97 protein-coding genes, 2 tRNA genes and 2 pseudogenes (1 of these 101 only partly in view) are annotated in these 114,065 nt (G+C 72.2%); 36 read left to right on the forward strand and 65 right to left on the reverse strand.

The features are described from left to right. Positions 1-544: 544 nt before the first annotated feature. Complete coding sequence (locus Aru02nite_RS11160) at positions 545-1,360, forward strand: metal-dependent hydrolase (RefSeq protein WP_203657563.1); 816 nt, start codon at positions 545-547, stop codon at positions 1,358-1,360. Positions 1,361-1,376: 16 nt separating this feature from the next. On the opposite strand, the gene Aru02nite_RS11165 is transcribed toward Aru02nite_RS11160, so the two are convergent. From Aru02nite_RS11165 to Aru02nite_RS11195, 7 genes and pseudogenes are all read right to left on the reverse strand, one after another. Continuing rightward, positions 1,377-1,652, reverse strand: a complete 276-nt coding sequence (locus Aru02nite_RS11165; protein ID WP_203657364.1) for a DUF4190 domain-containing protein — start codon at positions 1,650-1,652, stop codon at positions 1,377-1,379. 67 nt (positions 1,653-1,719) lie between these two features. Beyond that, positions 1,720-2,481: a site-2 protease family protein gene (locus tag Aru02nite_RS11170; protein WP_239076611.1), complete on the reverse strand. Its 762-nt coding sequence runs from the start codon at positions 2,479-2,481 to the stop codon at positions 1,720-1,722. Next, entirely contained in the window at positions 2,478-3,836 is a 1,359-nt protein-coding gene (locus Aru02nite_RS11175; RefSeq protein ID WP_203657365.1) for a dipeptidase, read from the reverse strand. Before Aru02nite_RS11175 ends, Aru02nite_RS11170 begins: the two co-directional genes overlap by 4 nt. 87 nt (positions 3,837-3,923) lie before the next feature. Beyond that, positions 3,924-5,078 (reverse strand): M48 family metallopeptidase, encoded by a 1,155-nt coding sequence (locus Aru02nite_RS11180; RefSeq protein ID WP_203657366.1) that lies wholly within the window; start codon positions 5,076-5,078, stop codon positions 3,924-3,926. 837 nt (positions 5,079-5,915) lie between these two features. Then, positions 5,916-7,598: pseudogene (locus Aru02nite_RS11185) on the reverse strand (cobyric acid synthase); the annotation flags it as partial. Between the two features lie 5 nt (positions 7,599-7,603). Next, entirely contained in the window at positions 7,604-8,614 is a 1,011-nt protein-coding gene (locus Aru02nite_RS11190) for a cobalamin biosynthesis protein (RefSeq protein ID WP_203657367.1), read from the reverse strand. A gap of 48 nt (positions 8,615-8,662) precedes the next feature. Beyond that, a complete protein-coding gene (locus Aru02nite_RS11195; protein ID WP_203657368.1) occupies positions 8,663-9,223 on the reverse strand; it encodes a single-stranded DNA-binding protein in 561 nt (186 codons plus the stop codon). A gap of 232 nt (positions 9,224-9,455) precedes the next feature. Between Aru02nite_RS11195 and Aru02nite_RS11200 the strand changes: the two genes are divergently transcribed. Beyond that, a complete protein-coding gene (locus Aru02nite_RS11200) occupies positions 9,456-10,469 on the forward strand; it encodes a LacI family DNA-binding transcriptional regulator (protein WP_203657369.1) in 1,014 nt (337 codons plus the stop codon). A 4-nt stretch (positions 10,470-10,473) separates the two neighbouring features. Here Aru02nite_RS11200 and Aru02nite_RS11205 read toward each other — a convergent pair whose 3' ends face one another. After that, positions 10,474-10,968: a DUF1444 family protein gene (locus tag Aru02nite_RS11205; RefSeq protein WP_203657370.1), complete on the reverse strand. Its 495-nt coding sequence runs from the start codon at positions 10,966-10,968 to the stop codon at positions 10,474-10,476. Positions 10,969-11,065: 97 nt separating this feature from the next. Continuing rightward, on the reverse strand, positions 11,066-11,533 hold the full coding sequence (locus Aru02nite_RS11210; RefSeq protein ID WP_203657371.1) for a GNAT family N-acetyltransferase: 468 nt from the start codon (positions 11,531-11,533) through the stop codon (positions 11,066-11,068). 27 nt (positions 11,534-11,560) lie between these two features. Here Aru02nite_RS11210 and Aru02nite_RS11215 point away from each other — a divergent pair, with 27 nt between their 5' ends. Together Aru02nite_RS11215 and Aru02nite_RS11220 are read left to right on the forward strand one after the other, a co-directional pair. After that, entirely contained in the window at positions 11,561-12,175 is a 615-nt protein-coding gene (locus Aru02nite_RS11215) for a TetR/AcrR family transcriptional regulator (RefSeq protein ID WP_203657372.1), read from the forward strand. Positions 12,176-12,268: 93 nt separating this feature from the next. Further along, positions 12,269-12,344 (forward strand) — tRNA-Arg (locus tag Aru02nite_RS11220). Between the two features lie 922 nt (positions 12,345-13,266). Here Aru02nite_RS11220 and Aru02nite_RS11225 read toward each other — a convergent pair. Further along, positions 13,267-13,340 (reverse strand) — tRNA-Ile (locus Aru02nite_RS11225). Between the two features lie 309 nt (positions 13,341-13,649). Between Aru02nite_RS11225 and Aru02nite_RS11230 the strand changes: the two genes are divergently transcribed. From Aru02nite_RS11230 to Aru02nite_RS11250, 5 genes and pseudogenes are all read left to right on the forward strand, one after another. Further along, the gene (locus Aru02nite_RS11230; protein WP_203657373.1) at positions 13,650-13,814 is read left to right on the forward strand and encodes a hypothetical protein; all 165 of its coding nucleotides are present in this window, start codon (positions 13,650-13,652) and stop codon (positions 13,812-13,814) included. Positions 13,815-13,883: 69 nt separating this feature from the next. Continuing rightward, positions 13,884-16,394, forward strand: a complete 2,511-nt coding sequence (locus tag Aru02nite_RS11235; RefSeq protein WP_203657374.1) for an excinuclease ABC subunit UvrA — start codon at positions 13,884-13,886, stop codon at positions 16,392-16,394. Between the two features lie 249 nt (positions 16,395-16,643). Further along, positions 16,644-17,441: a hypothetical protein gene (locus Aru02nite_RS11240; RefSeq protein WP_203657375.1), complete on the forward strand. Its 798-nt coding sequence runs from the start codon at positions 16,644-16,646 to the stop codon at positions 17,439-17,441. Continuing rightward, entirely contained in the window at positions 17,438-18,703 is a 1,266-nt protein-coding gene (locus Aru02nite_RS11245) for a 7-cyano-7-deazaguanine synthase (protein ID WP_203657376.1), read from the forward strand. The genes Aru02nite_RS11240 and Aru02nite_RS11245 overlap by 4 nt, the downstream gene beginning before the upstream one ends. 157 nt (positions 18,704-18,860) lie before the next feature. Further along, a pseudogene (locus Aru02nite_RS11250) lies at positions 18,861-19,015 on the forward strand (helix-turn-helix domain-containing protein); the annotation flags it as partial. 253 nt (positions 19,016-19,268) lie between these two features. On the opposite strand, the gene Aru02nite_RS11255 reads toward Aru02nite_RS11250, so the two are convergent. Together Aru02nite_RS11255 and Aru02nite_RS11260 are read right to left on the reverse strand one after the other, a co-directional pair. Continuing rightward, positions 19,269-20,297: an HIRAN domain-containing protein gene (locus Aru02nite_RS11255; RefSeq protein WP_203657378.1), complete on the reverse strand. Its 1,029-nt coding sequence runs from the start codon at positions 20,295-20,297 to the stop codon at positions 19,269-19,271. 865 nt (positions 20,298-21,162) lie between these two features. Then, positions 21,163-22,662, reverse strand: coding sequence for a DUF4246 domain-containing protein (locus Aru02nite_RS11260; RefSeq protein ID WP_203657379.1), 1,500 nt, complete (start codon positions 22,660-22,662; stop codon positions 21,163-21,165). A 124-nt stretch (positions 22,663-22,786) separates the two neighbouring features. Between Aru02nite_RS11260 and Aru02nite_RS11265 the strand changes: the two genes are divergently transcribed. Then, the gene (locus Aru02nite_RS11265; RefSeq protein WP_203657380.1) at positions 22,787-23,317 is read left to right on the forward strand and encodes a hypothetical protein; all 531 of its coding nucleotides are present in this window, start codon (positions 22,787-22,789) and stop codon (positions 23,315-23,317) included. 140 nt (positions 23,318-23,457) lie between these two features. Here the strand turns inward: Aru02nite_RS11265 and Aru02nite_RS11270 are convergent, their stop codons facing one another. Beyond that, a complete protein-coding gene (locus tag Aru02nite_RS11270) occupies positions 23,458-25,773 on the reverse strand; it encodes an FG-GAP repeat domain-containing protein (RefSeq protein WP_203657381.1) in 2,316 nt (771 codons plus the stop codon). 220 nt (positions 25,774-25,993) lie between these two features. On the opposite strand from Aru02nite_RS11270, the gene Aru02nite_RS11275 reads away from it, so the two are divergent. Next, positions 25,994-27,502 (forward strand): hypothetical protein, encoded by a 1,509-nt coding sequence (locus Aru02nite_RS11275; protein WP_203657382.1) that lies wholly within the window; start codon positions 25,994-25,996, stop codon positions 27,500-27,502. A gap of 139 nt (positions 27,503-27,641) precedes the next feature. Here the strand turns inward: Aru02nite_RS11275 and Aru02nite_RS11280 are convergent, their stop codons facing one another. From Aru02nite_RS11280 to Aru02nite_RS11345, 14 genes are all read right to left on the reverse strand, one after another. Beyond that, complete coding sequence (locus Aru02nite_RS11280) at positions 27,642-31,238, reverse strand: AAA domain-containing protein (RefSeq protein ID WP_203657383.1); 3,597 nt, start codon at positions 31,236-31,238, stop codon at positions 27,642-27,644. Next, complete coding sequence (locus Aru02nite_RS11285; RefSeq protein WP_203657384.1) at positions 31,235-31,840, reverse strand: hypothetical protein; 606 nt, start codon at positions 31,838-31,840, stop codon at positions 31,235-31,237. The genes Aru02nite_RS11280 and Aru02nite_RS11285 overlap by 4 nt, the downstream gene beginning before the upstream one ends. A 321-nt stretch (positions 31,841-32,161) precedes the next feature. Beyond that, positions 32,162-33,220: a hypothetical protein gene (locus tag Aru02nite_RS11290; RefSeq protein WP_203657385.1), complete on the reverse strand. Its 1,059-nt coding sequence runs from the start codon at positions 33,218-33,220 to the stop codon at positions 32,162-32,164. A 463-nt stretch (positions 33,221-33,683) separates the two neighbouring features. After that, the gene (locus Aru02nite_RS11295) at positions 33,684-34,442 is read right to left on the reverse strand and encodes a hypothetical protein (protein WP_203657386.1); all 759 of its coding nucleotides are present in this window, start codon (positions 34,440-34,442) and stop codon (positions 33,684-33,686) included. 2 nt (positions 34,443-34,444) lie between these two features. Continuing rightward, positions 34,445-34,984 (reverse strand): hypothetical protein, encoded by a 540-nt coding sequence (locus Aru02nite_RS11300; protein ID WP_203657387.1) that lies wholly within the window; start codon positions 34,982-34,984, stop codon positions 34,445-34,447. Positions 34,985-36,552: 1,568 nt separating this feature from the next. Beyond that, positions 36,553-37,782 carry a S8 family serine peptidase gene (locus Aru02nite_RS11305; RefSeq protein ID WP_308446259.1) on the reverse strand — a complete coding sequence of 410 codons (1,230 nt, stop codon included), beginning with the start codon at positions 37,780-37,782 and terminating at the stop codon, positions 36,553-36,555. Between the two features lie 24 nt (positions 37,783-37,806). Further along, positions 37,807-39,045 carry a hypothetical protein gene (locus tag Aru02nite_RS11310; protein WP_203657389.1) on the reverse strand — a complete coding sequence of 413 codons (1,239 nt, stop codon included), beginning with the start codon at positions 39,043-39,045 and terminating at the stop codon, positions 37,807-37,809. Further along, a complete protein-coding gene (locus Aru02nite_RS11315) occupies positions 39,038-39,652 on the reverse strand; it encodes a hypothetical protein (RefSeq protein WP_203657390.1) in 615 nt (204 codons plus the stop codon). Before Aru02nite_RS11315 ends, Aru02nite_RS11310 begins: the two co-directional genes overlap by 8 nt. A gap of 156 nt (positions 39,653-39,808) precedes the next feature. After that, on the reverse strand, positions 39,809-42,367 hold the full coding sequence (locus Aru02nite_RS11320) for a polysaccharide lyase family 8 super-sandwich domain-containing protein (RefSeq protein ID WP_203657391.1): 2,559 nt from the start codon (positions 42,365-42,367) through the stop codon (positions 39,809-39,811). A gap of 117 nt (positions 42,368-42,484) precedes the next feature. Beyond that, on the reverse strand, positions 42,485-43,465 hold the full coding sequence (locus tag Aru02nite_RS11325) for a hydroxyacid dehydrogenase (protein ID WP_203657392.1): 981 nt from the start codon (positions 43,463-43,465) through the stop codon (positions 42,485-42,487). Continuing rightward, positions 43,462-44,097, reverse strand: coding sequence for a hypothetical protein (locus Aru02nite_RS11330; RefSeq protein WP_203657393.1), 636 nt, complete (start codon positions 44,095-44,097; stop codon positions 43,462-43,464). Before Aru02nite_RS11330 ends, Aru02nite_RS11325 begins: the two co-directional genes overlap by 4 nt. Before the next feature lie 92 nt (positions 44,098-44,189). After that, positions 44,190-46,193, reverse strand: coding sequence for a DUF4962 domain-containing protein (locus Aru02nite_RS11335; RefSeq protein WP_203657394.1), 2,004 nt, complete (start codon positions 46,191-46,193; stop codon positions 44,190-44,192). Between the two features lie 3 nt (positions 46,194-46,196). Further along, positions 46,197-48,080, reverse strand: a complete 1,884-nt coding sequence (locus tag Aru02nite_RS11340) for a heparinase II/III domain-containing protein (RefSeq protein WP_203657395.1) — start codon at positions 48,078-48,080, stop codon at positions 46,197-46,199. After that, positions 48,077-48,841 (reverse strand): SDR family NAD(P)-dependent oxidoreductase, encoded by a 765-nt coding sequence (locus Aru02nite_RS11345; RefSeq protein ID WP_203657396.1) that lies wholly within the window; start codon positions 48,839-48,841, stop codon positions 48,077-48,079. The genes Aru02nite_RS11340 and Aru02nite_RS11345 overlap by 4 nt, the downstream gene beginning before the upstream one ends. A 229-nt stretch (positions 48,842-49,070) precedes the next feature. Between Aru02nite_RS11345 and Aru02nite_RS11350 the strand changes: the two genes are divergently transcribed. The 4 genes from Aru02nite_RS11350 (at position 49,071) to Aru02nite_RS11365 (ending at position 52,676) form a co-directional block, all read left to right on the forward strand. Continuing rightward, entirely contained in the window at positions 49,071-50,114 is a 1,044-nt protein-coding gene (locus Aru02nite_RS11350; protein ID WP_203657397.1) for a LacI family DNA-binding transcriptional regulator, read from the forward strand. A gap of 83 nt (positions 50,115-50,197) precedes the next feature. Continuing rightward, positions 50,198-50,830, forward strand: a complete 633-nt coding sequence (locus tag Aru02nite_RS11355) for a nuclear transport factor 2 family protein (protein WP_203657398.1) — start codon at positions 50,198-50,200, stop codon at positions 50,828-50,830. Next, positions 50,827-51,795 carry a sigma-70 family RNA polymerase sigma factor gene (locus Aru02nite_RS11360; protein ID WP_203657399.1) on the forward strand — a complete coding sequence of 323 codons (969 nt, stop codon included), beginning with the start codon at positions 50,827-50,829 and terminating at the stop codon, positions 51,793-51,795. Before Aru02nite_RS11355 ends, Aru02nite_RS11360 begins: the two co-directional genes overlap by 4 nt. Then, positions 51,786-52,676 (forward strand): SDR family oxidoreductase, encoded by an 891-nt coding sequence (locus Aru02nite_RS11365; protein WP_203657400.1) that lies wholly within the window; start codon positions 51,786-51,788, stop codon positions 52,674-52,676. Before Aru02nite_RS11360 ends, Aru02nite_RS11365 begins: the two co-directional genes overlap by 10 nt. 193 nt (positions 52,677-52,869) lie before the next feature. Here Aru02nite_RS11365 and Aru02nite_RS11370 read toward each other — a convergent pair whose 3' ends face one another. The 10 genes from Aru02nite_RS11370 to Aru02nite_RS11415 all read right to left on the reverse strand — a co-directional run bounded on the left by Aru02nite_RS11370 (position 52,870) and on the right by Aru02nite_RS11415 (position 64,612). Beyond that, the gene (locus Aru02nite_RS11370; RefSeq protein ID WP_203657401.1) at positions 52,870-54,306 is read right to left on the reverse strand and encodes a polysaccharide lyase 6 family protein; all 1,437 of its coding nucleotides are present in this window, start codon (positions 54,304-54,306) and stop codon (positions 52,870-52,872) included. Continuing rightward, positions 54,306-55,277 carry an acetylxylan esterase gene (locus Aru02nite_RS11375; protein WP_203657565.1) on the reverse strand — a complete coding sequence of 324 codons (972 nt, stop codon included), beginning with the start codon at positions 55,275-55,277 and terminating at the stop codon, positions 54,306-54,308. The genes Aru02nite_RS11370 and Aru02nite_RS11375 overlap by 1 nt, the downstream gene beginning before the upstream one ends. Before the next feature lie 13 nt (positions 55,278-55,290). Further along, positions 55,291-57,669, reverse strand: a complete 2,379-nt coding sequence (locus Aru02nite_RS11380; RefSeq protein ID WP_203657402.1) for a polysaccharide lyase 8 family protein — start codon at positions 57,667-57,669, stop codon at positions 55,291-55,293. Positions 57,670-57,686: 17 nt separating this feature from the next. Continuing rightward, entirely contained in the window at positions 57,687-58,916 is a 1,230-nt protein-coding gene (locus Aru02nite_RS11385) for a GDSL-type esterase/lipase family protein (protein WP_203657403.1), read from the reverse strand. Further along, positions 58,909-59,958: a right-handed parallel beta-helix repeat-containing protein gene (locus Aru02nite_RS11390; RefSeq protein ID WP_203657404.1), complete on the reverse strand. Its 1,050-nt coding sequence runs from the start codon at positions 59,956-59,958 to the stop codon at positions 58,909-58,911. Before Aru02nite_RS11390 ends, Aru02nite_RS11385 begins: the two co-directional genes overlap by 8 nt. A gap of 141 nt (positions 59,959-60,099) precedes the next feature. Then, the gene (locus Aru02nite_RS11395; protein WP_203657405.1) at positions 60,100-60,762 is read right to left on the reverse strand and encodes a carbohydrate ABC transporter permease; all 663 of its coding nucleotides are present in this window, start codon (positions 60,760-60,762) and stop codon (positions 60,100-60,102) included. After that, entirely contained in the window at positions 60,714-60,938 is a 225-nt protein-coding gene (locus Aru02nite_RS11400) for a hypothetical protein (RefSeq protein ID WP_203657406.1), read from the reverse strand. Before Aru02nite_RS11400 ends, Aru02nite_RS11395 begins: the two co-directional genes overlap by 49 nt. Next, positions 60,925-61,875 carry a carbohydrate ABC transporter permease gene (locus tag Aru02nite_RS11405; protein ID WP_203657566.1) on the reverse strand — a complete coding sequence of 317 codons (951 nt, stop codon included), beginning with the start codon at positions 61,873-61,875 and terminating at the stop codon, positions 60,925-60,927. The genes Aru02nite_RS11400 and Aru02nite_RS11405 overlap by 14 nt, the downstream gene beginning before the upstream one ends. A 79-nt stretch (positions 61,876-61,954) precedes the next feature. Beyond that, positions 61,955-63,250, reverse strand: coding sequence for an ABC transporter substrate-binding protein (locus Aru02nite_RS11410; protein ID WP_203657407.1), 1,296 nt, complete (start codon positions 63,248-63,250; stop codon positions 61,955-61,957). 303 nt (positions 63,251-63,553) lie between these two features. Continuing rightward, positions 63,554-64,612 carry a hypothetical protein gene (locus Aru02nite_RS11415; protein WP_203657408.1) on the reverse strand — a complete coding sequence of 353 codons (1,059 nt, stop codon included), beginning with the start codon at positions 64,610-64,612 and terminating at the stop codon, positions 63,554-63,556. 132 nt (positions 64,613-64,744) lie between these two features. Here Aru02nite_RS11415 and Aru02nite_RS11420 point away from each other — a divergent pair, with 132 nt between their 5' ends. From Aru02nite_RS11420 to Aru02nite_RS11460, 10 genes are all read left to right on the forward strand, one after another. Then, positions 64,745-65,197 (forward strand): group II truncated hemoglobin, encoded by a 453-nt coding sequence (locus Aru02nite_RS11420; RefSeq protein ID WP_203657409.1) that lies wholly within the window; start codon positions 64,745-64,747, stop codon positions 65,195-65,197. Between the two features lie 66 nt (positions 65,198-65,263). Continuing rightward, positions 65,264-65,854: a hypothetical protein gene (locus Aru02nite_RS11425; protein ID WP_203657410.1), complete on the forward strand. Its 591-nt coding sequence runs from the start codon at positions 65,264-65,266 to the stop codon at positions 65,852-65,854. 79 nt (positions 65,855-65,933) lie between these two features. Next, on the forward strand, positions 65,934-66,548 hold the full coding sequence (locus Aru02nite_RS11430) for a DUF305 domain-containing protein (protein ID WP_203657411.1): 615 nt from the start codon (positions 65,934-65,936) through the stop codon (positions 66,546-66,548). Positions 66,549-67,187: 639 nt separating this feature from the next. Then, positions 67,188-68,414 carry a multicopper oxidase family protein gene (locus tag Aru02nite_RS11435; protein ID WP_373324860.1) on the forward strand — a complete coding sequence of 409 codons (1,227 nt, stop codon included), beginning with the start codon at positions 67,188-67,190 and terminating at the stop codon, positions 68,412-68,414. Positions 68,415-68,696: 282 nt separating this feature from the next. Beyond that, positions 68,697-70,649, forward strand: coding sequence for an APC family permease (locus Aru02nite_RS11440; protein WP_239076612.1), 1,953 nt, complete (start codon positions 68,697-68,699; stop codon positions 70,647-70,649). Between the two features lie 162 nt (positions 70,650-70,811). Continuing rightward, positions 70,812-72,200, forward strand: a complete 1,389-nt coding sequence (locus Aru02nite_RS11445; RefSeq protein ID WP_203657412.1) for a sensor histidine kinase — start codon at positions 70,812-70,814, stop codon at positions 72,198-72,200. After that, entirely contained in the window at positions 72,197-72,877 is a 681-nt protein-coding gene (locus tag Aru02nite_RS11450; RefSeq protein WP_203657413.1) for a response regulator, read from the forward strand. Before Aru02nite_RS11445 ends, Aru02nite_RS11450 begins: the two co-directional genes overlap by 4 nt. Positions 72,878-72,956: 79 nt before the next feature. Beyond that, a complete protein-coding gene (locus tag Aru02nite_RS11455; protein WP_203657414.1) occupies positions 72,957-74,162 on the forward strand; it encodes an amino acid permease in 1,206 nt (401 codons plus the stop codon). Between the two features lie 75 nt (positions 74,163-74,237). Beyond that, positions 74,238-74,372: a hypothetical protein gene (locus tag Aru02nite_RS37180; protein WP_275408615.1), complete on the forward strand. Its 135-nt coding sequence runs from the start codon at positions 74,238-74,240 to the stop codon at positions 74,370-74,372. Between the two features lie 26 nt (positions 74,373-74,398). Then, entirely contained in the window at positions 74,399-74,908 is a 510-nt protein-coding gene (locus Aru02nite_RS11460) for a hypothetical protein (protein ID WP_203657415.1), read from the forward strand. A 3-nt stretch (positions 74,909-74,911) separates the two neighbouring features. Here Aru02nite_RS11460 and Aru02nite_RS11465 read toward each other — a convergent pair whose 3' ends face one another. Beyond that, complete coding sequence (locus tag Aru02nite_RS11465; RefSeq protein ID WP_203657416.1) at positions 74,912-76,252, reverse strand: FAD-binding oxidoreductase; 1,341 nt, start codon at positions 76,250-76,252, stop codon at positions 74,912-74,914. Between the two features lie 61 nt (positions 76,253-76,313). On the opposite strand from Aru02nite_RS11465, the gene Aru02nite_RS11470 reads away from it, so the two are divergent. Continuing rightward, positions 76,314-77,297: a helix-turn-helix transcriptional regulator gene (locus Aru02nite_RS11470; RefSeq protein WP_203657417.1), complete on the forward strand. Its 984-nt coding sequence runs from the start codon at positions 76,314-76,316 to the stop codon at positions 77,295-77,297. A 140-nt stretch (positions 77,298-77,437) separates the two neighbouring features. Here the strand turns inward: Aru02nite_RS11470 and Aru02nite_RS11475 are convergent, their stop codons facing one another. The 9 genes from Aru02nite_RS11475 to Aru02nite_RS11515 form a co-directional block, all read right to left on the reverse strand. After that, positions 77,438-78,412, reverse strand: coding sequence for a phosphotransferase (locus tag Aru02nite_RS11475; RefSeq protein WP_203657418.1), 975 nt, complete (start codon positions 78,410-78,412; stop codon positions 77,438-77,440). Positions 78,413-78,454: 42 nt separating this feature from the next. After that, a complete protein-coding gene (locus Aru02nite_RS11480) occupies positions 78,455-78,826 on the reverse strand; it encodes a DUF120 domain-containing protein (RefSeq protein ID WP_203657419.1) in 372 nt (123 codons plus the stop codon). Positions 78,827-78,852: 26 nt separating this feature from the next. Then, positions 78,853-79,383 carry a hypothetical protein gene (locus Aru02nite_RS11485; RefSeq protein WP_203657420.1) on the reverse strand — a complete coding sequence of 177 codons (531 nt, stop codon included), beginning with the start codon at positions 79,381-79,383 and terminating at the stop codon, positions 78,853-78,855. Then, a complete protein-coding gene (locus Aru02nite_RS11490; protein WP_203657421.1) occupies positions 79,380-80,669 on the reverse strand; it encodes a DUF58 domain-containing protein in 1,290 nt (429 codons plus the stop codon). Before Aru02nite_RS11490 ends, Aru02nite_RS11485 begins: the two co-directional genes overlap by 4 nt. After that, entirely contained in the window at positions 80,666-81,610 is a 945-nt protein-coding gene (locus Aru02nite_RS11495; protein WP_203657568.1) for an AAA family ATPase, read from the reverse strand. Before Aru02nite_RS11495 ends, Aru02nite_RS11490 begins: the two co-directional genes overlap by 4 nt. A gap of 212 nt (positions 81,611-81,822) precedes the next feature. Continuing rightward, positions 81,823-82,383, reverse strand: a complete 561-nt coding sequence (locus tag Aru02nite_RS11500) for a hypothetical protein (RefSeq protein ID WP_203657422.1) — start codon at positions 82,381-82,383, stop codon at positions 81,823-81,825. Beyond that, positions 82,383-83,693 carry a DUF4129 domain-containing protein gene (locus Aru02nite_RS11505; RefSeq protein WP_203657423.1) on the reverse strand — a complete coding sequence of 437 codons (1,311 nt, stop codon included), beginning with the start codon at positions 83,691-83,693 and terminating at the stop codon, positions 82,383-82,385. Before Aru02nite_RS11505 ends, Aru02nite_RS11500 begins: the two co-directional genes overlap by 1 nt. A 1,101-nt stretch (positions 83,694-84,794) precedes the next feature. Then, the gene (locus Aru02nite_RS11510; protein ID WP_203657424.1) at positions 84,795-85,844 is read right to left on the reverse strand and encodes a flavin-containing monooxygenase; all 1,050 of its coding nucleotides are present in this window, start codon (positions 85,842-85,844) and stop codon (positions 84,795-84,797) included. Between the two features lie 43 nt (positions 85,845-85,887). Continuing rightward, the gene (locus tag Aru02nite_RS11515; RefSeq protein WP_203657569.1) at positions 85,888-86,682 is read right to left on the reverse strand and encodes an erythromycin esterase family protein; all 795 of its coding nucleotides are present in this window, start codon (positions 86,680-86,682) and stop codon (positions 85,888-85,890) included. Positions 86,683-86,738: 56 nt separating this feature from the next. Between Aru02nite_RS11515 and Aru02nite_RS11520 the strand changes: the two genes are divergently transcribed. Further along, positions 86,739-87,152: a helix-turn-helix domain-containing protein gene (locus tag Aru02nite_RS11520; RefSeq protein WP_203657425.1), complete on the forward strand. Its 414-nt coding sequence runs from the start codon at positions 86,739-86,741 to the stop codon at positions 87,150-87,152. Between the two features lie 62 nt (positions 87,153-87,214). Further along, positions 87,215-87,766: an isochorismatase family protein gene (locus tag Aru02nite_RS11525; RefSeq protein WP_203657426.1), complete on the forward strand. Its 552-nt coding sequence runs from the start codon at positions 87,215-87,217 to the stop codon at positions 87,764-87,766. 87 nt (positions 87,767-87,853) lie between these two features. Here Aru02nite_RS11525 and Aru02nite_RS11530 read toward each other — a convergent pair whose 3' ends face one another. Further along, positions 87,854-88,750, reverse strand: coding sequence for an alpha/beta fold hydrolase (locus Aru02nite_RS11530; protein ID WP_203657427.1), 897 nt, complete (start codon positions 88,748-88,750; stop codon positions 87,854-87,856). Between the two features lie 61 nt (positions 88,751-88,811). On the opposite strand from Aru02nite_RS11530, the gene Aru02nite_RS11535 reads away from it, so the two are divergent. Both Aru02nite_RS11535 and Aru02nite_RS11540 read left to right on the forward strand, forming a co-directional pair. Next, positions 88,812-89,345, forward strand: coding sequence for a helix-turn-helix domain-containing protein (locus Aru02nite_RS11535; protein WP_203657428.1), 534 nt, complete (start codon positions 88,812-88,814; stop codon positions 89,343-89,345). Positions 89,346-89,457: 112 nt separating this feature from the next. Further along, entirely contained in the window at positions 89,458-89,976 is a 519-nt protein-coding gene (locus Aru02nite_RS11540) for a DUF4232 domain-containing protein (protein ID WP_203657429.1), read from the forward strand. On the opposite strand, the gene Aru02nite_RS11545 is transcribed toward Aru02nite_RS11540, so the two are convergent. Then, a complete protein-coding gene (locus Aru02nite_RS11545) occupies positions 89,957-90,580 on the reverse strand; it encodes a TetR/AcrR family transcriptional regulator (RefSeq protein WP_203657430.1) in 624 nt (207 codons plus the stop codon). The genes Aru02nite_RS11540 and Aru02nite_RS11545 overlap by 20 nt on opposite strands. Positions 90,581-90,671: 91 nt before the next feature. Here Aru02nite_RS11545 and Aru02nite_RS11550 point away from each other — a divergent pair, with 91 nt between their 5' ends. Continuing rightward, entirely contained in the window at positions 90,672-91,709 is a 1,038-nt protein-coding gene (locus Aru02nite_RS11550; protein ID WP_203657431.1) for an aldo/keto reductase, read from the forward strand. Positions 91,710-91,746: 37 nt separating this feature from the next. On the opposite strand, the gene Aru02nite_RS11555 is transcribed toward Aru02nite_RS11550, so the two are convergent. The 5 genes from Aru02nite_RS11555 to Aru02nite_RS11575 are packed head-to-tail and all read right to left on the reverse strand — an operon-like array spanning position 91,747 to position 94,544. After that, positions 91,747-92,250: an SRPBCC family protein gene (locus Aru02nite_RS11555; RefSeq protein ID WP_203657432.1), complete on the reverse strand. Its 504-nt coding sequence runs from the start codon at positions 92,248-92,250 to the stop codon at positions 91,747-91,749. Further along, positions 92,247-92,555, reverse strand: a complete 309-nt coding sequence (locus tag Aru02nite_RS11560) for an ArsR/SmtB family transcription factor (RefSeq protein WP_203657433.1) — start codon at positions 92,553-92,555, stop codon at positions 92,247-92,249. Before Aru02nite_RS11560 ends, Aru02nite_RS11555 begins: the two co-directional genes overlap by 4 nt. Before the next feature lie 59 nt (positions 92,556-92,614). Further along, positions 92,615-93,187 (reverse strand): TIGR03086 family metal-binding protein, encoded by a 573-nt coding sequence (locus tag Aru02nite_RS11565; RefSeq protein ID WP_203657434.1) that lies wholly within the window; start codon positions 93,185-93,187, stop codon positions 92,615-92,617. Continuing rightward, a complete protein-coding gene (locus Aru02nite_RS11570; RefSeq protein ID WP_239076613.1) occupies positions 93,184-94,173 on the reverse strand; it encodes a sigma-70 family RNA polymerase sigma factor in 990 nt (329 codons plus the stop codon). Before Aru02nite_RS11570 ends, Aru02nite_RS11565 begins: the two co-directional genes overlap by 4 nt. Continuing rightward, a complete protein-coding gene (locus tag Aru02nite_RS11575) occupies positions 94,170-94,544 on the reverse strand; it encodes a VOC family protein (protein ID WP_203657435.1) in 375 nt (124 codons plus the stop codon). The genes Aru02nite_RS11570 and Aru02nite_RS11575 overlap by 4 nt, the downstream gene beginning before the upstream one ends. Positions 94,545-94,687: 143 nt before the next feature. Here Aru02nite_RS11575 and Aru02nite_RS11580 point away from each other — a divergent pair, with 143 nt between their 5' ends. Continuing rightward, positions 94,688-96,118, forward strand: a complete 1,431-nt coding sequence (locus Aru02nite_RS11580) for an MFS transporter (RefSeq protein ID WP_203657436.1) — start codon at positions 94,688-94,690, stop codon at positions 96,116-96,118. A 2-nt stretch (positions 96,119-96,120) separates the two neighbouring features. Here Aru02nite_RS11580 and Aru02nite_RS11585 read toward each other — a convergent pair whose 3' ends face one another. Both Aru02nite_RS11585 and Aru02nite_RS11590 read right to left on the reverse strand, forming a co-directional pair. Further along, positions 96,121-97,656, reverse strand: a complete 1,536-nt coding sequence (locus Aru02nite_RS11585) for a sensor histidine kinase (protein ID WP_203657437.1) — start codon at positions 97,654-97,656, stop codon at positions 96,121-96,123. Next, positions 97,634-98,380: a response regulator transcription factor gene (locus Aru02nite_RS11590; protein ID WP_203657438.1), complete on the reverse strand. Its 747-nt coding sequence runs from the start codon at positions 98,378-98,380 to the stop codon at positions 97,634-97,636. The genes Aru02nite_RS11585 and Aru02nite_RS11590 overlap by 23 nt, the downstream gene beginning before the upstream one ends. A gap of 212 nt (positions 98,381-98,592) precedes the next feature. Between Aru02nite_RS11590 and Aru02nite_RS11595 the strand changes: the two genes are divergently transcribed. Then, entirely contained in the window at positions 98,593-99,273 is a 681-nt protein-coding gene (locus Aru02nite_RS11595) for a hypothetical protein (protein ID WP_203657439.1), read from the forward strand. 518 nt (positions 99,274-99,791) lie between these two features. Here Aru02nite_RS11595 and Aru02nite_RS11600 read toward each other — a convergent pair. After that, positions 99,792-101,111, reverse strand: coding sequence for a hypothetical protein (locus Aru02nite_RS11600; protein ID WP_203657440.1), 1,320 nt, complete (start codon positions 101,109-101,111; stop codon positions 99,792-99,794). 295 nt (positions 101,112-101,406) lie between these two features. On the opposite strand from Aru02nite_RS11600, the gene Aru02nite_RS11605 reads away from it, so the two are divergent. Further along, positions 101,407-101,832: a DoxX family protein gene (locus tag Aru02nite_RS11605; protein ID WP_203657441.1), complete on the forward strand. Its 426-nt coding sequence runs from the start codon at positions 101,407-101,409 to the stop codon at positions 101,830-101,832. Here Aru02nite_RS11605 and Aru02nite_RS11610 read toward each other — a convergent pair. From Aru02nite_RS11610 to pseB, 6 genes are all read right to left on the reverse strand, one after another. Continuing rightward, a complete protein-coding gene (locus tag Aru02nite_RS11610) occupies positions 101,728-103,932 on the reverse strand; it encodes a right-handed parallel beta-helix repeat-containing protein (RefSeq protein WP_203657442.1) in 2,205 nt (734 codons plus the stop codon). The two genes, Aru02nite_RS11605 and Aru02nite_RS11610, sit on opposite strands and share 105 nt — an antisense overlap. Then, positions 103,929-105,629 (reverse strand): hypothetical protein, encoded by a 1,701-nt coding sequence (locus tag Aru02nite_RS11615; protein ID WP_203657443.1) that lies wholly within the window; start codon positions 105,627-105,629, stop codon positions 103,929-103,931. The genes Aru02nite_RS11610 and Aru02nite_RS11615 overlap by 4 nt, the downstream gene beginning before the upstream one ends. A 19-nt stretch (positions 105,630-105,648) precedes the next feature. Then, positions 105,649-107,421: a hypothetical protein gene (locus Aru02nite_RS11620; protein WP_203657444.1), complete on the reverse strand. Its 1,773-nt coding sequence runs from the start codon at positions 107,419-107,421 to the stop codon at positions 105,649-105,651. A 6-nt stretch (positions 107,422-107,427) separates the two neighbouring features. Further along, on the reverse strand, positions 107,428-108,462 hold the full coding sequence (locus Aru02nite_RS11625; protein ID WP_203657445.1) for a hypothetical protein: 1,035 nt from the start codon (positions 108,460-108,462) through the stop codon (positions 107,428-107,430). Between the two features lie 54 nt (positions 108,463-108,516). Then, complete coding sequence (locus Aru02nite_RS11630; protein ID WP_203657446.1) at positions 108,517-109,641, reverse strand: DegT/DnrJ/EryC1/StrS family aminotransferase; 1,125 nt, start codon at positions 109,639-109,641, stop codon at positions 108,517-108,519. Between the two features lie 72 nt (positions 109,642-109,713). Then, positions 109,714-110,703, reverse strand: coding sequence for a UDP-N-acetylglucosamine 4,6-dehydratase (inverting) (pseB, locus tag Aru02nite_RS11635; RefSeq protein ID WP_203657447.1), 990 nt, complete (start codon positions 110,701-110,703; stop codon positions 109,714-109,716). Positions 110,704-110,792: 89 nt separating this feature from the next. Between pseB and Aru02nite_RS11640 the strand changes: the two genes are divergently transcribed. After that, on the forward strand, positions 110,793-111,524 hold the full coding sequence (locus tag Aru02nite_RS11640; protein ID WP_203657448.1) for a cytidylyltransferase domain-containing protein: 732 nt from the start codon (positions 110,793-110,795) through the stop codon (positions 111,522-111,524). After that, entirely contained in the window at positions 111,521-112,528 is a 1,008-nt protein-coding gene (locus Aru02nite_RS11645; protein WP_203657449.1) for a PseG/SpsG family protein, read from the forward strand. The genes Aru02nite_RS11640 and Aru02nite_RS11645 overlap by 4 nt, the downstream gene beginning before the upstream one ends. A 124-nt stretch (positions 112,529-112,652) precedes the next feature. Here Aru02nite_RS11645 and pseI read toward each other — a convergent pair whose 3' ends face one another. Beyond that, a complete protein-coding gene (gene pseI, locus Aru02nite_RS11650) occupies positions 112,653-113,708 on the reverse strand; it encodes a pseudaminic acid synthase (protein ID WP_203657450.1) in 1,056 nt (351 codons plus the stop codon). Beyond that, positions 113,705-114,065, reverse strand: the 3' portion of a protein-coding gene (locus Aru02nite_RS11655; RefSeq protein ID WP_239076614.1) for a GNAT family N-acetyltransferase. 239 nt of this gene lie beyond the right edge of the window; the window shows 361 of its 600 coding nt (coding positions 240-600); the start codon falls outside the window, past its right edge — the gene reads right to left on this strand; the stop codon is at positions 113,705-113,707. Before Aru02nite_RS11655 ends, pseI begins: the two co-directional genes overlap by 4 nt.

Here is a 114,065-nt window from a genome sequence, read left to right on the forward strand (position 1 = left end):
ACGGTTGGGGTTCCTGCGCCATGGTCATCACCGCTTATGGCTGAGGGGCTCCCCGCGTTGGGGTTCTTGTCGCCTGTGGTGCGGCTACCGCGCTGTGGGCGTTGCCGCGCGTGGACGGGGCTACTGCGTCGAGGATGTTGCCGCTCGTGGATGGGGTTACTGCCAACCTCGCCGTCCTAGGAAGCTGGACCGATATCTGTCGGCGTCGGGAGGATGCCGGCGCGCCGCCGGGCCAGGCGACGGATCGGCAAGCGGCTGCGCTGACACCCGGAATGGTCCCTGCGCGCGTTGGCGGCACCGGCGGCGCCGCGGGATGACCCCGGGGTGCGTTGGTGGCGCCGGAGGCGCGGCGCCGGACTGTCCGCTTGTGGGCGCCGGCCACGGCGAGCGCCGACGGTGCCCGGGAGTACCGAAAAGGGGAAGTGGCACCGGGGCGAGAGGTGTGGGACGGGTGGCGAGGGTCGGATACCGGACGGGGGGAACGTCGTACCCATCTGGCACAGTGATGGCCACGGTTGATCAAGGGACGCGGGAGGCCGTGATGGTGATGGGGCCGACACATGCGGTGTCGGGTGCCGCTGCGTGGCTGGCGGGATGTTGGGCCGCCGGGCACTGGTGGCACTACCACCCGGGCCCCGTCGAGCTCGGCGTCGGTGCCGCGGTGTGCGCCGGTGCCGCGCTGCTGCCCGATCTCGACCTGTCCGGCCGGGTCACGGCGAACAAGGGCGGCGCGACGGTGGCGCACACGTTCGGCGTGGTGTCGCTGTTCTTCGCCGAGTGCGTGGAGAAGTTCTCGCTCGGGGTGTACAAGCTGACCCGGATGAAGCGGGATCCGCAGCGGCACAACGGACACCGCACCCTGACGCACACGTGGCTGTTCAACATCGGTCTCGGGTTCGGCGTGGGCGCGCTGTGCACGCGGTTCGGCAAGTGGGCCGTGATCGGTGTGCTGTTCGTGATGTTCGGGCTGGCGATCCGCGGTGTGCTGGCGGAATGGGCGAAGAAGCGCGGCTGGCTGATCACGACGCTGCTGTCCGCGGCCGCCGCCTTCGTGGCGTACGCGTTGCTGCCGGCGGGTCGCGGTTATCCGGTGATCGGCGCGGCGATCGCCGCGGGCGGGATCGTGCACACGTTCGGCGACATGATCACGAAGGCCGGGTGTCCGATCCTGTGGCCGCTGCCGACGGGGCGGCGCACCTGGCGCGAGTTCGGCATTCCGGACGCCATCGCGGTCGAGGTGGGTGGCGGTGTCGAGCGGCGACTCCTGCTGCCGCTGTTCGTGATCGTCGCGATCGTGGCCGGGATCGCCGTGGCCGCACCGGATGTGGTGCAACGCGTCGTGCAGGCGGCGCTCGCCTGAGCCGGGCCGCGCCGGGTCAGTAGACGTTGCGGTAGGCGCCCTTGGCGTTCGCGACGATGTTGCCGATGATCGTCAGCGCGGCGATCACGATCGCGATGATGCCGAGGGTGGGCTGCCGGCCGACCCGGCGCGCGTTCATCAGGCTGAGCACGCCGAACACGACGCCGAGCGGGCCGCAGCACAGGGCGAAGATGATGCCGAGCACGCCCCACATCGTCGTACGGTCCTTGCCGACGGCCGGGCCGACCGGCTGCTGCGGGCCCGGCTCGTACGGCGGAGGTGTCGTCGCCATCGACCCCCCTCATCGCCGAGTTGCACCGATGGTAGGTGAGCCGACGACGCGTGGTGACGCGAATCGTTCAGGTCCAGAAGCGGAACAGGTGGTCGCCGTAGAAGATCGCGGCCTGCGGCACGCCGAGCCCGCCGCTGATCGCGTCCACCAGGCCGAAGAACAGCGCGTTCACCCGCGGCTCCCACAGCAGCGCGAACACCAGCAGGATCCCGTACGGCTGGATCATCCGGGCGCCGCGCCGCCAGTGCGCCGGCAGCCACGGTTCGAGGATCCCGTACCCGTCGAGGCCGGGCATCGGCAGCAGGTTCAGCACGCTCGCGGTGATCTGCAGGAAGCACAGGAACGCCACCGCCGACCAGAAGTCGACGTGCCGCGACGCCGACAGGTCCTGCCAGAACGGTACGGCGAGCGCGATCACGAACACCACGTTCATCGCCGGGCCGGCCGCGGAGATCAGGCTGTTCCGCAGCCGGCCGCGGATCCGCGAATGGTCCACCCAGACCGCGCCGCCCGGCAGGCCGAACCCGCCGAGCAGCACGAACACCAGCGGCAACACCAGGGACAGCAACACGTTCGAGTACTTGAGCGGGTTGAGTGTCAGGTAGCCGCGCTCGGCCACGCCGTCGTCGCCGAACCGGAACGCCAGGTAGGCGTGCCCGTACTCGTGCAGGCACAGCGAGACGAGCCAGCCCGCGGCGACCATCAGGAACGCGTCGACGCGGACGTTGCCGAACCCGGCCCAGGTCATCCAGCCGGACACCAGCAGCAGCGCCACGAGGCCGAGGAAGATCGCGGACGGGCGGCGCTGGGGATGGGTCGCGGGGATCACCGGTCCGCCGGGGCCAATCTCGCCAACAGCAGCGCCTCGGCGAGGCACGCGCGACGCCACTCGCCGAGGTGCAGGCTCTCGTTGGCCCCGTGCGCGCGGGAGTCGGGGTCCTCGACGCCGGTGACCAGGATCGCCGCGGACGGGAACGCGTCGGCGAACTCGGCCACGAACGGGATCGACCCGCCGATGCCCATGTCCACCGGCGCCGCCCCGTCCCACGCGGTACGGAACGCGTCGCGGGCCGCCTCGTACGCCGGGCCCGTCGCGTCGATCTGGTACGGCGCGCCGACCTCACCGCGCGTCACGGTCACCGTCGCGCCCCACTCGCCGCGCGCTTCGAGGTGCTCGACCAGCGCGGTCAGCGCGGCCTCGGCGTCCTGGCCGGGCGCCAGCCGCAGGCTGACCTTGGCGCGGGCGGCCGGTACCAGGGTGTTCGACGCGTCCTTGACCGTGGGGCAGTCGATGCCGATGACGCTGATGGCCGGCTTGTTCCAGTTGCGTTCGGTGATGGAGCCGGAGCCGATCAGCTCGACGCCGGGCAGTACGCCGGACTCGGCGCGCAGCCGCTCCTCCGGCATCTCCACGCCGGTCGGGCCGGCGTCGTGCAGGCCGGCGACGGCCACGTTGCCCGCGTCGTCGTGCAGCGTGGCGAGCAGCCGGCACAGCCCGGTCAGCGCGTCCGGCACCACCCCGCCGAACATCCCGCTGTGTACGGCGTGGCTCAGCGTGCGCACCTCGACGTAGCAGTCGACCAGGCCGCGCAGCGACGTGGTCAGCGCCGGGGTGCCGATGTCCCAGTTGCCCGAGTCGGCCAGCACCAGCACGTCCGCCGCCAGCAGATCCGAGTACTCCCGGAGGAACTTCTCCAGCGTCGGCGAACCGCACTCCTCCTCACCCTCGATGAACAGGGTGACGCCGACCGGCGGCTGCCCGTCGTACGCCCGGATCGCGGCGAGGTGCGCGGTCACGCCGGCCTTGTCGTCGGCGGCACCCCGCCCGTACAGCCGGTCGCCGTCCTCGGTCGGCTCGAACGGCTCGGTACGCCAGTCGCTCGTGTCGCCGACCGGCTGCACGTCGTGGTGCGCGTACAGCAGGACGGTGGGGGCGCCGGGCGGGGCCGGAATGCGCGCGACGACGGCCGGCTGGCCGCCCTCGACGGTCAGGATCTGCACGTCCGGCACGCCCGCCGACCGGCACAGCTCCGCCACCATCTCGGCCGACCGGCGTACCTCGCCGTGGTCGAAGCCCGGGAACGCGACACTCGGCACCCGGACCAGCCGCTCCAGGTCCCGCCGTACGTCGGGGAGGACCCGGTCGACGGCGGCCCGGATCTCCGCATCGGTGCGCGGGCTCATGCCGCACCTCCGGCGAGGTGCGACGGGGCAGGGCTCGGCTGGTGGCAGGGGTGCGTTGTCATGAGCCGGATCGTATGCGCGCCCAGGTCAGTCGTCGTCACCACCCGGGTCCTCGCCGCGCCGGGCGTCGCCCGCCACCCAGGCACGGAACTTGTCCGCGCCGGCCTTGGCCCAGTCACCCGCCACGTTCGCCCCGTCACCGAACCGGCGCAGCAGCCCCGCCAGCGGGTCCTGCGAGCGCGCGAACGCGTCCCGGTACGACTTCGCCGCGGCCTTGACCTCCTCGCTCACCGAGGCGTCCGCGTCGTCCTCGCGGCGCGCGTAGTCCCCGGACAGGATCCGCCGGTACTCCCCCGTCTCGACCCAGTGCCGCAGCTCCGCCGCGCGCGCCACCGGCATCGGGTGGGTCGCCGCCTCCAGCAGCATCAGCTTGATGAAGCTGTCGCGCAGGTCGCCGTTCGCCCGGTCGTACTCGTTGGCCTGGGCGAGGAACGCCGCCGTGTCGATGTCCGACAGGTCGCCACCGCCGGCGAACTTCATGTGCACCCGCAGCGCCGCCGCCGGGTCCTGTCCCGCCAGCAGTCCGGCCCGGTCGGACGACAGCTCGGCCTTCCGGTACCACTCCATCAGCGCGGCGACGATGCCGCGCAGCGCCAGCGCACCCAGCGGGATCCAGTTGAGCCCGCGTACCAGCTCGACCAGCCAGACCAGCAGCGTGTGGTAGACGGCGTGGCCGGACCGGATGTGGCCCAGCTCGTGGCCGAGCACGAACCGCAGCTCGTCGTCGTCCATCATCTGCACGGTCGCGCTGTTGACCACGATGAACGGCTTGTCCATACCGAACGCGCCCGCGTTGGCGAACGGCGTCTGCGAGACGTACAGCTCCGGCAGGTCGGCCGGCTCGCCGAAGTCCAGCGCCGCCGCGGCCTCCAGGTAGATGCCGTGGACCCGCGAGTACTGCCAGCCGTTGGCCCGGATCGCCGAGCCCAGGTACTTCATCCGGAAGTACCGCTCGTTGAACAGGCCGAAGAACTTGCGCAGGATCTCGTCGAACCCGCGCAGCTCACGCAACGCCACCAGGGCGCCGCGGTCCGCGGGGTGCTCCCAGGCGCGCGAGCTGATCCCGGTCAGGGTCAGCCGGCGGCGGGTCGGCTGGTTGCCGCCCTGCGATCCGGTCGAGTCCGACCGGCCCTCGCCCCCGCCGGCACCCCCGTCCGGTCCGCGTCCGGTGGAATCGGTCATCGTGCCCCTCCGTCTGCTCGCCTCGGGTTCTGCTCCTACGCTAGGTCGTTCCGGCCACCGTCGGCCTGCTTCCCGGCCCGCAACCTTCCCTTACGGGCAACCCCGGGCGGGTGCCCGATCGGGATTGATCCGGACAAACTCCGATGTCGGGCTGTGCGCTGTGCGGGGATCTCCGTCCACCAGGACGTCGACGTGGGCGTTGGTCCGGTCGGCGGCGAAGTGCACGTCCTCGTCCTGCATCCACCGGGTCCAGTCCGGCACCACGCCGGGTCCGTCCCGGCTGACCCCGCGGTCGAACCGGGTCCGGCGGGCCACCTGCACGAACACCGACCTCGACAACTCCGGCCGTACGATCGCGCGCGCGGTCGTCACCCCCTCCAACACCAGCACGTCGGGGAGCCCCACCTCCACCCGTTCGGTACGGAAGCGTCCGGCGTGCCAGTCGAAGCGGTGGTAGCCGGCGGGCTTGCCGCGGCGCAGCGGTGCGAGTACCCACTCCTCCAGGCGGGGCCAGAACGTCACGATGTCGAGCCAGCCCTGTAGCAGGTCGTCGGTGTGGATCAGCTCGGTACGCGCGCCGCGGTGGGTGAGCGCCTCGGTCAGTCGGGCAGCGAACGTGGTCTTGCCGGAGCCGGCGCGGCCGTCCACCGAGACCAGTCGTACGGGGCCGAGGTGGGGCGGAGCGGTGAGGATCTCGTCGGCCAGCCCGGCGTACGTCTCCACCGTCGGGCGGCCGCTGATCCACGGTTCCGGCGGCCGGGCGGGTGGTGGGCCGGCGGCGAGCGGGTCCGGAGTCTGGCCGGCGAGTACCGCGATGGTGTCCGTCGCCGGGTCGGTCGCGCCCGGACCGTCTGCGGTTGGCTCAACCGGGCCGGGTTGGACGCTGCCGTCAGAGGTCGGAGGCACGGCCGCGGCGTTGTCGGCAGGAGATGCGGTCGTGGGACCGGAGACGGATTCGTGCTCCGGGACAGCGCCGTCGGCGGACGGGTCCGGCGGGGCGCCCGGGGGTACGAATGGGAGCGTGGCGGGCGGGCCGCAGCGGATCAGGTCGGTCAGCGCGGTCGTGTCCAGGTGGTGCTCGACGAGGTCGCCGAGCCGGTCGAGGGAACGCTCGCGCAGCGCCCGGAAGTCGGTGTCCAGCGCGACCTCGAACCCGCGCCGCCCGGCGAGTCCGGCGATCTCGGTGAGGAACCGCCGCCGGAACTCGTCGCACTCGAACGCACCGTGCCAGTGCGTACCGAACACGGCGCCGGAACGGCAGCCTTCCGGCGCACCGTCGGCGCTGGTGAGGAACGAGGGGTGCGCGTCGTCGTACCGGACGGTGGCGCGGCCATGGTGGATCTCGTAGCCGGTGACGGGGGCGCCGAGGGCGGTGCCGTGCGGTCGGGCGAGCGTCTTGTCCGGCTCGAACACCACGTCGACCGGCAGCAGCCCCAGCCCGTCGACGCGCCCGGCGCCGCTCTCGACCGGGTCGTCCAGGGTCTCGGCGAGCATCTGGTACCCGCCGCACAGGCCGAGCACGGGGCGCCCGGCGGCGGCGCGCGCCCGTACGGCGTCGGCCAGGCCACGGCGGCGCAGCCAGTCCAGATCGTCCACAGTGGACTTGCTGCCCGGCAGGACGACGAGGTCGGCGTCGATCAGCTCGTCGGGCGAGGCGGTCAGCCGTACCAGGACGCCGGGTTCGGCGGCGATCGCCTCGACGTCGGTGGCGTTGGAGATGCGCGGGAGCCGGACGACCGCGACCCGCAACGGTTCGCTGCTGCGGGGCGCGGCGGGGCGCCCGACGAGCCGGCCGTCGGTGTACCCGAGCGAGTCCTCGGTGTCCAGCCAGAGATCCGGCTCGTACGGCAGGACGCCGAGGGTGGGGCGTCCAGTGAGACCGGTCAGCATCTCCAGACCGGGCCGGAGCAGTTCGCGGTCGCCGCGGAACCGGTTGACCACGAACCCGGCCACCAGCGCCTGGTCCGCGGGCGACAGCAGCGCGAGCGTCCCGTACGCCGAGGCGAAGAACCCGCCGCGGTCGATGTCCCCCACCACGATGGTGGGCAGTCCCGCGGCGCGGGCGAGACCCATGTTGGCGAGGTCGCCGGCGCGCAGGTTGATCTCGGCCGGGCTGCCGGCGCCCTCGCACACCACCACGTCGTACTCCGCGCGCAGGTCGGCGAGGGTGGCGGCGACGGTGTCGGCCAGCCCGGCTCGGACCTGTCGGTAGTCGCCGGCGCCGGTGTGGCCCCGGGCGTGGCCGAGCACGACGACCTGGCTGCGGCCGTCCGAGCCGGGTTTGAGCAGCACGGGGTTGAACCGGACGCTCGGCTCCAGGCCACAGGCGGCGGCCTGCATCGCCTGCGCGCGGCCGATCTCGCCGCCATCCGGGGTGACGGCCGAGTTGTTCGACATGTTCTGCGCCTTGAACGGCGCGACCCGTACGCCCTGCCGGTGCAGCCACCGGCAGATCCCGGCGACCAGCGTGCTCTTGCCGGCGTCGGAGGTCGTACCGGCGACGAGCACTGCACCGCGCAGCGTGCTCACCGCGACCGCCGCCGGGTGCGCAGGTAGCGGACGAGGGCGCGGCGGGCCGGGGCGGCGACGGCGTGCCCGACGGTGAGCGCGACGGCGGCCACGCCGATCGCCCGCGACAGCGTCGCCGCCCGCGATACGTCCTCGACGGTGGGCGCCCGCCCGGTGCCCAGGACGGGCCGGTCCTCGACCCGCCCCGCGTACACGTTGCGGCCACCCAGCCGTACTCCGAGGGCGCCGGCCATCGCCGCCTCGCACTGGCCGGCGTTCGGGCTCGGGTGGCGGTGTCCGTGCCGCAGCCAGGTGCCGAGCGCGGCCCCTCTGCCGCCCCCGGCCGTCGGCGCCAGCGCGACCGTCAACACGGCACTGAGCCGCGACGGTACGAGGTTGGCCAGGTCGTCCAGCCGCGCCGCCGCCCACCCGAACCGTTCGTACCGCGGGGAACGGTGGCCGACCATCGCGTCGAGCGTGTTGACGGCGCGGTACCCGACGAGGCCGGGCAGGCCGGCCAGCGCGCCCCAGCACAGCGGCGCGACGACCGCGTCGGAGGTGTTCTCCGCGACGGATTCGACGGTGGCGCGGGCGATCCCGGCCTCGTCGAGCGCGGCCGGGTCGCGCCCGCACAGGTGCGGCAGGCGGTCCCGGGCCGCGGCCAGGTCACCCTCGGCCAGCGCCGAGCCGAGCAACCGTGCCTCGCGCCGCAGCGACGTACCACCGAGAACGGTCCAGGTGGTGACGGCGACCGCGGCGGCGCGGGCGACGGGTCGGTCCCGGGTGGCGAGGGTGACGGCGGCCGCGGCGGCGACGGGCAGCCCGACAGCCGCGGCGACGAAGCCGATCCCGGCGGGCCGGTTCGGCTGGTACAGCCGGTGTTCCAGCCGGTTCGCGAGCGTGCCGAACGCCGCCACCGGGTGCAGCCGGCGCGGGTCGCCGAGCAGCGCGTCGAGCGCCGCGCCAACAGCGAGCCCGGCGCCGTTCGCCGCCGCCGTACGCCACGCTCTGCCGGCACGTCCGCCCATCGTCAACCCCTCCCCGAGAACCCGTCCACGCGCGAGCCTATGCGCCGGTCACGCGGCACCCGGCAGCGCGTCGTCCGCAGCCGCGCCCGCGGTCACCGGTACCGGACGGGGCTGGTCGAGGTCGAGCGGCGTGACGGTGGTTGCCGGGTCGCCCTCGTCGAGCGGCATCAGCGCGGAGCCGAGCGACAGCACGAACCCCTCCACCCGGTCATCCTCGTCGGGCACCGGATATCCGTTGGTACCGAAGGGAACCCGCTCGAACGTGGCGGTGCCACGGCTCAGGTCCGGCCCGACCGACGCGGCGTCGATCTCGTACGCCCAGCGGCGGGTGCCGTCCTTCCCCTGGTACGAACGGCTCGACAGGTTGCCCGCGACGACGACGGGATCGCCGCGCCGCACCGAGACCGACACGTTCTCCCCGAGGCGGCGCCAGCAGACGACCCGCAGGTAGAGCGAGTTGCCGTCGACCCACTGCGCCTTCTCCCGGTTGAACGTGCGGGCCGTGCTGCCGAGGTGGAAGCTGGCCAACGGCACGTTTCCCTTCCTGGTACGCAGGAAGCGCACGTCGCTGGTGACCGTCCCGACGACGGTCGTCCGGGTCTCGAACATCGCTGAAGATCCCTCTCGTGTCGGCGGACCGGCGTACGGCCGGTCGAAGCTGCACGGCCACCCTCGCCCGGATCCGGGGCCGCCGCCACCGCCTGTGGACGACGGAAAAGTGCCTGTGGACAACCCCCGCGTACGGCCGGATCCGTGCTATGGAGCCATGTCCGGTAGCGTCGGTGCACACAGTCGTCAGCGCAGGTGGGAAGGGCCGGTGGGCGGGACGAGGAGCGGGCCGGTGACCGTGCACGACGTGGCGGTCGCCGCGGGCGTGTCCCGGCAGACCGTCTCGAACGTGCTCAACGCCCCCGAACGGGTCAACCCGACCACCCGCGAGCGGGTCAAGGCCGCCATCGCCGCCCTCGGCTACCAGCCGAACCGCGCCGCGCAGGCACTCCGCGCGCACGCCTCGCGACTCATCGGGTACCGGATCCGGCCGAACAGACCGGACGCGCTCGTCGCGATCCTGGACCGGTTCCTGCACGCGTTCTCCGAGGCGGCGCGCGCGGTGGACCACCACCTGCTGCTGTTCGCGGCGGACGACGCGGACGAGGTGGCGGCCTGCGGGCGGCTGCTGTCCGGCGGCGCCGTCGACGGTTTCGTACTCTCCGACATCGACTACCGCGACCCGCGGCCGGCGGCGATCGCCGCGCTGGGCGCCCCGTTCGCGTCGTTCGGGCGGACCGGCGACGACCATCCGTGGGTCGACATCGACAACGCCGCCGGTACGGAGGCGGCCACCGCGCACCTGATCGCCGCGGGCCACCGGCGCATCGGCTACGTGGGAGTACCGGCGGGTGACCGGATCGGCGACGACCGGCACACGGGGTGGCTGCGCGCGATGTCGGCGCACGATCTCGACCCGGGACGGATCCGGCGGGTGGCCGACAGCATGGCCGCCGGCGACCGGGCCGCGGCCGAACTCCTCGCCGAGCCGCACCCGCCGTCCGCGATCGTCGCCGCCACCGACGTGTTCGCGGTGGGCGCGTGGCGCGCGGCCGAGCGGCGTGGCCTGCGCCCCGGCCGCGACCTCGCGATCACCGGCTTCGACGACACCCCGACCGCCGAGGTACTCGGCCTGACGAGCGTGCGGCAGCCGGTGGAGGCCGTGGCCCGGGCGATGATGGCGGTGCTGCTGCCCCAGTTGCCCGGCGCGCCCGCGGACGTGGCACCAGCGCCGACCGCCGGTCGACTACTCGCCCCGGAACTGGTCGTGCGCGCGTCCAGTACCGGTCGGTCCACTGTGGACTGACCGGTCAGAACGTGTGCCAGATCCCCTGACGGCGCACCAGCAGGTGCCGGCTGAGCAGGTTCTCGTGGCCGGCGAAGAAGATCCGCTCGCAGGCCCGGTGGATCTTCTCCAGGCCCGCCTGCGACTTGCTGCCGGTCACGAACATGACGTCCCGGGCCGGCACACCGACCACGATCTCGCCCTCGACCTGCGCCTCCAGGCTCGACCAGACCTCGTCGGAGGTGAGCAGCGCGGCCTCCAGGCCGTCGAACGACAGCGTGAACACCGGCGGCAGGCCGTGGACGTCGACGCGGTCGAGCTGCTTCTCCAGGTTCTCCGCGGCGGTACGCCGCAGCGAACGCGGGCGCATGTCGAGCGCCTCCAGGTCCCCGGTGGTGATGAGCCGGTCGCCGAACTGCGGGAGGAGCAGGAACCCGACCACCAGATCGGCGTACCACTCCTCCAGCAGCGGCGCGTCCGGCCCGACCGCCGGGTGTTGCTCGGCGGCGTCGCGGGACATCGGCATGGGAATTATCGCGGACAGAGTCGGCTGCACGAAGGAAACGTACTGCGTGCGTCCAAGTGTTGCGAACAGCCCCCCGGACCGTGTTGCCGTGCTATGACCGGTTCCCGGCCACCATCAGCCGCTTCTCCAGCCAGTGCGTCGCGGACGGATTGTCGTTGTAGCGCGGGATCTCGACGAACCCGTGCCGCAGGTAGAGCCGGTACGCCTCGGGCAACCGGTCACCCGCCGTGTCCAGCCGCAGCACCGTACAGCCCAGCCTTTCCGCTGCCTGCTCGGCGACCTCGATCAGCCGCCCGCCCAGGCCCGCACCGCGCGCCGTGGGCCGCACGTACATCCGCTTGATCTCGCCGATGCCGGGGGCGATCTCGCGGACCGCGAGGCAGCCGAGCGGCGTGCCGTCGTCGCCGCACACCACGATCATCGTGCCGTCGCGCGCCTCGACGTCCGGGTCGGCCCCGCCGCCGTCGAACCCGTCGACCCGCCGCGCCACCTCTGCCATGTACTCCCGCAGCAGCTCGGCCGCCGGCCCGTACGCCTCGGTTCCCGTCAGTGTCTTCATCGTACGACGTACGGTACGCTGTACGGCATGCCGACGCAACGGCTCACCCCCGACCGCATCACCAGCGCGGCCCTCGACCTGATGGACACCGCCGGGCTCGACGCGCTGACCATGCGCGCCCTCGCCGACCACCTCGGCGTCGGCACCATGACCCTCTACGGCTACTTCCGCTCCCGCGACGACCTGCTCGACGCCGTCGTCGACGCCGCCACCGCCCGCGCCGTCGAACGCCACCGCCCCGACGACGACCCGCGCGCCTCCCTCACCGCCCTGTTCACCGCGCTGCACACCACGCTCGCCGAACACCCCGGCCTGTACCGGATCCGGATGTCCCGCCCGTTCCTCAGCCCCGGCGTCCTGCGTCTCGCCGACCGCGCCGTCGGCCAGCTGCGCGCCACCGGACTCGACGACACCGCCGCGATCCGCGCCTACCGCACCCTCTACCTGTTCACACTGGGCTGCGTGACGTACGCCCGGCAGGACCCCGCCGACACCCGACGCGCGCTCGCCGCGCTCCCCGACGGTGACTTCCCTTACCTGAACGCCACGGCGCCGGCAATGATCGCAACCGCGGGCGCCGACGACGAGTTCCAGTACGGTCTCCGCACGCTCGTCGCAACCCTTACCGAACTGAGAACTTAAGGGGCTGGCGTCACGCTCCCGACTCCGCCAAGATGAGCCCTGGCCCGATCACGGTAGCCTTCACCAGCGCGCTGATCCCCTCAGCGAGCCCCAGCGCCCGTAGCTCAGCGGATAGAGCAGCTGCCTTCTAAGCAGACGGTCGTAGGTTCGATCCCTACCGGGCGCACCAACAAAACCCCTGTTCAGCGGCCGACCCGCGGCGCACAGATCGCAAAGCCCGCTTCTCCAGTAGCAGCGCCAGTAGCAATGAGGGCCGCGATGGCATCATTAACGGGGCACTCCAGCAGTGGCCTCTTGGGGATGTCGCCGGGTGTCACTGCCTCAACGCGGTCAAGAGCCGGCGCTGGCGTTGTACCGGCGGAGCCTGGCAGCAGAGGGACCGACATGGACGAACCGCGCGTGATGTTCAACCGCGTCTGCCAAACGTGCCACAGCTGATCACCGTGGCCTTGTACAGCGCCAACGGCAAGACGCCGACACCGGCAACGCCGCAGGCCAGAAACCCGGGGCCGGGCAGACGAGCAACCAGGATGCGCCGAGCCTGAAGACCGATGGCATGCCCGCGAAGTTCACGTGCAAGGTGACCGACATGACCCGCAGCGAGCTGTAGGGGCCAGCGATACGAACGGCCCGGTAGAGCCGATCTGGCTCTACCGGGCCGTTCTGCGGAGGCAGTGATGTTACGGCTTCAGCATCACAGAGCCAACCCTGGCCGGCCGCATCAACCGAACCGCGATCGATTCCGGGCTCGGCCGGCCGGCCTCGCACCTTCTCCAGCGGCTCTTGCAGCCGCCGTTCAGCGTCCCGACCTCTCGACGTCGATAGGTCGGACCCTGCGTGCGCAGCCTGCACGAGAGGCTCGGCTACCGCGAGTACGGCCGATGGACCTCGACCTGGAAGTCGGGTGCCCGAAGCACCACTCAGCGAGACGCGCCGATGTGTATCTGGACGAGCCGCCCCGATCTTCAAGGTCGGCCTGAATCAGCCAGTCCTTAACACACCTTGATGCCAGTAGTTCAACCAATAGGCAGGTACATCAGTGTTCGAACGGGCGACTGGCAGAGCCTGGCTGAGTTTGGCGGAGAGTGAAGTGGGGCGGGTGGGGCTCGAACCCACGGCCAAGGGATTATGAGTCCCCTGCTCTAACCAGCTGAGCTACCGCCCCGGCGGCCGTCAGCCTATCCGACCGGCCCGCGCGGGAACCGCCCGGCGGTACCCAAAACCCCGCCGACCTGCGTCCCGCGGACCGCGCTCCGCGGGACGCGGACGTCGCGCAGGTTCCCGTGGTGGCGAACCCGACGCTGCGCCGGGTGTGGCCCGCTTCGCCGCCTCGTACCTGGGTGACGGGTGGCCGCGGTCGCGGTGGCCTCGCAGACCATCCTGGATGCGGGGCCCTCGCCGACGAGCTGGCCGGCGCCGGTGGGCTGGCCGCGGAGCTCGCGAGAAACCGCGCCGGGAGACCACCAACGCGGTCGTGCTGGCCGACCGGGATGCCGCGCCGATCGGGTGCTGCGGGCCGTGGCCGAGCGCGTTCCGGGACGGCTTCGGGCGCATCCAGGACGTGGTCATCGCCGTCGGGCTGGATTCGCTCGGCGACGCGTACCGGCGGACCTCCTGGTACGCCGCACGACCGGGCTGACCGGCCGATACGCTGAGCGTCGGCGCGTCGCACCGCGCCGGGTACCTCGAACGGGCAGGAGCGGCGCCGGTGCAGGACACCTTCGTGCGGGTGCGCGGCGCCCGGGAGCACAACCTGCGGGCGGTGGACGTAGCGGTGCCCCGCGACGCGATCGCGGTGTTCACCGGGGTGTCCGGGTCCGGCAAGTCCTCGCTGGCGTTCGGCACCATCTACGCCGAGGCGCAGCGGCGCTACTTCGAGTCGGTCGCGCCGTACGCGCGGCGGCTCATCCACCAGGTCGGCGCGCCCCGGGTGGACGAGATCACGGGCCTGCCGCCGGCCGTCGCGCTCGAACAGCGGCGCGGCGCCGCCACCTCCCGCTCCTCGGTCGGCACGGTCACCACGCTGTCCAACCTGCTGCGGATGCTGTACTCGCGGGCCGGCTCCTACCCGCCGGGCACCACCGAGCGGCTCGACTCCGACGCGTTCTCCCCCAACACCACCGCCGGCGCCTGCCCGGAGTGCCACGGCCTCGGCAGCGTGCACCGGGTCACCGAGGACTCCCTGGTACCCGATCCGTCGTTGACGATCCGGCAGGGCGCCATCGCCGCGTGGCCCGGCGCGTGGCTGGGCAAGAACCTGCGGGACATCCTCGCCACCCTCGGGTACGACATCGACCGGCCGTGGTCCGAGCTGCCCCGCTCCGACCGGGACTGGATCCTGTTCACCGACGAGCAGCCGGTCGTCACCGTCCACCCGGAGCGGGAACCGGGCCGCATCCAGCGTCCGTACCAGGGCAAGTACCAGTCGGCGGAACGCTATGTGCGGCACACGTTCGCCGACTCGGCCAGCGCCACGCAGCGCACCCGGATGCTCCGGTACCTGACCACCTCCGTCTGCCCGGTGTGCCGGGGCCGCCGGCTGCGGCCCGAGTCACTCGCCGTGACGTTCGCCGGCCGCGAGATCGCGGCGCTGGCGGCGCTGCCGCTGGAGTCCCTGGCCGCCACGCTCCGGCCGACCGCCGAGCTGACCGACCCGGCGCCCACCGGCGGGCCGGAGACACCCAACGAGGCGAGCGAGGCGGCGGTCACCATCGCCGCCGACCTCGTCGCCCGGATCGACGTACTCGACGAGCTGGGCCTCGGGTACCTGAGCATGGACCGGGCCACCCCCACCCTGTCCGCCGGCGAACTGCAACGGCTGCGGCTGGCCACCCAGCTGCGCTCCGGCCTGTTCGGCGTGGTGTACGTGCTGGACGAGCCGTCCGCCGGGCTGCACCCGGCCGACACCGAGTCGCTGTTGGCCGTACTGGACCGGCTCAAGGCGGCCGGCAACTCGGTGTTCGTGGTCGAGCACGAGATGGCCGTGGTGTCCCGCGCCGACTGGATCGTCGACGTTGGCCCGGCCGCGGGCGAGCACGGCGGCCGGGTCCTCTACAGCGGGCCGGTGGACGGCCTCGCCGGGGTGGACGAGTCGGTCACCCGCCGGTACCTGTTCGGCGCCGGGCCGCCGCCCCGCCCCGCGCCCCGCGACCCGGCCGGCTGGCTGCGCCTGCGCGACGTGACCCGGCACAACCTCGACCGGCTCACCGCCGAGATACCGCTCGGCGTACTCACCGCCGTCACCGGCGTGTCCGGCTCCGGCAAGTCGACGCTGCTCGCCGTACTCGCCGAGGCGGTCCGGGCGCATCTCGGCGGCGAACCCGAGCCCGAGGGCGAGGACGGCGCCGAACCCGCCGGTGCCGCCGAACCGGCCGGCGCCGGGCCGACGGCGCGGGTCGAGGGGCTCGACGCGGTGGGCCGGCTGGTCCGCGTCGACCAGCGGCCGATCGGCCGCACCCCCCGGTCCAACCTGGCCACCTACACCGGCCTGTTCGACGCGGTACGGGCCGCGTTCGCCGGTACCGACGAGGCGCGGGCGCGCGGCTGGAACGCCGGGCGGTTCTCCTTCAACGTGCCCGCCGGCCGGTGCGACACCTGCCAGGGCGAGGGGTTCGTCGCGGTCGAGCTGCTGTTCCTGCCCGGCACGTACGCGCCGTGCCCCACCTGCCACGGCGCCCGGTACAACGAGGAGACGCTGCAGGTGCGCTACCGCGGCCGTACCGTCGCCGAGGTCCTGGAACTGACCGTGGAGGAGGCCGAGCGGTTCCTCGCCGACCTGCCCGCGGCAGCCCGGGGCCTGCGCGCGCTGCGCGAGGTCGGGCTCGGCTACCTGCGGCTCGGACAGCCGGCCACCGAACTGTCCGGCGGCGAGGCGCAGCGCATCAAGCTCGCCACCGAACTCCAGCGCGTCCGCCGGGGCAACACGCTGTACCTGCTCGACGAGCCCACCACCGGCCTGCACCCCGCCGACGTCGAGCGGCTCATGGACCAGCTGCGCGGGCTGGTCGCCGCCGGCAGCTCGGTGGTGGTGGTCGAGCACGACATGGCCGTCGTCGCAGGCGCCGACTGGATCGTCGACCTCGGCCCGGGCGCCGGCAACCGGGGCGGCACGGTCGTCGCCGCCGGACGGCCCGAGACCGTCGCCGCCGCCGCTGACAGCCGCACCGCCAGCTACCTGACGGCGGCGCTGCGCCCGGACGGCACCGTTCGCGACACCTGAGCCCATCGCGCTACACACAACACGATCAAACACTCTGACACCTGGGAGTCCGGGCCGCTCAGGCGAGGCAGGCCGAAGCCTCGCGCCGGGCCGCCGAGCGGCGGGCTGGCACTGCCTGTACCACAAACAGCGACTCTTGGTCGATCATCTGTCGGGAAGCCGCACATCCACCCATCGACCTTGATCAATGAATTGGGACCCTCTACCGTCCGGTTCTGGTTGGTCACCTTCCGCGCACAGGGAGGTTCGATGGGCACCTCGGCGAGCTACCCGGGACCGGTAGGCGGGAGCAGCGCGGACAACAGGACGTGGAAGCGCACCCGACAACGCTTGACGGCTCTTGGCAAGCAACTCGACAAGGTCCTCCACGGACCGGGAGGCGTCAATGCCGCGCAACAGTTGCTGCGAGACCGCCAGGACGACATCGCCGCCGACTTGGCCACCGGCCTGCGCCTCCACCCGAGCCGAGTACTTCTGGCCGAGCCCATCACCGCCCGTGCCCGCGCACTGGTCGACACGCTGGATCGACTACAGCTCAACGGGCTGGCCGGGATCGGCGTTGTCGGTGCATCACCGGACGAGCGCGAACTCCAGTTCATGGCCGCCTTTCTCGGCGACAGGTCTACCGGCACCGTCCCCGATTACGCTGTACGGCGCGGTCTACGAAGCACCATCGATACCGCGCTCCGGGACAATGCGCCGCTTCGCCAGGCCGTTCGGAGCGGCAATGCGGGCTATCGGCCGCCGCGTGATCTGTTCTGCGCGATCTTCCAGATGTTCTTCGCCGATGCCGTACGCGCGTACCTGCGCACCGTCGTCGCCGAACATCTCAAGATCGCCCTACCGGTGCTGTACCTCGACCCCACTGGGCTGATCGCTGACACGGCGGCGAAGAAGCTGGTCAGCCTGGTTCCCAACCCGTGCGAGGAAGAGCACCGCCGGGCGGGCCCACACCACGACAGCCTCGCGGGTACGGCGCGTTCGTTGGTCGTCCGAGCGGTCTCGCAGATCCTCGACCTCGACGAACCAGGCGTGGAGGCGGCATGAGCTTCCGGTACGACATCGACAACTCGCCCAGAGGTGAGGCACCCCGCCGTGGCTGGGAACGGCTTCCGCTGAAGCAACTTCGCGCCACCATGGCCACCATCGAGGGCATGGCAGCTCCGGCGGGGCGCGACACCCAGCACTGGGGCGACGACATGTTTCTGGTTGCCCGCGCCGTCTACCTCGCCGACCGGATGTCGGATCGCCGGTCGACCACTGACCGGTGGACCCGAGCCATCGAGCTCCAGATCCCCGTCGTCGAGTACGACCGCTGGACCTCCGTCGTGGTGGGCACGCTGCATGAGTTGCTGTCCCTGCTCACCGGTGATCACTGGACCGTGACGATCAGGCCGAGCAGCCGCGCCTACACCCTTGACGACATGCTCCCCCTGCCAGTCATCGGCGGCCGCCAGGCAGAGGAGATCGCGCTGTTCTCCGGTGGGCTGGACTCGGCGAGCTATGCCGCTCGATCGGTGTACCGGAACACGAAGACCGCATACATCGGCTACGCGCATCCGAACCTAAAGGGTCGAGTGAGTGAGGTCTTCCGTCGCCTTCGGATGCCCGAACACTTTCACCCAGTACCCCTCGATGTCTTCAACCCCAAGGACATGACGTTCCGCAGCAGAGGGTTCCTGTTCGTCGGTACCGCAATCCGCGCCGCGTCGGCGTACGAGGCACGTCGAGTGGTTGTGCCGGAGAATGGGCAGCTCGCGCTGAACCCGCCACTGACCGACGCGCGAGCGGCGTCTTGCTCGACCAGGTCGGTACACCCGCGCACGCTGTACCTGTTCAACCGGCTCCTGGCCGAGCTTGAGATGCCCGTGGCGGTCGTCAACCCGTTCGAACGGCTGACGAAGGGCGAGGTCTGCCGGTCAGCGCTGGACGCCGGAGCCGATGCGGAGACCCTGTTCCGGACCATCAGCTGCGGTCACCCGCCGATCGAGCGGGGCAGGTCGACCAGCGGGCATTGCGGGCGCTGCTTTCCCTGCCTGGTAAGGCGTTCAGCGCTGCTGGCAGCGCTCGGCAGCGACCGTTCCGACTACCAGTACGACTACGGAGGCCCGGGCGCCGACGTACTCGCGTTGCGACGGTGGCTGGGTACCCGGTTCATGCTCACCGACCTGCTGGCGGACACGCCGCTGCCGGCGACCACCGGCCTGCTAGACGCGTACGAGACGGTCGTTCGCGGCAGGCAAGAGCTGGCGCGGCTGTTCCAGTCCCTCCCCCACAACCACGACCTCTACCTCGACGCCGCTGCCTGACCGGCGATGGCGTTCATCGGCGGATCAGTTGCGGACTAGGTGTTGCGGTTCATGAGGTTGGTGACGCTGGCGGGGTAGGGCAATGACAGGGACGGGTCTCCCACCGGCAGGATGTGAAGTGGGACCACACGTCCTGATGACCCGGAGGAGACCCGTCGTGGGCCACCGTAACGCCCCGCTGACACCGGCCGGCAGGTTGCGTCTGGTCCAGCGCTGCCAGACCCGCCCGATCGCGCACGTCGCAGCCGAGGCCGGCATCTCCCGACAATGGCTCTGTCGAAATGGGTAGGCCGGTGGCGACAGGCCGGGGAGAGGATGCCTTCCCAGTCGGAGGGCAATCGAGTTGGAGTTGCGCGATCAACGGTCCAGTCCGCGCTGCGGCTACTCGCCGCCTCGGGTCTGATCGTGTTTCGGCAAGGCACCCGCATGTTCGTCGCAGACGCCCAACCCACCGAAGCTTGGCACGGCAGAGGAAGGCAGTGTCAAACGTTCGGCGTAGCTCGGGGTTGGGTGGGTTACTTGGTACACGCTCTGGCGGGCTCACGCCGTATGCGTTCGGCGCGGTCTAGTCCCAGGACGCCACCCACCATGACCAGCCTGGCGGTGCCGGCGGCCAGGCGGCATCGGGCCGCCAGCCGTTGGGCGGGGTCCATCCTGGCGGTGGCGGTGGCCAGTCTGGTGGAGGGTTGAAACGGAACGATGTCGGCGGTGGCGGGATCGGTTCGCTGGCTGGGGTTGCCGTCGTTACATTGGGCGCCGGCGGCGCTGGCACGGTCGGTGCCGCTGCTCGGGCCTGCTGCGTGGATGCCCGCGATTCCAACCAAGTGTCGGGCAACTCATGCGCCCGCAGCGCGTGAAGGACCACTTCGGTCTTGATCCGGTTGCCTTTCACTATGGCACGTACCGTGGTGATGGTGTCCTGCTCAGCCAGGTGCTGGATGGTCGGGATCATGTCGCCGCTCATCTTGGGTGTCAGTTGCCCAATGCGCTCGTCGTCAATGCGTACCTCGACCACGGTGCGCGAGGCGCGTGCCGTCTGCTGCACCACCTCGTGCAGGGTCGCATGTACCCAGCATTCGCCTTCGGGACGCAGCCATGCGCTCAGGGTGTCCAGGTGCTGCTCTTCACCGGTGACCTGGATGGCGTGCCCGTAGGGCAGCAGACGGTGAGTGCTCGAAGGTGCCGCATTTGCTGGCGCCAGCATGTGCGGTTCGGCGAGGTCCAGGCGCACACTGCCGTGAAACTCCCGGTGCCGGCGATCCTCGTAGCCTTCCCATTCCGAGCCCCAGACTCGGGCCATGACCCGTGGCGTCCAGCCCTGCGACACCAGCCTTGACAGGATCGGTGAATATCTCACCGCCTCCTCCCGTGGCAGATAACCGAGCAGGTGTTTTCCCGCCCGCACCGCAACCGCGTGCCGGTCATGCCGGTTGTCCGGCTCTGGAACCAGCTCGACGTCTACTCGAACCTCAGTTCCCGAGGGTTTGAAGTCGTTGCCCAACACGGTTCGAATGGCCTTCGCATGGTGTGACTCGCCCGCTACCTCCACAGACGCCCAACCCCGCTGGCCCCACACATCGAACGGCATCGACATGGCCCACAGCGTAGCGATGCCGATGCGCATTGGGGATGGCCGAACGGTCGATGTCGGCATTACTGCCTTACGAACGGCTCGCCCCAGTGCCAGCGGCCAGGCCGGTGCGGCCTACCCGGCACGGCACCGTGACCAGCAAGCGCGGCAGGCGGCCCGCCGACGTCTGCCAGCAGTGGCCGTGGACGGCAAGACCAGCCGAGGCGCCCGCCGCGGGGACGGACGTCGGGTGCATCTGCTGGGCCTGCTGGCGCATGGGGCGGGCTGCTCGACCAGGTGGAGGTCGGCGCTCAACACAACGAGACCAGCCACTTCCGGCCCCTGCTGGAAGGCTGGGACCTGGCCGCAACGGTGGTCACGTTCGACGCGTTGCGCACCGTCCGGTCCAACCTCGATTGGTTGGTGCGCAACAAGACGCGCACTACATCGCCGTCGTCAAACGCAACCAGCCGCTGCTGCACGCCCGGCTGGCCGCGCTGCCTTGGTCACGGCTGGCCACCGGCGGCACGACCCGCGGGTCCGCCCACGGCCGCGACGAGATCCGCAGTCTCAAGGCCGTCACATTCGACGGACTGGACTTCCCGCACGCTTGGCAGGCTGTGAAGATCACCCGATGGCGGCGGGCCAAGGCCACCGGTCGCGCCAGCCGCGAGACCGTCGACGCCGTCAGCAGCCTGGACGCCCCGCCCCGACCGTCGCGCGTATTGCATGCATGCCCGCCACGACGTTTGGACGATCGAGCGCGCCTGCGCGCTCCGCTCGGGCACCGACCTGCCACTACCGTGCGGGTTCGACCCAATGCGGGGCGAGCAAAACGCGACCGCACTGGCGACGGACCGCGCGGGGGCAGTCCGTCGCCGGCTACGGGTCAGTGTTCGCAGAGGGAGAACTCGCGCTCGTAGAGCTGCTCGTTGTGCTCGTCGACGAAGTACTTGCGTTCCTTCATCAGCTGGTCGCGGTACCCCTTGGCCTGTTCCAGGGTCATGGTCGAGGTGTCGGACCAGGGCTGCTGCGGCGGTACGTCGGCGGTCGAGACGATCGACACGGTCGGGTCGACCAGGAAGTACACCAGGATCTTGCGGTACCCGGGCCGCGTCGGGTCGGCGAGGCGGAACGGGTCGACGCGGTGTTGCAGGACGTTCGGGAACGCGAGGCAGCGGCCCGCGGGGGTCTCTGCCGAGCCGAGTACCTGGTTGAGGGAGTCGGTGTCGTCGAGGCCGTAGACCTCGCTGACGCCGGTGTTGTCGTTCTGTTCGTAGTCGGGGTCGTCGACGGCGGTGCGGAAGCCGAGGCGGCTCTCGGTGATGTTGTCGCTGTCCCAGTAGTAGATGGCGGTCGAGACGATCCGCTCGTTGAGCATGCCCTCGACGTGCCAGGAACCGCCGGCGTACTCGGGCTTCTCGGGGGTGAGGTGGATGGTGGCGAGCTTGACGATGACCTGGAGCCGGCGGCCGCGCAGGTCGACGCGGGTGGTGTCGTCGGGCAACGCGGGCGGGACGAAGTCCGGGGCGTCCGGTACGACGGGGCGGCGGTGGTCCCACCACTCGTCCGTGGCCTCCTCGTACGCCTCGATGGCGTCCTCGTCATCGTCGTCGTCGGGCTCGACCGGCTTGTCCGGCGCGTTGTCGTACCAGGTGAAGGGGTCGGCCTCGATCCGCAGCGGGCGCGGCCGGCGCAGGTCGGTGAGCACGCGCTCCAGCAGCGGGAGCATGCGCGCGAACAGCTCCGGCAGGACCGCGTCGAGTTCGCGGTGCCGCACCGGATGCACGTTGTTGACGTACGACAGGAACGTGACGGTGCCGTCCTCGGCGACCTCGACATCCGAGGGCAGCCACTGGAACTCCGTCGAGAACTCGTACTGCGAGCTGCGGTCGGCCGGGGTGAGCCAGGCCCGTTCGGGTGTGTTGCCCGCCTGCCGGACGAGGCAGAACAGCGACGGGTGCACCAGATCCAGCACCTGACCGTCGGACCCGGGATGCCAGTCCCGCTCGGCCTCGGGCACCTCCTCCAGCACCCGGACCGCCGCGCGCAGCCGGGATCTGAGCTCGTCGTCGACGAGCGTGTCCGACTGCCACACCCCGTCGACGGCGGACACCTCGATCCCGGTACGTTCGTCGCGCAGGTCGGCGTAGTGCGCGAGTTCGGCGAGTACGTAACGGATCTGGGCCTCGGTCATGCCCTGGTCGGTCGCCTCGCGCGTCCACCGGGCGACGACGGCCTCGTCGCGCATCTTGACGTACCACTCGGGCTTGGCCCGGATGTGGGCGCTGCACCGGATCATCTGCAGCTCCCGCAGCGTCCGGGGCTTCGCCAAGCGGATGGTGCGCGACACCCGGAACGGCAACGGGAACGCGGACAGCTCAGTCAATTCTCTCGATCCTCCTGGTCGACGCGTGGCGGCCGAAACGATACTTCAGCGGTACGACGCCGTCGGCCTCCCGCCCGGCTTGCCGCATGGCCGCGGTGTCACAGCGTTCTGGCACGATGCCGTCATGGCGGGGGAACCGGAGTGGCAGAGCGCCGAGGCGCGCCAGGCGGAGGACGACGCGCGGCGGCAGGCCGAGCGGTTCGAACAGGCTGCGCGGGAGCCGGAACAGCAACAGGAGTGGCTCCGGCAGAACAACATGGTCTACGGCGGGCTGATCGCGGCCGGCCTCGTCCTCGTCCAGCCGTTCCTTACCGTCAGCCACCTGGACCTGTCCGCGCGGATCTGCGTACTCGCGTTCTCGGTCGCGATCCCGCTGCTGGCGGGCCTGATCCTGCTCAACCGGCAGGAGAGCTTCCGACACCGGGCAACCGACTCCCCCGTGGTACGGGTCGCCAAAGCCGTCGCGCAACTGCTGGCGTTCGCCGGCGTCGTCGCCGGGTTCTGGCACATCACGTGGCTCGCCGGGGTGGGGATGTTCGCCGGCGGCGTCGTCGCCATGATGGTCCATTCGGCCGGCCACTTCCGCCTCGAACTCGCCGCCCGCCTCGTACGACCCGGCGCCAGGCCGCGCTCCCGCAACGACACGACCGAGTAGGTACCGGGAGCGCAGAGGTCGACATCCGGCGTGCGGATGGCGTTGCCTGCACAGCGAACGCTGGTTTGCGGGTCAGGTGGGCCGCCCCCAGGCACGGCGTGGTCAGTAGATGCTGTAGGTGTTCCAGCCGGTGGCGATCTTCACGCGGTGCGGGTACGTGGCGGTGGAGGTGGCGTCGTAGCGCCAGATCGTGCCGGTGGAGTCGCGGGCGACCAGGTCGGGCCGCCCGTCGCCGGACAGGTCCCCGACGGGAACGTGCCGCCGGCCGCGCCGTAGTAGCGCCAGACGATGTTGTTGTGGTCGACGGCGAGCAGGTCGCCGCGTCCGTTGCCGTTGACGTCACCGACCGCGGCCAACCGGGTGTAGGTGTTCCAACCGGTCGCGATCTGCACCCGCGCCTTCAGCGACGTCTTTCCCGTGCCGCCCTTGAACCACACCGTTCCCGAGGTGTCGCGCTCCAGCAGGTCGTCGTACCCGTCACGGTCCACGTCACCCACCGACAGCAGCGCGTTGTAAGCGTTGTACCCGCCACCCAACCGCACCTTCGTACGGCCGCCGAAGCTCGCCTGACCGATGCCGAGATGCGCGTACACCACGCCGTCCCCGGTACGCGCCAGCAGGTCGCCGTACCCGTCGTCGTTGATGTCGCCGAACGGCACCAGCGCCGACACGTCCGTGCTTCTACTGCCGAGCTGCCAGTCCTCGGTGTACCCGTTGCTGGTCAGGGTGCCGGCGGCGTTCCCCTGCCACCAGGCGGCCCGGCCGTAGTCGGCGTCGATGTGGACGGCCAGCAGCGCCGCGGAACCGTCGCAGTCGTAGCTGCGGAACGGTCGTGTCCCGCACTCGACCGTCAGGTAGCCGGACGCGCCGCCGACGGTGGCCGTGCCGCCACCGACGGTCGCGGTGAGCTGCCAGTGGTAGGGCCCGCTCGGCGGCATCGATCCGTCCGGCAGGTGCATGTCCCAGCCGAGGTACACCGGACCACGGCTCGCGCCGCCCGTCGCGGTGTGGACGACCGCACCGGTACTCGCCCGGGTGATCGTGAGCCGCCAGCCGTCGACGGGGCGCGAGACGGTCAGCGTCGCCTCCCACTGTTCGCCCGCCCGGACTTCGATCCACGGGTGCGTCCACTCGACGTACGCGGTCGGCGTCGAGGCCGGTACGCCGGGGTCGAGGACGTGCGTCGCGCCGTCGCCGTCGACGTACGCGAGGTCGCCGCCGAAACGGTCGACGGCCCAGGTCACGCCCCGTTCGGACGCCGGCAGGGTGGCGATCGTCCGCTCGGGCGCGGCCGTACCGGTGTGCACGTCGGTCAGGCGGAGCGTGCCGGCGGCGGTGTCGTGGCGGACCACGTACCCGTCGCCGAGCAGCGCGCGGCCGGCCGGCACGCCGGTCTTCGTACCGGTCGTCAGGTCGTACACGCCGGCGGGGCCGGACACGCCGCAGGACCAGTACAGCCAGTGCTGGGCGACCTGGACATCGGTGGGCCGGCACGTACCAACGGAGATCGTGCGGACGATCTTCCGGGTGATGAGGTCGGTGGCGGTGAGCGTGCCGGCGGTGCCGGTCGTGGGCGCCTGCCAGAGCGTCGCGTCCCACAGCGCGGCGCCCGTGATCGGGCCGCTGGCAACGATCTCGTCCTGGCTCAGGTACGCCACGTACTGTTGGCCCGACGCGCCGGCGACGATGACGAAGTTGCGGTCGGAGTCGACGATCCGGCCGCCGGTCGTGGGCAGCGTGAAGGCGACAGACCCGCCGACCGCCTCGATCCGGGCCTGCCCCGAGCTGTCGGTGGTCAGGTACGGCATGCCCCACACGTGGTCGTCCGCGCCGCGGACGCACTCCTGCCCGTCCTGACACCGGATCATCGTCGCCGACAGCTTCCGCGGGTACGTGCTCGGCTGCTCGGGGTCGCCCGCGTCCGCCGCGAGCGCATGGTTGAACAACCGGAACTGGGTGGTGCCGTCGAGTTGCGGAAACCCCTCGACGTGCCGCAGATACCCGCGGGACAAAGCGATCCCGGCGTTCCGCCCCGGTACCGGCGGCAGGTCCAGCACCGTCGTGTCGGTCAGTTCGTTGTCGGCGCCGTCGACGTAGCGGTGCACGGCGACCGAGGAGCGGTCCGCGCCGCCGACCGCGATCACGCTGCCGTCCGCGGCGACCACCGGCGTGCCCGGCGCGTACCCGAAGACAGTCGTCGGCTCTCCCCCGCCGAACCGGTAGTCGAGCATCTTCTGCGGGTAGCCGTTCGAGTAGGGCAGGCCGGAGAGAAGGTGGCCGCCGACCGGGGCCAGCGCGTACGTCGAGTTCGTCGAGACCGTGGCCGGCGTCAGCGTGTCCGCGGTGCCGTCGAGGATCGCCACCGTCGGCAGCATCCGCACCACGAACGGGTCGGCGTTGGTCGTCCAGGCCAGGTCGGTCGCGGTCAGGTACAGGTTCTTGAGCCCGGTGAGCATTGCGCCCTCTGTACCACGTCCGTGGAGATCACCAGCGGTATCGCGGCCGGCTCAAGCGGTGAGTTGCACCCACTTTCATCGGTGCCAACGCCGGCGTTCTGGATGTGGCGGCGCAACGGGTGCGGAGGCTCTGGACGACGAGGTCACGGGTACGCCGGCGGCGGCGGGGGCGTCTGGTGGTGCCGGTGGGTTCTTGGTGCCTGATCCGAGGTGCCCTCTGGTGTACGAGGTGGTGGGGCACGAGTCAGATCCGTTCGCCGCCGCGGGGGCGAGGAAAGTGACCATGCGACATCTGGATACGACGCCAAGCTTGCATCGTGCGGACGCCGATACCATAACCAGTCATACAGTGACAGTCTTGATTCACAGAGTATACAGCTGGTATCTCGTCTATATGACGCAAGAGGGCGCTAACCGTGTGGCGGCTGTGCTCGACGATCTGGGTAGGGCGGCAGCCGTTCACGTCAACTCCACCGATGAGCTGGCTCGGCAGATACTTCGGGCCACTACCAAGAACGATGAGGATCGAGCCAGGAAGGACTGGCCGCAGTTACGACGCAAGACCGACCTCCACGGTGTGACGCCGTGGCTGAGCGGCCCGGTGCGGATCGCTCCTTGGCAGGCACTCCATCAGCTAGCCCACGTGACGGCTCTCGATGAGCATGGCGGCGGCCGTGGGTTGGCCGCACACTGGACCTGTTTGAAGTACTGCCAGGCATTGCACCCCGCCGCAAGCCTGGAACTGTCCGACGAGGGTGACACGGTTCCCAAGCGCCACTACAAGACCGCCCAGTCCGACGAACTCACCCGAGCTTTCGCCTGTCATCTCGGCGAACAGCTGATGCGCCAGCGGTACCCCGACCATGCGGTCAACATCGTCGACGCGGACCTGGTTCTGCGAGCTGGATGGATCAGGGCAGCCAGTACCCGCCCGTTCGGGCTCAAGGGTTGCCTCAAGTACTTCGTGGAGGCCTGGCGACCGGGTGAGCCATCAAAGGTCCTGCTGGTCATTGCGCACGGCACACACGGCAAAGGGACGGTGAATGGGCAGTTGGCGCGCGCCACAGCGCACGCGGACTTCGTCCAGCTCGGCCCGTATGGGGAGTTGCCCACCCTGCTGGTGTCAACCGAGCTGTCGCGGGCGAAGGGAGTCATCATTCACGCTCTCGCGACACCTGGCGAAGCCGAGATAGGGGCGCTACCTGCACATGCACTTCAGGACCGGAACTTCTTTCCTGACATGCACATACCAGGTGTCGACAAGCCTGAACCTGGCTTCCAGCTTCCCGCCGAGGACTTCGAGTGGTTTGCCTCCGTGCTTGCACACACCGAGGCAGCTGGACTGATGGCGTTCGCCGGGTCGGTCGACGAAGTCAACAACTACCTAACGAAACAACAGAGAAAGAGCCGACCCGATCGGTTGGTCATGCCGGGCATCAGCTCGGTATGCGACACCGAACACCGACTCCACGGGCACCACTTCGTCGGTACAGATCACGTGTTCCGACTGCACGGTGTGCGCTTGGAAGTCTTCTCGGGCCTACGCGAAGACCTGCATCGGTTGCTGGTCAACGGGCCCGGCGAGCGGGCCGAGCATCTGCGTGCCTACCGTGAGGCGGCCTACCAGTCGGCGCTCCACCGACCGACCGCCGTCTGGGATCTGCAATGGGGCGGCCCTGCCCATATCGCCGCCAACGGAGCCGTACTCGCCATTCGTAGGCTGCGCTAGAACCCGTCCACCCGCCACATGACCGTTCTCCTCCGCACTGTCATGATCTCGGACGGGCTTCCCGCTCGGGCAGCGTCGTCCGCAACTACCCCACATACTCTCTGGGCGGGCGGCGGCCACACGGGCGGATGTCCTGGCGTCACTGGCCACGATCAGGAGCGGTTGACGTGGGCCGGACCGCGCAGATGACCCCGTCGGGATCGCTCAGTGCCCGCCAGGCGGGAACGCGGATGACCCGGGAACCGCTCCTGGCTGCTGCGCTCAGTGTCGAGAGCTGCTGGCGGAGGTGGTGACCGTCCCCGGTCCCGGGGCTGGCAATGACGAGCCCGACCTTTTCGCTTCCCAATGAGAGAAGGAAGTCGCAGCTCTGCCCAGCGAGCTGCCCGTTGCGCTCCGCGGTGAGACCGGCGCGGAGGATTGCTGTGCCGATCGCGTCGGTCGCCGGCGAGTGGTGATACTCGCCGGCAAGATGGTCGGCGTTGGCGGCCAGGTCCGCCAGCATGTTCGGCCCGGACTGCCACCAGTCGCGGTCGCCGACCACGACCAGCAGTGCCTTGGCGCGGGTGATGGCGACGTTCCAGAGGGTCTGCTCGGTGAGTAGCCAGCGACGGCTGGACGAAGTGATCCGTGCCGAGCCCACGGGCGACAGGACGATGATGTCGCGCTCCGAGCCTTGCAGGCGGTGGACCGTACCGGCTCTTTCCGGTAGCTCGCGTTCTTTCAACAGGGTGTTGATGCGGTCGGTCTGGGCGCGGAATGGTGTGACGATGCCGATGCTGGCTTGCGGGTGCCGGGCCCGCAGCTCGGCCACCTGTGTTGCGACCGCCTGCGCTTCGCCCTCGTTGACCGCGGAGCGACCTTGGGGTTGCGTCACTTCGCCCTGCTGATCGATCCACTGCACGGCGGGTTCGCCCTTGACTGCGAGCGTTCGGAGGTCGGTGAGGACCGTGAGTTTGCCGTCGTACAGTCGGCGGTTGGGGACGGCGGCGATGTCGGGATGGCAACGGTAGTGCTCATTGAGTAGAAACGGTGTCTCGACGGCTGCCGCGGCGGCGTACGCGGTGCCATCGGTGTAGCTGAGATGCCGCTCGTCCATCCAGGCGTCACCGAGCCCGGCGCGTGCGCGGTAGGCCTTCTCCTCTTTCGCCGGAAGCTGCACGACGGGTTGCAGTTGTTGCGGGTCACCGATGATCAGGGCTCTCTTCGCGCGGTACAGCAGCGGAAGGATGTGCGCGATGCCGCACTGTGCCGCCTCGTCGATGACGACCAGGTCGAACAGACCGGCGTCTGGCTTGATGGCGGATGCCGAATAGGTCGACGTTGCCCACCCGGGGAGAGCCTTCAGAAGAGGGGCGAACCGGGACCAGGACTTCTTGTTCTGCAAGGCTTCACGACGCTGCTCCAGCAGCATGCGGCCGTCAACGATCCGACGGCGGACCTGTTCACCCACGAGAGAGCGGCTCGCGACCGGGCGGTGCTGGTCTGCCATGACGGACAGCTGGCGCCACGGCTCGTACTCGGGCCGCAGCCGGGCTTCGGCCGCCACGCGCTCCCGCCAGTGCAGCTCTGTCGCCGCGCGGGCGGCGAGGTCGAGCATTTCCTCGACTGTCCCGATCCCGAGCCGGCGGAAGCTACGACGATGCAACCACCCGCGGATCCGGTACCGCGCGGCCGCGTCAGCCCTGCGCAGCAGCCGGCCAAGCTCGATGTCGGCGGTGGGTAGCTCGAAGCCCGCGGCAACGGGCGGCTGCTCGTTACGTTGGGCGGCGAGGTCAGCCAGATCCGCCTCGATCTCCTCCCGCTCCGCGAGTTCGGTACGAGCTCGGTGGATCTCGCCGGCGATCGCGCGAAGTTGCCCGTACGCGGTGGCCACCTGATCTCCCGCCGGTGCGGGATGCCGGCTGTACCGGGAGATCAGGTCGGTGAGGGTCCGCGGTTCCTCCTCACGTTTCTGCTTGTTGCCCGTACGCATCACCAGGCCGGGGGCAATGGTGTTGGCTCGGCTGACGACGTCGTCGACCGGCTGGTTGTTCGTCGAGGCAAGAACGACGCTCTCACCCACAGCCGTTGCGGTGGCTATGACGGCACCGACCAGCTGACTCTTCCCCGTCCCCGGCGGCCCCTGGGCCACGGTGAGCCGCCGAGTCATGGCCGCCCGAACGACCTGCTCCTGTGCCTCGTTGAGCCGATCCGGCGCCACGATCGTGACGTCCCGCTGGTCTTCCTGCACGGGGCCGGCGAGGCCGACCAGAGCAGTACCGGCGAACGCGGCGGTGTTGGGCCTGAGCTGTTTGGTGAAGTCCTGGATCAGACCGTTGAGCGTGGTCTGGGCGAGGTCCGGACGGTAGAACATGCCCACGTTGCGAACGTGTCGCGTCGACGGCCCGGCCCGAAGCACGTCCTCGAGGCGGTGCGGGTCGACCGGAGCAGAAGCGTCGATGCCCAGGACCGTGAGGATCCCCGACGTCACGTCACGGAGGCTGCGGTGATCGCCATGGGTGAGGTGGCTCTCGATCAGGCTGGTCAGCTGCTCCTGCTCAGGCTCGTCGAGCTCGGCCTCGGCCATCAACACTGGATTGACCTGCGGCGGCCAGGTCGCCGTCAGGTCACCGGACGCGTCAGGTGTTACCTCCACCAGCAGCAGGGGGGTGAGGTGCGGGCGCCGGTACTTCCCCGATCCTCGAGACTCGACGATCGTCGGGTACCCGTACAGGAGCGGCTCATCCTTCGCCGCCAACGCGTGCACGTCCACTGACACCCGCCCGCTCGTACCGGCGAACACGAGTTCCGGTCCGGCCGGCGCCAGCCGGTACCTGCTGGTCTCCGCCGCGGGAACGAACGAACCGAGCCGCGCTTCGCCCTGCATGCAGGCCAGGTAGTAGGTCATCAGGCGTTGCCAGCGACCGGTATCGAGTGGTGCCGTCACCGGATCCTGCGCACCGACGGGCCCGGACCCGGCGGCTGGCCGGGAAGTGGATGCTGGCGGCTGTGCCTCCGTCTGGTTGGCGCTCAGAGCGACCTGGATCGGCCCCGTGACGCCCTCACTGAACTCGTTCGGGGTCTGTCCCTTGCCCGCACGGGGAACCTCGCGTTGCACGTAGTCGGAGAGGTCGCGGGCGGTGACCCAGCCGTTCTCGTCATGGCCCACCTTGTCGCCGCGCAGCGCCTCCACCACAGCTCCGGTGAACACCGACGGCTGGCCTGGCGTCGCGTGCTCGCGAGCGGTCTGGTAGCGGCCGCTGGCCGTGATGATGAACGTACCGCGGGCCTGTCGAAGCTTTCCGATCGACGCCCGCGCCGGTCCTCGCACTCGGTACGTGTCGCCGACGGCACCAGAGAAGCAGCAGTCCAGCAGGACCAGCCGCTGCCCTGCCCTCGTCTCGTGCAGACACGTCCACAGCTCGCTACCGGTGTTCAACCCACCTGTCTGGGGGTACGCAACCTCGGCGTCGCACCCGGCAAGGAAGAACATCTTCTCGTCCGCGCTGGTCAGGCCGTGGCCGGAGAAGTACAGCAGCAGGGTGTCGCTGGACCGGGCACCAGAGTAGAAGTCACCGATCCGACGGATCATCCCCTGCCTCGGGACGTCCTTGAGCACGTCGATGTCGTCGAACTGCCCGCGCTCGGACAGCACCTCGTACATCAGCCGCAGATCGTGCCCGACGGCAGGAAGATCGGTCAGGCCCGAATCAGGCCCGTAATGCTGGTTGCCGATCAGCAATGCCCGCCGGGTCACTGCTCGGCGTCCTCGGCCGCGTCCGGCTCCACCGCATGGAGAAATGCGGTCACCGCCGCCGAGATGTCGCGCGCCGCGGCACCGTCGACCGTCATCTCGCGATCCCCGACGCGCATCCGAATCCGGTTGCCGTCGCGTCGACGCAGAAACGACTGAAGCCCGTCGACCAGGGCGCGAAGACCTCCACCGCGAAGGGTTGTGGTCACCAGCAACGCCCCAGCCACCAGCTCGCCCAGCGCAGCCTTGCTGTGCGCGGACGAGGCGGATCGAACGAACTCGACGTCTTCAACATCGTGCGCAAGGAGCAGCTCACGCAGGTCATGCGTCAGTCTGAACAACGTGTCGGCGTCCTCAGGATCGTCCGCCACCAGCTTCAGCTCTATCTGCGTCAAGACCACTCCCGCCACGAACCGGTAGTTGCGATTCGCGATGTTAGTGTCCGTTACGACATCCATGTCTGTCTGATTTCTGACAGTAGCGCCTTGGTATCGTTCGAACGATCCGTCATCGCCGCCGAATAGCGCCTCGCCACAGGCGGAAGCCGCAAGATCACCGATAGGCAACGCAGGCGACATGTCGCGCGCCACCCACTGGAGCGGCATTGGAAGGCACCGCGGCTTCGAACCGATCACGTTTCCCGGCGTGAACGTGGACGCAACGCCCGCCGGTCGAGGGAGAATGCGTCGATAGCGTCCGACAGGACATTGCTGGATTGCGGTATACGTGGGCGATCCGAGCTTGCGGCGCGTCGGCCGGGTGCCGAAGCTGAGACCACGGACGACCCGAGTACCGCTGCCAGCCGCAGACACAGACCACCACAGACCGACAACGCCCAGCCGAGCGCGCCATCCACCTACGAGAACGTCATCCGAACGCCCGGGATCAAACGCCCAGTCCGGAGGATTTCTTACAAATTCACCGGGTTACCGATAGTAGAATCCGCTCGGCCTCTCCAGGTCGTCTCTTGTGTGCATCTTCGCACCGGTGAGCGAACTGGGCGCTCGAAGGCCAATATGATTGGGGCCCACTTTCGCGACCCGTGCGGCAACTCGGTTGAGAATTCGATTGAGCTGGTCAGTCTCCTCCTTCATTGAATCAATGAGCTTCGTGATTCCTGAACGCATCGAACTGATTACGTCAGGCACGACGGCGCCGCCGATGCTCGCCCCCATAACCCCAGAGGCTAGTCCCAGCCCGGCACTGGATGTGGCGAAGGCGAACGCGGCGACCTCTCCCGCGGCAATCTCTGGCGTTGCTATACCGAGCGAGGCCACTTCTCCAACGACTGCCGCAATGGCGCCGATGACGGTCAACGCAACAAGCCCCGCTTGATTGCGGTCTCCCTGACCAACCGCAGCCAACGCCGCGACGGTTTTCTTACCAATTTTGGAAATGTCATCGAAGGATCTTGACAGGAGCCTCTGCCGTGCCGTCAAACTTATCGCGAGCGTTACAGAAAGGTCGTACTGCATCTGGGTCACCGAGGGAAGCTCCTCCATGTACCCAGCAAATGCGTCTGCCGCGTCACCATTCCAGCCATCAGACAGGTGAGCAATGGCCAGGTCGCGTTGATTGATCGTCTTCTCATTCCAGTTGAATTTCTCGGAGATCGGATAGTCCGGTGCACCCCCATCACGATCTACTTTCAGGCTGGGGCTTAGCACATATGCAGCCTTCCAGAGATCATCGATCGCATCTTGGAAGTCCGCGGGGTTTGGCCCCGCGAACGAGGCGAACAGTCCAGGAATGTCGGCAAGTTGCGAGTTCACGTAGCTCGCAAACCCATCAGCCGACCGTGCTACATTTCCATGTGTTGCCGCGGATGCATCCAATATACTGACACCCGACAAGTGAGCCAAGCGCAGATCATCGGGATAAAGCCCTTCCTCGCAGGCTCGCCAGATGGACATCTGGACCTTAAATGCCGTGTTGCAGATTTTGACGCCGATCTCATTGAGCTGAGATTCGCTCAGGTAAGACATCCATCCTCTCCTAACTTGGCAGTAGTACGCCCGGAACCTTATCCGTCATGTCCTTGTCGCCGCTAGCGAGGCCATACGTCTTGTTGTCGGAGTAGAACTTTCCCATGGACTTCTTCGCACTGGCATCGGCGTCTGCATAGACACTTGCGACATGGACGATTATTCGCCCAGCCTCTTCAAGTGATGAAGCAGTCCGTGCAAGCGCGTCCTGAAGAGCATCGCGCAACTCAGACCAAGCTCGATATGTTTCACCGGTCGGCGCAGCGAGCCCATCAGGAACACGCCCGCTGAACATGCTCGAGTCACTCACGGCCGTATAAGCGACTTGCCTGTTCGCTGTTGCATAGGCATACGCTAGGTTTGGCAGTTGAATCTTCCCGACCGACATGAGGTGCCCGAGACTTACCCCGAACTCCCAGCCACTATCGATCACAATTGCGTCCTTTCGCGTATAGGGAGTGCACTAGTCGATCTTCTGATTTATGTAGACCTCAGTGCGCGACCGGTCCACGTTTGCCGGAACCCAAGTTCCCGTCTTTTGTTTCCTTAGTGGATCCCCGATTTTCATGTAATGACCTGAGACGATTCGATTAGCATGGTCCCGCATTACAACAGCCGCGGACGGGTTACTCAGGACATTAGTTGATGATCCCGTGTCGATGTTGAAGCTCAGCCACGCCCCACCATCGCCGCCACGGGCACCGAGGCGAACGTCCACGCCCTTTGCTCGAGCCCAATGCGGATGCTGCCGATCAAATTCATCCAGGGACTGCCAATGTTCGCCACCGACTGTGACAGTAATTGATTTGACCCCGCCCGGAAAACTGGGGTTCCTATCAGATGTCATGGTTCCGACCACGGCAAGCTTCTGCCCAGGCAGAATCGTTGGAAGATCCCGCGTATCTGCCAGGTCGTAGAAGCTGCCATCGCGCATCTTCTTCCCTGCGCCGTCCACTGCTTGAGTGGTGACCTCATTGTTCGTCGCGACACCCGGACACGGGTTCTCGATGATGGCGGCATATTCGATGTCGCGATGCCGATCTACAGAAAAACCCTGATCGATAGCGCGCAAATGACAGGAGGAGGGCGTGGGCGATGGTCGCGCGGCCGAGCTGTGCGCGGGTACAAACGTTGGGCCGCCACTGTTCGCGCCACAGGATGCCATCCCGAGAGCGAGGACAGCAACGGCGGTGACTGAGATCGTTCTGACGAATCGCGACATGCTCAGCGCTCCTCCTCATCGGCCAGGCGTACCGCAAACGGGAGCCCGAGCCCGTACATTTCGTCTTTGAGCGCCAAGACCTTGAGCCGGTGGCGGTAGAGCAGTTGGTGCAGAGCCGCATCGAACGAGCGCAGGAACGTCGACTCGGGTGTACGCGAAACCGTGTCGTCAGCAAGCTCTACCGTCCACTCGTGGAGTGCTCGGCTGGTGAGCTGGACCAAGCCGTCCGGCGACGCTCCCTTCGCCACGACTTCCGCCAGGCGGTCGTGATACGCGCGGTGCTCCGGTGCCGGCGCATCGTCGCGGGGTGGGTTGCCGAACTCGGCGTCAACGAGCTCCTGAAAATCCTGCTCATACCGAGCCCACACGAGACGCATTACGTGAACGAGTTGCCGCGCAAGCGCAGCATCGTTGTAGTGGTGGTATGTGTACGGCTCGAACACGATCTCCGTGTGGCTGCGGTCACGCATTCGCGCTGTAATCTGCTTGTCAGGCGATGTCGCTTCGACTTCCAGGTTATCCAAGCGCTCATCAAAGTCCATGGGGGCCCAATCCGGCATACGGCAAGAACAGGCGACAGTCTGCCAGGCCACTGCAACAGATGGACGCGCGTAGTGCCGCGATGATGGATGCCATCCGACCTTGTGCGGTTCGTTGACCGAGCAGGCCAGGTTCGCTTGCGATCGGTCGACGGAGTGCAGCAACGCGTCGCGAGCGAGAGTGCTGGGGCCCGTGCACTCGCTGTCCAGCTTGGGTGCAGGACGGTCGGCACCGCAACCGGGTCGTATGGCCTCATATCTGCTAACTGGTCCGCTTTACAGCCCTTCCGGCCAACCCCCCTCGCACGGCGCGACTGTCGCACTCCGCATCATGACCTTCGTGCCGCGTGGTACGGCGAAGCGCCCGCCCGCGCACCGCCAGTCCGGGTCATCGACGTGCGGCGCGGAGTATGTGCCAGACGGGGCTCAGATCGGTCGTGCGCTGGCATGCTGCGCTACCGAACGGCCTTCTCGATCCCCCGGCGCTCGTACAGCGCGTGGCTCGGCCGGCGAGATGGCCTGATCCAGTTCGACCTGTCGGCGACGGTGCAGGTTCGGGGTGCTTGGCGCCATGCGCCTGACGTCGCGGCCAGTCTGGGCCGAGCATTCCGCCAGCGCTCTGCTCGTCGTGCTCGTGGTCGCCAGGGGGCGGCGTCTTGAACATCTCGGAGCCGCTGGTCGTGCGGAGCTGTTGCCTGTCTATCGTCGACACAAGCGGCGGAGGAGCGACGACCAATTTCGGCGGCGCGGTCCGACCAGAACGTAAGCCCGGCGGAGATCGAAACGGTTGGTAAGACTGGCGGCCTGGGCGTTGGGCGGCGTGCCGATTCGGCGGAGTACACGTCGCATTCACGGCGTGTACGCGCGACAGCCAGCGCAGGACCGATGGCGGTCGGCCGATGCGCACCGAATCGGGGTGGACCGGTTCCGGCAGTTCCACCAGCATGTGGTGTTTGCGCAGACGAGCGAGGCGATCCTGCGGCTGTGGCGGCCGGTTCGGCACCGAGCCTTGGGAGGCGACCGGCACGCGGTGCTGGGACCGGGCGGCCCGCCATCGTGGGCTTTGACCCGGCCGCTACCGACGCGGTACAACTCGCCGAACGGCATCTCGACTGAGGCTCCAAATTCTCGATCAAGCGGTCGCGGCAGTCGCTCCACGTGAATCCACTGGATGGGTACTGGCTGGGCCAGTTCGAACGGCTCTGGCACCACGGCGCGCCACTGTCCAAGAAGGGCGGGCGACTCTCCTGGCGTACGTCCCGGTCCAGATCGCTGTTTGCTGTCGACAAGTACGTGTCCCGCATGCCCGCGGTGCCACCTCGCCCCCACACTCCGTCCTTCGACAGAAGGCTGCTGTGCCCGTTCTGGGTTCCGCTGCGGCCGCTGTGCCGACCGCGCTGACAGTCACTGTCCTTGTCGTCCACAGTGGATGGACGGGCGTGGGTCGGCTATCGAGCGGTGGACGCGCGTGCGGCACAGGTATCGCGATGGCTGTGGCGCGACCAGGGCATGGTGATGGCTGATTGACGGGCCGTGCGCTGGGTGGTGGTTGCGACGCGTGGCATGGCACATCAGTAGGAACGGCGTTTCTCTGCGCGGGGCGGGGCCGGCCCGTCTGCCGCAACTCCGACGGCGGCGCGGCGATTGTTGCGTAGTACCAGGAGGATCATCGCAGCGATCACCAGTACTACGACGACAGCCGCGACGGCGAGGATCAGCGGGAGGCTCAGGCCGCTGCTCGTACCGGCGGCGGCGTGTTGGGCTGGTGTGGCGTCGTGCTGCGGGGCGCCCGAGCTGGCCAACGGGTCGGGTACGACGCCGCCGAGCGGGTTCTTGTCGACGGTCGGCACGTCCGCGGTCAACGCGCCGACGGGGTTGACGATCCCGAACCCGTATTGCTGGTCCCAGCCCTTCGGTCCACGGTCCGTCGCGGTCCTGACGATCCGGTTGATCACGTTGGCCGCGTCCATGCTCGGGTACTTGGCGCGCACCAGCGCCGCCACACCGCTCACGATCGCCGCGGCGGCGCTGGTGCCCGTTCCTTCCGAGTACCCGGATTTGTAGACAGAGGTGGGACTGGGCCCGATGATCTTGACCGCCGGTGCGGACAGCGCGGCGTACTTCCCTTGTGCGGAGCCGGACCAGAAGGTTCCGGACCGGTCGACGCCGGTGACGTTCAGGACGCCCTTCAAACGTCCGGGTGCGGCGATGGAGTCGATGCCGGCATCGGTGTTGCCGGCGGCGCCGACGACCACGACGTTATGGACCTCGGCGTAGTGGACCGCGGAGACCTCCGCCGGCGTGGACTCGTTGCCGCCCTGGGACACGTTGATGACGTCGGCACCGTGGTCGACGGCCCATCGAATCGCCTGGGCCGTCGCGTCCGGATCGTTGTCCGAGGTTGTCGAGGTCCGTACGGGCAGGATCTTCACGCCGGGAGCCACCCCGGTCTCGTGCCGGTCGTCACCTCCGCGCCCCGCGATGATGCCGGCCATGCCCGTACCGTGCCCGTCGGTGTCCTCCGTCGCGGGCCTGCCCTGCGCGTTCCCGAACGACGCGCCGGTCAGAACACTGCCGGCGAGATCCGGGTGGCTGGCATCGACGCCGCTGTCCACGACGGCGACCGTGACGCCGGATCCGTTGCTGATGCGTTGTGCCTGCGGGATGTTCAGGTAGTCCAGGTACCACTGGCCTTCCCGCACCGTCTGCGCGTTGGCCACGCCCGGGGCGAGCACCGCAGCGAGAACGCCGCCGGCAAGGCTCACCGCCAGACCTCGTACCCGACCCCTGATTCTCGTCACGCCGACTCCGTTTCGTGCGGCACGCTATTCGATTACCGATGGCGGTCCGAGCGGTGTCGACCAGACGTCCCGGTCCTCGTGGAGCCAGGTCTGGCGCTCGTCACCGTCCTTCCCGCCGCGGTTGGCACCGCTTCCGGGGATGCCACCGTAGGTCTCGCCCGACCCGCTGGCCCCGGCCCGGCCGCGCGCACCGCCGATCCCGCCGGATCCCTCCGAACTCCGCGGCGCGACGCCACCGGCTCCGTAGCCCGGAACGGCACCGTACCCGGTACTTCCGCTCCCGATGCCTCCGTACCCGGCGGATCCATAGCCGGCGCCACCACCTGCTCCCCCACCACCGATATCCGCCCCTAGACCGGCAACTGGCGGGGCTCCGACATCGCCCACGGAGCCACTGCCAGCCAGCCCCGTACCGTGTGGCGCACTCCACGACGATGCGTGCGCCGCCGGCTCATGGGACGCAGCGTCGCTACCGTCCTGGCGCCCGAATGCGGTCCCGCTTCCCCCACCGGCGCCCGAGGACGAGCCCGGGCCGAAGCCAGAGCCTCCCGCCCCGATGGTGCTGCCGGAGGTGCCCCCGCCGTTCGCCCCCGCCCCATCCTGGCGGTACTCCTGGCTCTGCCAGAGATCCGGGTTACCACCGTGCGCGGGGATGGCTGCGTGTTGTTCGCCGTACGCGGCGAGGAGGGTGGAGAACACTGCGCGGGCGCGACGGGTGCCCTCGTCGTACCACCGTTGGGCCTTCTCGGCGCGCTTCTTGGGAGTGGTGAAGCTGAAGACGGTGTTCGAGCCTTTGTCAAGGGCGTGGTAGAGGAATCCGCCGTCGGTGTAGCGGTCCCGGTGGCTTCGGAAGAAGTTGTACTGGACCTGGTTGCCGCGCCGCGCGTCGCTCGCGTGGATGGTGTGCATGCCGAGGTCGTCCGGATCGGCCATGTCGGGCAAGGGGATCTGGGAAATCGCGAGGGTCAGCGCGTCCGCGGTATCACCGGACACATCAATCAGCTTCGACATGTGGTCGTAGAAGTCGTCGATCGCGGCGACGAGGGTCGTGTAGTGCTGGCGGTAGGCGTCGGCACCGGACCCGGACCAGTCCCGCTCGGTGAGTTTGGCGCGTAGGTCCCGCAGGGTGCGCGACCCGGCGTCGAGGATCTGGAAGTAGTGGTTCCAGGCCATCTGCAGCTCATGGATGCGGTCGGGTCGCCCGGCCATGGTGACCGCACTGATGATCCCTTCCCACGTGTACGAGTCGGCGCTGTCACTCATTGCTGCCACCGTTTCCGTACCCGTCGCCGTTCGATCCGACCGCGCCGGTACTCGTGTCACCGGACGCTGACGCGCCCGTGCCGGCCGACGATGGACTGCTGTCGTCGCCGGCGTATCCACCGGTCGACCGATCGTCTGCTGAGCTGCTCGTCAGGACGTTCTCGATCTGCCGGGCGATGAGGTCGTTACGGGCCTCGGTGCTGGTGTACCGCTTGGCGATGGTGCGGGTTCCCTCGGCCAGATCAGCGATCGCGCCGTGCAGCTGTTCACTGAACGAGCCCGCCGACGCGGCCGCCTGACCGTACCGGCGCCACAATTCGTCCGCGTCAGCGAACCGACCGGACGGGTTCGTCCAGTCAGCCATGGCGCCGCCGTAGCCGCGAGCGCCGTCGACGGCCGTCGGATGCGTCAACGACCGGATCTTGTTCGCCGCCGCCTTCAGATCCTTGTCGAAGTACTCGGCCAGGTTCTCCAGCTCGGCCGCCACATCGCCCAGGTGCCTTGCGTCAGCGCGCAACGATCGACCATCAGACGCGTGCGTCAGGTCCTTCCCCGTGCTGCCTGCCGCATCGATCGGATGCACCGAACCACCACCCGGTACCGTCACCGCGCCACCCCGTTCCGCCAACCGCCAGTTACACCGCGGAGACTATCGATACGCCACAATCCCGGTACGGCGTGTGCAGATGGGCGCGAGAACGGTGACGTGCGTCAGGCGTACCAGAGGAGTGGCACGCGCAACGGCATTCCGCCGCAGGGGACGTCAGTGGAGGGTGGCGGTTTGGGGGTGGCCGTAGGTGTGGCGGGTGGTGGCGGTGATGCGGGTGCCGCCGGGTACGCGGTGGGCGGTGACGCCGTCGTCGGCGTTCGTGAGGGTGAGGGCGCGGCCGCGTACGACGACGGAAACGGTGTCGCGCAGCGTGGTCGGGTCGGAGAGGGCGACGGTGAGGGTGCCGTCGCGGGCGGTACGGGCGAGGAGGCAGGCGGGTCCGTCGAGGTCGAAGCGTTCGGCGTGGTGGGTGCCGGGGGTGAAGGTGTTGGCGGCGACGAGCCCGAGTCCGTCGTGCCGGATGGCCTGGAGCGCGGTCGTGTTGGTGAGGACGGTGAGCGGCCCGCCGCGGTAGCGCGCGAGTGCCTGCTCGGTGGCGTTGGGCACGATGGCGTACGCGAAGCTGGCGAGGTCGGCGCCGGCGGGCTGCGCGACGGTGAGGCCGAAGACCTGCTTGGTGGCGGTGGTGTCGGGGTTGGACGTGCGCACCACGCGGCGGGAGCGGGAGACGGTGTCGAGCGAGGCGGTCGCCCGCTGCCGGGTGAGGAACGCGTACCCGACGGCGGTGTGGTCGGTGCCGTTGGCGTACCGGAGCCAGGCGGGTTCGGTGGTGCCGGGGCCGGTGACGGGGCTGCCGTCCCAGGTGCGGCCGGTGAGGGTGACGGCGTCGGTGGGGGCGGCGATGCGGGTGTCGAGGGTGGTGGTGACGGCGCGGCCGGCGGGGTCGCCGACGCCGGCGGCGAGTACCACGATCTCGTCGTCGAGCAGGAACCAGGACTTGACGCCGCGGGCGTTGCGGTAGGCGACGAAGTCGTCGGGGAGCTGCCCGGCCTGCTTCGCCGCGTACGCCGCGTCGTCGGAGAGTACGAGCGCGGCGGAGCCGTACGGGCCGAGGGTGCAGCTGCCGGAGTGCGCGTCGGTGCCGAGCGGGAAGTACACGTAGGTGTTCTGCGACTCGGAGGAGGAGGTGAAGCCGGCGGCGGGGTTGTCGTACCAGGCAGTGCCGTACAGGTCGGGGATGGTCTTGCGGGTCTCGACGGGTGCGGTGACGCCGGCGAGCCGGTACGGGGAGACGGTGGTGAAGTAGTCGACGCCGTACGCGGTGCTCTGGTCCTGGCCGGCGAGGTAGAGGTAGTGCGCGCCGTCGCCCTGGAACCAGGGCATCAGGTTCTCGCCGCTCATGTACTCGTACTTGCTGATGCGGGTGGAGCTGCGGGCGAGCGTGAACGCGTAGCCGGGGCGGCGGTGGACGGTGCGGTCCATCGCGGCGAACGCGACGCTGACGGCGGCCGGGTTGAGGTCGGCGGCGGGGATCGAGCCGTCGGCGAGGATGTCGGCGTACGTGGCGATCGTGGTGGGCGAGACGAACGACGTGGGGTCGAGCGCCGCGCGCGACGTGCCCCGCAGGTACTTGACGTAGCCGGCGAGGGCGGTGGCGTCGGTGCCGGTCGACTGGCCGGCGAGGGTGACGACGCCCTCGACGACGGCGGCCACGTCGGCGTACCCGGTGGTGGTGCGGGAGGCGGCGCGACCCTTGACGGCCTCCATCATCCAGCCCTCGAAGATGAGCGGCGCGAACCCGTGCCGCACCCATCCGCGTACGACGGCGGTGAGGTCGTCGCCGGTCAGGTAGCCGGTGCCGGCGAGCATGGTGCTGGTCTGCAACGCGGCGGTCAGCAGCGTCTTGCCGTACGAGCCGGTGTAGGCGACGGACGCGTGCTGGATGAACGAGCCGTCGGCGTAGTACCCGTCGGTGACGCCGTGCTGGAGGTTGTACGGGTCGACCGTGGCGTACACGGTGAGCTGGTCGGCGACGGCCTTGCTGATGCGCGCGTCGTCGCCGAGTACGGCGCCCTGGAGTACCCGGTTGGTGGTGATGTTGGCGAGGTTGGCGCCGGTGTGGAAGCGGGAGTCGAGCTCGACGTCGCCGTTCTTGCCGTTGCGCAGGTAGCCGTCCATGGCCGCCACGTACGTCGCGGTGAGGTCGGGTTTGTCGGCGGCGATCCGGTCGGCGAGCAGCGCGAGCGTGTTGCTCACGTGCGTGGAGATGCCGATCTCCCAGTTGAACCAGTTGCCGTAGTAGCCCTTGGACTGGTCGCCGTAGTAGGTGTCGTAGAGCCAGACCAGCTTGTCGATGACGGTGCGCTGCACGTCGGCGTTCTCGTGCAGGTCGGAGGTGCTGCCGGGCACCCGGGTCGCCAGCGCGATCTGGTACAGGTACTGGAAGCTCGTGGTGAGGTTGGCGTCGTTGCTGCCCAGCGGTACGCCGGGGAACAGCTCGCCGGCGCCGGCCTTGTCGAGCGCGGCGAGCCGGGTACGCGCGGTCTGGTCGATCGCGGCCAGCTTGGCGGCGACCTCGCTGCGCGCGTTCGAGGTGGTGGTGCCGGCGAACAGCGCGACGGTGTTGGCCAGCACGGTGGCCCGGTCGTCCGCGGCGGCGGCCGCGGCGTGGCCGGTGGGCGCCGCGTACGCGCGCTCGCGCAGCGGACCGACCAGGGCCAGCAGGCCGGCGGCCGGGATGATCGACAGGACGCCACGACGGGAGACTGCCACCGCCCACTCCCCACACTCGACGAGGAAAACGTTTACCGGATTCAAGCAGTCATCCCGGCAACGAGCAACACCCAGTTTCCGGACCGCCGCCGCAGGTCGGCGCCGTCCACGGGACCGTCAGGCCGTGTACGTGCGCGCGGCGGGAAGTACCTCGTGGCGCAGGGGCGCGCCGTGGAGGTAGCGGTCGAGTTCGTCGAGTACGAGATCGAGCTGGCGGCCGGACTCGACGGGGTTGAACGCGCCGGCGTGGTGCGGGGTGAGCAGCACGTTCGCCAGCGTCCAGTACGGGGAGTCGGGCGGGAGCGGTTCGGGGTCGGTGACGTCGAGTACGGCGTCGAGCCGGCCGGTGCGCAGTTCGGCCAGCAGCGCGTCGTGGTCGACGAGCGCGCCGCGGGCGGTGTTGACGAGGGTGGCGCCGTCGGGCAGCAGCGCGAGGCGGCGGGCGTCGAGCAGGTGCCGGGTCGCGGGCGTGGACGGCGCGTGCAGGGACACGACGTCGCTGGTGGCGAGCAGTTCGTCGAGGTCGACGCGGGCGACGCCCAGCTCGGCCGCGTCCGCGTCGGACAGGTACGGGTCGGCGACCCGTACGGTGAGGTCGAACGGCGCGAGCAGCCGTACGACGCGGCGGCCGACGCGGGAGGCGCCGACGAGACCGACGCGCTTGCCGAGGTTGCCGGCGTCGGGCACGGCGTCCCGCGCGTCCAGGCTCTGCCGCACCCGGTACTCCCGGGCGGCGCGCAGGACGCGCTTGTTGGCGAACAGGATCGCGGCGAGCGTGAACTCGGCGACCGGTACGGCACCGGCGTCGGCGGCGGTGACGACGCGCACGCCGCGGTCGAAGTACGTGTCGGGGACGATCTGGCGGACGGTGCCGGCGGTGTGGAAGACACCGCGCAGGTCGGGCAGGTCGGCCGGCAGCGGCGGGCAGCGCCAGCCGGTGACGAGGATTTCGACGCCGCGCAGGGTGTCGGCGTCGGGTGCGGTGAGGACACCGGGGCGCAGGTCGAGCAGGTCGCCGAGGCGGGCCAGGCGTTCCGGTGTCACGAGCCAGTCGTACGTGCGGCGGTTCATCGCGAGCGCGCCGGTGGGCCGCCTCATCGCGTACTCCCCTGTCGGGTGCGTGCGCGGGGTGCCGTGTCGGCGTCGAGGCGGTCGGCCAGGTACAGGCCGTAGAGCAGGGGGATGCTGGCGCCGAACAGGATCGGGCCGAGCGGCAGGACCACGGTCAGGATCGGCGCGGCGGCGGCGGTGGCGAGCAGCCCCAGGCCGCGCGAGGGCGCGCCGAACGCGAACGCCAGCGCGGCCCGGCGCCAGCGCGCGGGCGTACCGTCGGGGTCGCGTGCGGCGCAGACCGCGACGGCCAGGTGGTAGAGCACGAACAGGGCGAGGATGCCGACCTGCCCGAAGAACAGGGCGAAGGCGGCGAGTCCGGTGCGGCCGGACAGGAAGTACAGGTTGGCGGCGAGCAGGACGGCGGCGGCGAGTCCGGTCGCGCTGTGTGGCAGCAGGGTGCGGCGGTATCGGGCGAAGGCGCGGAGTACGGCGCGGAACAGGCGGGTTTCGCCGTCGGTGCGCCAGTCCTGGAGGCCGCGGGCGGTGGCGGCGAGCGCGGGCAGCCACGTCACGATCCCCACCGCCAGCAGGGCGCCGGCCGCGCCGGCGGTCGCCGGGTACGCGACGAACTCCAGGCCGCGCAGCAGCCGCCCGGACCACCGCCGTCCGCCCGCCATCGTCCCTCCCGTCCGTACGGTCCCGTTGTGCCGCAACGGAACCGCGCGCCCACCGGCCGCTGCCGGCACGCTGCGCGCGAGCGCCGGGCGGGTCACCGGGACCTGCCGTCGCCGAGCGCACCGGTCACCGGCCCGCTGTCGTGCACGCTACCGCCAGCGTGAGAGACGTGGCCGATCGTGGTGACCACGCCGTCGGCGCCGGTCAGGAGCGCGGCGGCGTCGGCGTCGATCCCGTCGTACGTGATGTGCCGGTCTGCGCCGCCGAGCAGAACGGTCTCGTCGCCGAGGTCGATGCCGTACCCGGTGGTGCAGTCGAGGCGGCGGGCGGCCTGCGGTACGGGGCGCAGCGCGTGGGTGGGTTCGAGGACGGTGAGGAAGACCGAGTCGGCCTGGCGCGGCGTGCTGACCCGCAGCGTGCGCAGGGTGTGGGTGATGGCGAGGTCGGGCGTGCTGGACGTCGGGTTGGCCTCGACGGAGGTCACGACGTGCGCGGCGACGCTGCCGTCCGGCGGGTACTGCCGCACCCACGCCTGCCCGTTCCCCGACCGGATCCGGTACGTACCAACGGAAAGCTCCTCGGCGCCCCAGTCGGTGTGCAGCAGGAACGTCCACTCCCGGGCGGTGTCGGCGGACAGCTCGTCGAGCAGCACGAGCCGGCCGAGCGGGGTGAACACGAACGTCCGGTCGAGCCGCCGCACGCCGAGCGCCGGATCGTACATCGCCGCCGACGAGGCCGTGCCGTACGCCCAGCCGTTGCCGGTGTACGCGTCCCGCATCCGCGGCTGCCGCTCGTACGGGATCCCTTGGTACACATGGTATCTGTCCTCGTCGGCCCAGCCGTGGCCGTCGACGAGCACGGTGTTGTGGTGGCCGGCGCGCTTGCGGTTGCTGTAGCCGTCCTCGACGACGAGGTGCGCGCCGTGCGACAGGTACACGAAGGAGCCGGCGTCGGGGTGGTGGTGGCCGGCGCTGAGGGTCTCGCCGGGCAGCGAGTGCGAGGTGTCCCAGGCGGTGTGGCCGCCGCCGGGCGCAGCCTTGATGCTGACCGCCGTGGCCTCGTCGTCCCAGCCGGTGCGCGCCGCGACCAGGCCCAGATCCGGGAAGTACGCGGCGGTTGCGGTCGGCGGTTCGGGTTCGACGGTCGGGTCGTACGCCAGCAGCTCCGCGTACGCCTCGGCGAGCAGCCCCGGCTTGACGCCCGCCGCGTACGCCTCGCGCCAGTACCAGCGGCGTTCGACCTCGTCGGCGAGCCAGCGGGCGCGGCCGTCCCGGTAGCGGGCGGCGATGGTGTGGTAGAGCGCGAGGCTGTGGCCGCTGCGCCGGTCGTGGCAGTCGCCGTGGTCGACGATCAGCTCGAAGCCGGGCGCGCTCTGGTGCAGCCGGAAGTCGAACGTGTTGGCGAGGAACCGGCAGCGCTGCCACCAGTCGACCTTCTCGGTGCGCCACAACAGATCCAGGTACGTGGCGAGCCAGGGCACGCCGTAGCGCCAGTAGACGACGCCCTCGGAGTCGGAGCCGTCGGCGGGCAGCAGGTCGACGACGCGGGCGAAGTTGTCCTTCGCCCGCTCCGTCCACTTCGGACGGTCCAGCGCGTACCCGACGGTGGCCAGGCCGGCGTAGCAGATCCAGTTGTGGTTCTGCCTGTACGACGAGGACCACCAGCGGCCCTCGGTCTCCACCGCGTACTCGTACAGCCGCTCACCCTGCAGGATCAGCTTGTCCCGCAACGCATCCGCGCGGTCGGCGGGCAGCTCGTCGCGCAGCCAGTCGTACGCCACCGACAGGCCGTGCAGCAGCCAGCCGGCGTCCAGGTCGTGGTCGGGCAGGTGCGCTTTTCCCCAGTGCGGGAAGGAGATCGCCGTCGAGATCCACCGCCACGCCTCGTCGAGGTACCCCGGCTGCCCGCTCAGCGTGTACGCCAGCGCCAGGTTCGCCGCAGCCGGGCCGAAGTACGTGATGCTGGCGCGCGGGTGCTCGGCCGGCGGCGTCATGGTCCGGTAGACGTCGCACTGGTCGGCGAGGCGACGCCAGCGCGCCGCGTGCGTCCCGGTGACAGCCGCGCGCAGCTCGGCCAACCGCCCGTCCAGCAACAGCATCCGCTACCCCTCTTCGGTTCCGTTGTGCCGCAACGTTTCCGTGTCGTGCCGGTGCTCGGTGCCGTCCGCCAGGAGCACGACGAGTACACCGTCGGCCAGAGTGACACCGGTGACGGTCGCCGCGCCCGCCTGGTACACCGAGCAGAAGGTGGCGGTGCCGTCGGGTGCCGGCCAGTCCAGCCAGGTGCGGGTCGCCTGCGGGTCGTCCGCCGTCCCCGGCCCCGGGTACGCGACGATCGGGGCCGTCCCGGCGCCGGCGTGCCAGCCGTGCAGCGTCTCGTCGCCGAGCCACCGGGTACGCGCGCCGTCGGTCTCCACCGGCACCGCGGGACACAGCGCGAGCCGTACCGGGGAGTCGGCGTCGACGGTGACGACGTCGAGCAGGTAGCCGTCGGCGGCCTCGACGTGCCGCACCACCCGCACCCCCGGGTACGCGTCGGTCACCTCGGCGGTGACCGCGTTCGCCGACACCGCAACGGTTCTGGCCGTACACTCGGCCGGTTCGACGCCGTCCACGAGTACCGCGGGGTGCACCGCCGGGCCGGCGAAGTGGTTCCGCCAGAACGCGTGCGCGTACGGGACCTGGCCCGGATCGGGCTGCCAGGCGGTGTCCGCGCCGTACAGGTAGAGGGCGAGCTTGTCGTGGTGGCCGTGCGATCCGCCGTGCGGCCCGTGGTCGAGCAGCGCGAGGATCCCGTTGCCCCGCAACACGGTCAGGCCCGCGTCGGCGAAGGTCCGGCGCACCGGCACCGCGTCCGGTTCGCTCCCGGTACGCGGCGGCGCGGAGAACCAGCCATGCAGGTGCGCGTCGAGCCCGTCGTACGCGGGGCCGGCCTCGCGCCGCGCCCGTTCACCGACCGCCGCCAGCCCCGCGCCGCTGGTGTACGCGTCGGCCAGCGTGCACAGTTCGGTCCACTCCAGCGCCGTCAGATCCCGCACGTACGGGCCGTCGTGCAGGGCGGGCAGAATGCCGCCGTCGGTGGCGATCCCGGCCACCGCACCGATCATCGCGGTGATCCGCTCCCCCACCGCGGCGGGCAGCGCCGCCGGGTCGGTCCCCCGCAACGCCAGCAGGTACGCCCGCAGCACGAAGCCGTGGTAGTACGTGCTGGCCTCCCACTCCCAGCCGTCCGCCGCGGACGCCGCCAGCACATGCGCGTACACGCCATACTCGCCCCCGAGCCAGTCCGCCGCCGCGCCGCCGGGGGCGGGATCCGTCGCGTCGTCGCGGGCCGAACCGGCCGCGTCGTCGCGAGCGGGATCCGCAGCCTCGCCACGAGCGGAGCCTGCTAAGCCATGTGCGGGATCCGTTGTGGTGGCGGCGATCCGGGTCAGCGCGCCGGTGGCGACCGCGCCGGCCGCGTTCAGCCAGGCGGTGTAGTTGGAGTCGAACCGGCCCTGCGCGACGAGCTCCGCGCGGGCGTCGCGGGCGGCGGCGGCCACCGACCGCAGCAGCGGTACCGCCGCCTCGACCCCCGGTACGCCGGCGAGCGTCCACGCGGCGTGCCCGATGGACACCGCCCAGATGGCGTCGCTGAGCGCCTGGTGGAACAGCCTGCCGCGCAGCATCCAGTCCTGCCCGCCGGCGTGCACGTCCACCGCCAGCCCCGCGTACCGCTCGGCGTACTCGCCCAGCAGCGTCACCGCGCGCTCCGGCTCCTCGTACGCCAGCAGCCGGATCCGGCGCGCGCACGCCTGGTGGGCCAGCGCCGCCCAGGCGCCGCGTACCGCGTCGGTGTCGACCCGGCAGCCGTACGGGCAGGCCGCTCCGCCGGCGGGGAACGCGCCGGACAGCAGCGTGTCGTGCGCCAGCTCGGTACCGTGCGCCGGGCAGACGTACGCGTGCCACCAGCCGCCGCGTACGGCGGGCAGGACGACGTCGGTCATCGCGGCCACACGCCGCCGTCGATGTCGAGCGTCTTGCCGGTGATGAAGCCGGCTTCAGCGGCGGCGAGGTAGACGACGGTGGCGCCGACGTCGGCGGTGGTTCCGCCGCGTCCGACCGGGATCCCGGCGACCATCGCCTCCTGCGCCGCCGCGGGCGTGAACGTCTCGTGGAACGCCGTCTGCGCGATGTACCCGGGGGCCAGCGCGTTCACGGTGATGCCGTCGCCGGCGAGTTCCTTGGCGAGGCCGCGGGTGAGGCCGATGATGCCGGCCTTGGCCGCCGCGTACGCCGCGGAGCCGGGACCGCCGCCGTTGTGCGCGGCGAGCGAGGCCATGGTGACGATCCGGCCGCGGCCGGACTCGCGCAGCGCCGGGATCGCCGCCCGTACCGTGCGGAACGTGGCGGTCAGGTTGACGTCGACGGTGGCGGCGAAGTGCTCGTCGGTCATGGTCTCGGTGGCGGCGCGGCCGACCAGGTGGCCGGCGTTGCACACCACGACGTCCAGCCCGCCGAGGTACGACACGGACTCGGCGACGAGCCGGTCGACCTCCGCGGTGACGGTCACGTCGGCGGCGATCGCGGTCGCCTTGCGCCCGCGCCCCTGCACGCCGGTCACCGTCTCGGCGGCGGCCTCGGCACTGTGGCCGTGGTGCACGACGACGTCGGCGCCGGCGTCGGCCAGCGCGTACGCGATGCCGCGGCCGATGCCGTGCCCGGCGCCGGTGACCAGCGCGCGGGTACCCGTCAGATCGAAGGTCATGAAGGATCCGTCCTCGGCTTGCTCGGTGGGTCGGGGGTCCGGCGGCCGGCGCCTCGATGTATCGATTTACCGGTGTACCGGTACACTTACGTTAAGCGGGGCCAATGGACCTGTCAACGGGTGCGAACCGGTGCCGCGATCATCTACATCACGCCGTGCCGGACGGGACGGTGACGCGGAACGGTAGAGTGGGCAACGCGATGAACCGATGCACTAGCGGGGGCGGCCGATGGGCGTGACGATCTACGAGGTGGCCCGGGAGGCCGGTGTCTCCCCCAGCACCGTCTCGAACCTCCTCAACGGCCGCTCCGGCCGGATGCTCCCCGAGACCCGCGCCCGCGTCGAGGCCGCGATCCGCCGCCTCGGCTACCGGCCCAACCGCGCGGCACGGCAGCTGCGCAGCGGTCGGGTACAGGTGATCGGGCTGGTCGTGCCGTCGGTGGCGAACCCGTTCTGGGGCGCGTTCGCGCGGCACGTCGAGGGCGCCGCGCTCACCGAGGGGTACCACGTGCTGCTCTGCAACTCCGAGCGCGACCCGGAACGCGAGCGGGGCTACGTCGAGGAGCTGTGGGACGACGGGGTCACCGGGGTGATCCTCTGCACCTCGCTGCCGTCGCTGACGCACGTACTGCCGCTGGTGAAGCGGGGGCTGAAGCTCGTCACGTTCGACCGTACGGCGCAGGCCGGCGACCCGGCCGGGCTCACCAACATCAGCGTGGACAACGTGGTCGGCGCCCAGCTCGCCACCGAGCACCTGCTGTCGCTGGGGCACCGGCGCCTGGCGTTCGTGTCCGGGGCGCTGGGCAGCGTCAACCGCAAGGAACGCTTCCAGGGTTTCCGTGCCGCGCTGGACAGCGCCGGCCTCGGCATCGACGACGCGGTCGTCTTCTCCGACGGCGACGGCGACCGGTTCGGCGACCTGGACGCCGCCGGCCTCGGGCGTACGGCGGCGCACGAGGTGCTGTCCGGTCCCGACCGTCCGACCGGCATCGTCGCCATCAACGACATGTGCGCGCTCGGCGTGTACGCGGGGATCCGGGACGCGGGACTGACGGTCGGTACCGACGTGTCGGTGGTCGGGTTCGACGACATCGTGCTCGCCGACCTCGTCGACCCGGCGCTGACGACCGTACGGCAGCCGCTGGCGGACATGGCCGCGACCGCGTTCGACAACCTGCGCAGCCGGATGGAGAGCCCGTCGACGGGCCCCGGCCACTCCCTGCTGATCCGCCCGGAACTGGTCACCCGCGCGTCCACCGCGCCGCCCGCCTGACGCGCCGGCCGGCGGGCCGATGAGTTCGCCGCCCCGGCGGGATCTGTACCGGTGAAGGGTACGGATCGACGAGGGGTGGCGACATGGGCAGGACGGTGGTGGTGCGGTACCGCACCCGCGAGGACGCGGCGGCGGAGAACCGGCGGCTGATCGGGGACGTGTTCGCGCAGTTGCGCCGGGAACGTCCGACCGGCCTCGACTACACCGCGGTGGAACTGTCCGGCGCCGCGGAGTTCGTGCACCTGGCGACGACCACCGACGCCCCGGTACTGCCGGGTCTGGACGCGTTCGGGCGGTTCCAGCGGGACATCGGCGACCGGGTGGTGCGTGGGCCTGACGCCACCGAGGCGACGGTGCTCGGCGCGTACCGGTCGGTGGGGGCCGCGGTGCCGGTTGCGGTGGCGTTCGTCGAGGCGTTCGGCCGGCGGGACCTGACGGCGGTGACCGCGCTGCTGCACGACGACGTGGTCTTCGAGAGCCCGCGTACCAGGTTGACGGGTGCGGGCGCGGTGGCGGCGGCGATCGGCGAGTTCGCGGCGGCGGTGACCGGGGTCGACGTGGTCGCCGCGTACGGCGGGGACGACGAGGCGGTCGTCTGCTACGACATGCACACCGGGCCGTTCGGCACCCTGCGCACCGTCGACCACGTGACCGTACGCGGGGGTCGGGTCGTCGCCGACACCGTCGTGTTCGACACCGCCCAGGTCGGCCGGTGACCCGGTTCGAGGACACGGCCGGGCCGTACCGGCGGGAGATCTTCGCGTACTGCTACCGGATGCTCGGCTCGCCGCACGACGCCGACGATGCCGTGCAGGACACGTACCTGCGGGCGTGGCGCGGGTTCGACGGGTTCCAGGGGCGCTCGTCGGTGCGGACCTGGCTGTACCGGATCGCCACCCGCGTCTGCCTGCGCGCGCTCGCGGGCCGGAGCCGGCGGGCGCTGCCGTCCGGGTTGGGCGCGCCGGCCGCCGATCCGGCCGGCGACCTGGCCCCGCGTACGGCGGAGGTGGCGTGGGTGGAGCCGGTGTCCGCGGCCGAGCTGGACCCGGCGGCCGTCGCCGAGTCGCGCGCCACCGTACGGCTGGCGTTCGTGGCGGCGTTGCAGCACCTGCCGGGCCGGCAGCGCGCCGTACTCGTGCTGCGCGACGTGCTGATGTTCCGCGCCGACGAGGTCGCCGACCTGCTCGACACCACGACGGCGGCGGTCAACAGCGCGCTGCAACGCGCCCGCGCCCAGCTCGCCCGCACCGCACCCGACGGGTACGACGTGGTCGAGCCGACGGATCCGTTGCGCCGCAACCTGATCCGGCGCTACGCCGCGGCGTTCGAGCACGCCGACGTGGACGAGCTGGTACGGGTGCTCGCCGCGGACGCCGTCCTGGAGATGCCGCCCGTACCGACGTGGTTCCGGGGGCGCGAGCACGTCGCGCGGTTCCTGCGCCGGCGGCTCACCGGCCCGGGCGCGCTGCGGATGCTGCCCACCACCGCCAACGACCAACCCGCCTTCGGCCTGTACGCCCGCGGCCACGGCGGCGTGCACCGCGCGCACGCCCTGCAACTGCTCACGGTCGGTCCGACCGGGGTGGCGCGGATCGACATGATCCACGATCCGTTGCTGTTCCCCCGGTTCGGCCTGCCTCATCTCGCCACGACCTCCGAGGAGACACCGCAATGCACATGATGACAGGCGCCACCGGCAACGCCGGCGCGATCGTGGTCCGCGAGTTCGCCCGCCAACACGTCCCGATCCGTGTACTGGCAAGGAATCCGGCTGCCTCGCCGTGGCTGCGGGAGCTGCCGGGGATCGAGGTCGTCACCGGTGACATGCGGGTACCGGAGTCGCTCGGCGCGGCGCTCGACGGCGTCGACAAGGTACTGATGATCTCGTCGCCGCGCGACGACATGGTCGGCACCCAGTGCCGGTTCATCGACGCGGCGCAGGCGGCCGGGGTCGGCCACATCGTCAAGCTGAGCGGCAAGGAGTCGGGCACCACGTTCGATCCGCAGGCGTTCCGCGGCACCCGCTGGCACCTCGCGATCGAGCGGTACCTGGAGGAGTCCGGGCTGGCTTGGACGCACCTGCGGCCCAGCCAGTTCATGCAGTTCTACCTGCCGGGCTCGCTGACCGGCGTCGACGCGCGCCGCGGCGCGCTCGTCATGCCGATCGGCGACAGCCGACTGTCCCCTGTGGACATCGAGGACATCGCGCGGGTCGCGGTGGCGATGATGGGCGCCGACGGCACCGCCGGCCGGGCGTACGACATGACGGGGCCGGACGCGCTCAGCATGGCCGAGGTCGCCGAGCTGATCACCGCCGCGAGCGGCCGGCCCTACCGGTACGAGCCCGTGACGGCGGAACGCAAGCGCGCGCTGCACGCCGCCGAGGGTCTCGGCCCGGACGTACTCGACCTGCTGGACGAGATCTACGCGGGGCGCCGCAACTCCCCCGACAGCCGCGTCGATCTGAGCGCGCACCGGGCATTCGGCGTCGAGCCGACGACGTTCGCGCAGTTCGCCCGCCGGCACGCGGCGGACTTCGCCGCGGTCGTATCGGCGGCGTGACGCGCAGGACGGCCTGGCAACGGAGAGATCGCCGGGCCGTGCCGTGGCGCTGCGCCGCGTCCTGCGGTTCGCCCGACCCCACCGGGCCGGGCTCAGCGGCGGCAGCGCCAGCCGGCTCACCAGCACATGCCGAGGGCTCCAGCGGCGATCCGGTACGGACGGCCCGACGGGTGAGCGCCGGGCCGTCCGGTGGTCACCAGGACGTACCGACGTCCGCGGTGGTGAGTGGGTGGCGGGTGACCGGCGCGGTCGACAGTTCGTCGGCGCCGGCGTCCGGGCGGGCGTCCCGGGGCTGCCCGTCGACGTCGTCGGTCACGTACGGGAAGGAGCCGGTAGCCGCGTCGATCGCCGGGCTGCCGGCCGTCAGGTGCGCGATCTCGCCGTCGGCGGCCAGTTTCGGGTCCACCACGCGAATCTGGTCGGCGGGCAGGTCAAGCCCGACGGTCGCGTCCCCGGTCGGCCAGGCGATGTTCCCCTGGTACGTCTGGCCGGTCGGCGCCTTCGCCTCGCGGTACAGGGCGCCGGTGGAGCCGACGACGACGTTGTCCGCGACGACGCTGTCCACCGGTGGGTACGTGTAGTTCGCGCCGGTCTCCACGTTGGACACGTTGCCGACGAACGTGTTGTGCGTGACGACGGCGTGCCGCACCTGCCAGTGCTGGGCCCAGAGCGACGGGTCGGTGTGGTCGGCGTCCGCGGTGACCGTACCGCCGTCGAGCTGGATCGCCGCGGTGAAACCGGATCCGGTCAGTCCGGCGAAGTAGTTGTCGTACACCCGCTGGTCCTCGCCGTACAGCCGGATGCCTCCGGTGCCGGGCTTGCCACCGCCGAGGAACACGTTGCCGTAGAACGAGTTCCGGTCGCCGCGGCGGGCGGACAGCACGCCCGCCGACTCCCGGAACGTGTTGTACCGCACGGTGTTGTCGCTCGTCTTCACCGAGACGATCTCGGCGTCGCCGTCGCAGTTCGAGAACAGGTTGTACTCCACGGTCGCGTGCGCGCTCGACTCGGAGAGCTGGCTGACGCCGAGCCGGATCGCCTCGCCGCCGTTCGCGGTCTGCGCGGCCTCGTCGGCGAACAGGTTGTGGTCGATCCGGTCGTACTGGGAGACCTGGGACTGTCCACCGTAGACGGTGACGTAGTTGCCGAGCAGCGTCTTGTGCTCGAACGTGTTGTGGTCGATGCGGTTGTGGCCGCTGTTCTCCCCGGAGATCAGCACCCAGTGCGTACCGGCCGGCGTACCGAGGCGGAAGTGGTTGTCGGTGAGCCGCACGTGCCGGGAGGCGGTGACCTTCAGGGTGTTGGCGTTGGCCCAGTCGAGCCCGCGCACGGTCACGTACTCGGAGTCCTTGATCTCCAGCTGGCCGGCGGTGATCCGGGCCTTGCCGGGGTGCGCCGCGCGGATGGTGACTGGCGCGTCCTTCGTGCCGAGCTTCGCCGCCAGCTTGCCGATCGTGTAGTCGCCGTCCGCCAGCACGATCGTACTGCCGGCGGTGGCGGCGGACATCGCCGCGGCGAGCGTCGCCGAGTCGGAGACGGACACGTCGACCCGGCGCCCGGCGGACGCCGGGTTCGCCCACAGCACCACGCATCCGGCCGCGAGCACCGCGGCCAGCCATCGCCTCGCCATCACTCCCCCGTCCCCGGTACGCCCAGCGTCGCGTGCAGCGCGGTCAGCTTGCGCGGCAGGTCGTACTCGGCGCCGCCCTCGTGGCCGTTGTAGGTGAAGATCTCGATCTGCTTGTCGCCGGCGTACCGGTGGTAGGCGGCGAAGACGGTCGACGGCGGGCACACGTTGTCCATCAGCCCGACCGAGAACCAGCCGGGACACGTGGCGCGGGCGGCGAAGTTGACGCCGTCGAAGTACGACAGCGTGTCGAGTACGCCGTCGGCGGCGAACCGGTGGCCCTTGAGGAACCGCGCGATCTCCGCGTACGGCCCGGTGTCGGTGATCTGCGAGGCGCGCCGGTAGTGGCACAGGAACGGGACGTCGGCGATCATCGCGGCCAGGTCGTCGCGCAGCCCGGCGGCGGCGAGCGCGAGCCCGCCGCCCTGGCTGCCGCCGAGCACCGCGACGCGCGCGGGATCCACGTCCGGGCTGGCCTTCGCGGCGTCGACGGCGCGGACCGCGTCGGTGATCAGCCGGCGGTAGTAGTGCCGGGCCGGGTCCTCCACGCCGCGGGTGAGGAAGCCGGGCGACGACGAGCCGTGCCCGTCCGGCGCGACGTCCGGCGTCTCGGCGATCGTCTTGCCGCCACCGCCCTGCCCGCGGTTGTCCATCACCAGGTGCGCGTACCCGGCGGCGCTCCACGTCAGCCACTCGTACGGGACGCCGCGGCCGCCGTTGTAGCCGATGTACTGCACGACGGCGGGCAGCGGGCCGGTGCGCTGCCGGGGCAGCAGCAGCCACGCCTTCACCGGCTGGCCGCCCCAGCCGGTGAACGTCACGTCCTGTACCTCCACTGTGGACAGTTTCGCGTCGTACGGCACGAACTCGGCGGTCACCGCGTCGTGTCCGGCCAGCGTGTCCTTCCAGAACTGGTCGAAGTCGGCCGGTTCCGCCGGATCCGGCCGGTACTCCCGGAGCCGGTCGAGCGGCATGTCGACGAGCACGTCAGTCCTTCCTGAACTCGATCGCGACGGTGGCACCGGGGGTGCGCGCCGCGGTGTCCACGCCGATCCGTACGCCGCCGCGCGTGCGGGTGACGGTCACCCCGTCGACCGCGGCGACCGGGGTCAGCGGCTGCGCCAGGTCCACGGTCAGCGTGCCGCGGCCCTGCGTCGGGTCGGCGACGGCGACCGTACTTCTGTTGCCGCGCTTGGTGAGTACGACCGAGCACGCGCCGTCGGCGGTGAGCGGCCCGACCGTACCGGCGGTCCAGAAGTTGACCGCGTCGAGTCCGGCGCCGCGGACCGCGTGGGCGGTGGCATCGGCGGCGACGATCCGGACCGGCGGATCGTCGGCCCAGCGCCGGGTCACCGCCGCGCTGGCCATCGGCAGCTGCACGTACCGGTACGAGCCGTCGGTCGGCGCGGTCCCGTGGTCCTGCCACAGCGTCTGGTACGGCCGCGTCACCGGGGTGTCCGTGCCGTACTTGAGGTTGATCTCGCGCCAGGTGTGGGTTCTGTTCTCCCGCAACGCATGCAGCGTCGGGCGGGTCGGGAACACGTACCCGCCGGTGCCGTCGAGGTGGCACCACGACACCCGCTCCAGCGTGCCGGTCCCGGTGTGCCGCGCACCGTCCACAGTGAACGCCGCGGTGGCGTCGGCGAGCTTCCGGTTCTCCACCACCGTCTCCACGGTCGCGGCGCCGCCGGTGATCCCGCTGCCGACGCACACCACGGCGTCGTCCACGAAGAACCAGCTCTTGTACGCCCGCAGCGTCGAGCCCACCCCGCGCAGGTCCATCCCGTACGCGGCAAGGGTTGCGCCCGGGACGGCGGCACCGCCGACCCACGTCGCGGCGCTCACCGTACGCTGGCCGGCGGCGTCCGCCAGCCGGGCACTGTCCACAGTGGTCCCCGCCAACCGGTACGGGTCGACGGTCGGCCAGTAGTCGCCGCTGTAGTGCCCGAGATCGTCGGTGTAGAGCAGCACCATGCCGTCGGACAGGTGCCAGCCGTGCAGGTTCTCGTTCTGGATCGACTCGTAGTCGTAGATCCGGCTGGAGTAGGCGGAGACCGAGTAGGAGAACGTCGGGCGGCGGTGCACCGCCTTGTCCATCCGCGGGTACTGCTTGTGCCGCACCGGACGCGGGTCGGCCGGCACCGCGGACGCGAGTACCGAGCGGGCGGCCACCAGCGACGAGATGTCGGTGACGGTAAGGAAGTCGCGGTAGGTGTCCTCGGTGATCCAGCGCTTCGCCAGCGCGGTCAGGTGGGTCGCGGTGTCCGCGGGCGCGGCCGGAATGAGCCGCAGCGTCGCCTCGATGATGGTCTGCGCGGCCACGTGGCCCTGCTTGCTGGGCCGGGCGATCTCCCGGCCGCACACCGAGTGCACCACGTCGCCGCGGATCAGCAGCGGGTCGAACGCCTCGTCGATCCACTCGTACACGTGGGCCGCGGCGGGATCGGTGACCTGCCAGTCGCTGTCGCCGATCAGGTGCAGCAGGCCGGACAGCGTGTTGAGCAGTTCCTTGCCGTACCCGCCGTTGTACGGGTGCATCCAGTGCTGGAGGTACGATCCGTCGGCCCAGAACCCCTCGCCGGTACCGTTGCCCGCGTCGGCGTACGCGAAGACGGAGTTCGCGCCGCCACCCTCCACATCGGACAGCGCGTCGCGGACCCGGAGCAGCGCGGCGGTGTCGCCGTCGAGCACGGCGCGGACCGCGACCACGGTGGCGATCCAGACCCGGTTGGCGCCGGTCGCGATCTGCCGGTCGATCCGCCACAGGTTCGGGTCCGGTGTGTAGAAGTCGACCGCGCCGGTGAGCCGGGCGAGCCGGTCGGCGCCGATGACGTCGTACAGCAGCACCATGGTGTTGTTGAGCTGGGTCGGTGCGCCGATCTCCCAGTCCCAGTCGTTGTCGTACCGGGTGAGGGTGGTGTTGTAGCGGTGCTCGGACATCCAGTCCAGGGCGCCGAGCACCGTGTCGGCGACGGTCGCGTCGCCGTGGTGCGCGGTGCCGACGGTGGCCCAGGAGTTCGCGATCTGCGCGATGCGCGAGAAGTTCGCGGTCACGTCGTGCGACGCGGTCGTACTCGCCAGGTCCTTCCACAGCACCGTACGGCCCGCGCTGGTGTCCAGTGTGGACAGTGCGGAGGTGGCGGCCTTCTCGATCCGGCGTACCGCGACGGCGATGTCCGGGTCGGTCGGGTCCAGGTCGGCGCCGCCGGTGAGCTGGTCGAACCACCGCTGCCGCAGCGCGTCGGTCGGCTTCGCGGTGCCGGCCAGGGCGACGCTCGGCAGCCCGGTGAGCCCGACCACCGCGCCGGCACCGGCCGCGCCGAGCAACGTACGGCGCGCCACGCGGACGCCGTCGGAGGATGGCATGGTGTTCCCTTCCCGTGTCACGAACGGAACAGGACGTCGGCCGGTACGGCCGCGGCGAGCGCGGCGGCACCGGACGCGTTGGGGTGCAGGCCGTCACCGCTGGAGTACGCGGGGAGCAGCCGGCTCGGCCGCGCCGGATCCCGCAGTACGGCGTCGAAGTCGACGAGCGCGTCGAACACGCGCCCGGTGCGCAGCCCGGCGTTCACCGCGCCGCGCACGTCGTCCAGCGCCGGCGTGTACCGCTGCCAGCCCTCGAACGGGGTGATCGTGGCGCCGACGACGCGCAGCCCGCGGCCCCGCGCCCGCACCGCAAGCTGCCGGTACGCGGCGAGGATCGCGGCCGGGTCGGTCTGGCTGGGCGGCTGCTGGATGTCGTTGATGCCGAGGAAGACCAGCACGGTGTCCACACCGGACAGTCCGGCGACGTCCCGGTCGAACCGGCGTTGCGCGCCCGGCCCGAACCGCGGATCGTCGAGCAGCAACCGGTTCCCGCTGATGCCGAGGTTCGCCACCGCGATACCCGGGTACCGGTCGGCGAGCCGGTCCGGCCAGCGCTGGTTGGTGTCGTCGGGCGTACCGACGCCCTCGGTGATGGAGTCGCCGAGGATCGCCAGCCCGCGCGCGGCCCCGGCGACCTCGACCGCGGCCAGCAGGAACACCGACGGCGTCGTCGTCGGGTACGCCTCCGCGCCACCGCCGGTGTGGTCCCCGGGGATCGACACGTACCCGGTGGCGTGGGTTCCACGGTGGAAGGCGACCGGGCCGGTCGGCCCAAGCAGGTACGCGGAGACGACCAGGTCGCCGGCGTGCGGCACGACCAGATCGACCGGGTCGCTGGTGAGCGTGGCGCCGGCCGGGAGCGACGCCACCGGCTCGCCGCCGAACGTCACGGCCCGCAGCGACGCGGGATCCACCGCTGCGCTGGCCCCCGTCGTACCGGCGGGGCGCCGCGCGACGGTCACCGGACCCACGGTCACCGCGGCGTCGGCGTACGGGTTGGCGAAGCGGAGCCGGACCCGCCGCGAGCCGGCCGACAGCCGCGCCACCGACCGTACCGTAGCGTCCCGGAAACCGTTGTACGCCAAGGTATCCGTCACGGTGGGCGCGCTCTGCGCGGTGTACCAGCTGGCGGCCCAGTCGCTGCGGGTGCCGTCGACCGGTGCGGCGCTGGCGGCGCGGCCGCCGGTCAGGACGGTGGCGCCCAGGCCGACCGCGGCGCCGCGCAGGAAACCCCGGCGGTCAGCCACGGCGTACCGCCGGGCACGCCGCGGTCGGCTGGAACTGGCTCGCGTACGTGCCGACCGCGTTGCCCCCGGTGTTGCCGGACATCGTGTTGCCGCACACCGTGCCCTGCGGTACGACGAGGAACTTGATGCCGCCCGCGCCGTTGCCCGTGATCGTGTTGGCGTACACGTCGTTGCCGGTGCCGTTGGGCGTACCGTCCGGTTCTGCCGTCCCGCCGAGCCGCACGCCGGCCGCGGCGGTGTCGGTCACCGTGTTCTTCCGGATGACGTTCCCGTTGCCGTGCAGGTCGATCGCGCCGGAGCCGGCCTCGGCCACGCCGGTACACGTGTTGTTCTCGACGATGTTGCCGGTCGAGTGTTCCTTGATGTCGACGCACTCGCTGCCGCCGTCGGTGTCGATCGCGTTGCCGTGGATCCAGTTGCCGTTGCTGGCGTCCGTGACGCCGGTCTGCTGCTGGTGGCTGAGCGCCGCGCCGACGTAGATGCCCTCGCCGTTGATGAAGCCGGTGTCCGGGTCCGGCCCGTACCGGCCGCAGCCGGTGATGTGGTTGTCGGCGACCTCCGAGTCCTGCGAGGAGTCGATCAGGTGCAGGCACTCGCCGCCGGCGTTCTTCAGGTGCATGTCGGCGATGGTCAGGTCGTCGGCGCCGTCGGCGTAGACGAGCTTGTTGCGGTAGTTGCCGCCGTTCGCGCCGTCGATCGTGAAGCCGGTCAGCGTCGTCTGGTGGTGGTCGACCTCGAACACGTGCGAGGCGCCGCCGCCGGTCACCACGGCGTCCGCCGGCCCGGTCACCGTCACGTCCGTGTACTTCGTGGCCGCGTCCTGCGCGTAGTGCCCGGACGCGAGGTGCACGGTACTGCCGGGTCCGGCGACGTCCAGCGCGTGCTGGATCGTCGCGTACGGTGCGCTGGGCGTGCCGGCGGCCGAGTCGCTGCCGCCGGGCGCCACGTACACGTCGACGGCGGCGGCCGACGCGCGGCCCGCCGGTACGACGGCTGCCAGGGCCACGGCGGCGAGGACGAGCGGGATCTGCGCAGGTTTCACCGGTACCTCCGGGGGGTTGGGAGGATGGACGGGTTTCGCTGCGGTGCAAGGGATGTGAGCTGGTGCGGGTCTCTCGGCGCGGTCGGTTCAGGGGGCGGTGCGGCCGCCGGGGGTCGGGCGGCCGCACCGCGGACGGGGGGGTTACTTGATGCCGGTGGTGGCCAGGCCCTGCACGAAGTACCGCTGGCCGGCGAGGAACAGCAGGACCATCGGCAGCGTGGCGAGCGTCGTACCGGCCATCAGGAACTGCCACTGCGTGTGGTTCTCGGTCTGGAACACCGACAGGCCGACCTGGATGACGCGCATGCTGTCCTTCTGCGTCACCAGGAGCGGCCACAGGAAGTTGTTCCACGACTCCTGGAAGGTCAGCAGCGCGACCGTGGTGACCGCCGGCTTCACCAGCGGCGTCATGATGCGCGCGTAGATGCCGAACTCGCCGACACCGTCGAGCCGCGCCGCCTCCTCCAGCTCCACCGGCAGGTCCACGTAGAACTGCCGGAACAGGAACACGGCGAACGGCGTGATCGCGCCCGGGATGATCAGCGCCCACCACGTGTTCAGCCAGCCGGTACCGCCCTGGCCGAGGATGTCGTTGCCGCCGGCCAGCGGCATGAACCGGACGATCAGGAACTCCGGCAGGATCTTCGTGTACGTCGGGATCATCAGCGCCGCGACGAACGAGTAGAACAGCAGCGTGCGCCCCCGGTACGGCAGGCGCGCCAGCGAGTACCCGGCCATCGACGCGAACACCACGTTCAGCACGGTGTGCCCGACGGCGATGATGAGGCTGTTGCGGGCGTACACGGCGGCACCGACGACGCGATGTCCGCCGGCGTCTTCAGCGACGTCAGTACCATCCAGGCGAACGGCGCGATCATCACGACCGCGATCACGCCCAGCGCCACGTACAGCACGGTCCGGCCGGCGATGCGGCCGATCCGTACGGGCGGGCGGGTCACCTGCCGCTCAGCGGTTGCCATCGGTACCCCCGATCATCCGGCGGTTCAGGATCGTCAGCACGATCAGGAAAGCGAACAGCACCAACGACTCCGCGCACGCGTACCCCATGCGGAACTCGCGGAACGCCGACTTGTACACCTGGTACGTCATCATCGTGGTGGTGTTGGCGGGGCCGCCGTCGGTCAGGATGTAGATCTGGTCGAACGACTGGAACGCGCCGATCACCGACGTGACGAACACGAAGAACGTTGCGGGGCGCAGCAGCGGCAGCGTGATCGCGAAGAACTGCCGCACCTTCGAGGCGCCGTCGACGCTGGCCGCCTCGTACAGGTCGGAGGGGAGGCCCTGGAGCGCGGCCAGGTAGATGAGCATCTTCAACCCGATGCCCTGCCAGATGCCGACCACGATCACCGCGGGCATCGCCCAGGTCGTCGAGGACAGCCAGTTGACCGGGCTCAGGCCGAGGAACGACAGGACCGCGTTCGCCAGGCCGCCCTGCGGGTTGTAGATCCACAGCCACACCAGCGCCACCGCGATCGTCGCCGTCACCTGCGGCAGGAACACCGCGGTACGGAACAGCGACCGGCCGCGCAGCCGCCCGTTCAGGAGTACGGCGATGACCAGGGCGATGGCCATCGCCACCGGCACCGTGAAGAACGCGTACACCAGGGTGTTGACCATCGAGCGGCGGAACACCGCGTCGCCGGCGATCTCGGTGAAGTTGCCCAGCCCGATGAACTTCGGCGGGGTGAGCACGTCGTACGAGGTGAAGCTGAGGACGATCGCGGCGACCAGCGGCAGCCCCGTCCACAGGGCCATGTGCAGGAAAGCCGGCGCCACCATCAGGTAGCCGGCGCGCCCGCGACCCCGCGACGCGGTACGCACGCGCCGGGTCGCCGGTGCCGGCCGGTCCGCACCGGTACGGCGGGTACCGGTGGCGGAGCGGGCGGAGGTCATCACCACGGTGGCACCTTCCTGTGGCTGGATCGGCGGTCGTACGGGGCTTTCCGGCCCCGTACGACCGTCTCGCGTGGACTCAGAGGCGGCCGATCGCGGCCTTCGCGACCGAGGCGAGGTCGCCGATCGCCTGCTTCGCCGTACGCTGGCCGACCACGGCGGTCTGCAGCGTCGGCTTGACCTTCTCGCGGATCTCCATCCACGCCGGCGTACCGCCCTCGGACACCGACTTGTCCAAGTTGGACAGTGCGAAGTCCACCAGCTTGTTCTTCTTCACGTACGCCGAGTCGCGCAGGCTGGAGATGCCCGGTACGCTGCCGCGCTGCTCCGCGGCGGGAAGTACGGCGTCGGGGGTGGCGAGGAACTCGACGAGCGCCTGCGCCGCGGCCCGGTGCTGGCTGTGCGCCGACACGCAGCCGAGCGTGCCGCCCTGGAGCATGGCCGCGTCGGTGTTGCGCAGGACGAACATGCCGACCTTGTCCTCGTCGATCAGCTCCGGCGTCTGCTGCTGCATGTTCAGCCACAGCGCGGTGTCGGTCATCATCATCGACGCGCGGCCCTGCTGCAGCGTCGACGGCTGGCCCGCCGCCGGCGCGAACGACGGGTCAGCCACCTTGTCCTTCACCACGTCCAGGAACAGTTGCAGCGCCTCGACCCCGCGGTCGTCGTCGAACAGCACCTTGCGCCCCGACTCGTCGAACAGCCGGCCGCCGTTGGCGAACACGAAGTTCTCCCAGCACTGCCGCAGGTCGATCGAGAACGGGTCGAACCCGGCCCGCGTCACCTTGCCGCCCTTGGCCTGTGCCAGTTCCTTCGCGATCGCGCGCAGCTCGGTCCAGTCCTTCGGCGGCGCCTTGATCCCGGCCGCCTCGAAGTGGTCCTTCCGGTACGCCACCACCCGCGCGTCGAGCACCACCGGCAGCGCGTACAGCTTCCCGTCGTACTTGGACGGGGCGAGCACCCGCGGCTGGTAGTCGTACTTCGTGCCGGCCGAGTCGGGCAGCGGCGCCAGCACCTTCTTGTACGCGAACGGCGGCACCCAGCCGACGCCGATCATCAGCACGTCCGGCAGCAGGCCGCCGGCCAGCCCGGTCGTGATCTTCTCGTTCAGCGAGTTGTAGTCGGTGTAGTCGACCTTCACCGTCGCCTTCGGGTACTTCTTGTGGAACTGCTTGAGCAGCGTGCCCTCCAGCAGCTGCTTGCCCGTGGCCCCCTGGTACATCGGGGTGAGCACGGTGATCTCACCCTCGACCGGCCCGCTGGCGCTCGCCTCGGCGCCGCCGTCGGTCGAGCAGCCCGCGGTCAGTGCCGTCGAGGCCAGTCCCAGCGCACCCAGCCCGGTGGCGGCCAGAAACGATCTGCGACTCAGATCCATCTGAAGTACCTCTTCGTCGTCGGGGGCTCCTGCGCGGGCCGCCGGGCGTCATCACGGCGTAACAGCGAGGAAACTGATGTATCGATTCACCGATGCTAGGTGCCACCCTTCCGCCAGTCAACAGCAACTTTCTCGCCACCTCGCGGTACCTCGATCGCCCATCCGATGAATCGGTACACCGCTCGGTACCGCGAGCCCGCCACCCGCACCGCCCAGTCGCCCACCAACCACCACCGCCGCGGCACCGCCCGCGAAGTACGGCAAAGCGCCGCGACCCGGGTCGCGGCGGTGGACGGGCGCGGGTCAGGCGCCGGGGAGGGGGGTGCCGATCCGGACGTCGGCGTACCCGGCGAAGTCGTCGGAGTGCGCCGGGGCGCGGCGGACGTCGACGACCACGACGGTGCCGGCGACGATCCCGGCGAAGCTGGTACCGGTGCGGCGGCAGCGTTCGAGCTGGGCGGTGACCGGGGCACGGACCGCGGGGGTCAGGAACGTGAGGCCGCGTGGGAACTCCTGGGTCAACGGGTGGTTCTGCCGCCCGTGCTCCATCAGGGTGCCGATGCCGAACGCGGCGGTCACGATCCGCTCGCCGCGCAGCGTGACCCGGAAGTACCCGTTGGACTGCGTGCGGTTGCAGCTGGTCTGCGGTGGGTAGGCGCAGTCGTACCCACCGGCGCGGAGGTCGGCGACGGCGTCGCTCATCCGGGTGCCGTAGTGCTCGGCGCCGAACGGCCAGCGCCGCACGCTCGTGTCCCGCGCGGCGGCCACCAACCCGTCGAGCACCGAGTACGCGTAGCGCGCGTGGTCGTCGTGCCAGGTGGTCCGCGGGACCTCGGTGCGCTGCGGTACCGGCTTCGCGGCCTGGTCGCGGTCCAGGTCGTCGATCTCCCGCCGCGCCCGTTCCGCGGCGCCGGGCCAGACCGGGGACAGCGCCGCGGCCGCGGCCACCACGTACGGCGCGGGATCCCGGGCGTCGTCCGGTGGCGGGAACGCCGCCCACGCCAGCCGGCCGCGGCGGTCCAGCAGCAGGTGCGCCTGCTGTACGTCGACGGTGTCGATCCCGTCGCGGCGCGCGGTCCGGCACCAGAGGGCCGATCCGTCCGCATTGGACCGTACCTGCGCGCAGAACCAGCCGGCGCCGGTCAGCACCTTCGTGACCTCCCGGGCCGGACCGTGCGACGGGATCGGCGTCGCGGTGGAGACCTCCCGCGCGGGCGCGTGGTCGTACGCGCCGGCCGGCGCCCGCCTGCCCGGATCGTCCGTACCGCACCCGGTGAGCGTCGCGGCGAGCACGGCGAGCAGCACCGCGATCCGCCGTACGGAGGGATGTCGTGACCTGCCGGCATCGAACGGAACCGCCATGCCACCCCCGTCCCCCGTCGTCCGCCGGACGCTACCAGCGGCGCCGCCCGCTCCCGCCGCCCGAGCCGCCCCGCGCAACCTGCGTCACGCCGACGGCGCCCGCTCACGCGGCCGATCGGGCAGCATGGAGGGATGACGCGCACCGTGTACGAGGCCGCCGGCGGCGACGCCGGCCTCACCCGCCTCGCCGCCGCCTGGCACGCCCGGGTACTCGCCGACGAGGTCGTCGCCCACGCGTTCAGCCACGGCTACCACCCCGAACACACCGAACGCCTCGCCGCGTACTGGGCCGAAGCGCTCGGCGGCCCCACCACGTACTCCGAGCAGTACGGGGACGAGTCGTTCGTGGTGCGGCTGCACAGCGGCAACGGGCAGCACGAGGAGATGGACCGGCGCGCCGTGGCCTGCTTCGACCAGGCCCTCGCCGACGCCGGGCTCGACGCCGACGAGACGCTGCGCCGCACCCTGCACGACTACTTCGCCTGGGCCACCACGACCGTCATGGCGCGCTACCCGGACTCCGCCGACGACGTACCGGCCGGGCTGCCGATCGCGCGCTGGTCGTGGAACGGCCCCCAGGACTGACCCCGCGCGACGGCGCGAGGTAGCCTGGTTCCCGCACACCCCCTGGGGGTACGGGAGGAGGCGGTGATGCCGACACGCGTGACGCGCTGGTCGATGCTCGCCGTACTGCTCGCGTTCGGCGTCGCGCTGATGCACACCCTCGGCCACCCCGCCACCGGGCACGACGGCATGGCCGGCATGTCCACGCACCGCGCCGTCGACGGACTCTTCGAGGCTTCGTACCCGGTGGGGCTGCCAGCGTCCGTCGCGGGTTCCGGCGCGCCGGACGCGATGTCCACGGCCGAGCCGGGTTCCGTTGTGTCGCAGGCGATGCGCGGCGGCCCGTCACTCGCCCTGCGATACGGGTCACCCGCAACCGTCCACGATGCACGCCCCGCACATACCGGGATCGTCCGAGCGGCACAGCTGGCTGATGGGGTGCCGGGGACGGCCGTGCACGGGCCCGCGCCGGGGTCGCACGGCATGGATCCGAGCCTGATGTGCCTCGCGATCCTGACCGCGCTGCTGGCACTCGCCGTCACCGCCGCGGGTCTGCTGCGGCGCACCCGGACGGCGCGGCCGGTCGTGCCCCTGTCGTACGCCGGGGGGCGGTCGCGCGCGCCGCCGCCGTCCCCGGTCGGCCACCTGCTCGCCACCACGTCGGTACTGCGCGTCTAGATGCCGCGCCGGACGGCACGCCGCCGTCCGGTCCCGATGCGCGCGTTCCCAGTACCGACAACGAAAGCGAGACCGCACGATGTTCCGACACACGTACGTTCGGCGTGCCCTGCTGGCCGTGACCGCCGGCGCGGCGGTGCTCACCGTCGCCGCGGGCTGCGGCGGGAAGGGTACCGACCACTCCGGGATGCCCGGCATGGGCGGCTCCGCCAGCGCCAGCGCCGCCAAGGGCGACCACAACAGCGCGGACGTGATGTTCGCGCAGATGATGATCCCGCACCACCGGCAGGCCGTCGAGATGGCCGCCCTCGTACCGTCGCGCGCGTCCAGCACGAAGGTGAAGGATTTGGCGAAGCAGATCGCGGGCGCGCAGGACCCGGAGATCCGTACCATGTCGTCCTGGTTGAGGGGGTGGGGCGAGAAGGTGCCCGCCGCCGGCGACGGGCACGGCGGCATGGGCATGGACGACGGCATGATGTCCGACGCGGACATGGCGAAACTCAAGGCCGCCAAGGGAACCGCGTTCGACACGATGTTCGCGCGGATGATGATCGCCCACCACAACGGCGCCATCGCGATGGCGCGCGACGAACAGCGGAACGGCCGCAACCCGGCCGCCGTCAAACTCGCCAAGCAGATCATCCGTACGCAGACCGCGGAGGTCGCGACGCTCCGGGACATCGCCGGCGGCTGACCGTACGCCGGGGCGCGTCCGAGGTGGGCGCGCCCCGGCACTGGCCGGTTTCCGTTGCCCCGCAGGCACTTTCGCGCCTGACGACAACGACCGGGCGACAGCGCCCTCCCGCGCAGCCCGGCAGACGGCCCCTGCCGCGTCCCGGCGGTGCGAGCAGAGCACTGCGCCGCCATGCCATTCCGTCCAGCGGCACCCGTGCGCGGACCGCCCGGCCGGCGCGGTGACGGCTCCCCTCGCGACGACCGGGCCGGTCGGCGATGTCCCTGCTTGCCAGCAGTTCCGATTCGGTCGGAGTGGAGCCGGCAGCGGTACCACAGCGGGCGAGTGACGGTTTCCTTTTGCAGCAACACTTTCCGGCGCGTTCGCGCGTGCCGGCGACGGAACGAGGTGACGACGTGATGCGTTCGACGACCCGTCGGGGCCTGCTCGGCGCGGGCCTGGCGGCGACGGGCGGCCTGCTGCTCGGCGGGTGCGGCGACACAACCCTCCCCCGCGTACGTCACGCCCGGTGGCGCGGAGGTCGCGGCGGCCGAGCGGCGGCGCCACCCCGGCACCGTCCGGTCGGTACGGCTGCACGCGCGGCGCGGCACCGTGGACCTGGCCGGGCGTACCGTGTCGACCTGGAGTTACGGTGATGCGGTGCCGGGGCGGGAGATCCGGCTGCGGGCCGGCGAGCAGCTCGATGCGGTGCTGCGCAACGATCTGCCGGAGCCGACGACGCTGCACTGGCACGGGGTGGCGCTGCGCAACGACGCCGATGGCGTACCGGGGGTGACGCAGGCGGCGGTCGCACCGGGCGCGTCGCACCGGTACCGGTTCACCGCACCGCATCCGGGCACGTACTGGTTCCATCCGCACGTGGGTACGCAGCAGGACCGCGGCCTGTACGGCGCGCTGGTCGTGGAGGATCCGCACGAGCCGCTGGCGTACGACGAGGAGTGGACGGTGGTGCTGGACGACTGGCTCGACGGCGTCACCGGTACGCCGGACGAGGTGTTGCGGGAGCTGCGCCGCGGCATGGACATGAGCCATCCCGGGCGGTACATGCTGATGGGGGCGACGAGCCTGCTGCTCGGCGGCGACGCCGGGGACGTGCGCTACCCGCTGTTCCTGCTCAACGGCCGCACCGCGGACGCGCCGGACGCGCTGCGCGCGAAACCCGGCACCCGGGTGCGGCTGCGGATCGTCAACGCGGGCGGGGACACGGCGTTCCGGGTGGCGCTGGGCGGGCACCGGTTGCGGGTGACGCACGCGGACGGGTTCCCGGTGGAGCCGGTGGACACCGACGCGCTGCTGCTCGGCATGGGCGAGCGGTACGACGTGCTCGTGACCCTCGCCGACGGGGTGTTTCCGCTGGTGGCGCTGGCCGAGGGCAAGGGCGGTGCGGCACTGGGGATCGTGCGTACCGGTGCCGGCCGGGCGCCGTCGGCGTCGACCCGGCCCGCGGAACTGGAGCGGAAGGTGCTCGGCTACCGGCAGCTCGCCGCCACCCCAGCGGTACGCCTCGCCCGGCGCCGGCCGGACCGTACGGTCACGCTGCGGCTGGCCGGTTCCATGTCCACGTACGAGTGGACGATCGACGGGCGGCGCTACGACCCGGCGTACCGGATCCCGGTGGAGGGCGGGGAACGCGTGCGGCTGCGGTTCGTGAACGAGACGTCGATGTGGCACCCGATGCACCTGCACGGGCACTCGTTCGCGCTCGGCGGGGCGGGCGGGCCGCGCAAGGACACCGCGATCGTACTGCCGAACGAGACGGTGGTCGCCGAGTTCGACGCCGACAACCCGGGGCTGTGGATGATCCACTGCCACAACGTGTACCACGCGGAGTCCGGCATGATGACCGTCCTCGGCTACCGCGCCTGACGACCGCGCCGGCGCTTCCCGCCGCAGCGCCACGGAACGGCCCGGGGCCGCGCCACGGTACGGGGCCCGGAGTCGCGCCAAGCAACGGGCCCGGGACCACGCCACGAACCGGGCCCGGGACCGCACCACGGAACGGGCCGAGGTGCGCCACGGATACGCGGTCCGGGATCGGGGCAGGGGCGCGGAAGCGGCGCGTCAGGTACGCGTCAAGTTCGGCGTGGGCGGTGTCAAGGGCGCGTCAAGAAGACCGGCGGGTACCGGTGCAGCGCCTTGACTGGTGGTGTGACGACGCTACCGAAGCGGTTGCTCGTGGGCCGCGCGATGCGCAGCGACCAGCTGCGCGAGACGCTGCTGCCCAAGCGGCTCGCGCTGCCGGTGTTCTGCAGCGATCCGCTGTCGTCCAACGCGTACGCGACGGAGGAGATCCTGCTGGCGTTGAGCGTCGGCGGGCTGGCGCTGCTGCACCTGACGTGGGCGGTGGCGGCGGGGGTGGTGCTGCTGCTGGCGGTCGTCGTCCTGTCGTACCGGCAGACCTGCCACGCCTACCCCACCGGCGGCGGGGCGTACGCGGTGAGCCGCGCCAACCTGGGGCAGAGCGCCGCGCTCGTCGCCGCGAGCGCGCTGCTGATCGACTACGTGCTGACGGTGGCGGTGTCGGTGGCTGCCGGGGTGGCGAACGTGGTCTCGGCGTTCCCGTCGCTCGGCCGGTACGCGGTGCCGCTGTCGCTGGCCATGGTCCTCGTGCTGACCGTGGCGAACCTGCGCGGGCTGCGCGAGTCGGGCAGCCTGTTCGCGGTCCCGACGTACGGGTTCGTGGTGATGGTGTTCCTGATGCTGGGCACCGGCGCGGTACGGATGGCGGTGGGTACGCCGCCGGTCGCCGAGTCCGCGGCGTACCGGATCGCGCCGGCCGGGCACCTGACGGGGCTGCTGGCGCTGGCGATCGTGCTGCGCGCGTTCTCCCAGGGCTGCACCGCGCTGACCGGGGTGGAGGCGGTCAGCAACGGGGTGCCGAACTTCCGGCCTCCCAAGGGGAGGAACGCCGCGACGACCCTGGCGGTCATGGGCGCGATGACGATCGCGATGTTCGCCGGGATCACCGCGCTGGCCGTCGCCGCGCACGTACGGATCGCGGACAACCCGGCGCGGCTGATCGGCGCACCGGCCGGATACCAGCAGCGGACGGTGATCGCGCAGCTCGCCGCGGCCGTGTTCGGCGGCGCGTCGCCGCTGTTCTACCTGGTACAGGCGTTCACCGCGCTGATCCTGATCCTGGCCGCGAACACCGCGTACAACGGGTTCCCGATCCTGGCATCGATCCTGGGCTCGCACGGCTTCCTGCCGCGGCAGTTCGGCCGGCGCGGCGACAAGCTGGTGTTCAGCAACGGGATCATCATCCTGGCGCTGCTCGCGGGCGGGCTGATCGCCGCGTTCGACGCGAGCACCACCCGGCTGATCCAGCTGTACATCGTCGGCGTGTTCGTGTCGTTCACGCTGTCCCAGTTCGGGATGGTGCGGCACTGGTCCCGGGTGCTGGCCACCGAACGCGACCGCCGGGAACGGCGGCGGCTGCACCGGTCCCGGGCCGTCAACGCGGTCGGTGCCACCGTCACCGCCGTGGTACTGGTGGTCGTGCTCGTCAGCAAGTTCAGCCACGGCGCGTGGCTGGTGGTGATCGCGATGCCGTTGGTGTTCCTGCTGATGCGCGGGATCAGCCGGCACTACCGGCGGGTCGACGACGAACTCGCGCCCGAGCCCGGCGGTGTCGTCCTGCCGCCGCGGGTGCACGCGGTCGTGCTGGTGTCCCGGATCCACAAGCCGACCCTGCGCGCCCTCGCGTACGCGCGGGCCACCCGGCCGGACTCGCTGACCGCGCTGACCGTCGCCACCGGTACCGGGGAGGCGGCGGCGCTGCAGGCCGAATGGGCCGACCGGGGCATCCCGGTGCCGCTGACGGTGCTGGACTCGCCGTACCGGGACATCACCCGGCCGGTCCTGGACTTCGTGCACTCGCAGCACACCAGCGGGCCGCGCGACGTGACCGTGGTGTACGTCCCGGAGTACGTGGTGGGGCGCTGGTGGGAGCAGTTGCTGCACAACCAGAGCGCGCTGCGGCTCAAGGCCCGGCTGCTGTTCGAGGCCGGCGTGATGGTCACCAGCGTGCCGTGGCGGCTGCGTTCGGCCCGCACCGCCGCCGGCCGCGCGTCACGACCGCCTGCCGTACCCGCGGCGTGACGGCCGGGCCCGCCGGGACGCGCCGCGGTGGGACCGGGGCGGTGCGGCGCGTCCGGTACCGGACGGGCACGCGCGGGCGTCGCGGGGCGGAACGGCGCCGGGTCGGTGCGAACCGGGCGGCGACCGTACCCGGGGGCGGCGGTGCGCTCGCATACTGCACGTATGCGGTCCCGCGGCGGGTTCCGGCGGCTGTGGGCGGGCGCGCTCGGCGTGGCGGGCCTGGCCGTACTGACGGTCGCGCTGACGCCGTTCCGGGCCGACGTGTCGGTGGCGGCGCTGTCCCTGCTGCTGCTCGTCCCGGTACTCGCCGCGGCGGTGACCGGCGGCGTGTGGCCGGGCCTGGGCACTGCCGTACTGGCCGATCTGGCGCTCAACTTCTTCTTCGTCCCGCCGTACCGCACGTTCGTGGTCGAGCGGGGCGACAACGTCATCGTGCTCGTGGTGTACGTGCTGGTGGCGGCCACCGTCGCGGTCGCCGTGGACGCCGCCGTACGCCAGCGGGAGCGGGCCGCGCGACGGGACGCCGAGGCCGCCGTACTGGCGCGCGCCACCACCCGGCCCGCGGCCGAGCAGTCGCTGCCCGACCTGCTCGACGCGGTACGCCGGATGTTCGGCATGACCGCCGCGGCGCTGCTGGAGGACGACGGTACCGGGGAGCGGGTCGTGGCACGGGTCGGCGAGTCCGGTGACGCCGAGCCGGCGATCTCGGCGTCGGCCGGTGCGGGGCTGCGGCTGGTCGGCTGGGGACCGCCGGTGTTCGCCGAGGACCGCGGCGCGCTCGCCCGGATCGCCGCCGCGGCGGCCCGCACCTTGGAGGCGCACCGGCTGTCCGACGAGGCTGCCCGGGCGAGGCAGCTGGCCGAGGTGGACCGGTTGCGCGCGGCGCTGCTGGCCGCGGTCGGCCACGACCTGCGTACGCCGCTGGCGTCGATCAAGGCGGCGGTGTCCAGCCTGCGCGCGCCGGACATCGAGTTTCCGCCGGACGTGACCGCCGAACTGCTCGCCACGGTCGAGGAGTCCACCGACCGGCTGACCGCGCTCGTGGACAACCTGCTGTCGATGAGCCGGTTGTCCGCCGGTGCGGTGATCGCCCACCCCCGTCCGGTACCGCTGGACGCGGTGGTCGCCGCCGCGCTGATGCACCTGCCCGCCGATTCGGTACCGGTCGACGTGGACGTGCCCGACGACCTCCCGCTGGTACGGGCGGACGCGGGGTTGCTGGAACGCGTGGTCGCCAACCTGGTCGCGAACGCGCGCGCCGTCTCCACCCCCGACCATCCGGTACGCCTGGTCGGCCGTACGGACGGCGGGTACGTCCGGCTGCGGATCGTGGACCGCGGGCCGGGAGTACCGGATGCGGACAAGGAACGGATCTTCACGCCGTTCCAGCGGCTCGGCGACCGGACGGCGGACGGCGGGCTGGGGTTGGGGCTGGCCATCGCGCGCGGCTTCACCGAGGCCACCGACGGCACCCTCACGCCGACCGACACCCCCGGCGGCGGGCTCACCATGACGCTCCGGATCCCTTTGGCCGCAACGGATCCGCCGTGACGCGCATCCTCGTCGTCGACGACGACCGGCAGCTGCTCCGGGCGCTGCGGATCAATCTCGCCACCCGCGGGTACGAGGTGGCCACCGCGGTCGACGGTACGTCCGGGCTGGCCGCGGCCGCCGACGCCCCGCCCGACCTGGTGGTACTCGACCTCGGGCTGCCCGACCTCGACGGCGTCGACGTGGTCGCCGGGCTGCGGGCGTGGCTGACCGCGCCGATCCTCGTACTGTCCGCCCGGGACAGCGAACGCGCCAAGATCGACGCGCTGGACGCCGGTGCCGACGACTACGTGACCAAGCCGTTCGGGATGGGTGAGCTGCTGGCTCGGCTGCGCGCCGCGCTGCGCCGGGCGGCGCCGGCCGCGGCCGACTCGCCCGTGGTACGTACCGACGCGTTCACGATCGACCTGGCCGCCAAGCGCGCCACCACCCGGGCCGGCGGCGAGACGCGCCTGACCCCGACCGAGTGGCACCTGCTGGAGCTGCTCGTACGGCACCCGGACCAGCTCTGTACGCAGCGGTGGCTGCTCACGGAGGTGTGGGGCCCGGCGTACCAGGGGCAGACGAACTACCTGCGGGTGCACGTCGCGAACCTGCGCCACAAGCTCGAACCCGACCCCGCCCGCCCGCGCTACATCGTGACCGAACCCGGCATCGGCTACCGCTACTCGCCATGACCGGGTTCCGGGGCTGTCGCGCGGGACATCGACGGGGTTCACTGTCGTCCGTCCGGTACCGCGTGGCGGAGGTGGGCGGATGGGCGTGACACGGGGTGCCGGCGTGCCGGTGTCGACGCTGACCGCGCTGGTGCTCGGCGCGCTGCTGAACGCCGCGGTGTTCTCGCTGCCGAGCCGGTTCGCCGAGGTCAGCGGGGTGACCGGGACGCTGGTCGGGTACGCCGTCGCCGGTGCCGGGACGGCCGCGCTGGTGCTGGTCTTCCGCGGCCTCGCCGTCCGCCGGCCCGACCTGGACGGCGCCGTGTACGCGTACGCCCGCGCCGGGTTCGGCGAGTACGTCGGGACGTTCGCGGTGTTCGGCTACTGGGCGAGCGTGTGCGTCGGCAGCGTGACGTACTGGCTGCTGGCGACGGCGACGCTCGGCACCGTGCTGCCGGCGCTCGCCGGTGGTGCCACCCCGGCCGCCACCGCCGTCTCCTCGGTCGGCGTCTGGTCCTGCTTCCTGTTGGTACGCAACGGAACGGGCCGCGCCGCGGCGGTGAACCGGGTCGTCACCGCCGTCAAGGTCGTGCCGATCGTGGTCTTCCTCGTCCTCGCCGCCGTGTCCTTCCAGCCCGACGTGTTCACCGACAACCTCGGCGGCGCCGACTACACCGGTACTATGCCGCACCAGGTGCGCTCGGCGACGTCCGTGCTCGTGTTCGTGTTCCTCGGGGTGGAGGCCGCGGCGGTGTTCTCCCGGCACGCGCGGCGGCGCACCGACATTGGGCGCGCCACGGTCCTCGGCTTCCTCGCCGGGTTCGTCCTGCTCGCCGCCGTGCCGATCCTCTCGTACGGGCTGCTGTCGATGAACCGGATCGCGACGCTGCGGCAGCCCTCGATGGGCGGCGTACTCGAATCGGCGGTCGGCCGGTGGGGTGCGGCGTTCGTCGGCGTCGCGCTGGTCCTCGCGGTACTCGGCGCGTACCTGGCGTGGACGCTGCTCGCCACCGAGGTGCTGTCGGTCGCCGCCGACCGTGGCGGCCTGCCCCGCGTCCTGTGCCGTACCAACGCGGCCGGCACGCCGACCGGGGCGCTGCTCGCGACGACGGTGCTGGTACAGGGAATGCTCGTGGTCACCGCCGTCTCGGGGGACGCGTTCAGCGCCGCGTTCGACCTCACCAGCGCGCTGACGCTGGTCCCGTTCCTGCTCGTCGCCGGCTTCGCGGTCCGCCTCGCCGTCACCGGCGCCGAACCCGCGCGCGGCCGGCTCCGGGACGGCGTCGTCGGCGCCCTCGCCGCCTGATACAGCCTCTTCCTCCTGTACGCCGCCGGGCCCCGCCTCGTCCTCGTCTCCCTCGTCGCGTACGCCCCGGCCACGGTGCTGCTCGTCCTGACCCGGCGCGAGCAGCGGCGCCGGCTGTTCTCCCCGGCCGAGCTGGTGCTGCTCGCCGCCTCGCTCGCCGGCGCCACCGCCGGCATCGTCGCCCTCGCCACCCACCGCATCACAATCTGACGACCCTCCCGGTACGGTGACCGGCCATGGTGCGAACCACGCGGGGACGCCCGCCCACCCTCGGCGTGGACGTCGGCGGGGTACTCGTCCAGCGCGCCGACACCAGCGAGGACACCTCCTTCTTCGGTACGCAGCCGTTGCGTACCGCGGCGGTGGACGGGGTGTTCGAGGCGCTCGCCGAGCTCACCGCCGGGCCGTTCGCCGGCCGGGTACACGTGGTGTCCAAGTGCGGGCCGAAGGTCGCGGCGAACACCGTCGCGTGGCTGCACCACCACGGATTCTTCGCCCGTACCGGGATCGCGGCGGAGCACGTGCACGTCGTCCGGGCGCGCGCCGACAAGGCACCGGTGTGCGCGCGGCTGGGCGTCACGCACTTCGTCGACGACCGGCTCGACGTCCTCGCCGACCTCACCACCGTCGACCACCGGTACCTGTTCACCGGCGGGTGCGACGACGAGCCGGTGGACGTACCGGACTGGGCGACGGTGGTGGCGGACTGGCCGGGCGCGGTCGCTGCGATCCGCGCGGACGTGTGACGCTCAGGGCGTCGGGACCGGGTGGTTCGGCCGCAGCAACCCGTCCGGGTCGTACGCCGCGCGCAGCTCGCCGAGGCGCCGCGCGTCCGCCGGGTCGAAGCCCTCGCGTACCTGGTCGGGGGTGAGCGGGCCGAAGCTGAAGTTGAGCGACCGGCCGAGCGACCGCGCCGGCCACCCGCCGAGCAGCCCGGTCAGCTCGGCGGAGGTCACGGACTCCCCCGCCGACAGCACCGACACCAGGTAGCCGGCGTCCCGGTGCCCCACCGCATTCGGTACCGCCGCGGGTCGGCCCATGGCGCCGCCCAGGTGCCGGATCCCAACGACCGTGGAGCGGGTGGCGACCGTCGCGGTGTGCAGGTCGGCCAGCCCCGCCTCGTCCAGGTCCGGCAGCAGCACCACCGACGACCGGTACGGGTGCGCCCGGTCCGGCTCGGCGAACACCGACCCGGACTCCCGGTACGGCAGCTCGCGCAGGGTGTCGGCCAGGCAGGTACCGAGCCGGCGCAGCGGCGCGACCAGCGACGCGAACTCGTCGGCCGGGCCGGACCAGCAGACCTGCACGCGGGAGATCACCCGGCCGCGCAGTTCCGGCGGGAACATCGGCAGATCCGGGTACGGCACCATGCCGTACGCCGAGGTCATGCCCTCGGGGAGGTCGCGGGTCCAGCGCCACCAGCCGGCCGCCACGTGCGGGTCGCGTTCGGCGTCGAAGCTGAGCGCGCCGCCGTGGATCCGGTCGACGGGCAGCAGGCCGATCCGCATCGACGTGGCGATCCCGAGGTTGCCGCCGCCACCGCGCAGCCCCCAGTACAGGTCGGGCTCGGTGTCGGGGTCGACGTGCCGGAGCCGACCGTCCGGCGTGACCACCTGCACCGCCCGTACGTGGTCGGCGGCGAAGCCGTACCGCCGGGACAGCAGCCCGATCCCGCCGCCCAGCGTGTACGGCACGGCGCCCAGCTTCGGGAAGCTGCCCGACAGCGGCGCCAGCCCGTACGGTGTGGTCGCGTCGACGACCTGCTGCCAGGTGGCGCCCGCGGCCACCTCCGCGTACCGCCGGTCGGGGTCGACGCGGACGGTGTCCATCCGGCCGGTGGCGACCAGCAGCCCACCGTCCAGTCCCGCGGCGCGGCCGTGCCCGGTGGCCTGGACGGCGACCGGCAGCCGCCGCTCCGCCGCGACGCGTACCGCGGCCTGGACGTCGGCCGGGCAGGTCGCCCGCACCACCGCATCCGGACGGTGCGGGTCACGCAGCTGGAACCCGGTACCAACCGTGTCGTACCCGTCGTCGCCGGGCACCAGTACTTCTCCGTCGACGTCGCTGAGCAGTGTCGCCATGTCGTTCATGCCCGCACCGTACGGCGGCTTCCGGTCCTAACGTGTCCGGAACGCGTGGCACGCTGGTGTGATGACCACCCGGGCACCCCGCAGCGCGATGCCCGGCCGGCTGCTGCGCCTGCTGTCCCTGCTCCAGGGCCGGCGCGAGTGGTCCGGCCGCGACCTCGCCGACCGGCTCGGCGTCACCGAGCGCACGCTGCGCCGCGACGTGCACCGCCTCCGCGAGCTGGACTACCCGGTCGCCGGCACCACCGGCACCGCCGGCGGGTACCGGCTGGAGTCCGGGCAGCAGCTGCCGCCGCTGCTGCTCGACGACGAGGAGGCCGTCGCGGTCGCGCTCGCGCTGGCCACCGCCGCGCCCGGGATCGAGGACGGCTGCACGCAGGCCCTCGCCAAGCTCACCCGGGTACTCCCCGCCCGGTTGCGGCCGCAGCTCGCCCGGATGGCCGACACCGTCGCCGCGGTCCCGCACCGGCAGGCCGCCGGTACCGACCCGGACGTCCTGGCGACGCTCGCCGCCGCCTGCCGGGACGCCGAGGTCGTCACGTTCGCCTACCGCGGCCGGTCCGCCACCGCCGGCGTACGCCGGGTCGAGCCGCACCACCTGCTGACCCTGCGCGACAACTGGTACCTGATCGGGTGGGACGCCGACCGCGACGACTGGCGCACGTTCCGGGTGGACCGGGTGGACGATGTCGCCAGCACCCGGCACCGGTTCCGCCGGCGCGCGCTGCCGGACACCGACCCCGCCGCGTACCTGGCGCGGTCGTTCGCGTCCGCCCGCTACCGGTACACGGCGCACGTGCGGATCGCGCTGCCCGCCGAGGTCGTCCGCTCCGCCGTACCCGGGCCGATGTCCTGGCAGGTCACCGCGACCGGGCCGGACCGGTGCGCGGCGCGGGTCAGCGCCGACAGCCTGACGCTCGTCGTACAGCACGTGTCCGCGGCGGCCGCGCTCGGCGCCGACTGCGAGATCGACGCCGACCCGGAGGTCGTCGACCGCCTGCACGCCGCCGCCCGCCACCTCACCTCGGCTACCCCGACGCCGCGGTAGGCACCTCATCGGGGATCCATAGTGGACGGACGGATTCACCGACCGCCGACGCGCGTCCGGCGCCAGCCGCGGCGTCGCGCTGCTCACCGCCGCGGGCGCTGAGTCCTTTACACCGCAAGGGTTTCCGGCCGGGTTCGCGGTCAGAGGGCGGCGAGGGCCCTGCCGATGTGGTGCTCGGCGAGGTCCAGCATCCACTGGCGGTCCGGGAAGTCGGTGGCCGCGATCCGCAGCGGGCCCTCGACGAGCGACAGCGCCTGCGCGTACTCGAACAGGGCGAGGCGCGCCGGGTCCAGCCCGTCCGGCCGCAGCACCCGGTACGCGTCGCCGAAGCGCATCGCCAGCCACGCGTGTTCCCACTCTGCGTCGAAGTACGCGAGGCCCTCGATGTCGATCAGCACCGGCTCGCCGGCGGCGGTGACGAGGACGTGGTCCGGCCCGAGTTCCCCGTGTACCAGGGAGAAGCGGCGTCGCGGTCGGACCGCCGCGCGCAGCCCGCGCAGGTGTGCGGCGATGCGGTCGGCGGCGGCGGCGATCCGGCCGTCGCGCTCGGCGGCCGCGGCCAGGTGCACCGACGCCCGGTCCGCCACCACGTCCTCGGTACGCCGGGCCTGCGGTGCGGTGCCCGCGGCGAGATCGCCGACCCGACCCCAGGAATCGCTTGTGGCACAACGCATCCGGCGCAACTCGTCGCGGAACCTGGCGAGCGCGACCGCGTCCGGCTCGTCCGCCACCACCGCCTCCAGCGTACGGCCGCCGGCGTCCTCCACCAGCGCGACGTCCGCGTCGACGTGGCGGCGGGTACGGTCGAGCAGCAGCAGCCGCGGCACCCGTACTCCGGCGGCGGTGAGGGCGGCGTGGCTGGCCGCGAACAGGTCCGCGCCCGACGCGTCGGTGAACGGGTCGTCCGGCACGGTCGGCGGCGGCGCCGGCCAGAAGTTCTCCGCGGGCGACCAGCGGTAGAGCACCGCGGTCGTCCCGTCGTCGAGGGCGAGCCGGTAGACGCCCTTCTTGCTGCCGCCGGTGAGCCGGTCCAGCCGGGTCACCCGCCGGTCCGTCCCGAACCGCTCCGCGACCAGCCCGCGCACGCCGTCCGGTGCCAGGAACCCTCGACCCACGACGGCGATCGTGCCGGCGGAAAGCCAGTCGCGGCAAGGGATTTACGCCCCGACGGTCACCTCGACCGGGTCACCGTCCGCGAGCCCGAACAGGTCGCGCAGCCGTACGTCCGCGACGATCTCCAGGACCGTACGCGGGTGGTCGCCGGTGCCGTGCTCGTTCCGGTCGGTGCGCATCAGGAACGCGGGCCGGTCGAACACCCGGCACGGCACCAGGTTCACCCCGGTGCCGACCTCGTCGGCGGCCACGTGGATCCGCTCCGCCGGCAGCGACCACGGCTCGGTCAGCACCACGTTGAGGCTCCCCGGATACAGCGCCATCCCCGTGTACTCCGCGTACACGTCCCGGTATCGCTCGGCCCAGCGCCCGAAGTCACCGATCCCCGACGCCACCCGCCCGTGCAACACCACCATGCCGACCAGTCTCCACCTGCCCGCGCTCAGGTACCCGGTGGGTCGCCCGGCTGCCGGTCCCGGCCGGCGGCGCGGGTGACGACCCAGACGACGACGGCCACGCCGACCGCGGCGACGAACACCGCGAGCGTGCCCGACCACGGATGCAGCCGCCCGAGCGCGTAGCACAGCAGCGACACGACGAGCCCGATCCCGCACAGTACGGCCGATCTGGCGAGCCGGCGCACCGGCAGGCGCGGGTCCGGACCGGCGCCGCGCTGCTCCCAGCTCCACGCGCACAGCTCCGCGGCGCCCAGCAGCAGCACGCCGAGCGGGCCGACCAGCCACGCCTCGTCCGCCGCCATCAGCGCGAGTACGGCGGGGAGGCTCGCCGCGAGCGCCAGGCCGACCCGGTCCTCCCGGGACAGCAGCGCGAAGAGCGCGGCACCGGCCGCGAACAGCGCGCACACCGCGATCAGCGGCCGCGGCTGCGCAGGACCGAGCACGACACCGATCGTGTTCGCCGCCACCACGCACGCCAGCGAACCGGCGGCGAGCGCGACCCGCGGCCCGTTCACCGGCCGGTCCGTACGGTGTGGGCGCGGCCGGCGTGCCGCAGCCCGGTGACCACCGACCGGGCCAGCCCGTCCCGTCCCACGCTCACCACCGGGATGCCGACGTCGGTCAGCGCGGCGCGCCGGCGCTCGATCTCCAGCTGCCACAGCCGGCGCGCGGTCACGTCCAGCTCGGAGGTCGGTCGCGGCAGCACGTCCCGCGCGTCCAGTACGGCGACGGCCACGGCACGGCCGCGGGCCCGCCAGTCCTGGCACACCTGCACCACGTTCCGCCGGTACAGCGGGGTCAGCGCGATCACCAGCGCCGACTCCGGTACGGGCAGGCGGTGCGGCACCCAGCTGTGGCTGGTGGTGTCCACCGCGTCGCCGCCGATCGCGAGCAGCGTCGACAGCAACTGGTAGCGGGCGCGCTGGCCGCCGGCCGGGTTCAGCTGGCGCCACCGGCCGCCGAGGCCGATCACGCCGACCCGGTCACCGGCCTGCAGGTGGACCGAGGCGATGGCCCACGCCGCGCGCGCCACCCGCGCCAGTACCTCGGTCGTCCCGTCCGTGTACGTGTCGAGCACGATGACGACCTCCCCGGACAGCTCGGGATGGTGCCGGTTCACGTACGGCCGGCCGTGCCGGGCGGTGGCGCCCCAGTTCAGGTCGCGCAGCCGGTCGCCCGGCGTGTACGGCCGCAGCTCGGCGAACTCGTACCCGTCACCGATCCGCGGCGACGGGTGCACCCCGGCGACGGCCCGCGACTCGGCCGGGTCGAGCAGCCGGTTCAGCCGCTCCACCTGCGGCAGTACCCGGAGCGTCGGGCCGACGGCGACGCGGCCCTGCCACACCAGCAGCCCGCGGGGCGCGCGGGCCCGGACCCACACCTCGCCGACGACGTGCCGGCCCCAGTGCGCGGCGCCCAGCACCACGGGCAGCCGTACCGGTCCGGTGGCGGCGGACAGCGTCCACCGCAACGGATCCGGCTGCACCGCGACCATGCCGCCCGGCGTGCGCACGAGTACTTCCAGGTCGAGGCGGCCGGGCCAGTCGAGGGTGACCGCGCCGTGCACCCGGTCGCCCTCCAGCAGCTGCGTGGTGTCCACGTCGAGCCGGGCCGACACCCGCAGCGGACCGGTCCGCGCCAACCCGACACCCAACGCCAGCAGGAACGGCACCGCCAGCGCCACCAGCGCCGGCTTCCCGGTCAGCAGCGCCACGACGAGCGCGCCGACCGCGACCGCGACGTACGGCAGGAGGCGGCCGTCCCGGCGCGGGGACAGCACCTTGCCGGTGGATTCGGTCATCGCCAGTTCGGCGCCGGGACGCGGTCGACGATCTCGCGGACCACGGCGTCCGGCGAGATCCGGCGGGCCCACGCCTCCGACCGGAGTACGACCCGGTGCGCGAGCGCGGGGACGGCGATGGCGCGCATGTCGTCCGGGGTGGTGAAGTCGCGGCCGGCGAGGACCGCGCTGGCGCGCGCCAGCTTCACCAGCGCGAGCGACCCGCGCGGGCTCGACCCGACCTCCAGCTGCTTGTCCGACCGGGTCGCCGTCACCAGAGCCACCGCGTACTGCGCGATGCTGCGGTCGACGTGCACCTGCTCCAGGCTCGCCTGCATGGCCCGGAACTGCTCCGCGGTGACCACCGGCGTCAGGTCCACGTCGTCCTGCCCGCGGGTGAGCCGCGCGGTCAGCAGCTCCAGCTCGTCGTCCGGCCCCGGATAACCCACCCCGGTACGCAGGATGAAGCGGTCCAGCTGCGCCTCCGGCAGCGGGTACGTGCCCTCGGACTCGATCGGGTTCTGCGTGGCGATCGTCAGGAACGGTCGCGGCAGCCGGTGCGTGGTGCCGTCCATCGTCACCTGCCGCTCCTGCATCGCCTCCAGCAGCGCGGCCTGCGTCTTCGCCGGCGCCCGGTTCACCTCGTCGGCGAGGATCAGCTGCGCGAACACCGGACCCGGCCGGAACACCGGCGTGTTCGTACCGAGGTCGAGGACCATCGTGCCGGTGATGTCCGCCGGCAGCACGTCCGGCGTCAGCTGCAACCGCCGGAACTCCAGCCCCGCCACCGCCGCGAACGACCGCGCCAGCAGCGTCTTCGCGACCCCGGGCAGGTCGTCCAGCAGGACGTGCCCGTCGGCGAGCAACCCGGCGAGTACGAGGTGGAGGACGGGGCGCTTGCCGACCACGGCGCGCTCCACCTCGTCCAGGATCCGCTTCGCGGCGGCCGCGGTCCCGGCCACGCTCGCCCCCTGCGCCGCGGCATCCGGCACCGCGCCGCCCGGCGCGGATTCGTTGCCACCGCCCGGGATCGAGCCGGTGCCGCCACCGCCGGGGATGGTGTCGGTGACGGCGCCGGGGACGCCGGCGTACCCGGCCGTACCGCCGGGGCTGACGAATCCGCTGCCGGGTGGCGGCGCACCGAAGGCGGGGGTGGCGGCCGGCGGGTGGTCGTTCACAGTCTCTCCAGGTCGTCGAGAATCGTGCCGAGGTGGCGCAGGTGGATCGGCTGGTCCAGGCTCAGCCGGTGGCCGCCCGCCGCGCGCGGCGGCGGCTGGAACAGCATCCAGGCCGGCGGCGAGATCAGGGCCTGGATCCGGCCCACGTGCGTCGGCTCCGTCGGATCGAGCCCGTACTTGCCGGCGAGCCGGCGGCGCAGCTCGTCGCGCAGCGTGCCGCGCACCGAGTACGGGATGGCGTTGCCGGTGGCGGCGCGGACGTCGGCGGACAGGTCGTCGGCGATGTTGCGCAGCCCGGTCGGTAGCTGCCGGCGGACGCTCTCCTCGTCCGGTGTACGGAACGGCGCGGACGTCAGGTCCGACCGCGCCGGCCAGCCGACCCGCCCCAGCAGCCACGCCGTACCGCCGGCGGCGAGGACCACGAGCAGCGCCCGCAGTACCGTCTCGGCGGCGGCCGGCCAGGCCAGCGCGATCCCCACCGCCGCAAGGCTCAGCACCACGGCGGTGACGGCGCCGCGGCGGGCCAGCGTACTGCGCGCCTCGCTCAGCCCTGGCATCACGCCACCCCGGTCGGTGCCACGGCGGCCAGGTCGGTCGCCGCCTCGCGCAACGCGGCGAGCGCCGCGTCCCGGTCCGCGCCGGTCGGCGGGTGCGGCGAGAACCGGGCCCGCTCGAACAGCTCCGTCAACGCCCGCAACGGTTCCGGCCGTACCCGCAGGTCGGACAGCACGCGGCGCAGGTGCTCCATCGGCGCCTCGTGCTCGTACCGGGCGAGGCCGCACGCGGCGAGCCCCTCCAGCAGCCGCGCGTACGCCCCGATCACGGCGGTACGCGGATCGGGGTCGGCGAGCATCGCGTCGATGCTGTGCACCACCGTCGCGGCCATCGCCTCGCGGGCCTGCGCCAGCTCGTCCGGCGCCGCCGGCGGCACCGCGCGCCGCGGAGCCCACCTCATCGACCGGGCGACGACCACGCCGCCACCCACCAGCAGCGCCAGCACCACCACGCCGAGGAGTACGGCGAGGACCGGGCCCAGCGCAGCCAGGTCCAGCCCGGCGAACGCGCTGCGCTTCGTCGGTTTCGGCGCGTCCGGCGTCGCCGCGGCCGGTGCCGGTCCCGAGGTCTCCACCGGCGGCGGCGTCGCACCGGCCGGCAGTACGGGCAGCGACTTCAGCCAGCGGTCGACGTCCGCCCGCGACATCCCCGGCCCGGCGTCGATCCGGCCGTCCCCGTCACGGTCCAGGTCCACGTACCCGTCGATGACGCCGTCGCCGTCCTGGTCCACCGCCCCCACCCAGTGCCCGTCACGGCGCTCCAGGTACATCCGGCCGGGGCCGACCCGCGCGGTGGAGTCGGATCCGCGCACCACGATCGCGTCGATCCGGCCGTCACCGTCCAGGTCCACGCCGATGTCGGGCGTGCCGTCGTGGTCGAAGTCGCCCACCCGCGCGCTGCCCTGCGGGTACGCCAGCGTGCCGCCCGCCCGCGCCCGCCCCGACACGTACGGCGAGGGCGTGGGTGAGCGCGACGGCGCCGCCGCCCGCGGTACCGCCGGGGCCATGCCCGTGCGCGCGATACCGACCAGCGCCAGCAGCGCCAACGCCACCACCGTCACCGGCACCGCGACCCGCAGCGTGGCCGACCACCGCTGACCGCCCGGCCTCGTCCGCAACACCAGGTGCGCCACGACCGTCACCAGCACCGCGGTCACCAGCCCGGCACCGACCACCACGCCCGCGAACACCAGCATCGCCACCCGGTCCGGCCGACCGTGCCGCAGCGGCGCCAGCACCGACGTACCCGACGCGGCCACCGCGAACAGCCCCGCCACCAGCACCCCGACCAGCACCCAGCCGAGCGGCCCCATCCCGCCCCACGACCCACGTCCCCCGGGTACTGGCGGCCGCGGCGGTCCCGGCGGCACCCCGGGGCCTCCGCCGGCCGACACGGCGGGGTACCCACCCGGCGGAACCGTTGGTACGCCAGGGTTCCCGGCCCCCGGCGTCATTGCGGGTTGCCCGGTCGACGACGCCCCCGGCCCAGCCGCTTGTGCCGGCGGAACACCGAGATTTCCCATCGACGAGGCTCCCGGCGGAAGCGGTGGCACGCCAGGATTTCCGGCCACCGGCGTCCCGGGTCCGGCGGCCTGACCCGGTGGTACACCGGGGTATCCGGTCAACGGCGTGCCTGGCGGAACCGGTGACACAGCAGGGTTTCCGGTCGGCGGCACACCGGGGTGTCCGGCCGTCGGCATCCCCGGGGGCATCCCGGGTTGGCCGACCGGTGGCCCCTCCGACGGAGCCGACGGAACGCCGGGGTACGCGGCGGACGCGTCGGGCACGTGGGGGACCGCGGTCGGGTCGGGCGAGGCGCCGGGAGGTACGGCGGGGCCGTTCACCGTGGTTCGCCCCGACGACCGGCCGAGGTGGCCGGTTCGGCGCGGTGTGCGACGGCGACTGCGTCCCCCGTGAGTGGCATGGACCTCATTGTGCGGACGCCGTCAACCGCGCGCGACACCCGATGCCGAGTCCCGCGTCACGTCCCCGGTACGGCATGCGGCGATCGCCCCGACTTGCCCGCGTTCCCCGGCATGGCAGCGGATCGCGCCGACTCCGACCGTTCCGTTCCGCGGCGTGGCAGCCGATCGCGGCGGCGCCGACCTGACCGTTCCGCGGCCTCGCACCGCGCGCGCTTGCCCGCCCCGCGACTCGGGGACGATCCCCGCTGCCACCCCGTCTCGCGATGTGCCGACCGCGGCACGGCCGCCGCAGCCGCCCCGGTTCCGTGAAGCACGAGCGCGGCGCGGTGCTTCCGTTCCGCGACATGCCGACCGCATCGCGGCCGCCCGGCCCATCGGCAGCCGGGGCACCGAACAGTGGGCCGGATACAACGATGAGCACGGCCCAAGAGAACGGCCAACGAGCGGTGGCGAGTACGCGCCACCAAGGCGGGCGTGGGAGCGACCGGGTCACGGGTCGAGGTGGGCGGCGAGGTAGGCGGCGTCGTGCGCCACGCCGGCGATGAGTGACGAGGCGGCGGAGTACTGGAAGGGGCGGCCGAGGAGGTGGAGGCCGGGCTGGGCGGTGACGACGCCGCGGCGGTGCGGTGGTTCGGTGCCGGGGCCGAAGCCGGGCAGGTCGATCCAGCTGGTGTCGGGCCGGTAGCCGGTGCACCAGACGACGACGGACACCGCGGCGGTACTCCCGTCGGCGAGGAGCGGCTGCCCGTCGCGGACGCCGACGGTACGGGGGACGCGGTGGACGGCGGCGAGATCGCTTGCGTGCAGCCGGATCAGCGGTCCGGAGTGGGCGGTGAGGTGGGCGCGTACTGCGCGGCCGGGGGGCGTACGCACGGTCAGCAGGTGGCGGTAGGTGACCAGGACGAGCGGGGCGAGGGTGCGGGCGGTGGGGCCGTCGATGCGGCACGGCAGGTGGCCGGGATGCCGCCCGGACAGCAGGGTGCGGCGTCCGGCGGCGGCGAGTTCGAGGGCGATGGTGGCGCCGGAGTTGCCGGCGCCGACGACGAGGACGGCACCGGGCGGCAGCGCGGAAGGGTTGCGGTAGTCGGCGGCGTGCAGCTGGGTGACGCCCGCGTCGAGCCGGCCGGCGAACTCCGGTACCCAGGGGGCGCGGCCGGTGGCGAGGACGACGCGGGTCGCTTCGACGGGGCCGGCGGACGTGTCCGCCACGTACCGGGTTCCGTTGTGCCACAGGCGATGCACGGTGGTCCCGGTGCGTACGGGGAGGCGCCGGCGCAGCGCGTACCCGGTCAGGTAGTCGGCGAACTCGTCGTGCGTCGGGAACGACCACGCCGGCGCGGGGAAGGGCTGGCCGGGCAGCGCGTCGTACCGGGCGGGGGTGAAAAGGCGCAGCGAGTCCCAGCGCTGCCGCCAGGAGTCGCCGATCCGCTCGTGCGCGTCGAGGATGAGGAACGACCGCCCGGCGAGGTGGTACCCCATCGCGAGGCCGGCCTGCCCGCCCCCGATGACCAGCGTCCCGACCCGTGTTGCTCCGTCCATGGCCGCTCCCACCTCCCACTACAGCGGGGCGGCGGCGGGGGCGTCAACCCATCGCGGCGCGTACGTCGGCGGGGGCGTGCGCCAGCGCGTCCGGGTCCGGGTCGGCGGCGGTCACCACCGGCAGGTGCACCACCAGGTCGTACGCGGTGAGCGGGTCCTGGTCGGTGTGGAACGCGCCGAACCGCTGGCTGTCGACGGCGCGGAGGGCGGCGGTGTCGGCCGGGCCGAGCCGTCGCAGGTCCACCGCGTACGGTCCGTCGTGGCTGGCCGCGAGCAGCGCGTCGAGGCTGCCGGGGCGCGGGGCGCCGTCGAGGTCGGTGAACAGCTCGCCAGCGTAGAACCCGGGCCCGGTGTTGAGGGTGCGGCCGGCGGCCGTCGTCGTCCCCACCACGCGGTACGCGGCGCCGAGCCGGTCGGCCAGGTGCATGCCGAGCGTCGCGGCGGGCGGTACGCCGGGCACGGCGACCGGGTACCGCTGGACGTGCCCGTTGTGCGCGGCCGGTACGATCCGCTCCTCGCGCCGGAGGATCCACTCGACGGTGTCGGCGAGCGCCGCGTCCCGGGTGAGCGACACGCCGAGGTGGTCGCCGCGGGCCATGTCGCGCAGCATCAGGTCGAGGGCGGCGGTCACCTGCGCGACCCGCAGCGCCCGCTCGTACTCCCCGGTCGAGGTGCGCGCCACGTACCCGAGGCGGCGGGCGGTGAGGCGGGAGACCAGTTCGGCCAGGCCGGCGGTGAGCGCGTCGCGCCGTTCGACCGCGAGCCCCGCGTACGCCGCGACGGCGGTGGGCGCGCCGAACGCCGAGGTCGCCGCGTACGCCGCGGCCGTCTCCCGCAGCGCCGGATCGACCGGACCGTCCGGGTCGGCTGCTGCCCGACGTCTCCAAGGCCGCCGTGTACCGGCACGCGGGGTTGCTGACCGAGGCGGGCGTCCTGGAGGTCGCCGACGAACGGCGGGTGCACGGCGCCGTCGAGCGCCACTACCGGCTGCGCCGCGAGCGCGCCGTCATCGACGACGAGGGGGCCGCGGGCATGTCGCTGGCCGACCACCGGCGCGGGTTCGCCGCCGCGCTCGCCGCGCTGCACGCCGGGTTCACCGCGTACCTGGCCCGGCCGGGGGCGGAACCGGCCACCGACCCCGCCGGGTACCGGCAGGGCACGGTCTGGCTCAACCAGGCCGAAATCGCCGATCTGGCCGCGGTGCTGCACCGGGTGTTCGCGGCGGGTACGGAGCACCGCGGGACGGCGGGCCGCCGGCCGTACCTGCTGAGTCCGATCTTCTTTCCGGTGGAGGATCCGGTCGACTGAGGCGGAGTGTCGGTGGCCGGGGCTACCGTGTGCCGGCACACCACCGAACGCGAGGGACGGTCATGACCACACTGGAGAACCGGCCGCACACCGCGCTGCTCGTCGTCGACGTGCAGACCGGCGTCGTGGCCGGGGCGTACGAGCGGGACCGGGTCGTCGGCAACGTCGCCACGCTCGTGGAGAAGGCGCGCCGGCAGCAGGTGCCGGTCGTGTGGGTGCAGCACGACGACGACGCGCTGGCCCGCGGCAGCGACGGCTGGCGGATCGCGGCGGAGCTGAGTCCGGCCGACAGCGACCCGCGGGTCGAGAAGAACTGGGCCGACTCGTTCGAGGACACCACGCTGGAGTCGATGCTCGCCGGCCTCGGCGTCGGGCGGCTCGTCGTCGCCGGCGCCGAGACCGACGCGTGCATCCGGTCCACCCTGCACGGCGCCATCGTCCGGGGGTACGACGCGGTCCTGGTCGCCGACGCCCACACGTGCAGCGACAACACGAGCTGGGGTTCGCCGCCGCCGGAGACCGTCATCGCCCACACCAACCTGTACTGGCACCACCACGCCGCGCCCGGCCGTACCGGCGGGACGGTGGCGACGGCGGACGTCGACTTCGCCTGACGTGACGCGGATCCGGCGCCCGGCGCGGACGGTCGGTGCCCGCCACCGGCGTCCGGCATCCGTCCGGGCGCGGCCCGCCGCGCCGGTTCAGATGCGGGCGAGCAGGTCGTCGAGCGCGTCCCGGATCGCGTCCGGCTGCTGCGCCTGCACGTACTGGTGGTGCGCGTCGGGCAGCACGCGCTGCACCCCGCGCGGTACGGAAGCGGCGAGGGCGGCGTGTCCGGCGCGTACGCCGTCGAGGGCGGCGCGCATCGCCTCCGGCGACATCACCTGCGCCCAGTACGGGTTGGCGCCGCCGCAGGTCAGTACGGTCATCGGGACGTCGGGCAAGGGACCGCCGCGGCGCAGCTCGTCGTGGACGACGTCCTCGAAGTTGGCGGCCTCGGCGAGCCCGGTGCGCCAGTGCCGTACGTGGTACTCGACGAGCGCGGCGCGCAGCGGCTCCGGCCACTCCGCGTACAGCGCGGCGAGCGGCGCGCGGGACGCCGCCAGCTGCTCGGCGGTGGGCTCGGGCAGAGTGCCCGCGTCGCGGTCCCGCCGCATCCGTTCGAAGATCTCCGCCACGTCCGCAGGCAGGTGGTCCATCGCGTCCTCGTACCCGGGGTCGACGAGCAGCAGGCCGGCCACGTCGGCGCCGAACCGCTGCGCGAAGCGCCGGGCGTACGACCCGCCCAGCGAGTGACCCACCAGCACGTACGGCCCCGGTACGCCGGCGGTGTGCAGCAGCGCGCGCAGTTCGTCGGTGACCGCGTCGGTGCCGCGGGGCAGGTCGACGGGGTCGCTCCAGCCGGTGCCGGCCCGGTCGTACAGGACGCTGGTGGTGCGGGCGGCGGCGCGCTCGTGCACGGCCCAGAAGTCGAGCCCGACGAGGCCGGCGCCGGGGAGGAACACGACCGCGGGCCCGCCCTCGCCGGCCCGGTGCAGCACCAGCCGCGTGCCGCCCACCTCGTACGGCCGGCCGATCGGCGGTTCGTCGGTCGCCATGCTGCACCTCCCGATTGATTCCAACTTTGGGAACGGTACCAGATGTGGAATCATCGGCGCCATGGACACCGTGGAGCTGGTCGCGCATCCGGTCCGGCTGCGCATCGTGCACGCCCTCTCCGGCGGGCAGTCCCGCACGACCGCGGAACTGTGCGCGCGGCTGCCCGACATCCCGCGCACCACCGCGTACCGGCACGTGGCGCTGCTCGTCGACGGCGGCGTACTGGAGGTCGTGGACGAGCGGCGGGTGCGCGGCGCCGTCGAGCGCAGCTACCGGCTGCGCCGCGACCGGGCGGTCATCGACGCCGACACCGCCGCCGCGGCCACCCCGGACGAGCACCGGCGGATCTTCGCCGCGGCGATGGCGGTGCTGCTCGCCGAGTTCGACACGTACCTGGGGCGGGCGGACGCGGACCCGGGCGCCGATCTCGTCGGCTACCGGCAGCACGCGCTGTGGCTGGACCCGGACGAGCTGGCCGCGCTGATCGCCGACCTGCGCGCCGCGATCCTGCCCCGGCTCGCGCACACACCGGGCGACGGGCGCCGGCAGTACCTGCTGAGTCCGGTGCTGTTCCCGGTCGGTTCGGCCGACTGACGCCGATCCCGCCCGTTCCGGCGGCGGCCGGACGCCGGGGAGTACGTGTGTCCGATGTGGACATAGCACGGAATCGCCGGTACACCAGGGCATCCGCGCCTAGCGTGGGGTCATGCGGGTACGGACGGCGGCGCTGGCGGTACTGGTCGCGGCGGCGGGCGCGGTGGTCGCGCCGGCCGTGGCGCACGCGGCGCCGGTGTGCCAGGGCAGCCGGCTCTCGGTCGGCCAGAACCTCGACGGCCACCAGGAGGGCATGCTGCACCGCGGCGTGGACGTCACGGTGACCAACGCCGGCCACGACCCCTGCGTACTCGACGGGTATCTCGGGATCGCGCTGCTCGACCGCGACGGCCACCCGCTCGCCACGACCGTCCACAAGGGACCGACGTACTTCGAGAGCGACCCAGGGCCGCGCGCGATCACGGTGCCGCCGGACACGACGCTGGCGGCGGATCTCGCGTGGCGGTTGCCTTCCGCGCCAAGCGATCCGCACGTGACGCCGGCGTACCTGCGAGTGACGACGCCGGGCGCGACGGACGGCGCGTTCACGGTGCCGTTCGCGGTGGGCCCGGTCTACCGGGGCGATCTGGACACGACCGCGCTGTCCCCGTTCACCGGCCCGCGCCCCTGACGTACGCGCCGGCGCGGGCGGCGGTGGTGACGGCCTCGGCCGCGCGGTCGGCGACGGCCACGCTGAGCGGCAGCGCCGTGGTGAGCATCCGGTAGTACAGCGGGGCGGAGACGGCGCGCACCACCTCGTCGGCGTCCGTACCGGCGGGGACCTCGCCGCGGTCGAGCGCGTCGGTGACGCAGGGCGCCCACTCGGCGACCCGGGCGGCGTAGAAGCGGTGCAGCGCGCCGGCGGTCTCGGGCGCGCTGATCGACGCGGCGATGACGGCGCGGAACAGCGGGCCCTGCCGTCGGTCGGCGAGCGTACGGCGGACCAGCCGGGCGTTCGCGGTCAGGTCGCCGAGCAGGGTGCCGGTGTCGGCGCGCGGCGCGGACGACTCGGCCATCTCCGCGAGCAGGTCGACGACCAGCCCGGTCACGCTCCCCCACCGCCGGTACACGGTGGTCTTGCCGACGCCGGCGCGCTGGGCGACGTCGGCGAGGTCGAGCCCGGCGTACCCGTGTTCGGCGAGGACGTCGCCGGCGGCGGTGAGCACGGCGGCGCGTACCCGGGCGGTGCGGCCGCCGGGTCGGGTGGCGCGGGCCGGGTCGGGCGTGATCTCCATAACGGGTCTCCAGTTCCATTAACGGCCGTCGCCGTGCTAGCGTCGACCCCGAGCTTAACGGAACCACAGAACCGTTAAAGAGGGAGTCGTGATGGAGTACCGCCAGTTGGGGGCGTCGGGCCTGAAGGTACCGGCGCTGAGCCTCGGCGCCGGTACGTTCGGCGGCCGCGGCGACCTGTTCGGCCACTGGGGCCGTACCGACGTCGACGAGGCGCGCCGGCTCATCGACATCAGCCTCGACGCCGGCGTCACCATGTTCGACACCGCCGACGTGTACTCGAACGGAGCGTCCGAGCAGGTCCTCGGCGCGGCGTTGAAGGGCCGCCGGGACCGGGTGATCGTGTCGACGAAGACCGGTCTGCCGATGGGCGACGGGCCACAGGACGCCGGAACGTCGCGCGCCCGGCTGATCCGCGCCACCGAGGACGCGCTGCGCCGCCTCGACACCGACTACCTCGACCTGCTGTCGCTGCACGCGTACGACGCGGCCACCCCGGTCGAGGAAGTACTGTCCACACTGGACGATCTGGTCCGCGCCGGCAAGGTCCGGTACGTCGGGGTCTCCAACTTCGCCGGCTGGCAGCTGGCGAAATCCCTTGCCACCGCGGAGAAGTACGGCCACCCGCGGTACGTCGCGCACCAGGTGTACTACTCGCTCGTCGGGCGCGACTACGAGTGGGACCTGATGCCGCTCGGTGCGGACGCCGGCGTCGGCGCGGTCGTGTGGAGCCCGCTCGGCTGGGGCCGCCTCACCGGCAAGGTACGCCGCGGCCACCCGCTGCCCGCCACCAGCCGTCTGCACAACACCGCCGACTACGGGCCGCCCGTCGACGACGAGCGGCTGTACCGGATCGTCGACGTGCTCGACGCGGTCGCCGCCGAGACCGGCCGCGCCGTCCCGCAGATCGCGCTGAACTGGCTGCTCACCCGGCCCACCGTCGCGTCCGTCCTGATCGGCGCCCGCAACGAGGACCAGCTGCGGCAGAACCTCGGCGCCGTCGGCTGGTCGCTCACCGCCGACCAGCTCGCCCGGCTCGACGCGGCCAGCGCGGTCGAGGCACCGTACCCGCACTTCCCGTACCGGCGGCAGGAGGGCTTCGCGCGCCTCAACCCGCCGCTCGCCGGCTGACCCCGGAGTACCCGGAAAGTGTTGCGGGACAAGGGGATCAGTCGGCGAGGCGCTCGCCGTACGCGGTGTTCAGTTCGGTCCAGCCGTGGTTCATGGCGTCCATGCCGCGGATCGGCGGGACGGGGTCGCCGTCGAGCAGGTGCTCCGCGACGTCGAGGCACAGGTGCCAGCCGGCGGCGATCTTCGACGCCCACTCAGGCTCGGCGAGCGTCTGGCGCAGCGTCAGCCGGGTGCCGCCGCCGGCCGGCGCCAGCTCCCAGCGCAGCAGGCTGTCCCCCCAGGTGTACTCCAGCAGCGTGGGCGGCTCCGACCGGCTGACGGTGGCGGCCAGGTCCTGGCCGTCCTCGCCGTCGATCATGGTGAGCGTGGCGTCGCCGGTGGCGGCGAGGTCCCGGTCCGCCGTGTACGGCGCCCACGCGGCGAGCTGCCCCGGCTCGGTCAGCGCGGCCCAGACCCGTTCGGGCGCGTGCCGCAGCTCGCGGACGAACACCAGCGCCCATCCCCCGTCGACCTCTTCGGTACGTACCTCGGCAAGGTTCATGGTGATTCCTCCAGGTGGCGTTCCAGCGCGTCGAGGTGCTTCGTCCAGAGCCGCCGGTACGGCGCGAGCCACCGGTCGACCGCCGCGAGCCGGTCGGGTTCGAGGCGGTAGATCCGCTGCTGCGCCGCGATGCGGCAGCTGACGAAACCGGACTCCCGCAGCACCTTCAGGTGTTTGGACACGGCGGGCTGGCTCATCCCGAGCCGGTCGACCAGCTCGCCCACGCTGCGGTCGGAACTCCGCAGCGTGTCGAGGATCCGGCGTCTCGTCGGCTCGGCGAGTACGGCGAAGGCGTCCACGGGCACGCGCTCTATATTCCGCTTCCGGCATATGCCTGTCAAGGACTATAGACGGCCGATGGGCGCTACGCCTGCCCTGGGCTGTACACGTGCGGCGTCCGGCCGAGGAACGCCAGCAGCCGGCGGCCCGGCGCCGCCGACGGCGCCACCCGAGCAGGCGGCCCGAACCGGTACGGCCGGTCCTCGTCGGTCACCAGCAGCGGCGCGAACCGCAGCAGCTCCGCCGCCAGCTCGTCCGGTATCGCCCGGTCCGCGCCGCACGCCTCGGCCACGTCCCAGCCGTGTACCGCGATCTCCAGGGCGCCCGTCGCCGCGACGATCCGGGTGGCCAGCGGCTGCCCCGCCACCGACGTACGGTCCGGCACGCCCGTCGCCGCCCACACCCCGAGCAGCCGGCACGCGCGCGAGCGCACCGCCGCCACCGGATCCGCACCCGCGTCGTACGACGGGGTCAGCGCCACCCGGCCGGCCTCGACCGCCTCCGCCAGCGAGCCGAGCGAGTCGTACATGTGCTCCAGGAGCTGGCGCAGCGACCAGGCGGGGCACGGCGTGGGCGCGTCGAGGGAGTCGTCGGTGACGAGGTGCAGGCTGCCGAGGGTGTACCCGATCGAACGTTCCAGCAGGTCCAGTCCCGTCATCGCGGCCCGCTCGGCAGCACCGGCGGCAGCCCGAAGGCGGCGAACAGCTCGTCGTCGAAGAACATCGCGGTGTGCGCCACGCCCGCGTCGGTCAGCGTCAGCACCTGCACCGCGAACCGCTTGTGCGTGCCATCCACCGGATCCCGCATGTACATGGCGAAGCCGGGCGCGGCGTTCGCGCGGACCGGTACCAGCCGCATGTCGCCGGGGCCCTGCGCGGGGCACTGCCGCGCGATCAGCGCACCGACGTCCGCGGCGCCCTGGTACCACTGCGGGAACGGTGGCATCTCCCACACGGTGTCCTTGGTGAACACCGCGACGATCCGGTCGATGTCGTACGCCTCGAACGCGGCGACCCACGCGTCGAGCAGTTCGCGCTGCCGGGTGTCGGTCGGCTCGACCACGCCGTCCAGGGTCGGGGCGGCCTCGCGGAGCTGGGCGCGGGCGCGTTGCAGCGCGCTGTTGACCCCGGCGACCGTCATCCCCATCGCCTCGGCGACCTCCGCGGCACGCCACTGGAGCACCTCGCGCAGCACGAGTACGGCGCGCTGGCGTGGCGGCAGGTGCTGCAACGCCGCCACGAACGCCAGCCGTACGCTCTCGCGCGAGGTCACCACGCCGGCCGGGTCCGCCTCCAGCAGGGTGTCCGGTACCGGGGACAGCCAGGGCACCTCGTGGTTCTCGGCGATCGGCTGGTCCGGGTCGGACGCGGGGGCGCCGAGACCGGTCGGCAGCGGCCGGCGCGACCGGCCCTCCAGCGCGGTCAGGCACGCCGTCGTCGCGATCCGGTGCAGCCACGTACGCAGCGACGAGCGCCCCTCGAACCCGCCGTACGACCGCCACGCCCGCAGGTACGTCTCCTGCACCAGGTCCTCGGCCTCGTGTACCGAGCCGAGCATCCGGTAGCAGTGCGCCAGCAGTTCCCGCCGGTACCCCTCGGCCTGCTCGGGCAGTTGCGCCGGAGCGTCCGTGTCCCCGGCGCTCACTGCTCGACCACCGACAGCACGTTGCCGGCCGGGTCGGTGAACCAGGCGATCAGCGGGCCGCCGCCGCGGTGGATGCCCTTCGCGTCCTGCTGCATCCCGTCGTACCGCACGAACGTGACGCCGCGCGCGGTCAGCCCGTCCACGGCGGCCTCCACGTCCGGCACCGGAAAGTTCAGGATCGTGTACGTCGCCGGCGTGTGGTCCGGCTTCGCGTACACCAGCACGGACCGGCCGCCGGCCAGCTGCAGCCGGGCCAGCCCGGCCATCGGCTCGTCGGTCACGGTCAGGCCGAGCGTGTCGGTGTAGAACGCCTTCGCCGCGGCCAGATCGTCCACCGCGAACCCGCTGAACGCCTCGCTGTCGGTCAACATCACGCCACCCCGCCTTCCTCGCACCAACTCTCCCCTGTACCGACCGTCCGGCGTGACCGAACTCATCGGTCCGCCGGCGATGACTTCACCGCAGCGTCCCGGTCGACACCGGAGTACGACCGGATCGACGGAGGGAAGCGGCGATGAACGCCCGGACGCGATGGATGTCCCTGATCGTGCTCTGCGTGGGGATGCTGATGATCGTGCTGGACGCGACGGTGGTGAACGTGGCGCTGCCGGCGATCCAGGACTCGCTCGGCTTCACCCAGGCGGGCCTCGCGTGGGTCGTCAACGCGTACCTGATCGCGTTCGGCGGGTTGCTGCTGCTCGCGGGGCGGCTCGGCGACCTGCTGTCCCGGCGCGGGGTGTTCGTGGCCGGGCTGGCGGTGTTCACGGCCGCGTCGGTGGCCTGCGGGCTGGCGCAGAACCAGGCGATGCTGGTCGCCGCGCGGTTCGTGCAGGGTGTCGGCGGCGCGATGACCTCGGCGGTCATCCTCGGCATGATCGTCACGATGTTCCCGGGGCCGCGCGAGCAGGCCCGCGCGATCGGCGTGTACAGCTTCGTCGCGGCGGCCGGCGGCTCGGTCGGGCTGCTGGCCGGCGGCGTGCTCACCCAGCTCACCAGCTGGCACTGGATCTTCTTCATCAACATCCCGATCGGCCTGGTCACCGGGATCGCCGCGGTACGCGTGCTGCCGGCCGACGACCGCTCGCGCGCCCGTACCGGGCTGGACCTGCCCGGCGCCATCCTGATCACCGCGGCGCTGATGGTCGGCGTCGGCACGATCGTCACCCCCACCGGCCGGTACGCCCTCCCGCTGGCCGGTGCCGCCGTCCTGCTCCTCGCCGGCTTCCTGGTACGCGAGGCGACCGCGCGCAACCCGCTCGTACCGCTGCCGATCTTCCGGTCCGGCACGGTGTCCGGGGCGAACGCGGTGCAGGCGCTCACCATGGCCGGGATGTTCGGCGTGTTCTTCCTCGGCGCGCTCTACGTGCAACACCTGCTCGGCTACGACGCGCTCGGTACCGGCCTCGCGTTCCTGCCGACCACGACGATCATCGGCATCCTCTCCCTCCGGTACGCGGAGCGCTTCATCACCCGGTTCGGCGCGCGCACCGTGCTCGTGCCGGGTCTGGTGCTGATCGCGGCCGGGCTGGCGCTGTTCGCCCGGGTACCGGTGCACGGAAGCTACGCCACGGACGTGCTGCCGACGATGCTGCTGATCGGTACCGGGATCGGGGTGAGCGGGCCGGCGCTCGCCACGCTCGCCATGTCCGGCGCCACCACCGAGGACGCCGGCCTGGCGTCCGGGCTGGTCAACACCACCACGCAGGTCGGTTCGGCGCTCGGGCTCGCCGTCCTCGCCACCCTCTCCGCGGTCCGTACGCACGTCGCCGAGGCCGCCGGCACGCCGCACCCGGACGCGCTGGCCGCCGGGTACCGGCTGGCGTTCTGGTGCGCGGCCGGGCTGGTCGTCCTCGCGATCGGGCTCGCCCTGGTCACCCTGCGCCCGCGTCGCGCCGCCGCGACCGCCCCCGCCGAGCAGCCCGAGTACGCGACCGCCGGGTTGTGACCTCAGCGCTCCGGTGCCGAGCCCTCCAGCGCGGAGTCGTCGCGCGGCGGTACGGCCGGGGTCGTCGGCAGCGTGATCGTGAACGTGGTGGGCGGGCTGGTCGCGGTCACCGTGCCGTGGTGCGCGGTGACCACGGCGTGCACGATCGCCAGCCCCAGCCCCGTACTCCCGGCCGCGCGGGAGCGGGACGAGTCGCCGCGGGCGAACCGTTCGAAGATGTTGGGCAGGATATCGGCGGGGATGCCCGGACCGTCGTCGGTCACCGTCAGCGTCACCGAGCCGCGCGCGTTGCGCAGCCGCGTCACCACCGTCGTACCGGGCGGGGTGTGGGTGCGGGCGTTGCCGAGCAGGTTCGCGACGACCTGGTGCAGCCGCGCGTCGTCCCCCGGTACCGTCACCGGTTCGGGTGGCAGGTCGAGCCGCCAGGTGTGGTCCGGCCCGGCGACGTGCGCGTCCGACACCGCGTCGGCGACCACCCGGGACAGGTCCACCTCGGTACGTCCCAGCGGGCGCCCGGAATCCAGCCGGGCCAGCAGCAGCAGGTCGTCGACGAGCGTGGTCATCCGGCGCGACTCCGACTCGACCCGGCCGATCGCGTGCGTCACGTCGGCCGGCAGTTCGTGCCCGCCGCGCCGGGTCAGCTCCGCGTACCCGCGGATCGCGGCGAGCGGGGTGCGCAGCTCGTGGCTGGCGTCCGCGACGAACTGGCGGACCCGCTGTTCGCTGGCGTGCCGGGCGTTCAGCGCGTTGGCGACGTGGCCGAGCATCCGGTTGATCGCCGACCCGACCTGACCCACCTCCGTACGCGGGTCGGTGTCGGGCGAGGGCACCCGTACCGAGAGGGCGACCTCGCCGCGGTCCAGCGGCAGCTCGGCGACGCGGGTGGCGGTGGCGGCGACCCGGCGCAGCGGCGTCAGCGTACGGCGGACGATGAGGGCGGCGACCGTGCCGCCGATCAGTACCGCGGCGGTGGCAATGATCAGCTCGATGAGCAGCACCCGCAGTAGCGTGTCGTTCACCGGCCCCTGCGGCAGCCCCGTGACGACCACCGTACTGTCGTCCGGCGTCGTGTACCCCACCGCCCGGTACGACCCGAGCTCGTCACCGAGGTCGACGGTGACCGGGTGCCCGTCCCCCGGTATGCCGGCGAGCGTGGTGGCCTCCTCGACAGTCAGCGCCTCCGTCCGGTCCGGCCCCCGGTACACCTGGGCCTGGCTGACGGATCCGTTGCTGACAAAGGCGACCACGGTGTCCTGGCCGGGACCGCCGGTCAGGCGAAGGTCGGTGCGGCCGGCGTCCGGCGGTGCCTCCGGACCGTCGACCTGGAACCGCACCACACCGGTGCCTGCCCGCGCGACCTGGCTGTCCAGCTGGGCCATCAGGAAGTTGCGCAGGGCCAGCTCGGTACCGATGCCGGCGCCGACGCACACCACCGCGATCAGCGCCACGATGATCGCCGTCAACCGGGTACGCAGGGACCAGTGGGCGATCCCGCGCCGCTCAGGTCGCGGGCTGTCAGGTCGCGGGCTTGAGGACATAGCCCGCACCGCGCAGGGTGTGGATCATCGGCTTGCGCCCGGCGTCGATCTTCTTCCGCAGGTACGAGATGTACAGCTCGACGATGTTGGCCTGGCCGCCGAAGTCGTAGCTCCACACCCGGTCGAGGATCTGCACCTTCGACAGCACCCGGCGCGGGTTGCGCATCAGGTACCGCAGCAGCTCGAACTCGGTGGCCGTCAGCTGGATCTCCGCGCCGCCGCGGCGTACCTCGTGGCTGTCCTCGTCGAGGGTCAGGTCGCCGACGACGAGCATCGCGTCGGTCTGCTGCGTGGCCCGGCTCGCCCGGCGCATCAGGCCGCGCAGCCGCGCCACGACCTCCTCCAGGCTGAACGGCTTCGTCACGTAGTCGTCGCCGCCGGCGGTCAGCCCCGCCACCCGGTCCTCCACCGCGTCCTTCGCGGTCAGGAACAGTACGGGCAGGTCCGGGGCCTCGCTGCGCATCCGGTGCAGCACCTCCAGCCCGTCGATGTCGGGCAGCATGATGTCGAGCACCACCGCGTCCGGCCGGAACTCGCGGGCCTCGCGTACCGCGGCGGTGCCGTCGGTCGCCGACCGCACGTCCCAGCCCTCGTACCGCAGCGCCATCGCCAGCAGCTCGGACAGCGTCGGCTCGTCGTCCACGACGAGCACCCGTACCGGCGAGCCGTCCGGTCGCCGCAGGTGCACCCGCCCCTTGGCCCGGCTCACCGGCTCCGTCCCCATGCCCACCATGCTGTCATCGTCGCGGCCCGCGCTGTGGCCGGATTGGGCCCTTCCTGTGTACGACCTGTGCGGTGCCCGCCGCGGCCCGGCAAAGCGGACAAGCACACCGCTACCTCAGCGGTACCACAGGGTCGGCACAGGGTACGGGCGGACGGTCGAGCCTCCTGCGGCGAGCACTGCCGCACCGAGGTACCGAGAAGGAAGGGCGCGACGTGACCTCCCCAGGAACGGACGAGACCGTACCGGCCGGCGCAGAGTCCGGCACCCCCGCGGGCGCCGAACCCGAGACCCCGGCCGGGGCCGAGCCGCAGGCGGCCCCGGCGAGCGGGCCGCGCCGGCCGCTCACGAACGCCCAGCGGATCGCGGTCGCCGCGGCCGTCGGCGTCGCCGCGGTCGGCATCGGCGGCGGCGTCGTGTACGCCTCGTCGCACCAGTCGTCGAACGGCCAGTTCGGCGGCGGCGGCGGAATGCGGATCTTCCGGCCGGGCGGCAGCAGCGGGCTGACCGACGCGCTGCACGGCGAGTACGTGGCGAGCAACGGCAAGAACGGCACCCGCACCATGCTCATCCAGACCGGTACGGTCACCGCCGTGTCGTCCAGCTCGGTGAGCGTCAGGAGCACCGACGGCTTCGCCGGCACGTACGTGGTGGGCTCGGGTACCAAGGTCGACGACGGCGCCACCACCATCGGCAAGGTCAAGAAGGGCCACACGGTCACCGTCGTCGCCACCAAGTCCGACAGGACCGCCACGTCGATCCTCGACACCACGCTGCTCGGCGGATCCAACGGCGGCCCGCAGAACAACACCGGACCGCAGGGCGGCACCGGCCAGCAGGGCGGCGCGCCGCAGGGCGGGCCGCGGGGCAACGGCAGGCCAGGCGGCCAGCCCTGAGGTGGATGGGCGCTTCGTCTTTTCACTGAACACCCGGACGCATCGGTACCGGCCCGTGGGCACCCGGTCGGCGGCGCGGGCCCGGCGCGATCCGGTCGCCGGCGCGGTGGGCCAGCGACCCGGTGTCGGCGGCGCGCCGCCGACACCGCGTGGTGGCCGGTACGCGCCTTCGCTCTGAGCACCCACACGCATCACGGCGCCCGCGACGTTCCGGTGCGTCGATCGCAAGCAGCGGCGGCCGGTGGCCGGTCGTCGTGCAGCGGGCGCCGCCCCATCCGGCGCCCCGGCCCCGGGCCCGGTCCTTCGCGCGACCGGCGCCCGGGGCCGCCTCGTCTCTCACGGGCAACGGCACGAACCCGTTGCCCCACAACGACTCCGGGCACGACCCTCGCCGGAACCGTTGGTACGACACCGTTTCCGGGTACGAAACCGCCCCGGCGCCGGAGTGCGGCGGACCGGGGCGGGCGGCCGGGACGGCCGGGGTGGGCGGTCCGGCCGGAGCCGGCCGGACCGTACTGTCAGGCGGCGGGGCGGCGCAGCCGGCCGATCATGCGGCGCAGCCAGCCGGAGCGCTGCGTACCGGGGCGGGAGCCGGCGGGACGCGTACCGTTCGGGTGCGCCTTGTCGTCGCTCTTCTCGGCCGCGGCGGCCTCGACCGGCTCGTCGGCGTCCAGCGCCGGCGCCTCGATCTCGGCCTTGGCAGCGTCATCGTCCTTCGCCGCGACATCAGCCTTGTCAGCGTCGTCAGCCTTCGCCGCGTCGTCAGCCTTGTCAGCGTCGTCAGCCTTCGCCGCGTCGTCAGCCTTGGCGGCGTCGTCGACCTTCGCAGCGTCCTCGGCCTCGTCGGCGTCGTCAGCCTTCGCCGTTTCCTCGGCGGACGCCGACTCCTCGGCGGCAGGCTCCTCCGCGACCTCCGCGACCTCCGCGACCTCCGCGGCAGCCGGCTCGGCGACGTCGGCGGCGACCGGCTCGGACTCCGTCTCCGCAACGGCTTCCGCCTCGGCGGCGGCGACCGGCTCCGCGACGACCTCGACCGAAGCGGCCTCGCCGGACGACGCGGGCGCGGCGGCGGACGTGGCGACGGCGAACTCGGCGACCGGTACCTCGGTCACGGCGACCGACGACGGGTCGGCGTCCGCGCCGGCCGTACCGACGAGGCCGAGGAACGGGTTGAGCCAGGCGACGTGCGCGCCGTCGGCAAGCGCGGCCGGTACCGGGGCCGGCGGGCGCAGGCGGTCGGCCGCGCCGGTCGCCTTCCGCGCGTACGGGCCGGTGTTGCCGAGCAGCCACAGCGGCGTGACGCCGGCCTCGGCGTACGCGTCGCGGGCGGCGGTCCAGTCGGCGGCGGTGAGCGCCGAGTAGACCAGGTGGACGGCGACGCGGTCACCGTCGGCGGTCGTGATGAGCAGGTCGGGGTTCGGGGCCAGGTCGGAATCGGCGGTCACCGTCGAGCCGGGGTACGCCGTGGCGGCCCACCGGATGACGGTCTGTTCGGCGGCGAGCCGCCACAGCGTCTCCTTGGCCTGCTTGTCGCCGTGCGTGGTGCCGGTCTTCGGGTGGACGAACGCGACCCGGCCGGCACCCTTGCGGATCCCGGTGTAGGTGGCGTCACAGCCCGGGAACGGGCACTGCAGCGCGCCGGCCTTGACCCGCTCGCGCCAGGTCTGGCCGGGCGGATCGGCGGGCGTGTCGGGACCGGCGTCGGCCGGCAGGTACTGGAAGGCGCCGTCGGCGTCCCGCGCCCACGCCTGGTAGAGCGTGGTGTCGAAGAGGCGTCCGCGGGCGGCGGACTGGGTGGTGCTCGGTGCGTCGTCGTTGCGATCGGGCGTATCGCTCATGGGCGGCAACAGTAAAGGACGGCCGGGATATTTGGGAAGCCGACCCTCACGCGTGTCGGACACAACGTTACCCACAGCCGCTCCCCTCCTGTGTACGCATCCCCCACCGGTTGAACGAGCGCGTGCGTCCCGCGTCACGGTACGACCGTCCACAGTGGACGTTCCGGGCGGGGTCGGCCCGGTGACGCGGCGGCGTTGCGGGGTTGCCGCCGGTCGGCACAAACCCGCCAGACACGCCGTTGTCCGGACATCCCCGTTTTCAGTAAAGTCAGTTAACTGTTTCCGGGAGGTGCCCATGAACACGCTCGCCGAGACCGGGAAATCGTTGTGCCGCATGACCGTCGGGCTGCTGTTCGCCTGCCACGGGACGGCCGGACTGTTCGGCTTCCCGATCCGTACCGGACACGTGCCGGCCGTCTTCGCGTGGCCCGGCTGGTGGGCCGCCGCCATCGAGTTCGCCACCGGGCTGCTCGTCCTCGTCGGCCTCGGCACCCGCGTGGCCGCCCTGCTCGCCTCCGGCACCATGGCCTACGCGTACTTCACGGTGCACCAGCCGCACGCGCTCTGGCCGATCGCGAACGGCGGTGAACCGGCCGCCGTGTTCTGCTGGACCTTCCTACTCGTCGCCGTCGTCGGACCCGGCCGGTTCTCCCTCGACGGGCTGCTCGGCCGCCGCCGGCGCCGCACCGTGCAGGTCGCCGGCGAGTACGTCGGGTCCTGAGTCGACGCCGTCCCGGCGTACCGCGACGATCTCGGGGCCGCCGTCGGCGAGCCGTACGGCGGACAGGACGATGCCGTCGGCGCGTTCGAGTACGACGGCGGCGCGGGTGCGGTCGGGCGCGTCCGGCAGCGCCGGCTCGGTGGTGAGCGCGCAGTCGGTCACCGTCACGTCCCGGTACGCGAGGTGGCTGGTCCGGCCGTCGACCTCGCTGCGGCCCCACCCCGCCAACCGCATCGCGTACGGGCCGCACCAGCCGACGGTGCAGCCGGACACGGTGATCGCCGACGAGACCGGCGACGCGCCGGAGACCGGGTGGAACCGGTCGGCGTTGTCGCCCGGCAGCAGCCGGAACCCGATCTCGACGCCGGTGCACCGCACGTCGCGTACCGCCACGTCGTGCACCGAGCTGAGGTAGAAGCCCTCGAACGCGTCGGTCACCCGCAGCCCGGTGATCCGCAACCGGTGCGGGTGGTACGACGGGCCGGTCAGCTCGCTGACGCTGGTACCGACCGCGCCCCAGTGCACCGCCACGCCGGTACCGCCGCCGCTGACGCGCACGTCCGCGACGGTCAGGTCGCGGACGGCGCCGAGCACGGCGACGGAGTTGGCGGTGCACCGGCCCGCCCGCCGTACGGTCAGGTTGCGGAGTTCGACGTCGGTGGCCCACTCGGGGCGCTCGGGGTAGAAGTAGCGGCCGACGGTGACGGCGGTCCAGCGGTCCCCGTCGTGCTTGCCGGGGTCGGCGACGGGCAGCTCCAGCGCCAGGTCCGCGACGCGTACGCCGGAGCCGAGGACCCACAGCAGCGGCGCCGCCGTCGCGTCCGGCTGGATGAGGACGGTGTCGCCGTCGCGGGCGCCGGTGAGGTGCCGGCCGTCGGCCAGCCGCAGCCCGCCGCCGACCGGGAACCGGCCCGCCGGCAGGGTGACCGGGGCGGCGTCCGGCCGGTCCAGCAGTTCCTGCACCAGCGCGCGGTTCGCCTCGGCGTCGTCGGTCAGCTCCGGCGTGACGCTCGCCGGCCGGGTCACCGACGCGGCGACCATCCGCCACGCCACCGGCCGGTACGTGCTCAGTCGTACGACGGCGGGGCCGGACAGGTGGCCGGTGTAGCGGACCTGGACGACGTTGCCGCGGACCCGGACCGCGCAGGCCCGGGGTGTACCGCCGTCGAGCGGGACGAGCTGCGCGTGCACGTCACGCGGGCGCAGCGCGGTCCGTACGGTGAGCGGGGCCAGCCCGTACCGGACGGGGGCGGTGACCGCGCGGGCGCCGCGGATCATGCCGCGCCGGGCCCGGTTGCTGGCGGCGAAGCGGGCGGCGGCGAGCCGGCGACGGGCCAGCGCGATGCCCTTGTCCCGGTACCGCAGGCGCGGCGCGCCGGTCGGCGGTTCCTCCCACAGCGGCCCCGCGGGCGGCGCGACCCGGTCCGCCGGTACGGTCGCGGCCGGTCCGGCGCGCAGCGTCCACACGAACGTGCCGGACACCGGCGCGGCGGGCGCGGCCAGGAACACGCCGCCGGCAACCGGGCCGGTGGCCAGGTCCTCAACGGGCCGGTCCCCGGCGGGCCGGTCCTCGGCGGGTACCGGGTCGACGGTCACCGCGTCCACCCGTACGCCGACGGCGGCGTGCGGGAGCGTGCCGTCCGGTGCGGCCGTGGCGTCGGCCAGTTCCAGGATCAGCAGCCCGTCCGCCGGTACCTCCTCGGCGGTGAGGTCGAACCGCACCGTGGCCGACGCGTCCAGCGCGAACGAGCCGTGCGGCCGGTCCAGGAGCACCGCCGTACGGGTCGCGCCCTGCGACCGGACCAGCAGCAGCCGGGCGCCGTGCGGCTGCCGCGGCGTGACCCGGTCGGGTACGCGGTGCTGCCACCACTGCGCCGTCTCCCGGTCGGCGGTCAGCCGCAGCGTGACCCGTACCGGGCCGTCGGTGGCGACCTTGATGCCGATGAGGCCGGGGCTGGCGGAGAAGCGGCCGACGATCCCGGTGCCGCGGACGAAGCCGTCGCAGACCTGGATCGCCGCTCCCCCACCGGTTTTCACGGTCGCCGGCAGCGTCAGCGGCGCCACCGGCCGGTCCAGCTCGGTGTCGAAGGTGCGACTCACTCTTCTCCCCACAACTCGTCGCCGAGCGTCCCGCCGCGGGACGCGGACAGGTCGAACCGGGTCAGGAACGGCTCGCGCCGCGACCACATCCGCCGGGTCGCCGTGAACGCCGGGTCGCCGTCCGACTCGACGTGCTGCATGACCACGCGCAGGATGCGCAGCAGCTGGTCGGACTGGCCGGCCTCCCAGTGCGGTACCAGGTCGGTCGGGACGTCGGCGGCGCTGCGGTAGAACCAGTGCCACAGCCGGGCCCGTTCGCGCTGCTCGGGCGTGACCAGCGGGCGGCCGGTGCGCAGCTCGCCGATCGCGCCGGACAGCGTCGACCAGTAGTCGTCCACGCTGGTCGCCACCCGGGAGATGCCGCACGCGCTCCACTCGGCCCAGCCCGCCATCACCGTCGGGATCCCGTACGCGGGAAGCTCGTTGGAGATGCTGCCGCGGACGGTGACGCCCAGGTCGGTGAGGCTCCACAGGATGTTCTTGCTGAGGTCCCTGCTCGGCGCGAACCCCACGTGCGGCACCCCGCGGTACTGCTCGGCGAGCGCGTCGAAGTGCCCGGACGAGTCGTACAGGCCCTGGCTGGGGTGGTCGAGGAACAGCCAGTTGACGTCCGTGCGGTCCTTCGCGTACTCGGCGGTCCGTTCGAACCAGTCGGCCAGGTCGGCGAAGTGCTCGACGTTGGTGCCGAGGGCGTCGGACACCGCGTGGTTGAACACGGCCACGGTCGGCCGGCCCGGTTCGAAGCCGAAGCGGTGCGCGGCGTGCGCGCGCAGCTGCCGGCGTTCGGTGTCGGTGCGGATGTCCAGCGAGGCGGTCGCGCCGCCGCGCCACCACGACGGCCGGCCGAGGTTTCCCTTGGCGCGCCAGGAGACCAGCTCGGCGCTGTGCCGGATGAGGTCACGCTGCGGCCAGATCGTCTTCTCGAAGTACTCGCCGATCCGGGTGGTCAGCGCGGCCCGGAAGGTCGGCGCGCCCTCCGCCTGCTCCGGGAACAGCGCGTACGACTTGAGCGAACCGGTCGTCTGCACGTGCAGCACCGGCGTACCGGTGCGGCGGGCGGCCTCGACGGCGAGCCCCCAGTGGTTGTAGTCGACGTGGCTGGTGACCAGCGCGTCCGGGCTGAACGCCGCGAACAGCCGGTCGTACACCTTCGCGAACGCCTCGGTCCGCGCCTTCACCCGCCGGTACGTCTCGGACGCGCGGTGCGCGTCGGTGAGCCGCGGGACGCGCAGCAGCCGGGCGGCCGTGGCGTACACGTTCTCGTCGAGGTCGGCGGGGCTGATCGGGGGCCGGTGCGTGTCGTGCGGCAGCGGCCGGCCGGCGACGGTCGCATCCGGTGCCGGGCCGTCGCCGGCCGCCACGTACCGGTCGACCAGCTCGTGCACGTCGATCACGTCGTCCGCCTGGTACGCCGTCGCCAGCTTGCGTACCAGGGAGGTGTCGAACCGGGTCCAGAGCGCCTCGCTCCAGTCGGCGTCGGTGCCGGTGAACACGATCAGCCGGGCCGGGAAGACGCGCCGCAGCGCGTTCGCCACGGTCAGGTTGCGCAGCGCCACGCGCAGGTCCTGGTGCAGGATCTCCACCAGGATCGCGCCGGGCGCGTCGCCGGTGGGTGCCGCGCGCACGTTGTTCGACCAGTACACGGACGCCACGGCGAGAAACCGGTCGAACTCCGCGGTGTCCGCGTTCAGCCGCACTGCCGTCTCTCCCTCGTCGTCATGACCGCAACCGCCGCATTTCCCGGCGGAGCAAGCGAATCCCGATGTGGAACGGGAAGGTGAACAGGTACCCGATCCGGTACGTCACGGACCGGCGCAGCGTGCCCAGCTCGCCGAGCCGGCGGTCGCGTTCGGCGACGCTGTCGTCCAGCCAGCGGATCTGCGCGCGGGCGTCGGCCAGCTCCGCGGTGAGCGAACCCACCAGCCGCACCGCCTCCGCGTACCCGGTGGGCGGGACGGTGCCGTGGCCCGGATCGGCCGACCACCGCTCGCGCAGTTCCGCGTACCGCTTCGCGTCGCCGCCGTCCGCGGGCGCGCGCGGTTCGTCCAGGTGCACCGCGTACGCCGCGGCGGCGGCCAGGTCGCGCGCCGAGACCGCCACGCCGGCGGTGGCCGCGAGGGTCACCGCGAGCCGGTCCGGCGAGACGCCCACCGGCCACGGGTGCCGGTGCCCGCCGGCGACCAGCTCGTAGCAGAACCGTTGCAGCGCACGGAGAAAGACCAGATCGACCGGTACCGCCAGGGTGGTCGACCAGCTCGGGTCGGCGAGGGCGGGACCGTCCGGGCCGAGCAGCACGCCGGACAGGTCGGCGACGGCCTTGCCGGGTGCGGCGAGGGGCCCGTGCCCGGTCTCGTCGCCGGCCCACACCGCGCGCCAGTCGCCGTCCGTCCCGTCCGCCAACAGCCACTCCCGGTACGCCCGCACGAGTTCGCGCGCGGTGACCAGGTCGTCGGCGGCGGCCGCGGCGACGAGCAGGTCGCGCAGCGGCACGCCGGCCGGTACCGGTCCGTCCAGTGTGGACGGATCGCGGGTGAGGTGGTCGAGTGCCCGCGGCGCGGTGTCCGCCGACAGTGGGGCGCGCCGCCAGCCGCCGTCGGCGTCCCGTTGCAACAGCTGCGGCACCGCCCAGAAGTCCGGCACCCCGCGGTCGGCGAGCACGATCCCCGGCCGCGCGGTCGGGGCCGCGGTCGGGGTCGGGCGGTCGTCGTCGGCGCGGCAGGTCAGCACCACCCAGGCCGGCGCCAGCGCGACGCCGAGGCCGTGCCGTACGGCGTCGCGGGCCAGCGGGGCCGGGTCGGTCAGTACCGGCGCGGGGCCGGGCAGGCAGGCCGCCGCGACCAGCGAGGCCACCCCGTCGCCGGCCGCGGCCAGCGCCGTCTCCTCCGCCACCAGCCCCGGGTACGCCGCCAGCACCGACCCGGTACGCAGCCCGGCCGCGGCCAGCGCCGTGCGTACCGCGGCCAGGCCGGGCGGTACGTCGGTGTCGGAGGCGGCGGCCACGCCGGTGAGCCGGTCCAGCCCGAGTCCGTTGCGTACCAACAGGAGTGCGGGGGCGCCGGGTGCGGCCAGCGCGGCGAGCAGGGCGACGGTGTCGGCCCAGCGGCGCGGCGGGCTGTCCGGCCCGTACAGCGCGGCAGGGTCGTCCAGCGCGATGACCGCGGCGTACCCGGAACCGTCGGGCGGCAGGCGGTCCAGCCCGCCGCACAGCACCCGCACCCCCGACGCCGCCAGCCGGGTACGCGCGGCGCGGGCGTCGGGCAGGTTGCGCAGCACCAGATCCACCGCGAGACCGCGGTCGGCCAGCGCGGTCAGCAGCGAGTCGTCGTGCCGGCCGGCGACCAGTACCCGGCCGCGGTCCGGTAGCGCGGCGCCGACCAGCGCCAGCAGCCACCCGCCGTACCGGTCGGCGCCGTCGGCGTCGGAGCCGGCCAGCACCTCGCCGCCGAGCAGCCGTACCGCGTCGGCGGTGTCCTCGATCGTCGTGTCCACGTCCCGTCAACCCACCAGGGCTTCGTCTCGGGCCCGGCCGGCACCCGCGGGAGCGTCGTCCCGGGTCCAGCCGAACAGGTCGGCGATCTCCGCCGGCGGCGCCACGTACCGCCGGCCCAGTTCCTCGGCGGCGACCGCGTCGGACACCCGGCGGTCCACCGCCGGCGCGTGCATCTCCGGCCACAGCCGCCGCACCCGCGCGTTCCCGCCGTACGCCGGGTTCTCGTTCTCGATCAGCATCGGGTCGCCGTACACGCCGACCTCGCAGCCGGCGGCCGCACCGTACAGCAGGGCGGTGCACAGCCGGTTGGACCCGACGCGGCGGTGCGCGCGCAGCTCGGCCAGCTGCTTGTCCAGGAACCACGGGTCGGTGCCCTGGTAGTGGCCGCCGCGGGTGCCGTGCGTGATCACCCGGAACCCGAACGACTCGTACATCTCGCGGATCTGCGGGTGCCGGAACTCCATCCAGTACAGGCAGACGGTGACGGGTGGCTCCTCGCGCGCGGCGATCTCCGCGGCGAGCGCCCGGTGGTCGCCGAAGATGGCCTGCGCCTCCCACCCGTGGAACGGGTAGAAGATCGTCCCCCGCCGCACGGGCTCGGTGCCCGGCCGGGCGGCACGTCCCGCCGCGGTGCCCGCATTCGCCCGCGCGGCAGGGCCCGGGGTGCCCGGATTCGCCCGCGCCGCAAGGCCCGTGACGCCCGGGGTCGCCCGCACGGCAGGGTCCGCGGTGCCCGGATTCGCCCGCGCGGCAACGCCCGTGGCGCCCGGAGTCGCCGCGGCGTCGGCCATCGCCAGCAGGTACGCGAAGGGCGCGCCGATCACCCGGTAGTTGCCGGCGCCGGCGGCGATCCCGCGCCGGCGCGGTCCGTCCGACCACACCAGCCGGGGTACGCCGGGCGGCGGCGGATCGTCGGCCCCGTACCCGTCGTGGATGTTCCAGCCGTGCTGGACGAACCCGCGGATCCGCGGCGGCGTGCGCAGCCCGCAGTACCGGGCGAACACGTGCGCGTGCCCGTACCAGTGGTTCTGGTGGTTCACCGACGACCCTCCACTATGGACGAACCTGCGCGGCGGGCACCGGACACGGACCCGTCATCCCAGCAACGAGCGGAGCACGTCCACGACGCGGTCCTGGTCGTCGTCGGTCAGGTCCGGGAACATCGGCAGCGACAGCTCCTGCTCGTAGTACTCCTCCGCGACCGGGCACAGCCCCCTCTTGTACCCGAGGTCGGTGAACACCGGGTGCCAGTAGACGGGGACGTAGTTGACCTGGACGCCGATGCCGGCCGCGCGCATCCGCTCGTACACGTCGCGGCGGCGGCCGCCGAGGATCCGCACCGGGAACAGGTGCCAGGCGGGCTCGACGCCGGGCCGCTGCGGCGGCAGCAGCAGACCGTCCACATCGGACAGCAGCGTCCGGTACCGGGCGACCAGCTCGCGCCGCCGGGCCAGGAACCCGGCGAGCCGCCGCAGCTGCACGATGCCGAGCGCGCAGAGTACGTCCGGCAGCCGGTAGTTCAGGCCGAACTCGTGCACCTCCTGGTGCCAGCGGCCCTGGTCGGCGATCCGGAACCGGTGCGGCTCGCGCACCAGCCCGATGTTGCGGAACCGCGCCGCCCGCTCCGCCAGCCCCGGCCGTACGCTCGCGACGGCGCCACCCTCGGCGGTCGTCATGTTCTTCGTCGGGAAGAACGAGAACGTGGTCAGGTCGGCGATCGACCCGATCGGCTTCCCGTGGTACGTGGCGCCGATGGAGTGCGCGGCGTCGTCGAGCAGCAGCGCCCCGGCCGAGTCCGCCACCGTACGCAGCGCGTCGTAGTCGGCGGGGTGGCCGGCGTAGTCGATCGCGGCGACGACCCTGGTCCGCTCGGTGCAGGCGGCCTTCGCGGCCTGCGGGTCGAGCAGCCCGGTGTCCGCCTCGACGTCGGCGAACACCACGGTGGCGCCGAGCATGGCGGCCGTCGACGCGGTCGCCACGAACGTCATCGGGCTGGTCACCACCTCGTCGCCCGGCCCGATCCCGGCCGCCGCGTACGCGGTGTGCAGCGCCGCGGTGCCCGAGGTGACGGTGACGCACTCGGCGCCGCCGGCGGTCGTGGCGAGGTCCGCCTCGAACTGCCGCACCGCGGGGCCGGTCGTCAGCCAGTCGCCCCGCAGTACCTCGGCGACCGCGGCGATCTCGTCGTCCGAGATCGACTGCCGCCCGTACGGGAGCATGTCGGCCGGCCCTCCCTTCGGGCCGGCCGCCGACCGGCTCCGCTCCTCGCTCGCTGCGCTGCTCACCGGACGTCAGCCGGCCTTCGCCGGCGCGAGCATGGCGCGCAGTTCGTCGGTGGACATCCACAGGTCGTTGGTGTCCGAGCGGTAGCAGAAGTCCGCGGCAACCGGCTCGCCGTCGGTCGGCGGCGTGTAGCCCCAGGTCGCGATCGTCGGCTGGAGCACGTACCGGTCGGCGAGGCGTAGCGCGCGGCGGCCCTCCTCCGGGCTGATCATCTCCTCGTGCAGCTTCTCGCCCGGCCGCATGCCGATCTCGTGCGTCGGCGCGTCCGGCGCCACCGCCTCGGCCAGGTCGAGTACGCGCATGCTGGGGATGCGCGGCACGTACAGCTCGCCGCCCTGCATCAGCTCGAACGAGTCGACCACGAACTTCACCGCGGCCGGCAGGCTGATCCAGAACCGGGTCATCCGCTTGTCGGTGATCGGCAGCGACTTCCCTTGCGCCGCAAGCTTCTCGAAGAACGGGATGACCGAGCCGCGCGAGCCCATCACGTTGCCGTACCGCACCACGGCGAACCGGGCCGGGTGGTGCGCGGCGTAGTGGTTGGCCGACACGAACAGCTTGTCGGCGACGAGCTTGGTCGCCCCGTACAGGTTGATCGGGCTCGACGCCTTGTCGGTGGACAGCGCGACGACCTTCTGGACGCCGGTGTCGATCGCGGCCTCGATCACGTTCTGCGACCCCGCCACGTTCGTCCGCACGTACTCGAACGGGTTGTACTCGGCGGTGTCGACCTGCTTCAGCGCCGCGGCGTGCACGACGTGATCGACGTTGTGCATGGCGCGGCGGAGCCGGTCCAGATCGCGGATGTCACCGATGAACCAACGCAGTCGTGAATCGTCGTTGAACATCTGACGAACCTCGTACTGCTTCAGTTCGTCACGCGAGAAGACAACCACCCGGGCCGGGTCGTGGTGGTCCAGGACATGACGTATAAAGGCCTTGCCGAACGAGCCCGTTCCCCCGGTGACGAGGATGTCCGACCCACTGAGTACTGACACGGGGAACGTTTCCTTCCACGAAGCCGCCAGGTGCCACCCGAGTCAAGACGCACGAGGTTAGTGGAAGGTTAACCAGAAATGGGAACGACATGACGAGAATAGTTGGCGTCGTGCAGGCGCGGATGAGTTCGACGCGGCTGCCCGGCAAGGTGCTCCGGCCGGTCGCCGGACGCAGCGTCCTCGGCTGGGTGGTCCGTGCCGCCCGCGCCGCCGACGTGCTGGACGAGCTGGTGGTCGCCACCAGTACCGAGCCGGGCGACGACGCGGTGGCCGCCGAGGCGGAACGGCTGGGTGTCGAGGCCGTCCGCGGCTCTGTGCACGACGTGCTGAGCCGGTTCATCGCCGTACTCGACGGCCGCAAGGCCGACGCGGTCGTCCGGTTCACCGCCGACTGCCCGCTGCTCGACCCGACCGTGGTCGCCACCGCCGTCAACGCCTGGCGTACGGCGCCGTGGCTGGACTACGTGTCCACCGCGCTGCCCCGGTCCGTACCGCGGGGGATGGACGTCGAGGTGATCCGGGCCGACACGCTGCGCGCGCTGGACGGCGTCGCCACCGACCACCACCGGGTCCACGTCACCTCCGCCGTGTACACCGAGCCGGCGGCGTACCGGATGCTGGGGGTGACGTTCCACCCGGACGCCTCCGACCTGCGGGTCACCCTCGACACCTCCGACGACCTGCGGCTCATCGAGGCGGTCGTGGCGCACTTCGGCGACCGGCCGCCCGCGATGCCCGAGCTGGTCGACTGGCTGCGCGCCAACTCCGGGGTCACCGACCTCAACGCGCACATCCGGCAGAAGGTCCTGGAGGCCGGGTGACGGTCGCGCTGGTCGCGGACGCCGGCCGGGTCCGCGGGCTCGGGCACGTGATGCGCTGCCTGGCCCTCGCCGAGCAGCTCGCCCCCCGCGGACTCGACCCGGTGTTCGTCGCCGACCTCGCCGACCTGCCGTGGGCCGTGGCCCGGCTCGCCGAGCGCGACCTCACCTGGGTACCGCCCGGCGACGACCCGGCCGGCACGGTGCTCGGGCTGGCCCCGGCCGCGGCCGTGCTCGACTCGTACCACCTGCCCGAGTCGGTGGGGCATCGGCTGCGCGCAGCGGGCGTACCGGTGCTGGCGATCGTGGACGGCGACTCCCGGCCGCACCCCGCCGACCTGTACCTGGACCAGAACCTCGGCGCCACGCCCGACGCGCTGCCCGGCCCCGGCCTCGCCGGCCTGCGGTACGCGCTGCACCGCGCCGACGTGGTGCGGCACCGGCCCGCCGCCCCGCGTACCGACGACGCGACGCCACCCCGGGTGCTCGCGTTCTTCGGCGGCACCGACCCGTTCGCCGCCGCCCCGGTACTCGCCGGCGCGCTCGCCGCCACCGGCGTGCCGTACGAGGCGACGGTGGTGGCGGCGACCCCGGAGCTGGCCGCGCGGGTCCGGGCGGTCCCGGGGCCGCATGAGGTGATCGGCCCGAGCGACGAGCTACCGCGGCTGGTCACCGGCGCCGACCTGGTCGTCGCCGCCTCCGGTACGTCGGCCTGGGAGCTGGCGTGCCTCGGCGCCGCCGCCGCGCTCGTCTGCGTGGTCGACAACCAGGAGGTCGGGTACGCCCGCGCCGTGGCCACCGGCGCCGTCGCCGGCCTCGGCCGCCTGTCCGACCTGCGTACGGACCCGTCAACAGCGGTGCCGGTACTGCGCCGGCTGCTCACCGACCCGGCCGAGCGGCAGCGGTTGCGGGCCGCCGCGTGGCACCTGGTCGACGGGGCCGGCGCGGCCCGCGTCGCGGATGCGCTGGCGGGCCTGATCGTCGCCGTGGGAAGTCCACGCATGTGACGACGGCTTCCCGGCGGCACGGCGACCGCATCCCCGGGGGCCGCACCTGGCGTTCACCTGCGCGTCACGTCGGCCGCCGGGTGGGCGCCCCGGGCGGCGCGACACACCGCCCGGGGCGTACTTCTCAGATGAGGTCCCAGGTGAGCGGCGTGCCCTTGGGCGTGTCGGCCCGGAACGTACGCCCGGCGACGGTGGCGAAGGACTCCGGTTCCAGCCCGCCGGTCGGGCGGATCGAGCGGACGTTGTCGGCGGTGATCGGCTCGCCGGCGGCGACGTCCTCGACCACGTGCAGCGAGCGCCGGAAGCGCAGGCCCTCGGCCTCGGCGTCGGACGGCCCGAACGACACCCGGCCGAGCGAGCGCCACGCCGTCTCCGTCTCGGTACGCAGCAGCGTCAGTTCGCGCGGCTCCAGCGAGAACGCCGAGTCGACGCCACCGTCCTCGCGGGACAGCGTGACGTGCTTCTCGATGACGGTCGCGCCGAGCGCCACGGCGGCCACGGCGGCGCCGATGCCGAGCGTGTGGTCGGACAGGCCGACGTGCGCGTCGACGGCGCCTTCGAGTACCGGGAGGGAACGGAGGTTGCTGTGTTCCGGCGGCGCCGGGTACGAGGTGGTGCAGCCGAGCACGATCAGCTGGTCGTTGCCGGCGGCGCGGGCGGTACGGACGGCGGCGTCGATCTCGCCGAGCGTCGCCATCCCGGTACTGATGATCAGCGGCTTGCCGGTCGCCGCCATCCCGCGCACCAGCGGCAGGTCGGTGACCTCGGACGACGCCACCTTGTACGCGGGCACGCCGAGCTTCTCCAGGAACTCGATGGACGTCGGGTCGAACGCCGAGGAGAACGCGGCGAGCCCGAGGTCGGCGGCGAGCGAGAAGATCGGCTCGTGCCACTCCCACGGGGTGTGCGCCTCCTGGTACAGCTCGTAGAGCCGGCGGTTCGGCCAGAGCTTGTGGTCGGGCGACAGCCGGAACCGCGGGGTGTCCACGTCGACGGTGATCGTGTCCGCCGTGTACGTCTGGAGCTTGACGGCGTGCGCGCCGCAGTCGGCGGCCATCCGGACGATGTCGAGCGCCCTGTCCAGGCTCCCGTCGTGGTTGCCGGACATCTCCGCGATGATCATCGGCGGGTGGTCGGGGCCGACGGGGGTGCTGCCGATCGTGACGTCGGGGCGGGTCATGCGGGCTCCTCGCTGGTCTGTGCGGTGCCGGTGCGGGTGGCGTCGCTGCTGGTCCCGGCCGTGCCACCACCGGGTACGGGTCGGGCGGCGCCGCGCCGGTCCGCCCGGCGCAACGTGATCTCCCGGTACGCGACGGTCCGGCCGTCGACGACGCGTTCGGCCGGCGGGCCCTCGACGAAGCCGAAGCGACGGTTGGCGCGGCGTACGACGGTGTTGTGTTCGAGCACCTCGCCGGTGAGTACGTCGAGGTCGAGGGTGTCGAAGGCGTGGTCGAGGGCGGCGCGCTGGACGCCGAGCCACGCCGACAGCCCGGTGCCGCGCTCCTCCAGCCCGGCGAGGTCGAGGTAGAACCCCCAC

Origin of the sequence: Actinocatenispora rupis (assembly GCF_016861975.1) — a bacterium.
Classification (GTDB): domain Bacteria; phylum Actinomycetota; class Actinomycetes; order Mycobacteriales; family Micromonosporaceae; genus Actinocatenispora; species Actinocatenispora rupis.

What these genes read in the sequence shown, in the direction of transcription:
- Aru02nite_RS11165 (WP_203657364.1), bottom strand. Translation starts at nt 1,652, where the DNA reads ATGGCGACGACACCTCCGCCGTACGAGCCGGGCCCGCAGCAGCCGGTC.
- Aru02nite_RS11175 (WP_203657365.1), bottom strand. Translation starts at nt 3,836, where the DNA reads ATGAGCCCGCGCACCGATGCGGAGATCCGGGCCGCCGTCGACCGGGTC.
- Aru02nite_RS11180 (WP_203657366.1), bottom strand. Translation starts at nt 5,078, where the DNA reads ATGACCGATTCCACCGGACGCGGACCGGACGGGGGTGCCGGCGGGGGC.
- Aru02nite_RS11190 (WP_203657367.1), bottom strand. Translation starts at nt 8,614, where the DNA reads ATGGGCGGACGTGCCGGCAGAGCGTGGCGTACGGCGGCGGCGAACGGC.
- Aru02nite_RS11195 (WP_203657368.1), bottom strand. Translation starts at nt 9,223, where the DNA reads ATGTTCGAGACCCGGACGACCGTCGTCGGGACGGTCACCAGCGACGTG.
- Aru02nite_RS11205 (WP_203657370.1), bottom strand. Translation starts at nt 10,968, where the DNA reads ATGTCCCGCGACGCCGCCGAGCAACACCCGGCGGTCGGGCCGGACGCG.
- Aru02nite_RS11210 (WP_203657371.1), bottom strand. Translation starts at nt 11,533, where the DNA reads ATGAAGACACTGACGGGAACCGAGGCGTACGGGCCGGCGGCCGAGCTG.
- Aru02nite_RS11215 (WP_203657372.1), top strand. Translation starts at nt 11,561, where the DNA reads ATGCCGACGCAACGGCTCACCCCCGACCGCATCACCAGCGCGGCCCTC.
- Aru02nite_RS11240 (WP_203657375.1), top strand. Translation starts at nt 16,644, where the DNA reads ATGGGCACCTCGGCGAGCTACCCGGGACCGGTAGGCGGGAGCAGCGCG.
- Aru02nite_RS11245 (WP_203657376.1), top strand. Translation starts at nt 17,438, where the DNA reads ATGAGCTTCCGGTACGACATCGACAACTCGCCCAGAGGTGAGGCACCC.
- Aru02nite_RS11255 (WP_203657378.1), bottom strand. Translation starts at nt 20,297, where the DNA reads ATGTCGATGCCGTTCGATGTGTGGGGCCAGCGGGGTTGGGCGTCTGTG.
- Aru02nite_RS11265 (WP_203657380.1), top strand. Translation starts at nt 22,787, where the DNA reads ATGGCGGGGGAACCGGAGTGGCAGAGCGCCGAGGCGCGCCAGGCGGAG.
- Aru02nite_RS11270 (WP_203657381.1), bottom strand. Translation starts at nt 25,773, where the DNA reads ATGCTCACCGGGCTCAAGAACCTGTACCTGACCGCGACCGACCTGGCC.
- Aru02nite_RS11285 (WP_203657384.1), bottom strand. Translation starts at nt 31,840, where the DNA reads ATGCCGCTCCAGTGGGTGGCGCGCGACATGTCGCCTGCGTTGCCTATC.
- Aru02nite_RS11290 (WP_203657385.1), bottom strand. Translation starts at nt 33,220, where the DNA reads ATGTCTTACCTGAGCGAATCTCAGCTCAATGAGATCGGCGTCAAAATC.
- Aru02nite_RS11295 (WP_203657386.1), bottom strand. Translation starts at nt 34,442, where the DNA reads ATGTCGCGATTCGTCAGAACGATCTCAGTCACCGCCGTTGCTGTCCTC.
- Aru02nite_RS11300 (WP_203657387.1), bottom strand. Translation starts at nt 34,984, where the DNA reads ATGGACTTTGATGAGCGCTTGGATAACCTGGAAGTCGAAGCGACATCG.
- Aru02nite_RS11310 (WP_203657389.1), bottom strand. Translation starts at nt 39,045, where the DNA reads ATGAGTGACAGCGCCGACTCGTACACGTGGGAAGGGATCATCAGTGCG.
- Aru02nite_RS11325 (WP_203657392.1), bottom strand. Translation starts at nt 43,465, where the DNA reads ATGAGGCGGCCCACCGGCGCGCTCGCGATGAACCGCCGCACGTACGAC.
- Aru02nite_RS11330 (WP_203657393.1), bottom strand. Translation starts at nt 44,097, where the DNA reads ATGGCGGGCGGACGGCGGTGGTCCGGGCGGCTGCTGCGCGGCCTGGAG.
- Aru02nite_RS11335 (WP_203657394.1), bottom strand. Translation starts at nt 46,193, where the DNA reads ATGCTGTTGCTGGACGGGCGGTTGGCCGAGCTGCGCGCGGCTGTCACC.
- Aru02nite_RS11340 (WP_203657395.1), bottom strand. Translation starts at nt 48,080, where the DNA reads ATGACCGACGTCGTCCTGCCCGCCGTACGCGGCGGCTGGTGGCACGCG.
- Aru02nite_RS11345 (WP_203657396.1), bottom strand. Translation starts at nt 48,841, where the DNA reads ATGACCTTCGATCTGACGGGTACCCGCGCGCTGGTCACCGGCGCCGGG.
- Aru02nite_RS11350 (WP_203657397.1), top strand. Translation starts at nt 49,071, where the DNA reads ATGGGCGTGACGATCTACGAGGTGGCCCGGGAGGCCGGTGTCTCCCCC.
- Aru02nite_RS11355 (WP_203657398.1), top strand. Translation starts at nt 50,198, where the DNA reads ATGGGCAGGACGGTGGTGGTGCGGTACCGCACCCGCGAGGACGCGGCG.
- Aru02nite_RS11365 (WP_203657400.1), top strand. Translation starts at nt 51,786, where the DNA reads ATGCACATGATGACAGGCGCCACCGGCAACGCCGGCGCGATCGTGGTC.
- Aru02nite_RS11370 (WP_203657401.1), bottom strand. Translation starts at nt 54,306, where the DNA reads ATGGCGAGGCGATGGCTGGCCGCGGTGCTCGCGGCCGGATGCGTGGTG.
- Aru02nite_RS11375 (WP_203657565.1), bottom strand. Translation starts at nt 55,277, where the DNA reads ATGCCGCTCGACCGGCTCCGGGAGTACCGGCCGGATCCGGCGGAACCG.
- Aru02nite_RS11380 (WP_203657402.1), bottom strand. Translation starts at nt 57,669, where the DNA reads ATGCCATCCTCCGACGGCGTCCGCGTGGCGCGCCGTACGTTGCTCGGC.
- Aru02nite_RS11400 (WP_203657406.1), bottom strand. Translation starts at nt 60,938, where the DNA reads ATGGCAACCGCTGAGCGGCAGGTGACCCGCCCGCCCGTACGGATCGGC.
- Aru02nite_RS11405 (WP_203657566.1), bottom strand. Translation starts at nt 61,875, where the DNA reads ATGACCTCCGCCCGCTCCGCCACCGGTACCCGCCGTACCGGTGCGGAC.
- Aru02nite_RS11410 (WP_203657407.1), bottom strand. Translation starts at nt 63,250, where the DNA reads ATGGATCTGAGTCGCAGATCGTTTCTGGCCGCCACCGGGCTGGGTGCG.
- Aru02nite_RS11415 (WP_203657408.1), bottom strand. Translation starts at nt 64,612, where the DNA reads ATGGCGGTTCCGTTCGATGCCGGCAGGTCACGACATCCCTCCGTACGG.
- Aru02nite_RS11420 (WP_203657409.1), top strand. Translation starts at nt 64,745, where the DNA reads ATGACGCGCACCGTGTACGAGGCCGCCGGCGGCGACGCCGGCCTCACC.
- Aru02nite_RS11425 (WP_203657410.1), top strand. Translation starts at nt 65,264, where the DNA reads ATGCCGACACGCGTGACGCGCTGGTCGATGCTCGCCGTACTGCTCGCG.
- Aru02nite_RS11430 (WP_203657411.1), top strand. Translation starts at nt 65,934, where the DNA reads ATGTTCCGACACACGTACGTTCGGCGTGCCCTGCTGGCCGTGACCGCC.
- Aru02nite_RS11445 (WP_203657412.1), top strand. Translation starts at nt 70,812, where the DNA reads ATGCGGTCCCGCGGCGGGTTCCGGCGGCTGTGGGCGGGCGCGCTCGGC.
- Aru02nite_RS11455 (WP_203657414.1), top strand. Translation starts at nt 72,957, where the DNA reads ATGGGCGTGACACGGGGTGCCGGCGTGCCGGTGTCGACGCTGACCGCG.
- Aru02nite_RS11460 (WP_203657415.1), top strand. Translation starts at nt 74,399, where the DNA reads ATGGTGCGAACCACGCGGGGACGCCCGCCCACCCTCGGCGTGGACGTC.
- Aru02nite_RS11465 (WP_203657416.1), bottom strand. Translation starts at nt 76,252, where the DNA reads ATGAACGACATGGCGACACTGCTCAGCGACGTCGACGGAGAAGTACTG.
- Aru02nite_RS11470 (WP_203657417.1), top strand. Translation starts at nt 76,314, where the DNA reads ATGACCACCCGGGCACCCCGCAGCGCGATGCCCGGCCGGCTGCTGCGC.
- Aru02nite_RS11480 (WP_203657419.1), bottom strand. Translation starts at nt 78,826, where the DNA reads ATGGTGGTGTTGCACGGGCGGGTGGCGTCGGGGATCGGTGACTTCGGG.
- Aru02nite_RS11490 (WP_203657421.1), bottom strand. Translation starts at nt 80,669, where the DNA reads ATGACCGAATCCACCGGCAAGGTGCTGTCCCCGCGCCGGGACGGCCGC.
- Aru02nite_RS11500 (WP_203657422.1), bottom strand. Translation starts at nt 82,383, where the DNA reads ATGCCAGGGCTGAGCGAGGCGCGCAGTACGCTGGCCCGCCGCGGCGCC.
- Aru02nite_RS11505 (WP_203657423.1), bottom strand. Translation starts at nt 83,693, where the DNA reads ATGGGGCCGCTCGGCTGGGTGCTGGTCGGGGTGCTGGTGGCGGGGCTG.
- Aru02nite_RS11510 (WP_203657424.1), bottom strand. Translation starts at nt 85,844, where the DNA reads ATGGACGGAGCAACACGGGTCGGGACGCTGGTCATCGGGGGCGGGCAG.
- Aru02nite_RS11525 (WP_203657426.1), top strand. Translation starts at nt 87,215, where the DNA reads ATGACCACACTGGAGAACCGGCCGCACACCGCGCTGCTCGTCGTCGAC.
- Aru02nite_RS11530 (WP_203657427.1), bottom strand. Translation starts at nt 88,750, where the DNA reads ATGGCGACCGACGAACCGCCGATCGGCCGGCCGTACGAGGTGGGCGGC.
- Aru02nite_RS11535 (WP_203657428.1), top strand. Translation starts at nt 88,812, where the DNA reads ATGGACACCGTGGAGCTGGTCGCGCATCCGGTCCGGCTGCGCATCGTG.
- Aru02nite_RS11540 (WP_203657429.1), top strand. Translation starts at nt 89,458, where the DNA reads ATGCGGGTACGGACGGCGGCGCTGGCGGTACTGGTCGCGGCGGCGGGC.
- Aru02nite_RS11545 (WP_203657430.1), bottom strand. Translation starts at nt 90,580, where the DNA reads ATGGAGATCACGCCCGACCCGGCCCGCGCCACCCGACCCGGCGGCCGC.
- Aru02nite_RS11550 (WP_203657431.1), top strand. Translation starts at nt 90,672, where the DNA reads ATGGAGTACCGCCAGTTGGGGGCGTCGGGCCTGAAGGTACCGGCGCTG.
- Aru02nite_RS11555 (WP_203657432.1), bottom strand. Translation starts at nt 92,250, where the DNA reads ATGAACCTTGCCGAGGTACGTACCGAAGAGGTCGACGGGGGATGGGCG.
- Aru02nite_RS11565 (WP_203657434.1), bottom strand. Translation starts at nt 93,187, where the DNA reads ATGACGGGACTGGACCTGCTGGAACGTTCGATCGGGTACACCCTCGGC.
- Aru02nite_RS11575 (WP_203657435.1), bottom strand. Translation starts at nt 94,544, where the DNA reads ATGTTGACCGACAGCGAGGCGTTCAGCGGGTTCGCGGTGGACGATCTG.
- Aru02nite_RS11580 (WP_203657436.1), top strand. Translation starts at nt 94,688, where the DNA reads ATGAACGCCCGGACGCGATGGATGTCCCTGATCGTGCTCTGCGTGGGG.
- Aru02nite_RS11585 (WP_203657437.1), bottom strand. Translation starts at nt 97,656, where the DNA reads ATGTCCTCAAGCCCGCGACCTGACAGCCCGCGACCTGAGCGGCGCGGG.
- Aru02nite_RS11590 (WP_203657438.1), bottom strand. Translation starts at nt 98,380, where the DNA reads ATGGGGACGGAGCCGGTGAGCCGGGCCAAGGGGCGGGTGCACCTGCGG.
- Aru02nite_RS11600 (WP_203657440.1), bottom strand. Translation starts at nt 101,111, where the DNA reads ATGAGCGATACGCCCGATCGCAACGACGACGCACCGAGCACCACCCAG.
- Aru02nite_RS11605 (WP_203657441.1), top strand. Translation starts at nt 101,407, where the DNA reads ATGAACACGCTCGCCGAGACCGGGAAATCGTTGTGCCGCATGACCGTC.
- Aru02nite_RS11630 (WP_203657446.1), bottom strand. Translation starts at nt 109,641, where the DNA reads ATGCTCCCGTACGGGCGGCAGTCGATCTCGGACGACGAGATCGCCGCG.
- Aru02nite_RS11640 (WP_203657448.1), top strand. Translation starts at nt 110,793, where the DNA reads ATGACGAGAATAGTTGGCGTCGTGCAGGCGCGGATGAGTTCGACGCGG.
- pseI (WP_203657450.1), bottom strand. Translation starts at nt 113,708, where the DNA reads ATGACCCGCCCCGACGTCACGATCGGCAGCACCCCCGTCGGCCCCGAC.